Consider the following 108746-nt stretch of genomic DNA (forward strand, 5'->3'; position numbering starts at 1 on the left):
GAGGGTGGTGGGAACGGGCGGAGGAAGCCTTACGTCAACCGATCCGGTCGAAGACGTTCCGCAAAACCTCGCCGTAAATGTCGGTCAGGCGGGTCAGGTCGTCCAGCGCGGTGTGCTCGTCCACCTTGTGCATCGTCTGCCCGACGAGGCCGAACTCGACCACCGGGCAGAAGTTCTTGATGAAGCGGGCGTCCGACGTGCCGCCGGTCGTCGAATATTCGGGACGGCGCCCGGTGACGCGCTCCGCGGCGTCCGCCACCAGCTCGGTCAGCGGGCCGGGCGGGGTCAGGAAGCTGTCGCCCGACACGAAATAATCCAGCTCGTAGGAACCGCCCACCCGGTCGAACCGCTCGCGCAGCCACGCCACCAGCGTGTCGGCGGTGTGCAGGTCGTTGAAGCGGATGTTCAGCGTCGCCTTGCCCTGCGCCGGGATGACGTTGTGCGCCGGGTTGCCGACGTCGATGGTCGTCAGCTCCAGGTTCGACGGCTGGAAATGCGGGGTTCCGGCGTCCAGCGGCTCCGCCGTGATGGCGGCCAGCATGCGGGCCAGCCGGGGCAGCGGGTTGTCGGCCAGATGCGGGTAGGCCACATGCCCCTGCGCGCCGTGGACGGTCAGGAAGGCGGTCATGCTGCCGCGCCGCCCGATCTTGATCATGTCGCCCAGCGCCTTGGGGTTGGTCGGCTCCCCGACCACGCAGGCGTCGAGTTTCTCACCCTTGGCCTGCATCCAGTCCAGCACCTTGCGGGTGCCGTTGATGGCGACCCCTTCCTCGTCCCCGGTGATCAGCAGGCTGATCGAGCCCTTGGGCGCGGTGCCCGCTTCTTTGACGGCCTTCACATGGCGGGCCGCGGCGGCGACGAAGGCGGCGATGGCCCCCTTCATGTCCACGGCACCCCGGCCGTAGAGGCGGCCGTTGTGGATCTCCGCGGCGAAGGGGTCGATGGACCAGCCCTTCAACTCGCCGGGGGGCACCACGTCGGTGTGCCCGGCGAAGCAGAAGTTCGGCCCCTCCGTGCCCAGGCGGGCGTAGAGGTTGTCCACCGGCGCCGTGCCCTCCTCCTCGAACCGCAGGCGGTGGCAGACGAAGCCCAGCGGCGCCAGCGCCGCCTCCAGGACGCCCAGCGCGCCGCCGTCCTCGGGCGTCACGCTGGGGCAGCGGATCAGGGCCTGTGCCACCGCGACGGGATCGCAGGGGTCGAAGGAGGGAGCGGCGGCGGCGGTGCTCATCGTGTCGTCTTCCCCGGCGTCAGTCGCGCAGCAGGTCGTTGATGGAGGTCTTGGCGCGGGTCTGCTCGTCCACACGCTTGACGATCACGGCGCAATAGAGGCCCGGACCCGGCGTGCCGTCGGGCAGCGGCTTGCCCGGCAGGGTGCCCGGCACCACGACGGAGTAGGCCGGGACGCGGCCGACGAAGACCTCGCCGGTGTTGCGGTCGATGATCTTGGTGGAGGCGCTGATGAAGACGCCCATGGACAGCACGGCGCCGCGCTCCACGATCACGCCCTCGACCACCTCGGAACGGGCGCCGACGAAGCAGTCGTCCTCGATGATGACCGGGTTGGCCTGGAGCGGCTCGAGCACGCCGCCGATGCCGACGCCGCCCGACAGGTGCACGTTCCGGCCGATCTGCGCGCAGGAGCCGACGGTGACCCAGGTGTCCACCATGGTGCCGCTGTCGACATAGGCGCCGACGTTGACGAAGCTGGGCATCAGGATGACGTTCGGCGCGACGTAGGCGGAGCGGCGGACGACCGCGCCGGGAACGGCGCGGAAGCCGGCGGCCTGGAACTGCGCCTCGGACCAGCCTTCGAACTTCGGCGGCACCTTGTCGTACCAGGAGGCGCCGCCCGGCGCGCCGGGGATCGTCTCGTTGGCGTTCAGGCGGAAGGACAGCAGGACCGCCTTCTTCAGCCACTGGTTCACGACCCAGCCGGCGTCCGTCTTCTGCGCGACGCGCAGGTCGCCGGAGTCGAGCCCGGACAGGGCCTCCTCGACGGCGTCGCGGACGGCGCCCTTGGTCGAAACATTCAGGGTGTCGCGGGTTTCCCACGCGGCGTTGACGGCGGATTCGAGGCTGGCGTGGCTCATGGCGGCATTCGCTGGGCTGTCTGTTCGAGGGTTCGGAACATGGGCCGGGCCGCGCCGCCTTGTCAACGTTGCCTTGTTCTCAATGGGTTCTTAAAGGGTTCCTACGGGGGGATGAGGGGGCCTTGCGGGCGCCGCTCAGCCCGCGATCTCCTCCAGCCAGGCCGGCAGGTCGTCCACCGTGTGGTCGATGTGGCTGCCGGTGCCGACTCCGCCCTCGTCGGGGCGCGACCAGTCGGCCTCGCTGCGCACCCACACCGTCGTCATGCCCAGGGCGTGGGCGGGGACGAGGTTGCGGGCGATGTCCTCCACCATGCAGGCGCGTGCGGGGTCGATGTCGTAGTGATCCACCAGGATGTCGTAGGGGCGCGGGTCGGGCTTGGGCACGTAGCCGGCCTCGACGATGCCGAAGGTCGCCTCGAAGCAGCCATCGATGCCCAGCTGCCGCGTCACGTTCTCGGCGTGGCGGACGGAGCCGTTGGTGTAGATGATCTTGCGCCCCGGCAGCCGGTTCAGCGCGTCCGCCATGCTGGGGCAGGGGGCCACCGGGCTGACGTCGATGTCGTGCACGTAATCCAGGAAGGGCACCGGATCGACGTCGTGCTCCACCATCAGGCCGCGCAGCGTCGTCCCGTGCTCCCGGAAGAAGCGCTTCTGCATGACGCGCGCCTCGTCGTAGGTGATGCCGAAATGCCCGGCGATGAAATCGCCGATGCGCCGGTCCACCTGGGCGAACAGGTTGCAGGAGGCGGGATAGAGGGTGTTGTCGAGGTCGAAGATCCAGACCCCGGTGTCGCGAAGGGAAGCCATCATGGCCTGAACAATGGGGCTTCGCCGGCCCGCCCGCAAGCCGCTTCGCCGCATGGCCCGTTTCCGTTCGGGGAGGGGCGTGTGCTCAATGATGGGTTGCGTATGGCAGCTACCCGGACCGCCTGAAGAAAGATTCAGGAAGGATGCGCATTTTTCCGGTATACTCCGACCCGCGCAGTCTCAGGTTCGCACCGTGTCCGCAGACCCAATATCCGACGTTCCGCCGGGCAATCCGCCCGGCACCCTTCCCGCCTCCACGCTCCTGGCCGCATTCCCCGGTCCGGCGATCTGGTTGGATTCCGCTCACGCGGTTGCCGCCGCGAACGCTCCCGCGGAGGAATTGCTGTGCGCCGGCGGGCGCTGGCTGGCGGACATCCAGGGATGGCTGGCGACCTGCAGCGTCGCGCCGGGCCTGCGCTCCCTTCCGGTGGAGCTGCCGCGCGGCGTGATGATCGTCGAATGGGCGGCCACGCCGCTGCCCGGCGGGGAGACGCTGCTGCTCGGGCGCGACGCCACGCTGGAGCGGCAACTCCGCCAGACGCTGATCGAGTCGCGCCGCCGCTACAAGGATCTGGTCGAGGTTTCCAGCGATTTTGCCTGGGAAACAGGCAGCGACGGGCGATTTGTCTTCGTCACGCCCAAGGGCGCGCTGGGTTACACCTCCGATGCGTTGATTGGTCGCAACCCCAAGGATCTGGCGGTGACCGAGTGGGGCGACCTGCCGTTGCCGTTCGACAGCCGCCGCCCCGTCGATCAGGCGGAGCTGTGGCTGAAGCGGGTGGACGACCTGCCCGCCTGCTTCGTGGTGTCGGCGGTGCCGCTGTTCGGGCCGCAGGGCGACTGGGTGGGCGCGCGCGGCGTCTGCCGCGAAACGACGGAGCAGGTGCTGCGCTCGGCCGAGCTGGCCCGGGTGCGCAACCGCGAGAAGATGCTCGCCCACATCGTCCACACGCTGCGCGACCAGCTCGACGCCCAGAAGGCGCTGCACGTCGCCGCGGTGGAAACCGCCCGCGCGCTGGGCGCCGACGGCTGCCGCATCTACCGCGCGACGGAAACGGGCGCCCTGCGTCCCGCTGCCGATTTCGCCGCGGAGGTTCCGGAGGAGCTGCTGTCCGACCTGTCGCGGCCGGTTCTGGAGGAGATCGCCGCCAGCGAGGACGCGCGGGAGCTGACCCTGGGGGCGAACCGGCTGCTGGCCGCCCGGACGGAGCACCGGCAGGCCATCAACGGCGCGGTGGTGATCTGGCGCGGCGACGATTCCGATCCCTGGGACGAGGAGGACCGGATCCTGCTGTCCGGCGTGGCCGACCACATCGGCATCGCCCACGCGCATCTGGCCTATCAGGAGCGGCTGCGCCGCCTGTCGGAACGCGACGGGCTGACCGGCCTGTTCAACCGCCGCACCTTCTTCGAGCGGCTGGAGGAGGTGCTTGGCCGTCCGGACACCGGGCCGTCCGCGCTTCTCTATGTGGACCTCGACAATTTCAAGGCGGTGAACGACCTGCACGGCCACCAGCAGGGCGACGCCGTGCTGAAGGCCATCGGCGGGCTGCTGACCAACGGCGTCCGGCCCGGCGACCTGCCGGGGCGGCTGGGAGGCGACGAGTTCGTCCTGTGGCTGGGCCGCACCGACGAGGCGCAGGCGGTGGCGGTGGCCGAGCGGCTGCTGGCCGGCATGGCCGCGCTGCGCCATCTGTCCGCCGCGCCGGACAAGCCGCTGGGCCTGTCCATCGGCGTCGCCGTCCACCGGGTGGGGCGCGAGACCCTGCAGGAGCTGACCGACCGCGCCGACTCGGCGATGTACGACGCCAAGAAGCGCGGGAAGGGCCATTACGCCGTCGCCCCGCTCCCCATGGACGCCGCCGCCGTGGCGGACCCCATGGCGGAGGCGCCCCAATGACCGCCTGCGGCGATCCCCAGCTTCTCGATCCCGCCGATTACGAGGCGGCCAAGCAGATGGCGCGCAGCACCGACCCGGCGGTGCGTCGCCGCGTCGCCGCGTCGCCCGAGACGCGGCCCGAACTGCTCTACTTCCTGGCCGCCGACACCGCGGCGGAGGTCCGTCAGGCCATCGCCACCAACGCCGGGACACCGCGGCAGGCCGACCTGATGCTGGCCACCGACCGGGAGGTCGCGGTGCGCGGCGCCCTGGCCCAGAAGGTCGCCCGGCTGCTGCCCGACCTGTCCGCCGACCAGGCGTCGCAGGTCGAGCGGCTGACGCTGGAGTGCCTGGAAGCGCTGGCCCGCGACCAGGCGACGGAGGTGCGCGGCATCCTGTCGGAGGCGCTGAAGGAGTTGCCCGGCGCCCCCCACGGCGTCATCAACACGCTGGCCCGCGACGTGGAGCTGTCGGTCTGCGCCCCGGTCCTGCAATTCTCGCCGATCCTGACCGACGAGGATTTGTCGGACATCATCATGCGCGGGCCGGTGGCCGGCGCCCTGTCGGCGATCGCCGGGCGCAAGCAGGTGTCGGCCTCCGTCGCCGACGCCATCGCGCGGTCGGACGACGAGGCGGCGATGACCGCTCTGCTCGCCAACCCCTCGGCCCAGATCCGCGAGGAGACTCTCGACCGCATCCTGGACCAGGCGCCGCAGCACGAGCCCTGGCACGCCCCGCTGGTGCGCCGCCCGCGGCTGCCCGCCCGCGCCGTGGCGCGGCTGGCGAGCTTCGTCGCCGACAATCTGCTGAAGGTCCTGCGGGAGCGCACCGACCTCGACCCCGCCGCCGCCCGTGCCCTGGCCGAGGGTGTGCGGGCGCGCGTCAACCGCGGGGCCGGGGGCAACGGCGGCGGCGGAGCCGGCGTGGCCCGCGGCCTCGTCGATTTCGGGGAGGAGGAGCTTGGCCATCTGCCGGGCGACAAGGACAAGGCGGCCGAACGTCCGTCCGACAAGGCGGCAAGGCTGAACAAGGAAGGCAAGCTGACGGAGAAGCTGCTGGAGGGCGCGCTGGCGGAGGGCGACCGGGCCTTCGTCCTGGCCGGGCTGGGCGAGCTGGCGCAGCTTCCGATGCCGATCATCGACCGCATCATCGGCACCCACGCCCCGCGCGCCGTCACCTCGCTGGTGTGGCGCTGCGGCCTGTCGATGCGCTTCGCCCGGCAGGTGCAATTGCGCATCGCCCAGATTCCGCCAAAAACCGCGCTTATGGCAAGGGACGGCGTCCTTTACCCGATGTCCGACGACGAGATGCGCTGGCAGCTCGCCTTCTTCGGAGTCGAGGAGAAAGTCTGACGCCGCGCCACCACACGGACCCGTCCATGCGCGCCCTGGCTTTCCTGCTGCTGTTTCTCGGTTTCTCCGTTCCGCTGCTGGCCGCTCCGGCCTTCGCCGCCCCGCCGCCCGCCTCGCCCGAGGAGCGGGAGGTCGCGGCGGTCTTCGAAAGCGCCCGCTCCGCCCTGGCGCAGAAGCGCGGCGCGGCGGTCGTCCCGCTGCTCTCCCGCGCGTCGGTGGACAAGCTGGAGCAGGTGCGCGGCGTCGCCCGCAGCGGCAACGACGCCGGCCTCGCCAAGCTGGAGCCGGCGGAGAAGTTCGCCGCCATGGGCTTGCGCCGCTACGTCAGCCCGGCGGATCTGCGCCGCATGTCGCTGGGCGAACTGGCCGACCATGGCATGAAGAACGGCTGGCTCGGCCCCAACGTCATCGGCAGCAGCGGGCTCGGCCCGGTGCGGGTGCGCGGCGACCGCGCCTCCGCCCTGCTGATGGTCGACAACCGCCCGGCCCTGGTCCCCGCCGACTTCGTGCGCGAGGGCGGGGCCTGGAAGATCGACCTGACCGGCGTCTTCAGCTTCGGCAGCCAGATGCTGAAGGGCTTCGCCGCCATGTCGGGCAAGAGCGACGAGGCCTACATCGAGGACATGCTGCAGAAGCTGCCGGCCAAACCGGCGATGATGCACCGCTGACCCGTTGGGGCGAACGCAAACGGGCTGCACGCTGCGCGTCGCTTCGCGTTACACCTCCTGCGACGGGGTGGGCCGTTGCGTGGAATCCGGAGATTGCGTTAGAGTCGCGCCACACGCACGACGCGTTGGTGCCCTCATGACCGCTCCGGATGGCTATCCCTTCGCCGCGCTGACCGAAGCGGACGCCGGGTTTTTCCCGTCGGCCAAGAGCGTCGGCGCTCCGCCCGCCATCCCCTACAGGGTACCCTGCACCCCGGCCTTCGCGGCGGCGGCGGTGCGTCTGGCCGCCGGGCGCGGCACCGACGTCTCGGCGCTCACCGCCGCGGCGCTGCTGCTGGTGTCCGACCGGTTGCCGGATCCGGGCGCCCCGGCCGATGGCGCGGAGCGGACGGTGCTGGAATTGCGGCTGCCGCCGGGCCACGCCGAATCGGCGATCCGCCGGGCGCTGGCGGCGGCTCTGGCTCTGGCCGAACCGGGTTGCCGGCTGATGCCCGCCGAGGAGGCGGGGCGGCTGGAGGGGGCGGTGGAAACCCTGACCTACCGCAACAAGGCGCTGGCCCACGCGCTGGAGCGGGTGTCCTTCCGCCCGCTGGACGGCAAGCTGACCCAGGTGCGCGATGCCGCGCAGATGTTCGGCTTCGTCAACGAATGGTGTTTCGACGAGGACCGGGTGGTGAAGCGCTTCCGCGAACTGGCCCCGGTCTATCACCCGGACACCGGAGTGGTCGCCTGCCGCGACCGCATGGCCCAGCTGATCGACGCGCGCAATCTGCTGATCCACCACGTCCGCACGGCCTACCGCTCCGGCCCTTGGACGCAGCGGCGCCCTTGATGAAGGCGGCGTCCTGAGGCCGGGATCAGGTCCCGGTCATCTCCTCGATGCCGATGGCGTCGGTCAGGCTGGTGCCGTCCAGCACCGTGCCGTCGAGGTCCGCGCCGGTCAGGTCGGTGCCGGTCAGGTCGGCCTCGCTCAGGTTGGCGCCGCGCAGGTCCGCCCCGGCGAGGTTGGCGCCGGACAGGTTCACCTTGCGCAGGTCGGCGTCCTTCAGGACGGCCATGCCCATGCGGGCGCGCTGCAGGTTGGCCCGCCAGACGTGGCTGCTCGACCCCTGGATGTGAACGGGGCCGAGCTGGGCCTCGGTCAGATTGGCGCCGGTCAGGGTCGCCCGCTCGAAATTGACGCCGCGCAGGTCGGCCTTGGTGAAGTTCACCTTGCGCAGGTCCGACAGCGACAGGTCGGCGATGGCGAGCGAGGTGCCCATCATCGAGGCGCCGCGCAGCGTGATGCATTGCAGGATGCCGGCGGACAGGTTGATGCCGTCGAGCTTGCGCCCCGACAGGTCGAGCGAGGAGAGGTCGGCGCGCTTGCCGTCCTTGCCGCCGCTGTCGATCCAGGAGAGGTGCAGGGTCAGGATGTTGCGCAGGTCGTCGTCCGGATTCTCCAGAACCTTCGCCATCATCGCGGCAGACAGGTTGGGCGAGCGGAGCTGGGCCGCGTCCAGGATGGCGCCGATCAGGTTGGCGTTGGTGAAGTTGGCGCGCCCGATGGCGCAGCCGGTCATCACCGCGCCGGACAGCCGGGCGCCGGACAGGTTCGCCTCCGACAGGTCGGCGTCGGTCAGGTCGCAACCCGTCAGGTTGGAGTTCGTCAGGTTCGCGCGCATGAACTTGGTGCCGCGCAGGATCGCGTCGGTCAGGTCGGTCTGCATCACGAAGGCGTTCGCCACCTTGGCCCGCGACAGGTCGGCGCCGCGGATGACCGCCGCCGTCAGCTCCGAGGTCAGGACCGAATCCTCGAAATTGTGCGGCATCATCTCGCCCGACGGCGTGTAATGCAGCAGCGTGCCGTCGCGCAGGTCGACCTCCACCAGCATGGCTTCCGACAGCACGGCGCCGCGCAGGCAGGCCCCGCGCAGGTCGGCGCGGCGCAGGTCGGCCTTCTCCAGGTTGGCCAGCCGCAGGTCGGCGGCGTAGAGGTTGGCGTTGGTCAGGTTGGTCCGGGTCAGCCGGGCGCTGAACAGCTTCGCCCCGGACAGGTCGGCGTCGGACAGGTCGATGCCGGACAGATCCAGATGCGAAAGGTCGCGCATCTTCAGGTTCGCGCGCACCCCGCCGGGCTGGCTTTTCCGGAAAGCCTGATGGCGGAGCAGGATCGTGTTCAGCTGACTCTGCGTCAGCTTCGTGCGCGGCGTGTTCGTTCCGAAGCCTTGCGCGGGGGGCATCAGGGAAATCCCGGGTTGGAGTCGCGGCACACTCTAAAGGGGAGCCGCGAAGAAAAAGTTAACAATCGGTAACGCTTTATTCAAGTACGCCTCGAATGCGTTCTATCGCGGGCGCTGTGCCGGGGCCCCAAAGCCCTTGATTGTGTATGGAAATAGTGGACCTTCCCGGGCCGTTGCGCAAGAGGCTCCGCGGAAGCGCGCCGTTGCTGCATGGTTGACTCCGCCCCCCGCGATGCGTATGGTCCGCCGACCTGCATCCGTCGAGCCATCGACCGGGTACCATCGGCCTGCGTGCCGGGGACCTCCGCCAGTCCGCGAGTTTCGCGCACTGGCTCGTTTGTGCTTGAGCCGATCGCGTTCGAGCGGATGGAGACCGAAACTGAGGACCGCTGACCCATGTTCGATGGCCTGACCGGACGCCTGGGCGACATCTTCGACAAGCTGCGCCGCCGCGGCGCGCTGAGCGAGGAGGACGTCAACGCCGCGCTGCGCGAGGTGCGCGTGGCGCTGCTGGAGGCCGACGTCGCCCTGCCGGTGGTCAAGCAGTTCGTCAATCAGGTCAAGGAACGCGCGATCGGCCAGGAGGTCCTGCGCTCGATCACCCCCGGCCAGCAGGTCATCAAGATCGTCCACGACAACCTCGTGGAGATGCTGGGGCAGGGCGAGGAGATCAACCTCAACGCCGCCGCCCCCGTGCCGATCCTGATGGTCGGCCTCCAGGGCTCGGGCAAGACCACCAGCACCGCCAAGATCGCGCTGCGCCTGAAGAACCGGGACCGCAAGAAGGTCCTGATGGCCTCGCTGGACGTGCGCCGCCCGGCGGCCCAGGAGCAGCTGAAGGTCCTGGGCGAGCAGACCGGCGTCGCCACCCTGCCGATCGTTCCCGGCCAGGACCCCGTCGCCATCGCTCGCCGCGCCATCGAGACCGGCCGGCGCGAAGGCTACGACGTGGTCATGCTCGACACCGCCGGCCGCCTGTCCATCGACGAGGAGCTGATGGCCGAGGTCGCGGCCGTGCGCGACGCGACCAAGCCGGCGGAGACGCTGCTGGTCGCCGACGCCATGACCGGCCAGGACGCGGTGACGGTCGCCACCAACTTCAACGACAAGGTGGGCATCACCGGCATCCTGCTGACCCGCGTGGACGGCGATGCCCGCGGCGGCGCCGCCCTGTCGATGCGCCAGATCACCGGCAAGCCGATCAAGCTGCTGGGCATGGGCGAGAAGATCGACGCCCTGGAGGCCTTCCACCCCGACCGCATCGCCGGCCGCATCCTCGGCATGGGCGACGTCGTGTCGCTGGTCGAGAAGGCCGCCGAGACCATCGACAAGGAAGAGGCCGAGAAGCTCGCCCGCAAGATGGAGAAGGGCCAGGGCTTCGACCTCGACGACATGGCCTCCCAGCTCAAGCAGCTGCGCAAGATGGGCGGCATGTCCGGCCTGATGGGCATGCTGCCGGGCATCGGCAAGATCAAGAACCAGCTCAAGGACGCGAACATCGACGACGGGATGATCAAGCGCCAGGAGGCGATCATCTCCTCGATGACGAAGAAGGAGCGCAAGCACCCCGAACTCATCAAGGCGTCGCGCCGCAAGCGCATCGCCGCCGGCTCCGGCACCAGCGTGCAGGAGGTGAACAAGCTGCTCAAGCAGTACGACACCATGCGCGGCATGATGAAGCAGGTGCAGAAGCTGGGGCAGAAGGGGCTGATGCGCCACGGGCTGCAGAGCCTCCTGCCGAAGAATTTCCGGGGGCCGAACTGACCCCCGGCGACCGCAACGCGCGATGAGCGCGATCACCTTCAACCGCACACCAAGCGACTACACCAAGGAAGCGACTGTCCCATGTCCCTGAAGATCCGTCTCGCCCGTGGCGGCGCCAAGAAGCGCCCGTTCTACTCGATCGTCGTCGCCGACGCCCGCAGCCCGCGCGACGGCCGCTTCATCGAGAAGATCGGCACCTACAACCCGATGCTGCCGCGCGAGCACGAGCAGCGCATCGTCCTGGACGCCGAGCGCGCCAAGCATTGGCTGTCGGTCGGCGGCCAGCCGACGGACCGCGTCGCCCTGTTCCTGGCGAACGCCGGCCTGATCGCTAAGCCGGAAATCCGCGAGACCCCGAAGAAGTCCGCCCCGAAGGCCAAGGCGCAGGAGCGTCTGAAGGCCGAGGCCGCCGCCAAGGCCGCTGCCGAGGGCTGATAAAGGGAAGGCTCGTTGCCCCCACCCTGACCCTCTCCCGCTGAGCGGGGGAGGGGATAAAAGCTCCTTCCCCCGCCCAGCGGGGGAAGGTCGGGATGGGGGCAGAACGCCCGCAACGCACACGCTCAAGCCATGTCCACAAAAGTCTGCGTCGGCCAATTCGCCGGGGCGCACGGCGTCCGCGGCCTCGTGAAGGTGAAAAGCTTCACCGAGGACGCGCAGGCGGTGGCGTCCTACGGCCCCCTCTCGGACGAGCGGGGCGCCCGGCGCTTCACGCTGACGCTCCAGGGCACCATGAAGGACCTGTTCCTGGTCCGCGTCGATGGCATCGCCACGCGCGAACAGGCGCAGGAACTGACCGGCGTCCGGCTCTATGTGGACCGTTCCGCCCTGCCCGAGACGGAGGACGAGGACGAGTTCTACCACGCCGACCTGATCGGCCTGCGTGCGGAACTCGCCGACGGCACCGTCTGGGGCACGGTGAAGGCGCTGTACGACTTCGGAGCCGGTGACGTGCTGGAGATCCGCACCGAATCGGGGCCGCTGGAGATGCTGCCCTTCACCCGCGCCTGCGTTCCGGTGGTCGATGTGAAGGGAGGCCGCGTCGTGGTCGATCTTCCCGCCGTCATCGAAGCGCGCGAGGGCGAGGCGGAAGAGGATGGAGTGGACGCGCCGAAAGGCGCGGATGTCGCTGAAGACGACGTTGAAAACAAGGGAACCCGCCCGTGAATCACGGCGCTTCCGGTTCTCTTGCCTGGACGGCCAAGGTTCTGACGCTGTTCCCGGAGATGTTTCCGGGTCCGCTGGGGCTCAGCCTCGCGGGAAAGGCGCTGGAAAATGGAGTCTGGGCGTTGGAATCAGTGGACATCCGCTCGTTCGCGCGCGATAAACACCGCTCCGTCGACGACACCCCCTTCGGCGGAGGGGCCGGCATGGTCATGCGGCCCGACGTGCTGGACGCGGCTCTGACCGCGACGGCGGGTCCTCCGGGCACTCCTGGACGCGGACGGGCGATCTACCTGTCGCCTCGCGGACGGGTGCTCGACCAGGAGCTGGTCAAGGAGTTGGCGGCCACCCCGGTGGTCACCCTGCTCTGCGGCCGGTACGAGGGGGTGGATGAGCGGGTGCTGGACGCGCACGGCCTTGAGGAGGTCAGCCTCGGGGATTTCGTGCTGTCCGGCGGCGAGACCGCCGCCCTGTGCCTGATCGACGCCGTGGTGCGCTTGCTCCCCGGTGTCATGGGCAATGTGGAGACGGCGGGCGAGGAAAGTTTCGAACGGGGGTTGCTCGAATACCCCCACTACACCCGGCCCGCGGTCTGGACCGACGGGCAGGGTGTGGAACGGTCGGTCCCGGACATCCTGTTGTCCGGCCACCACGAGAAGGTTCGCGCCTGGCGGCTCGCCGAGGCGGAGCGGATCACCCAGGCCCGGCGACCGGACCTGTGGAGCCGCTACGAGGCGGGCAAGAAGGCCGAGGGTCAGATTGGGAAACGGGGTCGCCGGCGCGGCCCGAAACCAGAGTGACGGTCCGCCGCGAGGCGCACCGATGGAAAGGGGTAGTGTCATGAACCTGTTGCAGCAGCTCGAGCAGGAGCAGATCGAGAAGGCCCTCGGCGGCAAGACCATTCCTGAGTTCTCGCCGGGCGACACCGTCCGCGTGAACGTGAAGGTGGTCGAGGGCACGCGCGAGCGTGTCCAGGCTTACGAGGGCGTCGTGATCGCCCGCCGGAACGCCGGCGTGAACTCGTCCTTCACCGTCCGCAAGATCAGCTACGGCGAGGGTGTGGAGCGCGTGTTCCCGCTCTACTCCCCGCGTCTGGAGTCGATCGAGCTGGTCCGCAAGGGCGCCGTCCGCCGCGCCAAGCTGTACTATCTGCGCGACCGTCGCGGCAAGTCGGCCCGTATCGCCGAGCGCACGACCGGCCGTGGCATGAACACGAAGGCCGCCGCGGAGTAATCCGGCGCCCTTCCGTTCGGTACGCCTGAACCAGCACCCGCCCGGAGCGATCCGGGCGGGTGTTTGGCGTTGGGGAGCGGGGACGTGGTTGCGTTGCTGCCCCCACCCAACCCTCCCCCGCTGACGCAGGGAAGGGCTTTTCTCCTCCCCCTGCGAAAGCGGGGGGAGGTCGGGAGGGGGGCATCGACGCAACCACGTCCCAAATCGCTCCCCCTACCGCGCCCGCATCGTCGTCAGGATTCCCGCGCCGATCAGCGCCACCGCGATCAGCACGCCGACCGTCAGCGGCTCGCCCATGAAGACCGCGCTCAGCAGCAGGGCGGTGACGGGGACGAGGCAGATGATCTGCCCGGCCTGGGCCGCCGGCATGGCGGTCAGCGACTTCGCCCACCACCAGAAGCACAGCCCCGTCGCGATCACCCAGTTGAAGGCCAGGACGGTGCCCAGCGCGGGTGTCCAGTGGATCGGCCGGGCGTGCTCCGCAACCAGGGCCAGCGGCGCGGTCGCCACGGCGCTGACCGCGATCTGCCAGAAGGTCTGCGTCCAGAAGGGCGTGCGCCAGCCGCCGCGCCGACGGCGGTAGAGGGTGGCGCCGAGCGCCCAGCTCAGCGCGCAGGCCAGCAGCAGCCCGTTGCCGAGCAGCACCGCCGGATCGCTCCAGTCCATCAGCGCCGGGTTGAAGAAGACGAGGACGCCGGCGAAGGTCAGCAGCGCGCCGATCACCCGCCCGCGCGTGAAGCGCTCCCCGGCCAGCAGCACGCCCAGCGGCAGCGCCCACATCTGCATGGTGTAGGCGAGCACCGCGGCCCGTCCCGGCGGCACCACCCGCAGGGCGATGGAGCTGAGGTCCAGCATGCCGGCGATCTGCAGCAGCCCGACCAGGGCGAGCGGCCAGCGCTCCCCCGGCGGCGGCAGAAGGGGGAAGCGCAGGACCCGCGACAGCAGGGCCAGCACCGCCGCCGCCCCGGCGAAGCGCAGAAGACAGAAGGTCAGCGGCCCGATGTCCGACAGGGCCAGCTTCATCAGGGGCCAGTTGGCGCCCCAGAACAGCACGATTCCCGCAAGCTGCGCGTAGACCACGGTGCCCGGACCGCCCACGGGTCCCTGGCCGGCCGCGGCGCGTGGCATGGCCTGATCCGCCATTGCTCCTCCCACCCCGAATTTTGCCGCATCCTACGGCGCGGGTGGGGGCGGGAGGTCTGCGTTCCCGGTGCGGCAGCCCCGCGAGGGGCTGGCGTTACGGCGTGCCGCCGGTGGAGAAGCCGGTGAAGACCTGGATGCCGAACCAGCCGCCGATGGCGAACAGCACCAGAAGGACCATGGTGGTGGCGATGGCGATGTTGGTCTGGCGGATGCGCCGGCAGTTCGGGCAGCCGGGCAGGTCGGCGGGGTAAGGCCGTTCGCAGCGTTCACAGCGGACAGTGGGGTCCGTCACGGGATGACCCTTCATCGAATGGGGCAAAGGAGATCGGTGGCCGGACGCTACCATAAGGAGCGCCTTCCCCGCCAGCCGATGGGCGGGACGGGGAAGCGGCGATTTTTCGGTGCGGGATGCGGGGTGTTTTCCACAGGCTCGGCCTTGTCCTGGTTGAAAGAGACGGCTATTGTGCGGCCCTCTTACCGCACGCTTCGTTCGTCCGGTCTGTGGTTTGCGAGAGAGAATTGCCGCGAGAGAGAGTTGCTATGTCCAAGCCGCGCACCCTGTTCGACAAGATTTGGGACAGCCACGTCGTCCACCGTCAGGACGACGGCACCTGCATCCTCTACATCGACCGCCATCTGGTCCATGAGGTGACCAGCCCGCAGGCGTTCGAGGGGCTGCGGCTTGCCGGCCGTCCGGTGCGCCGCCCGGAAGCCACCCTCGCCGTGCCCGACCACAACGTGCCGACCACCGACCGCTCCAAGGGCATCGTCGAGGAGGAGAGCCGCATCCAGGTCGAGACGCTGGACAAGAACGCGCGCGACTTCGGCGTCCGCTACTTCCCGATGGATGACGTCCGCCAGGGCATCGTGCACATCGTCGGTCCGGAGCAGGGCTTCACGCTGCCCGGCGCCACCATCGTCTGCGGCGACAGCCACACGGCGACTCATGGTGCCTTTGGCGCCTTGGCCTTCGGCATCGGCACGTCGGAGGTGGAGCATGTGCTGGCCACCCAGACCCTGCTGCAGAAGCCGGCCAAGAACATGCTGGTCCGCGTCGACGGCGATCTGCCGGCGGGCGTGACCGCCAAGGACATCGTCCTGGCGATCATCGGCAAGATCGGCACCGCCGGCGGCACCGGCCACGTCATCGAATTCGCCGGCGACGCCATCCGCGGCCTGTCGATGGAAGGCCGCATGACCGTGTGCAACATGGCCATCGAGGGCGGCGCCCGCGCCGGCCTGATCGCCCCGGACGAGAAGACCTTCGAGTATGTGAAGGGCCGCGCCCTGGCCCCCAAGGCCGGCGCCTGGGAGCAGGCGGTGGAGTACTGGAAGACCCTGCCGTCCGATGAGGGCGCGGTCTACGACACCACCGTCGTGCTGAACGCCGCCGACATCGTCCCGCAGGTCACCTGGGGCACCAGCCCGGAGGACGTGCTGCCGATCACCGCGACCGTGCCGAACCCGGCCGACGTGGCCGACGCCGGCAAGCGCGCCGCCGTCGAGCGCTCGCTGGCCTACATGGGCCTGGAGCCCGGCCAGAAGCTGACCGACGTGAAGGTGGACACCGTCTTCATCGGCTCCTGCACCAACGGCCGCATCGAGGATCTGCGCGCCGCCGCGGTGATCGCCCAGGGCCGCAAGGTCGCCGAGGGCGTGCGCGCCCTGGTCGTCCCCGGCTCGGGCCTCGTCAAGGAGCAGGCGGAGGAAGAGGGTCTGGACAAGATCTTCACCGAGGCCGGCTTCGAGTGGCGTGAGCCGGGCTGTTCCATGTGCCTCGCCATGAACGCCGACCGCCTGTCGCCGGGCGAGCGCAGCGCCTCGACCTCGAACCGCAACTTCGAAGGCCGCCAGGGCCGCGGCGGGCGCACCCACTTGCTCAGCCCGGCCATGGCCGCCGCGGCGGCGGTGACCGGGCACCTGACCGACGTGCGCAGCCTGTAAGCTCTCACGGTCCGCTGTGACACCCGGAGCGGGGATGGCCTTCCAGCCGTCCCCGCTTCGTCCTTTTCGGGGCATCCTCCGCTGTCGCGCGCCGAACGCCTCATCGACCTGATCCAGTGCCTCCGGCGCCACCGCCGGCCGGTCAGCGGGCATGTCCTTGCCGACGAACTCGGCGTCAGCCTGCGCACGATCTACCGCGACATCGCCACCCTCCAGGCCCAGGGCGCCCGCATCGACGGCGAGCCGGGGGTCGGCTATCTCCTCCAGCCCGGTTTCCTGCTGCCGCCGCTGATGTTCGCGGAGGAGGAGATCGAGGCGCTCGCCCTCGGCATCCGCTGGGTGGCCGACCGCGCCGACGGCGCGCTGGGCGCGGCGGCGCAGAACGCGCTCGCCAAGATCGCCGCGGTGCTGCCGCCGGACCTTCGCGACCGGATGGACGCCTCCGCGCTGCTCGTCGGACCGGGGGAGCCGATCGTCGGGGACGGCGTCGACCTCGCCGTCCTCCGGCGGGCCATCCGCGGCGAGCGTAAGCTGTCCATCGCCTACCGCGACCGCGACGGGGCGCCCACCGAGCGCATCGTCTGGCCCTTCGCGCTCGGCTTCTTCGACCGGCTGCGCGTCATGGTCGCCTGGTGCGAGCTGCGCGGGGCGATCCGCCATTTCCGCGCCGACCGCATCGTCTCCGTGACCGCGCTGGACACCCGCTACCCGCGGCGGCGGCAGGCGCTGCTCAAGGAGTGGCGCGAGGCCGAGGGCATCCCGGCGCGGTGAGCGCCTCCGCGCACGACTGCTGACAGAAACTGTCAGTGTGGTGCCCTAGCTTGGTCTTCGCCGGACGGGATCGCCCGTGCCGGAGACCAGCGAGGAAAGCAGCCCATGTTCAGCGCCAACATCATCCTCCTCTATGTGGACAGCCCGGCCGCCAGCGCCGCCTTCTACGCCGACCTGACCGGCAAGCCGCCGGTCGAGGCTTCGCCCACCTTCGCCATGTTCGCCCTGGACTCCGGCGTCATGCTGGGTCTGTGGTCGCGCCACACGGTGGAGCCGGCGGCCTCCACGGGACCGCTCGGCGGCAGCGGCGAGATCGGTTTCCGGGTGGCGGATGCCGAGGCGGTGCAGGCCCTTCACGACGACTGGACGCGGCGCGGCCTGACCATCGCCCAGCCGCCGACCGCCATGGATTTCGGCCACACCTTCGTCGCGCTGGACCCGGACGGTCACCGCCTGCGCGTCTTCGCCCCGATGGAAGCGTGAGGTCCGCCATGGAGCCGACCACCGCCAGCCGCAGCTGGATCGCCGTCGCCTCCGCCGAGCATGTCCGGCGGGGGCGGGCGGAGGGCTTCATGCAGGTCTGCCACGGCAAGGCGGCGCCGTTGCGCCGCATCCGTCCGGGAGACCGCGTCGCCTACTACTCGCCGACCGAGCGGTTCCAGGGGAAGGACCGCCTGCAGTCCTTCACCGCGGTGGGGATCGTGAGGGACGGCACCCCTTACCCGTTCGACATGGGCGGGGGTTTCGTTCCCTTCCGCCGCGACGTGCGGTGGCTGGACGGGCGGGAGACGCCGATCCAGCCTCTGCTGGACCGGCTGGATTTCTCCGCCGGGGTGAGGAACTGGGGCTATCCGTTCCGCTTCGGGCTGTTCACGGTGACCGACCGCGACCTCGACACCATCGCCGCGGCCATGGGGGCGGACCTCCCCTGACCGGCCTCCGGTGCGGGGGGCTCAATCCCCCCGCCCGCGGCGGCGGCCCATCAGCCCGTCCGGGCGGTAGATCAGGAAGAGGGTGAGCAGCCCGAAGGCCACGATGTCCTTGTAGGCGATGGCGAAATAGGCCGACCAGAAGGTCTCGACCAGCCCCAGCAGGGCGCCGCCCAGCATGGCGCCGGGGACCGATCCGATGCCGCCGACCACCGCGGCGGCCAGCGCCTTGAAGCCGATCAGATAGCCCGTGTAGAAATTGACCCCGCCGTAATAGAGCGCGATCACCGCCCCCGCCGCCGCGGCCAGGGCGCCGCCCACCGCGAAGGTGGTCGCCACGGTGCGGTCCACATCCACCCCGACCAGTTCCGCCGCGCCGACATCGTCGGCGCAGGCGCGGTGGGCGCGGCCGTAGGCGGTGCGCTGCATGATCGCCCAGAGCAGGGCGTACAGCCCCCCGGTCATCAGCAGGATCACCGCCTGCGAGGTCAGGGCGGTGACGGTGAAGGCGCCGTCGCTGACCAGCTCGTGCCGGTCGGCCAGGAAGGGGGCCGGCCACCAGTCGCGGGCGCCGTGCAGCAGCCGCATCCCCTCCTGATAGGCGATGGACAGGCCCACGGCGGCGATCAGCGGCGTGTGATTGTGGGTGCGGCGCAGGCGGCGGAACACCAGCCGGTCCATCGTCCAGCCCTGCACGGCGGTGAAGGCCATCACCGTGGCGAAGACGCCCAGCACCGCCACCGGCAGGCTGCCCAGCCCGGCCATGCCCAGCGCCGCCGCCCCCATGGCGGTCAGCATGGCGCCGATCATGGTCAGCTCGCCCATGGCGAGATTGATCTGCCCGAGGATGCCGTAGACCAGCGTGTAGCCCAGCGCCAGCAGCCCGTAGACGCAGGCCACCGTGGCGGCGTTGATGACCTGTTGCAGGAAGAAGAGCAGCGGCGCCCAGTCCGTCGGCGCTGCCCGTTCCGGGCCGCTCGATTCCGGCGGCAGGCCGAGGCGGGCGGCGGGCAGTCCGGCCCAGATGCGCAGCATGGTGAATTGCATGGGCCTCAGCCGCCCCATGCGGTCGGTCGCCACCGCCACCAGCTCGTGCCGGCGCGAGTCGAAGAAGCGTCCGCCGAAGCGGCAGGCGATCCAGCGGGTCCCCGTCTCCGCCCGGTACGTCAGGCGCAGCGCCGGCTCGTCGCCGGTCAGCGCCTCCGTGTCCAGGATGGTGACGGGGCCGGAGTCGAAGGCGGGGATCAGCTTGCGGCACAGCGCGGCCTGATCGCCGTCCACGCCGCAGCCGGTCAGCAGCAGGGCGACGACCAGCAGGAGGAAGGGCGGGAACAGGCGCGGCGGACGGCGATGCACGGCGGCGGACACCCGGCCGGTTGTTCGGTCGCCGAAGAATCTATCGGTTCTTGATGTGAAACGCCAGCCGCCGCCTTGCGGCTGTCAGTAGCGGGCGCCGACGAAATACAAGCCATCCGGCGGGGCGGTCGGCCCGGCGGCGGAGCGGTTGCGGGCCTCCAGCGCGCGGCGCAGGTCGTCGGCGCTCCACTTGCCGGCCCCGACCAGTTCCAGCGTGCCCACCATGTTGCGCACCTGATGGTGCAGGAAGGAGCGGGCGGCGGCGTGCACCCGAACCTCGTCGCCGACCCGCTCGACGGCCAGCCGCTCTAGCGTCTTGACCGGGGAGTTGGCCTGGCAGAGCGAGGCGCGGAAGCTCGTGAAGTCGTGCTGGCCGACCAGGACCTGCGCGGCCTCGTGCATCGCCTCGGCGTCCAGCGGGCGCATGACGTGCCAGGCGCGGCCGGTCTCCAGGGCCAGCGGGGCGCGGCGGTTGACGATGCGGTAGACGTAGCTGCGCCCCAGGCAGGTCATGCGGGCGTGGAACTCCTCCGGCACCGCCTCGGCCAGCAGGACGGCGACGGGGGCGGGCCTCAGGTGGAAGTTCAGGGCGTCGCGAAGCTTCAGCCCGGTGAAGGGCTTTTCCAAATCGAAATGGCAGACCTGCCCCAGCGCGTGCACGCCGGCGTCCGTCCGTCCGGAGGTGTGGACGCGCACGGTCTCGCCGGACAGGCGCTCGATCGCCTCCTCCAGCGTCTGCTGGACGGAGGGGCCGTTGTCCTGCCGCTGCCAGCCGACGAAGGGCCGGCCGTCATATTCGAGGGTCAGTTTCCAGCGCTGCATGCGGCGTCGCCGAGACGGGTGCCGACGGGCAGTGCGAAGCCGCGCAGCAGGGCGGCGCCGTCCACCGCGGCCTTGCCGGGCCGCTGCACCAGGGTGAGGCGCACGGCGCCGTCGGCGCAGGCGATGGTCAGGCGGTCGTCCAGCAGGGTGCCGGGCGCCGCCTTGCGGGCCTCTGGGGCCGGTTCGGCCTTCAGGACCTTGATGCGCTCCACCCCGCCGGTCGGCGTCGGGGCGTCGAACCAGCAGCCGGGCCAGGGGGTGAGGGCACGGACCTGCCGCTCCACATAGGCGGCGTCGCGTGTCCAGTCGAGCCGGCCATCCTCGCGCGTCAGCTTGGCGGCGTAGGTCACGCCCTCCTCGGGCTGCGGCTCGGCGGTCAGGCGGCCGGCGGCGAGGCCGTCGAGCGCCTCGACGATCAGGCGCGCGCCCATGTCGGCCAGCGCGTCGTGCAGGCTGCTGGCGGTGGTCTCGGCGGTGATCGGCACCGCGTCCTTCAGCAGCATGGCCCCGGTGTCCAGCCCGATGTCCATCTGCATGATGGTGATGCCGGTCTCGGCGTCGCCGGCCAGGATCGAGCGCTGGATCGGGGCGGCGCCGCGCCAGCGCGGCAGCAGGGAGCCGTGCACGTTCAGGCAGCCCAGCCGCGGCGCGTCGAGGATCGGCTGCGGCAGGATCAGCCCGTAGGCGGCGACCACCGCGGCGTCGGCCGTCAGGTCGGCGAACTCCGCCTGGGCCTCGGGGTTGCGCAGCGACTTGGGCGTGCGCACGGGGATGCCCCGCTCCTCGGCGAAGCGGTGGACCGGGGATTTCTGGACCTGCTGCCCGCGCCCGGCGGGGCGGGGCGGCTGGCTGTAGACGCAGACCACCTCGTGCCCGGCATCGGCCAGGGCGCGCAGGCTGGGCACGGCGAAGTCCGGCGTGCCCATGAAAACGAGGCGGAGCGGCGTCATGACGGGGCGTCCAAGGTCGGGGAGGTCAGGCGCGCTGCATCTTCTGGACTTTGCGCAGGATCATGTTGCGCTTCAGCATCGACAGGTAGTCGACGAACAGCACGCCGTTCAGATGGTCGATCTCGTGCTGGATGCAGGTCGCCAGCATGCCGTCGGCCTCGATCTCGCGCGTCTCGTTGGTCTCGTCCAGGTAACGGACGCGGACCGACGCCGGGCGGGTGACCTCCGCATACTGGTCGGGCACCGACAGGCAACCCTCCTCGCACACCGAGGTGTCGTCCGACTTCCAGACGATTTCCGGGTTGGCGAGGCGGATGGGGTTCGGCTTCTCGTCCTTGTCGTGCACGTCCACGACGATCACGCGCTCCAGGATGCCGATCTGCGGCGCGGCGAGGCCGATGCCCTTCGCGGCGTACATGGTCTCGACCATGTCGTCCATCAGCTTGGCGATGCGCGCGTCGACCTTCTCGACGGGCTTCGCCTTCTGCTTCAGGACGGGGTGCGGGGCGACGAGGATATCCAGAACGGCCATGGGAACTCAGCAACGGTGCGTGGAGGTGCGACAATCCGTCAAAATATGAGGGGCGGGCCACGAGGTCAAGGAAGGCGCACAGCGCACCCCGCCGCGACCCGCCGGTGCGGCGGCGCCTCAGAGGGGCGAGCGGGTGATCGACTTGATGGGGCCGCGCGGGTTGCCGGACATCTCGGCGATCTTGCGGTCCTGCTCCTCGATGAAGCCGCGGGCCGGCTCGTCGCCGTCCAGGCCGCCCACCAGCGTGCCGGGGACCTTGCGGTTGGAGGTGCGGGCGCCGTCTTGGTACAGAACGTCGAACAGCACGAAGGCGCTGTCCACCGGCTGTTTCTTCTTGGTCTTGGCCATGGGGGGAACTCCGAACGTCAGAGGGGTGCTTGTAGAAGAAAAGCGCGCAACGGAAAAGGGCACCGGTTTCCCGGTGCCCCCTCCGATGCCGAGTCATGAGACGTGGCTCAGACGGCCTTCAGGTTCTCCGCCGAGGTCTTGCCGCGCTTCGGATCGCGCTGTTCCTCGTAGGACACCTTCTGGCCTTCGTTCAGGCTGCGCAGGCCCGCGCGCTCGACCGCGGAGATGTGGACGAAAACGTCCGCGCCGCCGTTGTCCGGTTGAATGAAGCCGTAGCCCTTGGTGCTGTTGAACCACTTGACGGTACCGACAGGCATGATTGCCCTCCGATTAGTATGAAAGGCGCCGCATCGGCCGGTGCGACGCATCAGACTGTGTCCAGGCATAGCGACGATCTGGGCACCCGAAGGCGTAGCAGGCCGGCAGTCCGAAGCAGAATGACAGGAGGGAAATTGGGACCGCTCCCGTCCTTTGCAAGGCGAAACAAGACGGGCAAATCTGGGTTGCGGGGGGCAACCCTACGCTCTGGCTGCCGCCCGCAGGTCCGCGGCCCGGTGCTCGGCGGCGCGAAGTTCCGGCGCCTGGAGCGGGCGCGGGGCGTGGTCCAGCGGTTCCAGCAGGGGAATCTCCTCGGCGCTGTCCGGGGTGGCGTGGAGGTCGCGGAAGCGGCGGGCGGTGACCAGAACGCGGGATTCCAGGCTGCCGACCGCCCCGTTGTAGCAGCCCACGGCCTTGTCGAGCTGCACGCCCAACCGCTCCATGTGGCCGCCCAGATCGTGCAGGCGCTTGTAGAGTTCGGCGCCCAACGCACTGATTTCGCGGGCGCTGTCGGTCAGCCGCTCCTGCCGCCAGCCATAGGCGACGGCGCGCAGCAGCGCGATCAGCGTCGTCGGGGTGGCGAGGATCACCCGGTGGTCGATGCCCGCCTCGATCAGCGCCGGGTCATGCTCCAGCGCCGCGGAGAAGAAGTTCTCGCCGGGCAGGAACAGCACGACGAATTCCGGGGAATCCGCGAACTGGTCCCAGTAGGCCTTGGTGCCGAGCTGCTTCATATGCTCCCGCACATGGCGGGCGTGGCGCGACAACCCGTCGCGGCGGGCGCCGTCGTCGGCCGCCTGCACCCCGTCGAGATAACCTTCCAGCGGCGTCTTGGCGTCCACCACGATGGTCTTGCCGCCGGGCAGCTTGACCACGAGGTCGGGGCGCAGGCGTCCGCCGGCGGCCTCCACGCTCATCTGCTCCACGAAATCGCAGTGGTCGAGCATCCCGGCCATCTCGCAGACCCGGCGGAGCTGGATCTCGCCCCAGCGCCCGCGCGCCACCGGGCTGCGCAGGGCGCGGACGAGGTTGCCGGTCTCGGCGCGGAGCTGGGCCTGGGTTTCCACCAGCGACAGCACCTGCTGCTTCAGCCCCTCGTAGGCGCCGGCGCGGCTGCGCTCCATCTCCTGGATCTGGCCGTCCATGCGCTCCAGCGACTGGCGGACCGGGGCGACGATGTCGGCGATGGCGGTCTGCCGCTTCTCCAGGTCGCCGCGCGCCTGCTCCTGGAAGGTCGTCAGCGTTTCCTTGGCGAGGTCGAGGAAGCTCTGGTTGTTGGAGCGCAGGGCTTCCGCCGACAGGGCCTTGAAGCTGTCGGACAGGGTGGCCTGCGCGCGCTCCAGGAGGGCCAGCTTCTCCGCCGCCGACGCGCGCTCGCGGGCCAGCGTGGTGGACAGCTCCGCCTGCCGCTCGCGGGCGGCGGACAGCTCGCCGTTCAGCCGGGCGATCTGATGGTCGCGGGCCTCCACCTCCTCCCGCAGGTCGCCCTCGATTCGCTCGGCGACGTCGAGCCGGGTGACCAGTTCGGCGTGGATGGCGGCGGCCTCGGCCTCGGCGCGTGCGGCGTAGAGGCGCACGATCATGCCCGCCAGGATCGCCCCGAGAAGGGCGCCGGCCAGGCCGCCGAGAAGCACCGACTGGGCGTCGAACGCGAACTGCATGAAATTCCCCGAAGATCGCTTCAAACGCCGAGAGTACAGGAACGAATCAGGAAAGAGAACGGGCAATGAACAAAGATGAACCCCTTCCCTGGCTCCGTTCCGCTTGCGATCGGGGTGGGTGATGCGGGCTTGCCCGCCGTCCCCGTCTGCGCCATATCCGACGGATGCCTGACGATCCGTCCGCCCCCTCCGGCTCCCCCCAAGGTCCCCTCAAAGGTCCCCTCAAAGGTCCGCGCGTCCGCACCATCCCGCCCGGCGAGGACCGCGAGCGGCTGACCTGTCCGGACTGCGGCTACATCGCCTACCAGAACCCGCTGATCGTCGTCGGGTCGGTGGCGACGTGGGAGGACCGCATCCTGCTGTGCCGCCGCGCCATCGAACCGCGCAAGGGCTACTGGACTCTGCCCGCCGGCTTCATGGAGGAGCGGGAGAGCACCATGGAGGGTGCCGCCCGCGAGGCGTGGGAGGAGGCGCGGGCCAAAATCGCCATCGACTCGCTGCTGGCCGTCTACGACATCCCGCGCATCAGCCAGGTTCAGCTCATCTTCCGCGCCCGCCTGTTGTCGCCGGACGTGTCCGCCGGGCCGGAAAGCCAGGAGGTCGGGCTGTTCCGCTGGGAGGAGATCCCCTGGGACGATCTGGCCTTCCCGACCGTTCAGTGGGCCTTGCGCGAGCACCGGTCGCGGCTGGGCCGACAGGACTTCGCCCCGGCGGTGAACCCCACGCCGGACGTGCTGGCGCAATGGGACCGGATGCTCTAGCTCCGGATCACTCCAGCCCGTTATTCCACCACGGGCGAGGCGGGGAACTTCGCCACCAGCTCCGCCGTGCCCTTCTCGCGCTTCACGGTCAGCGGCAGCCATGTGCCGGGGGCCTGACGCTGCACCACCGCCGTCAGGTCGGAGGCCTCGCGCACCGGGGAGCCCGCCGCGGCGACCACGAGGTCGCCCGCCGTCAGGCCGGCGGCGGCGGCGACGCTGCCCTCGGTGACGGAGCGCACGCGCACCCCCTCCGGCCCCGGCTCCAGCATCACGCCCAGCCGGGGGCGGGGCGTCTCGGCCGGCGCCTCGCTCTCGCCCAGCCCGTAGACCGCGTCGGCGATCCGCCCGTCCAGCTCGGCGCAGGGGCGGTCCTCGTCCCAGGGCAGCAGGACGACGCTGTTCCGGATGCCCAGATCGGCCAGCTGGTGGGGGACGCCGTCGCGCCCCTCGATGTGGCCCTGGCCCAGGATGGCGACGACGGTGCGGTTGGCTTGGCGGTGGGTGTCGGCGATCCGCTCCGCCATGGCGCGGTCCCAGACCGATTGCGCCTCGACGAAGCGCTCGAAACTGCCGGAGCGGCGCTCGCCCGGCCCGTGGGCGGCCATCACCTGACGCAGCCGCTCGGTGTAGGAGGCCGGGGGCGGGGCCGGATCGCCCACGCCTTCGCGCTCGTTGGCGGGAACGGCGGCCCAGCCCTCGCGCGCGGTGCGGCTGACCAGCCCGCGGTCGACGTTCAGCGCGACCACCGGCAGCCGGTTCATGCGGGCGAAATGCAGGATCGGCAGGTAGAAGCGGGCGTCATAGCCCCAGACCTTCGGCCAGTTGGTCTCGCGCAGCAGCTCCGCCTCGGTCAGCTGCCCGGCGCTCCAGCGGTCGAGGACCGGCTGAACGCTGCGCGGGAACATCTCCATGCCGACCGCCAGATCGGGATTCAGCGCGTGCAGCGCCGCCAGGCTGTGAAGCTGCCAACGGTGGTGGTCGGCGTCGTCGTGCCGTTCCCCCAGCAGAACGGCGGGCGACGCGGCGGCGCGCCGCAGCAGGTCGGCGGCGTTCAGCGGGCGGGCGGCGGCGTCGGCCCAGCCGCCGGGCGGCACGCAGGCGTTGGCCGGTGGGGCTTTGGCCGGGGGGGCGTTGGCCGGTGCGGCGTTGGCCGGGGCGGCGGTCTGCGCCGCGGCGCTGTCGCCCAGGCCAGCCAGCAGGCCGCCGGAGAGGAGAAGGACAGCCATCAAACGGGGGAGCACGTCGGCGGTCCTCCTGGACACGGTGAAACGGTTGGACCCAGGCTGAAGGTTGGGCGGTGCAGGGCGCCCGTCAACGGCGCCCGTCAACGGTGTCTGGTCCGACCGGCAACGGCCGCGCTGGCGCGGTGCGGCGAAGCGCGGTATCCTCGGACATCATGCCGCACCGTAAAACCGTCATTCTGACCGGCGCGAGCCGGGGCATCGGCCACGCCACCGTGCAGCGCTTCAGCGCCGAGGGCTGGCGGGTCATTTCCTGTTCCCGCGAGGAGGTGCCGGACCATTGCCGGCGCGATCCGAACTGGACCCACCACATCCCGACGGACCTGTCCGATCCGGACAGCCGCGCCCGCTTCCTGGAGGAGGCCAACCGGGCGTTGGACGGCGGGCCGCTGCACGCGTTGATCAACAACGCCGGCATCTCGCCCAAGACGCCGATCAAGGAGCGTCTCGGCTGCCTGAACGGGGCCATCGAAGGCTGGCACCGGGTGTTCGAGCTGAACTTCTTCGCCCCGCTGGTTCTGGCCCGCGGCTTCGCGGCGCCGCTGTCGCGGGCGAAGGGGGCGATCGTCAACGTGACCTCCATCGCCGGCCATTCGGTGCACCCCTTCGCGGGGTCGGCCTATTCGACGTCCAAGGCGGCGCTGTCCGGCCTGACCCGCGAGATGGCCGTGGAGTTCGCCGAGATCGGCGTGCGCGTCAACGCCGTGGCGCCGGGCGAGATCGAGACCGCGATGACCGGGCCGGAATACGACGTGCTGATCCCGCGCATCCCGCTGAAGCGCATGGGCACGCCGGAGGACGTGGCGGCGGTGATCTTCTACCTGTGCGGTCCCGACTCGGGCTACGTCACCGGGACGGAGATGTTCATCACCGGCGGGCAGCACCTGTATTGATGCGGGGGGTGGTTGCCCGTTGGGAACAACGCGATCTTCACGGATTGCACGGATTCCTCCACGGATGACACGGATTTTTCTTTGATGCTTGCTCAGTACTGGCGTTTCGAGAAGCCCCTGCTGAGCAAGCCATTCAAAAAAATCCGAGCAATCCGTGCTTTAAATCCGCGAAATCCGTGAAGCCACGGTTGCCCGCAAGGGCGTTGAGCCACCTCAGCCGAGGTTGTGCTTCGCCACCACCGCCGCGAAGTCGTCGCCGAAATGCTCGCCGACGCGGATGACCGAGACGCCGTGCGGGATCTCCTTGAGCGCCGGGTTGTCCAGGCTCATCGAGGTCAGCAGCGCCATCGGCACGTTGTGCGTGACGCTCATCGCGCGCAGGCCACGGATCAGGTCCAGGCCGGACAGGCCGTCCATCACCATCGACGCGATCAGCATGTCCGGCGGGACGCGCACGGCGAGGCTGATCGACTCGATGGGGTCGCTGACCGTCACGGTGCGGAAGCCGCAGGCCGCCAGTTCGCTGCCCAGCTTCTTGGCGACGACCTTGGACGGGGTGACCAGCATGATCTCGACGTTGCTGATCTGGATGTCGGTGATCTCGAACTGGTAGCGCACCGGCAGGGCGCGGATGATCCGGTTCGTTTCCGCAACCTGCGGCTGCTCGGCGCGGTCCACCAGCTCGGCGATGCGGTCCACGAAGACCTGCGCGTCGTTCAGCTCGCGCGCCTCCAGCCGCTTCAGCCCGGACAGGTACTCCTCCAGGCGGTGCGCGACGAGGCTGACGGTGGGGTAGCCGAAGCTGGTGCCCATGCCCTTGAAATTGTGGGCTTCCAGCCGAAGAACGCCGATGACCGCGGTTTCCTCCCGCGTGCCCTTGGCCACGCCTTCCAGGGCGGCGTTCATCACCTCCAACCGGTCGCGGGCGTCGTCCATGAATTCGACGCGCAGGCGGTCTTCAAGATCGTCGGGCGACAGGTTGGAAGCCATGGCGGGGGTCCTGACTATGCTTTCGGGTTAGGCATTATGGCCCCGAAAACTACACCAGAACCCTAACGCGAAACAAATACCCGCATGGAAGGCGGCTAAAACGCCGCGCCAATCACAACCGCGACAGGAGATTGTTGAACCAGGTCAGCCGTTCTTCGGCCTGGGCGATGTCGTGCTCCAGCCATTCGGCGAAATGGCCGTCGGTTCCCGCACTCGCCCGCTTCAGGTCGCCCAGGCGGGCCAGCTCCGTCTCGCACAGGGAGGCGAGGTGGTCGATCTGGTCGCGCTGCGACTCGACATCCAGAAGGTGCAGGAAACGCAGCTTCAGCGCGATCACCAGCTTGTTCAGCCCGTCCGCCGAGGGCGCGCGCACGTTGGCGCGCATCAGCGTGTCGAACTCCGTCCGTCCGGCCTCGGTGGCGCCGAGCAGGGCGTTGTCCTCCATGCCGGTGCCGTCCAGCGCCTCGATCAACCCCTCGTAGCGCAGCATCTCCAGCGACGTGCCCATGAGGTCGAGCGACGGGCCGACGATGCGGTCGAGGAAATGGCGGAGCGCGCCGGCCAGTTCGGCGTAACGCTGCGGCCCGTTCTGGATCAGCGTGCCCAGGACGGCGAGGCGCACGGCCTCCTTCGGCATCAGCGAGTTGTCACGGTACATGGCGAACCCCTGGGCGGTGGCGTTGACGGATGCGGACCGAACGTTGCGAAACGTTCTCAGCAACGTCTAAAGGTAAGGCGCTCCGGCCCACAAGTCCAGAGCGCCGATGCCGTTATCGCCGGGAGATCACCGAATCCCCTCCTCCAAGGAGGAAGCCGCGGAGGAGGGGGGAAGCGGGGGTTACGCCGCCAGACGCAGGTCCAGGCGGCTCCACACGTCGAGCAGGGCGTCGACGAGGCGCGCCATCTCGGCGTCGCTGTGCAGCGGCGTGGGGGTGAAGCGCAGGCGCTCGGCGCCGCGCGGCACGGTCGGGTAGTTGATCGGCTGGACGTAGATGTCGTGCCGCTCCATCAGCTCGTCCGAGGCGCGCTTGCAGCGGTGGGCGTCGCCGACCATCACCGGGACGATGTGGCTGGCCGACGGCATCACCGGCAGGCCGGCGTCGGCCATCAGGCGCTTCAGGGTCGCCGCGCGCTCCTGGTGCTGGTCGCGCTCCGTCTGGCTGGTCTTCAGGTAGCGGATGCTGGCCAGCGCCCCGGCGGCCAGGACCGGCGACAGGGAGGTGGAGAAGATGAAGCCGGCGGCGAAGCTGCGGATGCAGTCGACCAGCGCGGTGGAGCCGGTGATGTAGCCGCCCTGGACGCCGAAGGCCTTGCCCAGCGTGCCCTCGATGATGGTCAGCCGGTCCATGGCGCCGTCGCGCTCCGCCACGCCGCCGCCGCGCGGGCCGTACATGCCGACCGCGTGCACCTCGTCCAGATAGGTCATGGCGCCGTGCTTGTCGGCGACGTCGCACAGGTCATGGATCGGGGCGACGTCGCCGTCCATGGAATAGACGCTCTCGAAGGCCACGACCTTCGGGCGGTCCGGGGCGATCTGCGACAGCAGCTCGTCCAGGTGCTTCGGGTCGTTGTGGCGGAAGATGTGCTTCTCGGCGCCGCTGTTGCGGATGCCGGTGATCATCGAATTGTGGTTCAGCGCGTCCGACAGGATCACGCAGTTCGGCAGCAGCTTGCCCAGCGTCCCCAGCGTCGCGTCGTTGGACACGTAGCCGGAGGTGAAGAGCAGCGCCGCCTCCTTCCGGTGGAGGTCGGCCAGCTCGCGCTCCAGCAGCACATGGTAGATGTTGGTGCCGGAGATGTTGCGCGTGCCGCCGGCGCCGGCGCCCACGCCGTCGATGGCGTCGTGCATCGCCTTCAGGACGACCGGGTTCTGGCCCATGCCCAGATAGTCGTTGGAGCACCAGACGGTGACCTCCCGCTCCTTCCCGGCGGCGTCGCGGAAGGTGGCTTTCGGAAAGTTCCCCGCGTGCCGTTCGAGGTTGGCGAAGACCCGGTAGCGGCCATCCTGCTTCAGGCTGGCGATCTGGGTGCGGAAAAAGCTCTCGTAATCCATCGCGCGTTCCGTTCGCGTTCATCCGAAGGGGCGGGTGCAGTCCGGGCGGTCCAGCCACCGGGCCTAGCACGTTAGGAAGATGGCATGATCGTCGCCGTGTTGCCACCCGGCATTGACCAAGGTCAAAAGGTCCGCCCCGTGAGGAGCCAATTCTCGCCGATCCGGCACCGCGGGACCATTCGACCTATGGATGATCGGCGGGCAGGAGCGATTCATGCCCGTCGCCTGCCGTGCCATTGCCGAGGTTGGGAAACACCCTTTCGCTTCCCCGTTCCATTAATAATCACAAGTGATTTTGAATGTTCGTGAGATATGACGGATAGCAAAGTCTGGTGCTTTTCCTGCCCTTATGCGCCGAATACGTTTGGCCTGTTCTTTTACGAACAAGGTGGTATGGACGATAATAAGGGAAAATGAGACCATCCACTCACGCCGTTGACGAGGAGTGTTGTGCCATGAATGCCGTTCTGACCTTCGACAGTGCGCGGGGGCGGCGAGTGCCCGGTCCGGAGCTGAGCCGTGGCGCCATCGGCCCCGACGGGAGCAAGGTCATCCCCTTCCGTCCGGCCTCCTCCATGGCGGTGTCCCCCGTGGTGTCCCCGGCGCCGTCCCTGCCGCGGCGCCCCGCCGTGCCGCCTTCCGCCCGCGCCGAAGAGGGGCCGCCGCCGGAGTCCGCGCCGTCGACGGCGCGTCTGGCGCGTCTGATCTTCATGGCCAGCGTGGGCGGCTACATGGCCGTGCACGAGGACACGCTGGTGCAGCTGGATGGGCGCATGGTCTGGCCGACCGCCGATGCGCTGATCCGCGACGCGGCGGCGGCGGGCGTCCAGGTCTCGTCGCACGTCATCAACACCGCGCGTTCCTGACGTCCGCCCCGGCCTGAACGCCGCCTTCGCATGAAAAGGGCCGCCCGCGCCGGATGGCGGGGCGGCCCTTCGTCGTCGCGGAGCCGGCCGTTACCCGCGCAGGACGGGGATCGCGGCGTCCAGCGCGATGGTCAGGCGGTCGAACATCAGGTTGATGTCCTCCTCGCCGATGACCAGCGGCGGGCAGACCGCCACGCTGTCGCCCATGGCGCGGATGATCAGGCCGTTCTCCTGGCTCAGCCCGTTCACCACGGCGCCGGCCCGGCCCACCGGATCGAACGGGGCCTTGGTCTCCTTGTCGGCGACCAGTTCGAGGGCGCCGATCAGCCCGACGCCGCGCGCCTCGCCGACCAGCGGGTGGTCGGCCAGGGCCTTCAGCCGGCGCTGGAACAGCGGGGCGACGGCGCGGACATGGCCGACCAGATCCCGCTCCTCGTAGATCTTCAGCGTCTCGATCGCCACCGCCGCCGCCACCGGGTGGGCGGAGTAGGTGTAGCCGTGGCCGAAGGTGCCGATCTTCTTGCTCTCGTCGACGCAGGCCCGGTAGACCGCGTCCGACACCATCACGGCGGAGATCGGCAGATAGCCGGAGGACAGCTGCTTGGCGCAGGTTATGATGTCCGGCTGCATGCCCATGGTCTGGCTGCCCCAGAAATTCCCGGTGCGCCCGAAGCCGCAGATCACCTCGTCGGCGACCAGGAGGATGTCGTACTTCTTCAGGATCGGCTGGATCTTCGCGAAGTAGGTCGCGGGCGGGACGATGACGCCGCCGGCGCCCATCACCGGCTCCGCGAACATGGCGGCGATGGTCTCCGGCCCCTCGGCCAGGATCAGCGCCTCCAGGCTTTCCGCCAGACGGGTCGCGAAATCCTCCTCGCTCTCGCCCGGCTCGGCGAAGCGGTAGTGGTGCGGGCAGTCGGTGTGCTGGATGCGCGCGATCGGCAGGTCGAAGTCGCGGTGGTTGTTCACCAGGCCGGTCAGGCTGGCCGTCGCCACGGTGACGCCGTGATAGGCCTTCACGCGCGACAGGATCTTCTTCTTCTCCGGGCGGCCCAGCGCGTTGTTGTAGTACCAGACCAGCTTGACGGCGGTGTCGTTCGCCTCCGACCCGGAGTTGGCGAAGAACACCTTGGACATCGGCACCGGGGCCAGCTTGATCAGCCGCTCGGCCAGATCGATGCCCGGCTCATGGCTCTTGTGGCCGAACACATGGTAGGTCGGCAGCTTGCGCATCTGGCGGGTGGCGGCCTCGACAAGGCGCTCCTCGCCCCAGCCCAGCGACACGCACCACAGGCTGGCCAGACCCTCGATGTATTCCTTGCCGCTGTCGTCGAAGACGCGCACGCCCTCGCCGCGCTCGATGATCAGCGGGCCCTGGGTCTCGTGCGCGTGCAGGTTCGTGTAGGGGTGGAGGAAATACGCCTTGTCGCGGCTGGCGGCGGAATTCCCGGCGCCAAGATTGTCAGCCCCGGAATTTTCAGTCGCCGCGGCGCCCTGTTCGGTCATGGTCTCTATCCCTGTGTTCGCTGCCGGAGTCGGTCGTTGCCGATGCTGGTTCGCCGCTGTTGAAAATGTTAAACGGCGCCCCCGATCATAGGCATGGTTGGCCCTCCTGACAAAGCCGGAGAATCGCGGGGTGGAGCGGGCATTCCCGTCCTGCATGGCACCCCGCGCGATTCCGTGTCCCTGTGGTAAAAGCCTTGCGCCCAGGCTCGTCGCAGACGCTCCGGGATAGCGGAAGGGAAGGGGAACGATGATCACCTTGTATGGAATGCCGAGCAGCGCGTCGATGGCGCCGCACATCCTGCTGCGCGAGATCGGGCTGCCCTTCGATCTGGTCCTGCTGGACCGCGCCACCGCCGAGCACAAGGCGCCGGACTATCTGCGGCTGAACCCCAACGGGCGGGTGCCGACGCTGGTGGACGGCGATCTGGTGCTGTTCGAGGCGGCGGCGATCTGCCTGCATCTGACCGATTCGCACCCGGCCGCCGGGCTGGCCCCCGCGCCCGGCACGATGGAGCGCGCGCATTTCTACCAGTGGCTGGTCTTCCTGACCAACACCGTCCAGGCCGACATGCTGGTCTATTTCTACCCGGAGCGCCATGCCGAGGGGGCGGAGGCGCAGGCGTCGGTCAAGGCCATGGCCGAGGCGCGGCTGCTGGAGCGCTTCCGGCTTCTGGACCGCGAACTGGGGGGCAAGGCGTGGTTCCTGGGCGACCGCTGCAGCGCCGTCGATCCCTACCTGTTCATGCTGGCCCGCTGGACCCGCTTCATGGGCACGCCGGCGCGCAGCCTTCCCAACCTCGGCCCCTACCTCGCCCGCGTGCTGGACCGCCCCGCGGTCAAGGCGACGTTCGAGGCGGAAGGGCTCGGCGCCCCCTACTATTGAGGGGGCAAGGGGGTGCCGTCTAGGTCCTGTTCTCAAACCCTGAGCCATAGTCGGATAGCCCCGATGTGGACCATGGCGAGGTAGTTGGCGGCGAGTTTCTCGTATCGGGTGGCGATGCGACGGAACTGTTTGAGGCGGTTGATCAGGCGCTCGATGGCGTTGCGGGAGCGATAGGCGGCCCAATCCACCAGAGCACAGGGCTTCTGGCTGGAGGGCTGTGGGATCACCGCCCCGATCCCGCGCCGACGCAGGTAGCGGCGGATGGCTTGGCTGGAGTAGGCGCGGTCAGCGACCACGCGCTCGGGTCTTTCCCGCGGTCGTCCACCTGCCACTCGGCGCACTGCGACCGCCTCCATCAGCACCGTCAACGCGCTCTGGTCGGCGGCTTGACCGGGGCTCAGCACGAAAGCGAGCGGTTGGCCGTGGCGGTCGGCGCGCAGGTGGATCTTGGTTGAGAAGCCGCCGCGCGAGCGGCCAAGCGCTTGGTTCAACTGCCCCCTTTTGCGCCGGCGGCGTGCTGGTGGGCGCGGACCACTGTGCTGTCGACTTGGTGCAGGCTCCAGTCCAACTTGCCGGCCTCATCCGCCTCGGCCTGAACCAGTTCCAACACGCGCTCCCATACCCCGGCCTTGCGCCAGCGGTAGAAGCGGTTGGCCGCCGTCTGCCAGGGACCGTACTCGGCCGGAAGATCGCGCCAGGGCGAGCCGGTGCGGTTCACCCACAGGATCGCCCGCACGGTGCGCTCCAGGTCCCGCGCCGGCCGGCCCGTCCACGGGCGTTCCGGCGGAAGCAACTCCAGCAAATGCTGAAGCTGCTCATCGCTCAGTTCAGATCGTGCCATCCCCCTTCAACAGGGCACAGCCAAACCCTCACAGCCTTTGAGAACAGAACCTAGCGCGGCACCTGCCAGGGAAGATGCTCCGCGCCGACCAGCCGGTCGGCGTCGGCGGCGGGCATCGGGCGGGCGAAATGGTAGCCCTGGCCGTAATCGCAGGCGAGGGCGCGCAGCAGGTTGGCGTCGGCGCTCGTCTCGATGCCCTCGGCGATGACGTCGAAGCCGAGAAGCCGCGCCAGATCCATGATGATGCGGACGATGGCGCGGTTCTCCTCCGACTGGTGCATGGCCATGACGAAGGAGCGGTCGACCTTCAGGCTGTCGATGGGCAGCTTGTGCAGGTAGGACAGCGACGAATAGCCGGTGCCGAAATCGTCGATGGACATCTTGATGCCCAGCCCGCGCAGGGTCTGCAGCAGGCGGATCGACTGCTCGGCCTTCTCCATGACCGCGCTTTCGGTGATCTCCAGCTTGATCCAGGACGGCTCGGCCCCGGTCTCGCGCAGCACCTCGCGCACCAGCGAGACCATGTCGGGGTCGTTCAGCTGGCGGGTGGACAGGTTGATGCTCATGAACAGGTTGGCGGAGCCGGGCAGGCGCTGGTCCTGCCACGCGGCGATCTGCCGGCACGCCTCGCGCAGCACCCAGGCGCCCAGCGTGACGATCAGGCCGGTGCTCTCGGCGATCGGGATGAAGACGCCGGGTGGGATGTTGCCGCGCTCCGGATGGTTCCAGCGCACCAGCGCCTCGAACCCGGCCAGGCCGCCGGTGACCATCTCGACGATCGGCTGGTAGGCGACCCACAGCTCCTCGCCGCGCTCCAGCGCGCGGCGCAGGTCGTGCTCCAGCCGCACCTGCTCGACGACGCGGGCGTGCATGGCCGGGTCGAACCAGGCGTGGCGCCCGCCGCCCTGCTCGCGGGCGCGGCCGGTGGCGATCTCCGCGTCGCGCAGAACGTCCTCGGGCCGGGTGTGGGTGTCGCAGGAGGCGGCGACGCCGATGCTGGCCGACAGGAAGACCGAGGCCCCCGACGCCGTCTTGGCGGAGCGCACCAGCGACGCGATGGTGGACAGCCGCTCCTCCACCGCCAGCGGGTCCTGCGTGCCGCCGATCAGCAGCGCGAAGGCGTGGTCGCTGATGCGGGCGATCAGGTCCACCGATCCGGCCCGCACGCTCAGCCGGGTGGCGACGTCGGTCAGGATCTCGTTGGCGAAGCCCTGGCCCAGGCTGGTGCGCACGTCGACGAAGCGGTCGAAATCGACGATCACCACCGTGAAGGGTTCCCCCATCGTGTGGAAATCGGCCATGTGCTTGACCAGCAGGAGCCGGTTCGCCAGCCCGGTCACCGGGTCGTAATAGGCCAGCCGGAAGAGGTCGTCCTGGGTGCGCCGCCGCTCCGTCATGTTCTGCATGATGACGAAATAGCCGGCGATGGAGCCGTCGGGGTCGCGGTAGGGCGCGTGCACCCGCATCACATAGTCGTTGCCGCCGCCGGCCCGCGGAAGCCAGCCTTCCACCTGCACCGTCTCGCCGTCCAGCGCGCGTTCAACCGCGGCGCTGTTGTTGCGCAGGGTTTCCGGCCCGAGGATATCGCCGACCGTGGTCCCGATGAGGGAGTCCAGGGTGCGCCCCATATAGTCCAGATAGGCCTGGTTGGCGTAGAGATGCCGCCGCTGCGTGTCGAGCAGCCCGACCATCGCCGGCATGACATCGAGCAGTTGCCGCAGGGTGTCGAGAGCCGGAGCCCCGGAAGCGGTGCCGGACAGGGCTGCGGCAAGGGAGGCGAGGTGAGGGTCCGGCTTCATGGGCGGGAATGGTCGAGACACCGTTGGGAAAACCACGATCAACACTTACGCGAAAGAATGCCCACCCGTCAAAACCAAAGCCGCCGAAGAAGGTGGAAAGCATCGCCCCACTATAATTGCCGGACGACCAGGCCAACCATCATACTCGGGTATTCGTGCAAATCACGGTTGATGTTTTGATGGAAGTTGATTGGATTTGTGGCATCGGCGTCGGTCCGGGCCGGCGGGTCGTGTGCCGATCCGCGGCGGACCACGGCAGGTTGCCGGTTCTGCCGCGGGCCATGGGGGGTCGAATCGTAGGCCGGCGACCGGGCCGGACGGGCGCGCGGATGCGGCATGCCAGCGTTCTCCATTCTGATTGTCGTCAGAACCGCCCGTGGCGGGCTATAATTTCGACCAATGCGCGAGAAGAGGTGGTGCATCACGATTGCCCACCCGCGCGAGCGAGGGAGAATCGCCATGGCACTCAAGGATTTGCTGGTGGTCGTCGACGATACCGACGCCGCAGCGGCGCGAATCGATGCCGCCGCCCAACTGGCCGCGCGCACCGACGGCCACATCACCGGCCTCTACCCCGTCGTTCCGCTGACCCTGCCCGGTTATGTCGAGGCCGAGCTGCCGGACGAGGTGCGCGCCATGCAGCGCGGCTACACCGAGAGCCAGACCGCCAAGGCGGAAGCCCTCTTCGCCGACGCGGTGCGCCGCAACGGCCTGACCGACCGCTCGGAATGGCGGGTGCTCTACGGGCATCCGACGGACAGCGCGGCGCTGCACGGCCGCTACGCCGACGTGGTGGTGGTCGGGCAGGCAGATCCGCACCGCGACCGTGACCGCCCGATTGCGCTGCCGCAGGATCTGGTGTTCGAATGCGGGCGTCCGCTGCTGGTCGTGCCCTACGCCGGCACCTTCCCCCACATCGGGGAGCGCGTGCTGGTCGCCTGGAACGGCAGCCGCGAGGCGGCCCGCGCGGTGGCCGACGCCATGCCGATCCTGACCGCCGCCAAGCGCGTGGTGGTGATGGCCGTCAACCCCAAGGCCGGTCCCGCCGGCATCGGCGACGAGCCGGGCGCCGACATCGCCAAGCATCTGTCGCGCCACGGCTGCCGGGTGGAGGCCACCCACATCGTGACCGACCAGATCGATCCGGGCGACACGCTGCTGAACACGGTGGCCGACGAATCCTGCGACCTGCTGGTCATGGGCGCCTATGGCCGGTCGCGGCTGCGCGAACAGGTGCTGGGCGGCATGACCCGCTACATGCTGGAGCACATGACGGTTCCGGTCCTGATGAGCCATTGAGGCCCGCCCTGGAATAGTCCGGCGGTGCCGCCTGTTCATCCCAGTGTGGCGGCGCCGGACTTCGGTCGACGGACTTCGGTCGACGGGCGCCGCCGGACCTTGCGAAGGAAGGCCGGCATGAGCGCGCTGATTCCCACGTTTCTCCACCGCATTCGCTCCCGGGGCGTGGCCGTGTCGGTCCGTCCGGCGGCCCGCATGGCGGTTCTGGGCATCGCCGGAGCGCTGGCTCTGGCCGTTCTTCCCACGGTGGCGGAGGCGCATGGCCCGCGCGACCGCGGGACTTGGTATGGCGGTCCTCCCTATGGCGGGCCTTCGGTGATCGTGCCGCCGCCGGGAAGCCGGGTGATCGTCGTGCCGGGCTACCGGCCGCCGCCGCCCATCGTGGTCGCTCCGCCGCCCTACTGGGGGCCGCCGCCCCGTCATCACCATCACCGCGCCTGGCGGAACGATTGGGGACCGCGCCCCTATCCGGGGCCGAGCGTCAGGTTCTATGGCGGCTGGTGACCGGCCGGGCCGTTTGACCCGGTCCGCTTGACCTTGAAAGGAGCGGGCTTCCCGTCATCGGCACCACAGCGGCGCATTCTCGCATGGACATCAACCTGTTGCCCGGCCATGCTCGCCGTGGTGGCGCTTGGTTCCAAGCGCCGCGCAGTGCGTGCATGAGGGTGCGATGCTCTTTCCCAATCAAGAAACGAACGTTCGGCGGACCATGAAGCGCGGCTTGGCCGCGGCGATGCTGGGCGTTGCGGCCCTGTCGCTTGGCGCCTGCGCCAGCCAGAGCCAGAACCGCTACAGCTACCGCGACGTCGGCCACGCGACCTCGGTCGAGTTCGGCACCGTGATGGCGACCCGCCCGGTGGACATCCAGGGCCAGAACACGGGGGCCGGCGGGGTGGTCGGCGCCGCCGCGGGCGGGTTGGCGATGTCCAACGTCGGCAAGGGCTCCGGCAACGTGGCGGCGATCCTGGGCGGTGCGCTGGTGGGCGCCGTGGCCGGCGCCGTGGCCGAGCAGGCGATCTCGGACCGCACGGGCGTCGAGTATGTGGTGACGCTGGCCACCGGCCGCACGATCACCATCGTGCAGGAGCAGGCGGCCAACGAGCCGGTCTTCGGCCCCGGCCAGCGCGTGATGGTTCAGACCAACGGCACCTACCAGCGCGTCCTGTCCGCCGACCATCTGCCGACCGAGACGAGCCGTCCGAAGGGCATCAAAGTGGTGGATTGAGGCCGACCGGCTGTGGGCTGACGCCCCGGCACAGGACATCCTCCCGCCTGTTGACCCGAAGAAACGAGGGAACGGCGTGCGGGAGGATGATCCAATGACGGCTGGAACGTTCAAAGAAGCGACGTGTCTGCGGACCACCCTGCGGGGCGGCGCCATGGCGTCGGCGGTCTTCGTGGCGGCCTGCGCCGGGCTGAGCCCGCCGCCGCAGGCCGCTCCCGAGCCGGGCGCGGTGAGTGCCCTGGATCGCTTGAGCCCGAACCGCTGCAACGGGGCCGTCGCCTCGTCCCTCGCCGGGGTGCGGATACCGGTGTCCGACGTCCGCTACCTTGCCTATGGCCTGTATCGCAACATACCGGGGGACATCGTCGGTTACGATGCCTGGGTGGGCTTGAACAGCCAGCCCGGTGCGGTCGTGGTGCAGCTCGATGAGTATTGTGTCCCGCGCCAGATCTACGCGCGCGAGGGCGCCCGTCTGCCCGGCGCCCAATAATGCGGCCGCCGCTTCCACCCGATCCGTTTGTGCCGTCCCGACAAAAAAACTGCCGCTAACCCAATGGGCTAGCGGCGAGTTGAACAGGGAGGCTTCACGTCTGGGAGACGCTGGGTCCGAGGACCCAACCCCGGAAGCGGGCTTCCGGGACGAAACGCCGGATGCTGCGGCGCAACATCCAACGCCCAAGATTTGACCATTCTGCCCAAAGGATTCCATCCCCAAATATCCAATTCGGCCATGCGAGAACCGCATAGCTTGTAAGTCTTTGAAAAGACGAGAGAAAACAGCGTGCGGGGGCGTATGGCGCCGAAGGGTAGGTGACCTCGCGCAGAAAACGGCAACCGGATTGCAAAGATGCGGGGCGGCTTTCGGTACAATCCGTACAAAAAGAAAAGCGCCCGGCATGGTTTGCCGGGCGCCTGTGCATTAAAAACAGGCAAACATCTTGCCTGCACAAAGGCTGGGCTGGATCAGAAGGCCGACTCCGCGACCTTCTTCACCAGGAAGTCGCGGAACACCGCGATGCGCTTGGAATGGCGCAATTCCTCGGCGTAGACGAAGTAGGCGTCGACCTTCGGGCCGTCCACGTCGGGCAGGACGCGCGTCAGCTCCTTGCTGCCGTCCACCAGGAAATCGGGCAGGGCGGCGATGCCCAGGCCGCTCTCCACGGCGCGGTACATGGCGTAGATGCTGTTGACCTGCAGGATCGGCTTGCGCGCGCTCGGGGCCGGGTCGCCCACCTCGTTGATCCAGTTGACGTTGGCGATCGGGGCGCGGACGTCCGGCGGATAGGCGACGATGTCGTGCCCGTCCAGGTCGGCGGGGATCTTCGGGGCGCCGCGCTTCTTCAGATAGTCCTGATGGGCGTAGAGGTGGAAATGCACCGACATCAGGTGGCGCTGGATCAGGTCGGGCTGGCGCGGCGTGTTCATGCGGATGGCGATGTCCGCCTCGCGCATCGCCAGATCCAGCTCGTTGTCGTCGATCAGCAGGGTGAGCTGGATGTCCGGATAGATCGACAGGAACTCGTTGACGCGCGGGGTCAGCCAGGTCGAGCCGAAGGCCACCGTGGTGGTCACGCGCAGCGGCCCCTTCGGATGCTCCCGGCTTTCGGTCAGCATCGCTTCGGTCATCGACAGCTTGGCGAAGACGTCGCGGGCGGTGCGGTGCAGAAGCTCGCCCTGCTCGGTCAGGATCAGGCCGCGCGCGTGCCGGTGAAACAGCGGCACGCCCAGGCTCTCCTCCAGCGCGCTGATCTGGCGGCTGACCGCCGACTGGCTGAGGTTCAGCGTCTCGCCGGCGTGCGTGAAACTTCCAGCCTCGGCCACGGCGTGGAAGACCCGAAGCTTGTCCCAGTCCATCATGCCTGTCTTGCTGCCCGCGCCCTGGCGGGGAGCCTCCCGTTCATTCTTGAAGACGGCGCATAGCCGCCATGCTCATTTATACCGGGAACGCGCGGCGAACGCACCCCCAACCAAAGGCTCACCGCACGAAAAAGAGCCAAGCTTGGTAAGAATTTTCCTTTGTGCTGCGAAGAGCGCACATTTCTTTATCCCGCATTGTGGGATTTTTGCCGTTCCCGCAACCGAAGGACGACTTCGCGGCGCTGGATTTGCTCGGACGATAATCGAGGCCCGGCGCGGGACCGGGAGACTCGGGCCAGCGAAGCCTGGGAAGGCGCATCCCCCTTGTTGCGCCGGGGCTTCCCCCCTTGCGCCGTTGCGCCGGACGGCGGACGGGTCGCAAATCGGGGGTGAGGCGGATTTGGGAAGGAGGGGGTCCGAATGCCCGATCAGCATCAGCCGGCGCTCACCCGCGATCAGGTCATCGACATCTGCGGGCGCCTGGACGACATGCGCATCGCCAGCATCATCGGCACGGGCGCAACGCCCGCCGAACTGATGGAGGCCACCAGCTGGACCGGCGCCGACGATTACATGGGGGAGGCGACGCGGCATCCCCCCTCGGGACGGGTCGCCCGGCTCCTGGAGCTTCTCAAGGCCGACGAGCCGGACTGGGAGGACCGCTGATCCGGCCCCCGCTGTTCCGGCCCCCCGCTGTTCCGGCTGCGGTTCAGTCGGCGGCTTCGAGCGCGCGCGGCGGTTCCTTGGCCCGCGCGCGGGCGCGGTGGCCGCTGATCTCCGCGCCGGCGTCGGGCGGCAGCCGCAGGAAGAACAGGGCCGACACGCAGGCCATCGCCCCGACTGTGACGAAGGCCGGCACGAAGTCGGTGGGCGTCAGCGGGGCGCCGGGGCCGCTGGTGACGCTCTGCGTCAGGTGCAGAACCGTCGCCCCGACCGCCACGCCCAGGCTGAGCGAGACCTGCTGCATCACGCTGGCCAGCGTGTTGGCGCGGCTCAGGCACGCCTTGGGCACCTCGGCGTAGGCCAGGCTGTTCAGGCCGGTGAATTGCAGCGAGCGGAAGAAGCCGCCCATCAGCAGCGCCCCCAGGATGACCCAGTGCGCCGTCTCGGGCCGGAAGGCGGCGTAGCTCGCCAGGATCAGGCCGCTGAGCAGCGCGTTGGCGGTCAGCACCCGGCGGAAGCCCAGCCGGCGCAGGATGGGGCCGGCCAGCGCCTTCATGGTCAACGCCCCGGCGGCCCCGGCGAAGGTCAGCGCCCCGGACTCGAAGGGCGTGCGCCCGAAGCCGACCTGCAGCATCAGCGGCATCAGGAAGGGCACGGCGCCGATGCCGATGCGGAACAGCGTGCCGCCCATGACCGAGGCGAAGTAGGTCGGCAGCCGCAGCAGCGAGGGGTCGAGCACCGGCCGCTCCATCCCGCGGGCGTGGCGCAGATAGAGCCACGCGGCGGCGAAGCCCAGCCCCAGCACCCCGGCGACCGCGGCGGGCGGCAGCACGCCGCGGCCGACATTCTCCAGCCCGAACATCAGCGCGGCCAGGGCCAGCGCGCTCAGCATGAAGCCGCGGCCGTCGAAGGGATCGCGCTCGGTTTCCCGCACGTTGGGGATCAGGGTCAGCACCAGCGCGATCCCGATCAGCCCGATCGGCACGTTGATGTAGAAGATCCAGCGCCAGGAGGCGTAGGTGGCGATGAAGCCGCCGACCAGCGGCCCCAGCGCCGGACCGATCAGCGCCGGCAGGGTCATCTGGGCCATGGCGGCGACCAGCTTCTCCTTGGGCACCGTCTTCAGCAGGATCAGCCGCCCGACCGGCACCATCATCGCCCCGCCCAGCCCCTGGACGATGCGCGCGCCCACCAGCTCGTACAGCCCGTCCGCCTGACCGCAGAGGATCGAGCCGACGGTGAACACTCCGATGGCCGCCGCGAAGACCGTCCGCGTGCCGTAGCGGTCGGCCATCCAGCCGCTGACCGGCAGGAACACCGCCAGCGCCAGCATGTAGGAGGTCATGGCGAGGCTGAGGCGCAGCGGGTCCTCGCCCATCGACCGCGCGATCTCGGGCAGGGCGGTGGCGATCACCGTCGCGTCCAGATTCTCCATGAACAGGGCGCAGGCGATGATGAAGGGAATGAAGCGGGTGGCGCGGGGCATGGCGGGGCGAAGCGATGGGGCGATGGGACGGGGATGACGTTCCCAATCTGGACTTCCCCCGTCCGGAAACCATCGCTATGGGGTGAACCCTGGCATGCGCGGGCGCTCACCGCCCCTTGAACACCGGCTTGCGTTTCTCCAGGAACGCCCGGTAGCCCTCGCGGAAATCCTCCGTGCCGAAGCAGTGGTAGCATTCGGCGATCTCCGCCTCCGACAGCGGGGCCGGGTCGGACAGGCGGCGGACGAACTGCTTGTGCAGCCGGGCGGCCAGCGGGGCGCCCCCGGCGATGCGTTCGCAGGTCGCGGCGATCTCGTCCTCGAAGGTTTCCTCGGCCACGAGGCGGTGGACCAGCCGCTTGTCCTTGGCCTCCTCCGCGCCGAAGACGCGGCCCTCCAGCAGGATCTCCAGCGCCGCCGGACCGCCCGCGATGTCGTGGAGCAGCTTCAGCTCGGGCAGCGCCATGGAGATGCCGAGCCGGCTGACCGGAACGCCGAAGCGGCTGCCGGCGGTGCAGACCCGCAGGTCGCAGGCCAGCGCCACGGCCAGACCGATGCCGCAGCAGGCGCCCTGGATGGCCGCCAGCGTCGGGTGCGGCAACTCGCGGAGCAGGGACAGCCCCTCGTCCATCAGCACGCCGTAGTCGGCGCCCTGCTCGGGGCTGTTGCGCTCCGTCTCGAATTCGGAGATGTCGGCGCCGGGGCTGAAGGCCCGCCCGCCGGCCCCGCGCAGCACGACCGCGCGCACCGTGTCGTCGGCGCCGAGCTGGCGCAGCAGCGGGATCAGCGCCTGCCACATCGGCTTGTCGAAGGCGTTCAGCTTGTCGGGATTGCTGAGCGTCAGCGTGGCGACGACGCCGTCGCGCGTCAGGGTCACGGTGCCGGCCATGGCGTGTCGGGCTCCCCATCCATTCGGTTGCGTATGGGGCAGACCACAAACACCCGCGGCCCCGTTCCGTCAAGGGCTTCCCTCGGGGCTTCCCTCGGGGCTTCCCTTGGGGCTCCCCTTGGGACTTCGCGAATGCCGCATCGGCGCTGGACCACGGGGCCGCGGGTCCCCATAGTTCGTAGCCGGGACTTCACCGGACGGAGACGACGCCGCGATGCAAACGGGATTGGCGCGAACGGGATTGGCCGCTTTCACCCTGGCCGCCGCTCTGGCCGCCCCCACCATTGCCACCCCGGCGCTGGCGGCGAAGGACGAATTGGTGATCGGCATGACCCAGTTCCCGTCCAACTGGCACCCCTCCATGGAAGCGATGATGGCGAAGAGCTACGTCCTGTCCATGGCGCGCCGGCCCTTCACCGCCTACGACCCCGACTGGCGGCTGACCTGCCTGCTCTGCACCGAGCTGCCGGCCTTGGACAAGGGCACGGCGGAGGTCGAGACGCGGGCCGACGGCAAGAAGGGCATCAAGGTCACCTACACCATCAACCCCAAGGCGACCTGGGGCGACGGCACGCCGGTGACGACCGAGGACGTGCTGTTCACCTGGACGGTCGGCAAGCACCCGCAGAGCGGCTACAGCAACTTTGACCTGTTCGCCCGCGACATCGTGGCGATCGAGGCAAAGGACGAGCGCACCTTCACCATCCACCGCGACAAGGCGGTGTGCAGCTACGCCGAGATCAACGACTTCGAGATCCTGCCCGCCCATCTCGAGCGCGCGGTGTTCGAGGCCGACCCGGCGACCTACCGCAACCGCTCCAAATACGAGACCGACACGACGAACCCCGGCCTGTGGTTCGGCCCCTACCGCATCGCCCAGGTCGAGCCGGGCAGCCATGTGGTGCTGGAGCCCAACCCGACCTGGTGGGGCGCCAAGCCGGCCTTCAAGCGGGTGATCGTGAAGTCCATCGAGAACACCGCCGCGCTGGAGGCCAACCTGCTGGCCGGGCAGGTCGACATGGTGCCGGGGGAGACCGGCCTGCCGCTCGACCAGGTGCTCGCCTTCGAGAAGCGGCACGGCAGCCGCTACAACGTCTTCTACAAGCCGGGCCTGTTCTTCGAGCATGTCGAGCTGAACCTCGACAACCCGGCGCTGGCCGACGTGCGGGTGCGCCGGGCGCTGCTCCACGCCATCGACCGCGAGGCGATCTCCAAGCAGCTCTACGACGGGCGCCAGCCGGTGGCCCACAACGAGATCAGCCCGCTCGACCGCGTGCACGCGCCGGGCTACCCGACCTACGCCTTCGACCCGGCGCTGGCCGGCCGGCTGCTGGACGAGGCGGGCTGGAGCGAGCGGCGCGCCGGGGTGCGCCACAACGCCAAGGGGGAGCGGCTGTCGCTGGAGATCATGACGACCGCCGGCAACCGCTCCCGCGAGGTGTTGCAGCAGGTGCTCCAGGCGCAGTGGCGGCAGGCCGGGGTCGAGGTGCGCATCGTCAACGAGCCGGCCCGCGTCCTGTTCGGCGACACGCTGGAGAAGCGCCGCTTCAAGTCGATGGCGCTGTTCGCCTGGATCAGCGCGCCGGAGAACATCCCGCGCACCATCCTGCATTCCAGCATGATTCCGACGGAGGCCAACAACTGGGCGGGCCAGAACTACACCGGCTACCGGAACCCGGAGATGGACAAGGTCCTGGAGGACCTGGAGCATGTCTGCGAGCCCGACGCCAACCGCGCGCTGTGGGCGAAGCTGCAGACGCTCTACGCCCAGGACCTGCCGAACCTGCCGCTGTTCTTCCGCGCCGACCCGTTCATTTTGCCGCCCTGGCTGGACGGGGTGGTGCCGACCGGGCATCTGGATTCCAGCACGCTGTGGATCGAGACGTGGAAGGCGAAGGAGTGAATTCCGCTTTGCAAATTCTCCCTCTCCCCCCCGGGGAGAGGGTTGGGGTGAGGGGGGTGAGCTTGTGCCGGACGCCTCGTCCCGCCGATCCCCCTCACCCTTCCCTCTCCCCGGGGGGAGAGGGTATCGGCACGATGGAAGCGCTCCGCCTCCATGACCCGCTTCCTCGCCTCCCGGCTGCTCCAGGCGCTGGTCGTCCTGCTGCTGATGAGCTTCGTCATCACCGTTCTGATGACGCTGATGCCGGGCGATCCGGTGGACATGATGCTGGCCGGCAACCCGCGCGCCACCCCCGCCGACGCGGCGCGGCTGAAGGCGCTCTACGGCCTCGACAAGCCCCTGCTGGAACGCTACGGACATTGGCTCCAGGCGGCGCTGATGGGGGATTTCGGCTTCTCCCGGCTCTACGCGCAGCCGGTGCTGACGATCCTGCTGCCGCGGCTGGGCAACACGCTGCTGCTGCTCGGGGCGGCGATGGCGCTGACCCTGGCGGTGGCGCTGCCGCTCGGCGTCTACGCGGCGCGGCGGCCCTACGGCTGGGCCGACAACGCCATCAACCTGTTCTGCTTCGCCGGCATCTCGGTCCCGGCCTTCTGGCTGGCGCTGCTGCTGATCCTGCTCTTCGCGGTGGAGCTGCAATGGCTGCCCGCCTCCGGCCTCGGTCCGGTCGGCGGGGAGGGCTGGTGGGAGCGTCTGCCCTACCTCGTGCTGCCGGTGGCCTCGCTGACGCTGGCGAGCATCGGCGGCTACACGCGCTACGTCCGCGCCGCGATGATGGGGGAGTTGCGGCAGGACTACATCCGCACCGCCCGCGCCAAGGGATTGGGGGAGGGGCGGGTGGTCTGGCGCCACGCGCTGCGCAACGCGACCATCCCCATCGTGACCATCGTGGCGCTGGAGTTCGGCGCCCTCTTCTCCGGCGCGCTGGTGACCGAGACGATGTTCGCCTGGCCGGGCATGGGCAAGCTGATCTACGACAGCATCATGGGCAACGACCTGAACGTTGCGTTGGTGGCGCTGCTGTTCGCCACGCTGACGACGCTGGCCGGCAACCTGCTGGCCGACGCCGCCTACGCCGGGCTGGACCCGCGCATCTCCTTCAAGGGGGACGGGGCGTGAGGGCCGGGCGCTTGAAGGCCGGGCGCTTGAAGGCCGGGCGCTTCCTGCGGCGCTTCGCCCGCCACCGGCTGGCCGTGGCCAGCGCCCTGCTGCTGCTCGTCCTGGCCGTCGCCGCGGCGGCCGCACCCTGGGTGGAGTCCTGGCTGGGGGTGGAGGCGACGGGCATCAGCCTGCTCGACCGCTTCGGCCCGCCCTCGGCCCTGCACCCGCTGGGCACGGACGAGCTGGGGCGCGACGTGCTGGTGCGGCTGCTCTATGGCGGGCGGGTGTCGCTGTTCGTCGGCGTGGCGGCGGCGCTGGCCTCCGCCGTCATCGGCACGGGGATTGGGCTGCTGGCCGGCTATTTCGGCGGGCGGCTCGACGACCTGCTGATGCGGGTTACGGACGGGCTGATCGCGCTGCCGCTGCTGCCGCTGCTGATCGTGCTGGGCGCCATCGACCTGACTCGGCTGGGCATCCCGCCGGAGGTCGCGGGGGCGGAGGACGCCAGCCTGCTGCGCATCGTGGTGCTGGTGGCGCTGTTCGGCTGGACGACGGTGGCGCGGCTGGTGCGCGGCGCCACCCTGTCGGCGCGGCGGCGCGACTATGTGCGGGCGGCGGTGGCGATGGGGGCGGGCAGCCGCCGCATCATGCTGGCCCACATCCTGCCGAATGTCGCCGCCCCCGCCGTGGTGGCGACGACGCTGACGGTCGGCAACGTGATCCTGCTGGAGTCGGTGCTGAGCTTCCTCGGCCTCGGCATCCAGCCGCCGCTGCCCTCCTGGGGCAACATGCTGACCAACGCGCAGGAGCTGGTGGGGACGGCCCCCCTGCTGGCGGTGTGGCCGGGGCTGTTGATCTTCCTGACGGTGATCGCCGTCAACCTGCTGGGCGACGGGTTGCAGGACGCGCTGGACCCAAGGGTGGTGGGGAAGAGGTAGGAAGGTCGATGTTTGGATACGTATTGCCCCCTCCCTAACCCTCCCCCGCTGTCGCAGGGGAGGGGATAAAGCTCCCTCCCCTGCGACAGCGGGGGAGGGAAGGGGCCCGCGGCGAAGCCGTGGGAAGGGTGGGGGCAAGTGCCCCTCTCACTTCTCCCGCTGAAACTTCGCCGCTCCCGCCGCCAGCGGAAGCAGCCGCACCGCATAAGGCGACGTCTGCATCTGCGCCACCGCCTGGGCCGGGCCCGGAACGCGCTCGCGGTAGCCGACGACCACATCGCCGCCGGCCGCCCGCGCGCTGACGATGGACACGCCGTAGCCGCCGGTGTCGCGCGGGCCGAGGAAGACCGCCGCGGCCATGCGGTCGCCGGGCAGGGGACCCGGCGCCGCCTCGCCGACGCGGGCCCACAGATCGTTCCATTCCTGCGGGTTGCGGGCGACCACATAGGCGCGCTCGTAGGCCTGGCTGCGGTCGCCCTGCCAATAGGTGCCGGGATCGGCGTCGGCGGGAAGCAGGGACTGCGGCTCCGTGCCGTCCGGAGCGGTCTGGCAGGCGCCCAGCAGGGGGAGCGTGGCGAGGGCGAGAAGGATGGCGGCGGTGGGGCGGTTCATGGCAAGGCGCATGCGGCGGCTCACTCCGGCACCGCCATGCCGCGCTTGACCGCCGGGCGCTCGGCGACCGCGGCGTGCCAGCGCTTCAGGTTGGGGTAGCGGTCCAGCACGTTGCCCTCCGCCTTGGCGGCCACGGCCACGAAGGGGAAGCAGGCGATGTCGGCGATGGAATAGGCGCCGCCGGCCAGATACTCCGACCCGCCCAAACGCTCCTCCATCGCGGCGTGGATGCGCTGCAGCTCGCCTTTGAAATAGTCGATGGCGTAGGGGATTTTCTCCGGCGCCATGACGGCGAAGCGGAACTTGCTCAGGCCCGAGGGGCCGAGGTCGCTGACGCCCAGCATCAGCCAACTCATCGCCTCCGCCCGCTCGTCCTCGTCCTCGGGCAGCAGGCGGCCGGTGCGCTCCGCGTAGTGCAGCAGGATGGCCCCCGACCCGAACAGGCGGCGCTTCCGCCCGCCGGGCAGGTCCTCGACGACCGCCGGGATCTTGCCGATCGGGCTGACCGCCAGATAGTCGGGCTGACGGCCTTCGCCGGCCACGAGGTCGACCTTGTGGACCTTGTAGGTGAGACCCAGCTCTTCCAGCAGGATCGAAGCCTTTTGCCCATTCGGCGAGGCGAAGGTGTAGAGCGTGATCATCGGTGCCCGTCCCTGGAGCCTGTTCCTTTGCCATGTCCGCAAAGGCGTTCAACAGGCGCCAGTTTCGCCGATTTGCGCGCGGAAGGCCAGAGGCAGGCAAAAAGCGCCTTTTTGCCTGCCGATCACGCGGTTTCCACGCTTACACCGCGCGGCTGTGCTTTCCGGCGCCGGTGGACAGGTAGGTGTCGAAGCGCGCGGCGACGATGCGCATCAGCGGGCGGGCGGGCTCCGGTACATGGACGCGGCGGCCCTCCACCACGGCGACCCCGTCGGCCACCAGATCGGCCATGGCCTCCAGGTCGGCGTCGAAGGTCCCGGCGGCCAGCCCGTGGGCCTCGGCCACCGCGCCGACGTCCACCGACAGGTCGCACATCAGCCGCACGATCAGATCGCGGCGCAGCCGGTCGTCGGCGGTCAGCGTCAGCCCCTTGCCGGTCGGGAAGGTCCCGGCCTCGACGGCCTGGGCGTACTGGTCGAAGGGAACGGCGTTCTGCACATAGCCCTGCGGCAGCGCCCCGATGGAGGAGGCGCCGAAGCCCAGAAGCACCTCCGCGTCGTCGGTCGTGTAGCCCTGGAAGTTGCGGCTGAGCCGCCCCTCGGCCTGCTGCACGGCCAACTCGTCGTCGGGCCGGGCGAAATGGTCGAGGCCGATGGGCTGGAAGCCGGCGTCGGTCAGCACCCCGGCGATGGCCGCGAACTGCTCCCACCGGCCGAGCGTGCCGGCGAGCGCCGACTCGTCGATCTTCTTCTGGTGCGTCTTCATCCACGGCACATGGGCGTAGCCGAAGACCGACAGCCGGTCCGGCGCCATGGTCAGGGCGATCTCCGCGGAGCGCGCGACGCTCTCCACCGACTGGCCGGGCAGGCCGTACATCAGGTCGAGGTTGATGTGGCGGATGCCGTTGGCGCGCAGCCACTCCAGCGCCTGCTCGGTCTGCTCCCGCGGCTGGATGCGGTTGATGGCCGCCTGCACCCCGGCGTCGAAGTCCTGCACGCCGAGCGAGGCGCGGTTGACCCCGGCGCGGCCGAGCGCCTCGGCCATCGCGCGGGTCAGGGTGCGCGGGTCGATCTCCACCGCGATCTCCGCGTCCGCCGTCACGTCGTAGCGCTCGCGCAGCAGGGCGATCAGCGATTCGAAATCGTCCGGCGCCATCATGGTCGGGGTGCCGCCGCCGAAATGGATGTGCCGCACCCGCAGCCGTCCGGAGATGCGGTCGGCGACCATGCCGATCTCGCGCCGCAGATGGCCGAGATACTCGGCGATGGGGGCGTAGCGGGCGACGATCTTGGTGTGGCAGCCGCAGTACCAGCACATCTTCGCGCAGAAGGGGACGTGCAGGTAGAGAGACCCCGTGTGGGCGGCCGTGTCCAGCTCCGCCAGCCAGCCCGCGTAGCGCTCCGCCCCCACGGCGGCGGTGAAGTGCGGCGCCGTCGGGTAGCTGGTGTAGCGGGGCACCCGCAGCCCGTCGTACTTGGCGAGCAGGGCGGCGTTCAGCGGGGCGGTCGGGGCGGCGGTGGCGCAGGCCATGGGGGAGATCGCGTTCATGGCGGGGAGGATCGTGCAGACCGCCTCTCGCCGCTTTGACACAAGTCAAGCGTTGGCGCGCCTGCCCGTCACACCCACCCTTCAGGCCCGCCCGTCAGGTGGCTGCGGCCAGCCTGTTCTCCAGATGCTCCAGCAGCAGGTTCAGGTTGCGGCGGTTCGCCTTGAAGCCGATGTCGAACAGGGCGCCGACCACCGGGACCGAGCCGCCGGCCCAATCCACGGCCATGTTGGTGACCATCCGGGCGATCAGGCTCTTCGGCAGGTCGAAGCGGGCGGCCTCCATGATGATGTAGGCGGCCACCACGCTGGTCGCCGTGCTGCCGGCCACCGGGACCAGGGCGGCGATGCCGTCCAGCCCGAAGGGGATGCGCGTGCCGGGAATGCGCCAGCGCGTGTCCATCAGCCGGGTCAGCCGGCGCAGCCGTTCCAGCCGTTCCAGATCGATGGAGATGACCGGCGGCGCCGTGGCGACGCCCGAGAGGGTGGAGGCGGGCGCGGGACGCGTGCGGATGTCGCTCATGGGGCTTCACCGGAGCAGGAGAGCCGCCGTGGGGAGCCGCCGGCGGAGGGGGCCGTGGGCGGAGCCGGTCGGGCGTGTCGGGTTGAGCAACCCGCGGCTGTGCCCGGCGGTTCCCGGCCTATCTCCATCGGGTGTCCGGCACCACGGACGCGCTCACGGCCCAGGCGGGGCCGTCGTCATACGGATGATCGGGCGGACGCAGGGTCATCGTCCGAACGGACAAGGGGGGTTGACAATTGGATGCGGCGAATGGACGCGCGATCTGGCTTTGTCGGACGCTAAGTGGTTGTTGCGTCGGAAATTTTTCCTGAATCGGCGGGCGTTCGGACGGCCATATGCCGAAGGCATCTCTGGTCTGGGGGGTTCCTAAGCACAAGAATGGTGCGCGCAGGTCGATACTTAAGACCGAAAAGAACCGAACGGGCACCCGCTCCACAGGGTGATGGGCGGGGCACCAGTCATCGGAAAAAGCAGGGAGGATCGTCATGACCACACTCTATTGCGCCTGCTGCGGACAGCCGTTCCGCCGCAACTCGCCGCGCGGCCCGGCGCCGCTCTACTGCTCGCGCGATTGCCGCCGCCAGATCGAGGTGCGCCGCCGCGTCTGGGCGTCGCTGCAAGCGGCGGAACGGCCGGCCGCCGCGCCGCTGGCGCCGCTGGCGCCGATGGTCCCGGCGGGTGCGGGCGCCTTCCATAGGGTGGAAACGGTGTGGGGGCGCGCCTCCGCCTGAGTGGCGACGCTGCGGGCTCCACGCGCGGTCTGCGCATTTTTTGGCCGGTTTGGTTGCGGCCCCCTCTAAAACAGCAGGGCTGCCATACCATATAGGAGGACGCTACATGATGAGCGTCCCCCTGAACCGAGGGCTTTTCCGAACACGGCCATGACCCAGAACACGCGATCCCCCCGCACCGTTACCCGCACTCCGGCCCGCGCCTTCGGCGCCGTCGCTCTGGCGCTGGCCGTGGCGCTGACCGCCGGCACCGCCGACGCCCGCGCGGGCAAGAGCAGCTCCGTGGGCAGCCGCGGCTCGCGCACCTACGAGGCGCCGGCCCAGACCAACACCGCGCCGCGCGCCGCCCCGATGGAGCGCTCGGCCGCCCCCGCCCAGACTCCGGGCGCCCAGCAGCCGGGCATGCAGCAGCCGGGCATGGCGTCCCCGGCGGCGGCGCAGCGCGGCGGCTTCTTCTCGCGCGGCGGCTTCATGCCGGCCCTGATGGGCGGCCTGATCGGCGCCGGCATCGCCGGCATGCTGTTCGGCGGCGGCTTCCTCGACGGGCTGGGCAGCTTCGCGGGCATCCTGGGCTTCATCCTCCAGATCCTGCTGGTCGTCTTCCTGGTCCGTCTGGCCATGCGCTTCTTCCGCAACCGTTCGGCGGGCGCGGCGCAGCCGGCGGGCATGGGCGCGCCCAAGACCGCCTATGCCGGTCCGAATCCGAACCCCAACGCCATGAACCGCGACGCGGCGGACGTGCGCTACAACCCGCTGAGTGGCGGCGCCCGCGGTGGCGCCGCGGCGGGGCCGGCCTCGGGTCCAGCGTCTTCCGGCCGTCCCGGCGTGCGCCGTGACGACCTGGGCATCGGCCCGGCCGACTACCAGGCGTTCGAGCAGACGCTGGTCGCGGTCCAGACCGCCTACGGCAGCGAGGACCTGACGGCCCTGCGCGCCGCCGTGACGCCGGAGATGGCCTCCTACTTCACCGAGGAGCTGGCGGCCAACCACAACCGCGGCGTGGTCAACCGCCTGTCCGACGTCCGTCTCCTCCAGGGCGATCTGGCCGAGGCGTGGCGCGAGGGCAACGCGGAATACGCCACCGTGGCGATGCGCTTCTCGCTGACCGACGTGACGGTGGACCGCGCCAGCAACCGCGTGGTCGAGGGCGACGCGAACCGTCCGGTCGAAGCCACGGAAATCTGGACCTTCACCCGTCCGCGCGGCGGGCGCTGGGTCCTGTCGGCGATCCAACAGGCCGGCTGACCACTCTCCACTCCTCAACCGGTCTTGCGGGGGGGCGTCCGAAAGGGCGCCCCCCTTCGCATTTCCGGACTCCCCTGGACAGGCGGGGCATGATAGAACATATAAGGAACAAATACCTGTCCAGCGGAAGCAAGTCATGCCCGATCTTCCCTTGCCCGACTCCCGACGTGACGCGCCCCCGCCGGACCGGGCGGCCGTGCTGGCCGACCTGCGCGCCCGCATCCGGGGCCTGGAAGGGCTGGGCGGGGAGGGGGCGCGGGTGCTGCCCCTCGGCCTGCCGGACCTCGACGGGGCCTTTCCGGCGGGCGGGCTGCCGCTCGGTTGCCTGCACGAGGTGGCGGGGGAGGAGCCGGGGGCCGGCACGGCCTTCGCCGCGCATCTGCTGGCCCGCCTCGCCAGCGCGGCAGCACCCGCGCTGTGGGTCGTGCGGGGGCGCGACCTGCACGCCGCCGGGCTGGCCGCCTATGGGCTGACGCCGGAGCGGTTGATCGCCGTGCGCGCGACCCGCGACGCCGACGCCCTGTGGGCGATGGAGGAGGCTTTGCGCTGCAAGCGGCTGTCCGCCGTGCTGGGGGAGGTCGGGAGACTGGACCTGACGGCGAGTCGCCGGTTGCAACTGGCCGCCGAATCGTCGGGCGTAACGGGAATCCTGTTGCAGGATGCATCGCAGAATGCGAGCCGCCGCTCCGCGGCGAGCGCGGCGGTCACCCGCTGGCGGGTTGCGCCGGCCCCCAGCCGGACCGAGGAGCCGGGCGTCGGCGAGCCGCGCTGGCGTGCCGAGTTGGAACGCTGCCGGGGCGGGCGTCCGGGGGTGTGGCTTCTGGAATGGCGTAACGGCGCCCTGGTCCCCGCGAAGGGGCCGGAGCGGGCCGTTCCGGCGCCCGCGTCCACGTCCACCCCGGTTCGGCGTCCGGCTCCGGCGGGCGGACACGGACCGTCCTGGGCCGAGGTGGCGTGATGCGGACGGAAGGACGGGCGGTTATGTCGCTTGCACGACGGTCACTTGAGTGTCGCTTCCGCGACAGCCGCCTGTCGGCTTCCGGTCAGTAGTTGGTGGCCCAGTCGGGCAGGGGATGCGCGGTCTCGCCATCCGGATCGGCGTCGGGCGGAAAGGGCGCGTCGTCCGCGTAGAGCGGCAGTTGCCGGGCGAATTCCGCCGATTCCTGGGCCCGGCGTTGCTCCAGCAAGCGGGCGGCCAAATGAGCGGGCAGCATGGCAAGCCTCCTTCTGAGCGTCGGGAGAGCCTGGGGAGCGGTCCTGTCGGCCGCCCTCGGCCCAACCCGTCCTGTGTGTCTGGACGCTATCATGCAAGGTCCAGGCCTCTAAGTGATGCAGATCACGCGTTATGCAAACTTTAATGCGCCCGGTTTCTTTTTCAGGCCCCGTTTCTTTTTTGAGGCCCGTTCCTTTTTTCGGATGGGAAGCCCATAGTCCCCGCCTCCCGCTTTTCCCGCGAATGTTCCTTCTGTCGAGACCGACCATGCACGCCGAATCCTGCCCCACCTGCCTAAAACCTGTGCACTTGTGCGTCTGCGAGGCGGTGGAGCCGATCGACAACGCCGTCTTCCTGCTCATCCTCCAGCACCCGCAGGAAAAGCGCGAGACGCTGGGCACCGCGCAGATCGCCCATCTCCAGTTCCGGAACTCCGCGCTGAAGGTGGGGCTGAGCTGGTCGAACCTGAAGCGCATCCTGGGGCGCGAGGTCGATTACAAGCGCTGGGGCGTGCTCTATCTCGGCCCGGTCAAGCAGGGCGCCGCCCCCTTGCCGGAGGTGTCCGTGGTGGACAAGGGCGGCGTCCCGCAGAAGGACAGCGAGCTGGTCCTGGGCGACCTGGAAGGCGTCATCGTCCTGGACGGCACCTGGAGCCAAGCCAAGACGCTGTGGTGGCGCAACCCGTGGCTCCTGAAGTGCCGCCGCATCGTGCTGAACCCGCAGTTCCGCTCCCTCTACGGGCAGGCCCGCAAAGAGCCGCGGCGCGACAGCGTGTCGACCCTGGAGGCCGCCGCCTTCCTGCTGTCGCGGCTGGAGGCCGAGCCGGCGGTCCTCGACCGCGCGCTGAAGCCCTTCGCGCTGCTGCTGAAGAAGCTGCGCGCCCCGCGCCCGCGTCCCGTTCTGCCGCCCCGCGCGGAGGCTGAGGAACCGGCTGGGGAGCCGGCTGTGGAGCCCGCTCCGGAGACGGCCCCGGATCAGGACGGGAGCAAATAATCCGCGTCTCTTCCGGGATCGCCCTTTCCGGGTAAGCCCCCCTCGACCGGGGCGGCCGTGGCAACCAACGCGCTGTTTCGCTGTTGGGGATTGCATCGGCCGCTCGGGCCTCAACCAAGGGAGCGATCCATGAAGGGCGTTTTGCTGTGGCTTGTCGGGATTCCCATTCCGATCATTCTTCTGCTGTATCTGTTCAACGTCCTCTGATCGGGCCTCCGATCGGCTTGACGGCACGGACCGGCGGCGCCACATGCGAACCGCGCCGCCCTCCGCGCGCACGGTAAGAGACGAGGACCATGGCCCGCGATTTCGTTCCCTTCGGACTGACCGTCTGCGGCATCGAGGAGCTGAACGGCTTCTGCGAGGCCGGCGTGACCCACGTCCTGTCGATCCTCGACCCCGGGCATCCGGAGCCGACCGCCTTCGGTTCCTACGGCGAGCACAAGCGGCTGGAGCTGCGCTTCCACGACATCATCGACCCCTACATGGGCCAGTCCCTGCCGCAGCGCGCGGACGTGGAGCGCATCCTGGCCTTCGGGCGCGACCTGATGACCGAGCCGACCGGGGTGGGTGGGCTGCTGGTCCATTGCCACGCCGGCATCTCGCGCTCGACCGCCGCCCTGACCATGATCCTGGCCCAGGCCAGCCCCGACCGCCCCGCCGCCGAGGCGATGGCCGCCGTGGTCGGCATCCGCCACAAGGCGTGGCCCAACCTGCGCATGATCGAGTTCGCCGACGAGATCCTGGAGCGCCGCGGCGAGCTGGTCGCCGCCGTCCGCGACCGTCACCGGAGCTATGGCCGGGAGCGTCCCGATCTGGTCCAGTTCATGATCGACAACGGCCGGGTGCGCGAGGTCGCGGACCTGATCGACTGATCTTTTCGCCTCCAACCGCATTTCAACGGAAGTTCCGGCCCTCCGGGAAGACCGCGGCGGCGGAGCGGTTGGGGAGCGCGTCGGGGTCGGTCAGGTCGCGCAGCCGGTGCGTCAGGTCGGCCAGCCGCTCGACGCGCAGGTGGATGACCTCGCCGCCTTCCTCGTTGGGCTTGCCGCTGCGCTCCACCCGTCCGGTGGCGGCGATCAGACGGGCGCCGAGGATCGTCTTGCGGAATTGCTCGAACACGTCCGGCATGATGACGAGGTTGGCGATGCCGGTCTCGTCCTCCAGCGTGATGAAGACCACGCCCTCGGCGCTGCCCGGCCGCTGCCGGACCAGCGCCAGCCCCGCCACGGTCAGCCGTGTCCCGGCCCGCAACTTTCCCAATCGTTCGGCCGGAGCCACCCCGGCGAAGCCGTCGCGCAGCAGCGCCATGGGGTGCGCCTTCAGCGACAGGCACAGGCTGCCGTAGTCCATCACCACATGCTCGCCCAGCGCCATGGTGGGGAGGAGAGCCTGCGGCTCGTCCTGGGCGGAGTCGGCGAGGCCGGCGAACAGCGGCAGCGGCTGCGCTCCCAGCGCCTTCACCGCCCACAGCGCGGCCCGCCGGTCCATACCGACGGAGCGGAAGGCGTCGGCCTTGGCCAGCCGCTCCAGCCCGGCGACCGGCATCCGCGCGCGGCGCCACAGGTCGTAGGGATCGCGGTAGCCCGCCCCGCGGCACAGCACGAGCCGGTGCGCGTCGTCCTCGTCCATCCCGCGGACCAGCCGCAGGCCGAGGCGCAGGGCGTAGCGGATGTTTCCAGTGCTCCCTCTCCCCGGGGGGGAGAGGGTATGCGGTCCCGTTTTGGAAAGCGGTTCCAGCGTGCAGTCCCAATCGGAGGTGTTCACGTCCGGGGGCAGCACGGTCACCCCGTGCTCGCGGGCGTCGCGGACGATCTGGGCGGGGGCGTAGAAGCCCATGGGCTGGCTGTTCAGCAGGGCCGCGGCGAAGACGTCGGGATGGTGGCACTTCATCCAGGCCGACACATAGGCCAGCAGGGCGAAGCTCGCCGCGTGGCTTTCGGGGAAACCGTACTCGCCGAACCCCTCGATCTGCTGGAAGCAGCGCTCGGCGAAGGCGCGGTCGTAGCCTTTGCCGACCATGCCCTCGATGAACCGGTCACGGAAGAGCTGGACCTCTCCGGTCTTGCGGAAAGTCGCCATGGCGCGGCGCAGCCGGTCGGCGTCCTCCGCGCTGAAGCCGGCGCCGACGATGGCGATCTGCATCGCCTGCTCCTGGAACAGCGGCACGCCCAGCGTCCTTTTCAGCACCGTTTCCAGATCCTTTGAGGGGTAGGTCACGACCTCCTCGCCGCTGCGGCGGCGCAGGTAGGGATGGACCATGTCGCCCTGGATCGGGCCGGGGCGGACGATGGCGACCTCAATCACCAGATCGTAGAAGGTCTTGGGGCGCAGACGGGGCAGCATGGACATCTGCGCCCGGCTCTCCACCTGGAAGACGCCCAGGCTGTCGGCCCGGCACAACATGTCGTAGGTGGCCGGGTCCCCCTGCGGCACGGTCGCCAGCGTCAGGGGAAGCGTGTAGTGCCGCTTCAGCAGGTCGAAGCCGCGGTGCAGGCAGGTCAGCATCCCCAGCGCCAGCACGTCCACCTTCAGGATGCCCAGCGCGTCGATGTCGTCCTTGTCCCACTCGATGGTCGTGCGGTCCTTCATGGCGGCGTTGGCGATGGGGCACAGGTCGCTCAGGGGGCCGCGGGTGATGACGAAGCCGCCGACATGCTGCGACAGGTGGCGGGGAAAGCCGATCAGCTCCTGCGCCAGATCCAGCGTCTGGCGGAGCCGCGGGTCGTCGGGGTCGAAGCCGTATTGCCGGGCGCGCTCCTCGTCCACGCCGTGGCGGCTCCACCCCCAGACGGAGCCGGACAGCCGCGCCACCAGATCGGCGGACAGGCCCATGGCCTTGCCGACCTCGCGGATGGCCCCGCGGGCGCGGTAGCGGATGACGGTGGCGGTCAGCCCGGCCCGCTCGCGCCCGTATTTCCGATAGATGTACTGGATGACCTCCTCGCGCCGCTCATGCTCGAAATCCACGTCGATGTCCGGCGGCTCGTTGCGGGCCGAGGAGATGAAGCGTTCGAACAGCAACGTGGTGGTGGCGGGATCGACCGACGTGATGCCCAGGCAATAGCAGACCGCCGAATTGGCTGCCGAGCCGCGCCCCTGGCAGAGGATCTCCTGCGAGCGGGCGTGGCGCACGATGTCGTGCACCGTCAGGAAATAGGGCGCGTAACCGAGTTGCCCGATCAGCGCCAGTTCGCGGTGCAGGGTCTGGGCCACCGTCTCCGGCACGCCGTCCGGGTAGCGCCGGACCGCCCCGGCCCAGGTCAGATTGGTCAGCGTCTCCTGCGGGCTGCGCCCGTCCTCGGCCACCTCGTCCGGGTATTCGTAGCGCAGCTCCTCCAGCGAGAAGCGGCAGGCGGCGGCGATCTCCACCGTGCGGGCGACCGCGTCGGGGTGACGATGGAACAGGCGGGCCATCTCCACCCCGGCCTTCAAATGCCGCTCGGCGTTGGCGGACAGGCGCCAGCCCGCCTCGTCGATGGTCGTGCCGCTGCGGATGCAGGTCATCACATCGGCCAGCGGGCGGCGGGCGGGGGTGTGGTAGAGCACGTCGTTGGTCGCCACCAGCGGCACCCGCTCCGCCTCGGCCAGCCCGGCCAGCCAGGACAGCCGCCGCTGGTCGTCGCCGCGGTAGCGGTGGCTGGCGGCGAGGTGCAGGCGGTTCCCCAGATCGTTGCGCCAGCCGCGCAGCGCGTGGATGAAGGCGGGATCGCGGTCGTCCGGCGGCACCAGCAGGAACAGCATCCCCTCCGCATGGTCGAGCACGTCGGCGCGGGCGATGAAGCAGGCCCCCTTGGGCGCCCGCCGCTTGCCCAGCGTCAGCAGCCGCGACAGCCGCGCGTAGGCCGCCCGGTCGGTGGGGTAGGCGAGCAGGCTGTCCGCGTCGGTCAGGTCGAGCCGGCAGCCGACGATCAGGCGCAGCCCGTGCTTGCGGGCGGCAGCGTGCGCCTGCACCACCCCGGCCAGCGAGTTGCGGTCGGTCACCGCCACGGCGGCGTGGCCGAGGCCGGCGGCGGTCAGCGCCAGCTCGTCCGGGTGGGACGCGCCCTCCAGGAAGGTGAAGCTGGTCGAGACCTGGAGTTCGGCGTAGGGGGTCATGGCGGTCCGGTCACCCGAAGAAGCCGTGCAGGAACCACGGCACCGTCACGCCGGGCCGGTACAGCCCCTGGCGGAAGACCCAGAAGCGGCGGCCGGCCTCGTCCTCGACGCGGTAATAGTCGCGGGGCTCGCCGTCGCGCCGCCACCATTCGGCCTCGATCCGCTCCGGCCCGTCGGCGCGGCGGACGCGGTGCTGGACGCCGCGCCAGCGGAACATCACCGGCGGGTCGTCGGGGACCGGGGCCATGGCCTCGATGGGCTCCGGCGGGGCGAGCAGCCGCACCGGGCGCGGGCGGTCGGCGGGCCACAGGGACGCACCGGGTGTGCCGGCCAAGACCGGAGCGAAGGCCGAGGCGGGGGCCACGCTGCGCTCCGGCAGCCAGCTTTGCCGGGGGACCAGCCGCAGCACCGCCCGCTCGCCCAGCCGGTTGCCCAGCCGGTCCATCAGCTCGCCCAGCTCCGGCTGCCCGTCCGCGCCCCCATCCGCTGCGCCGTCCAGCGCGGCCTGCGTGGCGGCCAGCGGGCCGGCCTCGGTGGCCGACAGCACCATCAGCTCCAGGCCGGGGCCGGGCTCGACGCGGTCCAGCTTCTGGGCGAACAGCCGCATCAGCGCGTCCGGGCGGCGCACCGGGTGGCCGGTGCCGATGGCCAGCGTCTGGGGTGCGTCCTCCAGCCGGCGGTCCACCCGGTGCAGCTCCAGCCGCAGGCGGCGGGCGCCCTCGCCGGTTTTTTCCAGCCCGGCGCAGAGGGTGGCCAGCAGCCGGCGCAGCGCCTCGGCGATGGCGTCGGCGGTGGTGAGCGGCTCGGGCAGGGCGAGGCGCGCGCTGTGGGGCGGCACCGGCAGGCGGGGGGACAGCGGCTCGTCCAGCCGCCCGTACGCCTGGTCGAGCCGTCGCAGCAACTCCGGCCCGAAGCGGGCGGCCAGCGTGGCGCGGGGGACGGCGTGCAGGTCGCCGATCCGCCGCAGCCCCACCGCGGCCAGCCCCTCCACCGTGGCGGCGGGCAGGCGCAGCGCGGCGACGGAGAGGGGGGAGAGGAGGGGGGAGGCGAAACCCTTGCCCCCACCCCGACCCTCCCCCGCTCCGCAGGGGAGGGGGCTATCTGTCCCTCCCCTGCGGAGCGGGGGAGGTAGGGACCCGCGAAGCGGGAGGGTGGGGGCACCCCTCCCGAATCGCGTCAGCGCCCACGCCGCCGCCGGCGTGTCGGCCACCGCCAGCCGCGACTCGAAGCCTGCGGCAGCCAGACGGGCGGACAGGTCGGCGGCCATCGCCTCCTCCCCGCCGAACAGATGGGCGCAGCCGGTGATGTCCAGCGCCACCCCGTCCGGGCCGTCGGGGGCGGTCCAGGGGGTGTAGCGGGTGCACCAGCCGGCGATCCGCTCCAGCAGGCGGGCGTCCGACCCGGGGGCGGCGTCGAAGACGGCCAGGGCGGGTTCGATGGCGCGGGCATCGGCCAGACTCATGCCGGGCCACACCCCGGCCTCCTCCGCCGCGCGGTTGACGGCGGCCACGCCCAGCCGCCCGCGTTCCGCCAGGATGGCGGCCAGGGGATGGTCGCGCCGCTCCGGATGGCGGCGGCCGTGGGCGTCGGTGGGCAGCCGCGGCAGCCACAGGGACAGGACGCGCCGCGCCGTCCGCTCCGCCTCCCGTCCTGCCATGCCCATCCCCCTTCGCCGATGTGATGCCAACAGTTTTGACTCGAACAAAACAAGAACATTCTAGCGGCAAAAGCCGGCGGGCGGGAGTCTCCTTACGGCCTCACCAAGAAGGGGGAGATGGGCAGGGGGGCCTTGTTCCGGCTCCATGGGGCACGACATGGTTGATATGACCCCGATCCGCCTCACCGCCGCGTTCCTGCCCGTCGCCGTCGCGCTCGCCACCCTCGCGCTGGGGGCCTGCGCGACGGAGGTGCACGACGAGATGCCGGGGCGTGCCCAGGCGGCACCGCCGGTGTCCGCGCAGAGCGGCGGGCTGAAGACGCTGCGCCAGATCCAGGCGGAGGAGAACGCCCGTCCGACTCCCGCACCGCGGCCACAGCCTGCGCCCGCCCCGCCGCAAAAGCTCTCCGACGCCTCGCAGACGCCCAACAAGCCGCCGGTGCGTCGCCGCGGCAGTTCCTCCCCGCCGCCGCCGGCCATCGACCAGCCGGCCACGCCCGCCCTGCCGTCGCCGGGCTCCACCCAGGAGCTGACCGACCGCGCCAAGCGCGACCTGATGAGCCCGGAGGTCGACCGGCTGCGCACCGACGACGCCATGGGCCGGCTCGACCCGCTGCAGCAGCGCGACCTGCTCCGCAAGCAGCAGGACCTCCGCCAGTACGGTCCCGGCCCTCTGGGCTATTGATCTCAAGCTTCTGAAAGCCTTCCGCCCTGGTCACTTGACCCCACCCCGCGCAGCGGCCATACCGGCCCGATGCTGCGCGAAGACTTGGGGAAAAGGGGTAGGGGATGGTGGCGATCCGGTCGGTTCTTCTGGCGCTCGTTCTGGCCGCGGTCGGTGTCGGCGCCGGGGCCGCGCCCGCGCTGGCGCGGATGACGGTGACCGGGCCGTTCGGCACCGGCCTGACCGAACCCGTGTGGGTGCTGCAGCATCTGTTGGGCTTCCTCGCCATCGGGCTGTGGAGCGGGCAGAACGGCGGCCCTTCCGTCTGGCAGCTTCCGGTGGCGGCGCTGACCGCGGTGCTGGCCGCCGGGCTGGCCGCGCAGATCGGCATCCGCCTGCCCTACGCCGCGGAAGGGCTGTCGGCGTCGCTGATCCTGATGGGCGGGCTGGTCGCCTTCGGGCTGAAGGCTCCCCTCGCCCTGGGTGTGCTGACGGTCGCCGCGGCGGGGGCCTTCCACGGCTATGTGCACATGGGCGGGCCGCTGTTCTGGGCCGGGCTGTCGTCCGGCGTGCTGCTGGTCATCTGCGCCGGGCTGGGCCTGTCGGCGGTGCTGGGACAGGCGGCGTCGGGCCGGGTCGTGCAAATGTGTGGCGGCGCGGTAGCACTCGCCGGAGTTCTTGATCTGGCGGGCGTCTTTTAAGCCCCCGACGCCTTGAAAAAGCCCGGCTGCGGGTATTCTTGTAAGAGCGTGTCCAACACACGCCGCCGGGACGGCTGGCCAGCAGGAAAGGTGGACCCGCCGGTGCCGCGCGCAGGAGCCAACCCCCGCCTTTCCCTTGAAGGTCCCGCCGGGCCTTCGCCCAGCCGCCGCCATGTGCTCGCCGGTGTCGCGGGGGCCGCCCTGCTCGGCCTGCTGCCGCGGGGTGCCGCGGCGCAGGACATCCGCTATTTCCGGATCGGCACGGGCACCACATCGGGCACCTATTTCCCGATCGGCGGGCTGATCGCCAACGCCATCTCCAACCCGCCCGGCTCCCGCCCCTGCGACCGCGGGGGAAGCTGCGGCGTGCCGGGGCTGATCGCGGTGGCGCAGGCCACGCTCGGCTCGGTGGAGAACATCGAGCTGCTGCGCTCCGGCGCGGTGGAGGCCGGGATGTCCCAGGCCGACATCGCCTATTGGGCCTACACCGGTTCCGGCATCTTCCACGGCAAGGCGCCCTTCGAGGGGCTGCGCTCCATCGGCATGCTCTACGCGGAGGCGATCCAGCTCGTCGTGCGCGCCGACAGCGACCTGCACGGCGTGGCCGACCTCAAGGGCAAGGCCGTCTCGCTGGGCGAGGAGGGCTCCGGCGTGCTGGTGGAGGCGCGGGCGATCCTCGACGCCTTCGGCGTGAAGGAAGGAGAGCTGCGGCCCCCGGCCTACCTGAAGCCCGGCACCGCGGCCGACCGGCTGGCCAAGAAGGAGCTGGACGCCTTCTTCATGGTCGGCGGTTTTCCGGTGGCGGCGGTCACCGACGTGGCGAACCGCGAGCCGATCCGCCTGATCCCGCTCGACGGCGAGATGGCCGACCGGCTGCGCATCCGCCAGCGCTTCTACATGGACCAGACCATCCCCGCCGACACCTACCCCGGCGTGCCGGAGACGCACACGCTGGGGGTGGGGGCGGAACTGCTGGTCCGCGCCGACCGCGACCCCGCCCTGATCCACGGCGTCACCAAGGCGCTGTGGCACGAGAACACCCGCCGCCTGCTGATCGAGGGCCACCCCAAGGGGCGCAGCTTCGACGCCACCAAGGCGGTCGCCAACGTCTCCGTCCCGCTGCATCCGGGCGCCGAGCGCTACTACCGCGAGGTCGGGCTGATCGGCAACGCCGCCAACGAGCCGACGGGCGGGGCGACGCCCTGACCTCCTATTGCGGGTCCCGCTCGTCGGCGTAGAGGTCCCAGGGCTCCGCCTTGGCGGCCGCCGCCCACTCCACCATGGCCGGCAGTTCCATCACCGCCCGCGCGTAGTCGCCGCACAGCCCGTCCATCTCCACCCCGTAGGTGAGGAGGCGCGTCACCACCGGCGCGTACATGGCGTCGGCGATCGAGAAATTGCCGAACAGGAAGGGACCGCCGGCCCCGAAGCGGGACCGCGCGTCGCGCCACAGCGCGAAGACGCGGGCGATGTCGGCCTCGCTCTCGGCGTTGCGGCCCACGCCGGGGCGGAAGGCCTTCAGGTCCATGGACATGAAGGTGCGCAGGGCGGCGAAGCCCGAATGCATCTCCGCCGAGACCGACCGCGCCACGGCGCGGGCGTGGGCATCCGCCGGCCACAGGGCGGCCTCGGGGACGGTCTCCGCCAGATACTCGCAGATCGCCAGCGAATCCCAGATCACCCGGTCGCCGTGCCGCAGGCAGGGCACCCGGCCCGAGGGCGAATGCTCCGCGATGCGGGCCGCGGTGTCGGGCTGGCGCAGCGGGATCACGATCTCCCGGAACGGCCGGCCGGTCCGCTTCAGGGCCAGCCAGGGCCGCAGGGACCAGGAGGAGAAGGCCTTGTTGCCGATGACCAGCGTCAGGTCGTCCATGGATGCACCTCGGTCGCGAAGGGAGGGGGGCGGAGCATGCCTGCCCCGCGACCTTGCGGCAACCCAATCCCTCTCCCCTCCCGGGAGAGGGCGTGCAAAACGCAATCCCCCTTTTCAGGGACGCCCCGGCGCGCCATGCTTTCCTTCACTGTTTCCGTTTCCTGACGAAGGACGCCCGCCTTGCTCGCCACCCTGCTCGCCACGGCCGGCCCCGGCACCGTGACCATCACCCCGCTGAACAAGGCCGGCCTCGCCACATGGCTGGAAGGCCAGCCGCCCGCCACCGCGGCCTGGGTGAAGGCCGTGAACTTCACGGGGGAGGCCGGTTCGACGGCGTTCCTCCCGGGGGAGGGCGGGGCGATCGCCCGCGTGCTGGCCGGCGTGTCGGCGCTGGACGACCTGTGGGGCCTCGCCGGTCTTCCGAGCGGCCTGCCGCCGGGGAACTACCAGCTCGACGAGGTGGTGGACGCCGCGCTCGACCGCCGCGCCGCGACCCGTCTGGCGCTGGGCTGGGCGCTCGGCAGCTACCGCTTCGGGCGCTACAAGGCGTCGGAGAAGTCCTTCGCCAACCTCGTCTGGCCCAAGCACGCCGACCAGGGCGAGGTGCAGCGCACCGCCACCGCGACCACCCTGCTGCGCGACCTCGTGAACACGCCGGCCAACGACCTCGGCCCGGCGGAGCTGGCCGCCGCCGCCGCCGCGCTGGCCTCGGAGTTCGAGGCGGGGCTGGACGTCATCGTCGGCGACGGGCTGCTCGACCGCGATTATCCGGCCATCCACGCGGTGGGCCGGGCCAGCCCGCGGCTGCCGCGGCTGATCGACCTGCGCTGGGGCAACCCGACGCACCCGAAGGTGACCATCGTCGGCAAGGGCGTCTGCTTCGACAGCGGCGGGCTGGACATCAAGCCGTCGTCGGGCATGCTGCTGATGAAGAAGGACATGGGCGGGGCGGCGCACGCGCTGGCGCTGGGCCGCATGGTGATGATGGCGGGGCTGCCGGTGCGGCTGCGCGTTCTGGTCCCGGCGGTGGAGAACGTCATCTCAGGCAACGCCTTCAAGCCGATGGACGTGCTGAAGACGCGCAAGGGCCTGACCGTGGAGGTCGGCAACACCGACGCCGAGGGCCGGCTGATCCTGTGCGACGCGCTGGCCGAGGCGGATTCGGAGAAGCCCGCCCTGCTGATCGACTTCGCCACCCTGACCGGGGCCGCCCGCGTCGCGCTGGGGCCGGACCTGCCGGCGCTGTTCGCCAACGACGACGACCTCGCCAACGACCTGCTGGCCGCCGGGGAGGAGCAGAGCGACCCGCTGTGGCGCCTGCCGCTGTGGGCGCCCTACCGCAAGGGGCTGGACAGCAAGGTCGCCGACCTCAACAACGTGACCAGCAACGGCATGGCCGGGGCGATCACCGCCGGGCTGTTCCTCCAGGAATTCGTGTCGAAGGAGACGCCCTGGGCGCATCTCGACACCTTCGCCTGGAACAGCGGCCCCCGTCCCGGCCGCCCGGAGGGCGGCGAGGCGCTGGGCCTGCGCGCGGCCTATGCGGTCATCGCCAAGCGGTTCGGGTGATAGGACGGCGCACCATCCGGCATATGGTTAAAATTGTCACCCCCGCGGGCGTCGCGGGGGTGGCGTGCCGATTCGGAAAGGATTAAAACCTTCGGGTAGGACCGGTGGACTCGGGTGCCGGCCGGTTTTTTGGAGGCGGATACATGGCGCTGAAGGTTCGTGAGGATTATCGCACCCTCACCGGTCCGGAAAAGGCGGCCATTCTGATGCTGGCGCTGGGCGACGAGCATTCGTCCAAGCTGTTCGCGATGATGGACGACGAGGAGATCAAGGAGCTGTCGCAGGTGATGGCGAACCTCGGCACGGTCTCCGCCAACCTCATCGAGCGCCTGTTCGTCGAGTTCGCGGAACAGATGTCGGCCACCGGCTCTCTGGTCGGCTCCTTCGACTCCACCGAACGCCTGCTGCTGAAGACGCTGCCCAAGGACAAGGTCGACTCCATCATGGAGGAGATCCGCGGTCCAGCCGGCCGCACCATGTGGGACAAGCTGGCCAACGTCAACGAGTCGGTCCTGTCCAACTACCTGAAGAACGAATACCCGCAGACCGTGGCGGTGGTGCTGTCCAAGATCCGCCCGGAACACGCCGGCCGCGTGCTGACCCAGCTTCCGGAAAGCTTCGCGATGGAGGTCATCATGCGCATGCTGCGCATGGAGGCCGTGCAGAAGGAGGTTCTGGACGACGTGGAGCGCACGCTGCGCACCGAGTTCATGACCAACCTCGCCCGCACCAGCCGCCGCGACAGCCACGAGATGCTGGCGGAAATCTTCAACGGCCTGGACCGCACGACCGAGCACCGCTTCATGGCTGCTTTGGAGGAGCGCAACCGCGACAGCGCCGAGCGCATCAAGTCGCTGATGTTCACCTTCGAGGACCTGTCCAAGCTCGACCCCTCCGGCGTCCAGGCCCTGCTGCGCAGCGTCGACAAGCAGAAGCTCGCCACCGCCCTGAAGGGCGCGTCGGAGACGCTGAAGGACCTGTTCTTCTCCAACATGTCGGAGCGCGCGGCGAAGATCCTGCGCGAGGACATGGCCGCCATGGGTCCGGTCCGCGTCCGCGAGGTGGACGAATCCCAGATGTACATGGTCCAGCTCGCCAAGGACCTGGCGGCCCGCGGCGAAATCGTCATCTCTGAAGGCAGCGGTGAGAACGAGTTGATCTACTAACCTGCTTCCTGTATAATTTAAAAAATCTCCTGAAGCAGAGAAAAGGGTAGCCTTTCACTTGTTTGGAACGATCGTTCCGGAATTTTATAGAGACTTTTTATTTTTTATGTGTATAATCGGTTGTCGCCCTATCCTTTGAGGACGACGCCATGCCGACCATCCATCGCCAGGACGGTTTCCGGTTCTACTTTTACAGCCATGAGCCCAACGAGCCGGCGCATGTTCATGTGGACCGAGGCGGTGCCTCGGTGAAAGTCTGGCTGACCCCGGTGTCCGTTGCGATTAATATGGGCCACTCGGCAAAGGATCTGGCCGACGTGCTGCGGATCGTGCGGGAGCATCGGGCGCGGTTCCTGGAGGAATGGCATGGCTTTTTCGGCACCCAAGGTTGACCTGCGCATCAAGGCCGTGTTGCTCGACGACGAGCGGCTGACGGTCGACCTTATGGATGGGCGATCCATCGCCGTGCCGCTCGCCTGGTATCCGCGCTTGTTCGACGCCACCCCGGAGCAGCGCCGGAATTGGGAAATCGCCGGAGGCGGCTACGGCATCCACTGGCCCGATGTGGATGAGGATCTCAGCACCGAAGGGCTTCTGCGCGGGGCGCCCGCCCCCCGACACGTTCCTCCCCCCGCGACACCCTGACCGATCGATCCGGTTGCGAAACGCTTGCCTGTTCGGGCCGGGTTGGGGGACACTCCTTCCGCCGCGCGTCCCGAATGCGGGGGCCTTCGGGGCAAGGGGCGCGGCACGGGGGGAAAACATGGCACGGAACCTGAAAGCGCTCGGCCTGTGGCGGACGGCTCTGATCGCCAGCGTCCGGCAGGACGGGCCGGATCTGTCGGCGCGGCAGATGGCGATCATGCTCCAGGTCTATCTGACCGACCCGCCGCACACCGTGCGCGGTCTGGCGGCGGCGCTGAACATCTCCAAGCCCGCGGTGACCCGCGCGCTCGACCGCCTGTCGCTGCTCGGCTTCATCAAGCGCAAGCGCGACGTCGAGGACAAGCGCAGCGTGCTCGTCCAGCGCACCGTGAAGGGCAGCGTCTTCCTGTCCGACTTCGCCGAACTGGTCGTCGCGGCCGGCGCCGTGGCGCCGGAGGACATGGCCGTCATCCGCGCCGAGGAGGAGGTGGCCGCCTCCGCCAAGGCGCGGCTGGAGGCGCAGTTGGGCGCCTCCGGCACGCTGGCGGTGCCCGCCTGACCGCCGCCGCCTTCAATAGCCCTGGCTGCGGTCCACGAGGTTCGGCAGCGGACGGCCTTCCCGGAAGGCGGTGATCGCCTCGGCCACCACCGCGGCGGAGCGCGACGGGTGGGTGACGGCGGCGACGTGCGGCGTCACATGCACCTTCGGGTGGGTCCAGAAGGGATGGCCGGCGGGCAGAGGCTCCTCCGCGAACACGTCCAGGCTGGCCCCGGCGATGTGCCCGCTCTCCAGCGCCTCCAGAAGATCATCCTCCACCAGATGCCCGCCGCGCGCGGCGTTGACGACCACCGCCCCCTTGGGCAGGGCGGCGAACAGCTTGCGGTTCAACAGGCCGCGCGTCTCCGCCGTCAGCGGCAGCAGGCAGACCAGCAGGTCGCATTGCCCGAGCATCGCCGCCAGCCCGTCGGGACCGGAGAAGCTCTCCACCCCCGGCAGCGTCTTCGGCGTGCGGCTCCAGCCCAGCACGCGGTAGTCCATGCTCAGCAGCGTCTTCGCCGAGGCCATGCCCAGCTCGCCCATGCCAAGGATGCCGACACTCACCTCCGACGCCGGGCAGGGGTCCAGCGGCTCCCACCGCCCGGCCTGCTGGAGCGCCTTGTACTCGTCAAGAAGCCGATGCCAGCGCAGCACCTGGAGCGCCACATAGCCGGCCATGTCCACCGTCAGCCCCTCCGACACCATGCGGACCAGCGGCACGTCGGGCAGCGTGGGGTCGAGCAGCAGCGATTCCACCCCGGCGCCCAGCGACACGATCAGCTTCAGGTTCGGCAGCGTGGCGAGCAGCCCGTGCGGCGGCTTCCACACCAGCGCCATCTCGATGTCCGCCGGATCCCCCATCTCGGGCCACACCCGCACCTCCAGCCCGGGCAGGCGGGCGTCCAGCTCGCTCAGCCAGCGGTCGGACCGGTCGGTGGTGGAGCAGAAAAGCAGCGTCACGGCGCAAACCCCTGTAATGTTGTCGTTGTTCGTCTCAAACCCGTTCGAGCCAACCGTGCCCCGTCTGATCCTGTTGAACAAGCCCTATGGCGTGCTGCCCCAGTTTACCGATGAGCAAGGGCGCCCGACCCTGGCCGACCATGTGCCGGTGAAGGGGGTCTACGCCGCGGGGCGGCTGGACCGCGACAGCGAGGGGTTGCTGGCGCTGAGCGACGACGGCGCGCTGATCGCCCGCATCGCCTCGCCGAAGCACAAGCTGCCCAAGACCTACTGGGTGCAGGTGGAGGGTGTCCCGACCGAGGAGGCGTTGCAGCGCCTGCGCGACGGGGTGACGCTCAAGGATGGCCCGACCCTGCCCGCCGAGGTCCGCCGGATGGCGGAGCCGGACGGCCTGTGGCCGCGCGACCCGCCCGTGCGCTTCCGCGCCGCCATCCCGACGGGCTGGATCGCGCTGACGCTGCGGGAGGGACGGAACCGGCAGGTGCGCCGCATGACCGCCGCGGTCGGTTTCCCGACCCTGCGGCTGATCCGCTGGTCGATCGGCGACTGGACCCTGGACGGTCTGGCGCCCGGCCAATGGCGCGAGGTGACGGTGCCGGGGCGGGAGTCCCCGAAGGCGTCGCCGGTCAAAGGAAACGCGAAGCGCCCGCGTGGCCGAGGCAATCGTGCCCAAGGCGATCGTGCTTGACCGTTATAACCCTCTCCCCGGAGGGGAGAGGGGATATCAAAATGCGCCCGCGCGACGTCACATCCGCACGGCGTCGGACTTGACGGCCTCCAGGTTCAGGGCGGCGGCGAGCAGGGCGCGGGTGTACTCCTCCCGCGGCTCCTCGAAGATGCGGCGGGTGGGGCCCTGCTCGACCACCTTGCCGTCCTTCATGACGATGACGTGGCTGCTCAGCGCCCGCACCACCCGCAGGTCGTGGCTGATGAACAGGTAGGCGAGGTTGTTGCGCGCCTGGATGTCGCGCAGCAGATCGACGATCTGCGCCTGCACCGACATGTCGAGCGCGCTGGTCGGCTCGTCCAGGACGACGAATTTCGGTTTCAGCACCAGGGCGCGGGCGATGGCGATGCGCTGGCGCTGGCCGCCGGAGAACTCGTGCGGGTAGCGGTGGCGGCTGGACGGGTCGAGCCCCACCTCTTCCAGCGCCTTCGCCACCATGGCGTCGCGTTCGGCGCCGGAGCCGATGCCGTGGATCGTCAGCCCCTCGCCGATGATCTGGCCGACCGACAGGCGGGGCGACAGGCTGCCGTAGGGGTCCTGGAAGACCACCTGCATCTCCCGCCGCAGACCGCGCAGCCTCTTGGCCTGCCAGCCCTGGATGTCCTTGCCGTCGAAGCGGATCGCCCCCTCGCTCGCGTGCAGGCGCAGCAGGGCGAGGCCAAGCGTCGTCTTGCCGGACCCGGACTCGCCGACCACCCCGACCGTGTGCCCCTGGCGCACATTGACCGACACGCCGTCCACGGCGCGGACGTGATCGACGGTGCGGCGCAGCAGGCCCTTCTTGATGGGGAACCAGACCTTGAGGTTGTCGGCCGCCATGATCTCCGGCGCGTCGGCGGGCGGGGTCAGCGGGTCGCCCTTCGGCTCGGCGGCCAGGAGCTTGCGGGTGTAGGGGTGCTGCGGGCGGGCGAAGATGTCGGCCACCTCGGCCTGCTCGACGATCTCCCCCTGGTTCATCACGCAGACCCGGTCGGCCATCTTGCGCACCACGCCCAGATCGTGGGTGATGAGCAGCAGCGCCATGCCGAAGCGGCGCTGGAGGTCCTTCAGCAGCTCCAGGATCTGCGCCTGGATGGTGACGTCCAGCGCGGTGGTCGGCTCGTCGGCGATCAGCAGGTCCGGCTCGTTGGCGAGCGCCATGGCGATCATCACGCGCTGGCGCTGGCCGCCCGACAGCTCGTGTGGGTAGGCGTTCAGCCGCTTTTCCGGGTTGGGCAGCCCGACCAGCCGCAGCAGCTCCAGCGTGCGCTTGCGCGCGGCGGCGCGGGACAGGCCCTTGTGCAGGAACAGCGTCTCGTTGATCTGCCGCTCGATGCTGTGCAGCGGGTTCAGCGAGGTCATCGGCTCCTGGAAGATCATGGCGATGCGGTCGCCGCGCACGTTGCGCAGAACCTTCTCCTCCGCCCCCACCAGCTCGGTTCCGCGGAAACGGATGGAGCCCTGCGGGTGGCGGGCCATGGGGTAGGGCAGAAGTTGCAGGATCGACAGGGCGGTGACCGACTTGCCCGACCCGGACTCGCCGACCAGCGCCAGGGTCTCCCCCTTGGCGATGTCGAAGGACACGCCCTTCACCGCGTGCATCGCCCCGCCGCCCGAGCGGAACTCGACATGCAGGTTGCGGACCTGGAGGAGATCGTCGGCCCCATTGGTCGTCATGTCGGTCATGGGCGGTTCCGCCTTCTTGGGCTGGTGGTCGTTGGGGGCATCATTCCGCGGCCTTCCGCGCCACCGCGGCCGCCTCGTCGACGGGTCCGGTGGCGGTGGAGAGCTGGCCGATGGTCTTGCGCGGGTCGAAGGCGTCGCGCACCGCCTCGCCGATGAAGATCAGCAGGCTCAGCATGATCGCCAGCACGAAGAAGGCGGTCAGGCCCAGCCAGGGCGCCTGGAGGTTCGCCTTGCCCTGGGCCAGCAGCTCGCCCAGCGAGGGGGAGCCGGGGGGCAGGCCGAAGCCCAGGAAGTCCAGCGCCGTCAGGGTGGTGATCGAGCCGTTGAGGATGAAGGGCAGGAAGGTCAGCGTCGCCACCATCGCGTTGGGCAGCACGTGGCGCACCATGATCGTCGCGTCGGTGGCGCCCAGCGCGCGGGCGGCGCGCACATAGTCGAAGTTGCGCGCCCGCAGGAACTCCGCCCGCACCACATGGACCAGCGAGGTCCAGGAGAACAGCAGCAGCAGCCCGAGCAGCCACCAGAAGTTCGGCGTCACCACGCTGGACAGGATGATGAGCAGGAACAGCGTGGGCAGGCCCTGCCAGATTTCGATGAAGCGCTGGAACAGCAGGTCGGTGATGCCGCCGAAATAGCCCTGCACCGCCCCCGCCATGATGCCGACGACCGAGGAGAAGGCGGTCAGCACCAGCCCGAACAGCACCGAGATGCGAAAGCCGTAGATCAGCCGCGCCGTCACGTCGCGCCCCTGGTCGTCGGTGCCCAGCCAGTTGTCGGCGGACGGCGGGGCCGGGGCGGGAACCGGCAGGTTGTAGTTGATGGTGCGGTAGCCGTAGGGGATCGGCGGCCAGACGATCCAGCCCTTCTCCTCGATCAGCTGGCGCACATAGGGGTCGCGGTAGTCGGTCTCCGTCTCGAACTCGCCGCCGAAGGTGGTCTCCGGGTAGGCGGTGAAGACGGGCCAGTAGAGCGCGTTGTCGTACTTGATGAGCAGCGGGCGGTCGTTCGCGATGAACTCCGCGCCCAGCGACAGGGTGAACAGCACCAGGAAGATCCAGAAGGACCAGAAGCCCCGCCGGTTCGCCCGGAAATTCGCCAGCCGCCGCCGGGTGAGCGGCGTCACGCGCATGCCGAGGAAGCGGTCGCCGGTCATGCATGGCCCTCCCGACGGGCATTTGCCCTCTCCCCTCCGGGGAGAGGGGAGGGTGAGGGGGTTGAGCGTGGCGGTGCGTGCGGCAACAGGGCAACCCCCTCACCCCAACCCTCTCCCCGGGGGGGAGAGGGAGCATGCGTCAAGATCGCAAAGCTCGCCATCACACCCTCCGCGCTTCGAAGTCGATGCGGGGATCGACGGCCACATAGGTCACGTCGCCGACGAGGTTCATGATGAGCCCCAGCAGCGTGAAGAAATAGAGCGTGCCGAACATCACCGGATAGTCGCGGTTGATCGCCGCCTCGAAGCCCAGCAGCCCCAGCCCGTCCAGCGAGAAGATCACCTCGATCAGCAGGGCGCCGGTGAACAGGATGCCGATGAAGGCGCCGGGGAAGCCGGCGATGACGATCAGCATGGCGTTGCGGAAGATGTGGCCGTAGAGCACCCGCCGCTCCGCCAGCCCCTTGGCGCGGGCGGTGACGACATACTGCTTGTTGATCTCCTCCAGGAAGGAGTTCTTGGTCAGCATGGTCAGGCCGGCGAAGCCGCCGATCACCATGGACAGCACCGGCAGCACCATGTGCCACATGTAGTCCAGAATCTGCCGCCACCAGGGCAGGCTCGCCCAGTTGTCCGACACCAGCCCCCTCAGCGGGAACAGGTCGAAATAGCGCCCGCCGGCGAAGACGACGATCAGCAGCACGGCGAACAGGAAGCTGGGGATGGCGTAGCCGACGATGACCACGCCGGAGGTCCAGACGTCGAAGGGCTGGCCGTCGCGCACCGCCTTGGCGATGCCCAGCGGGATCGACACCAGATAGACGATCAGCGTCGTCCAGATGCCCAGCGAGATCGACACCGGCATCTTCTCGATCACCAGATCGACGACGCTGCGGTCGCGGAAGTAGCTCTTGCCGAAGTCGAACATCAGGTAGTTCGACATCATGTGGATGAAGCGCTCGTGCAGCGGCTTGTCGAAGCCGAATTCCTTCTCAAGCTGCTTGATGAATTCCGGGTCGAGCCCCTGGGCGCCGCGGTAGCGGCTGCCGGTGTCGCCGCCCTGGGCCTGCTGCGCCGCAGGACCGCCGGTCTCGCCGCCGCCGGTGCCGCCGATGCGGGCGGTCGCCTCCACCGCGGTGCCCTGGACGCGGGCGATCATCTGCTCGATGGGACCGCCGGGGGCGATCTGCACGATCAGGAAATTGATGACCATGATCCCGAACAGGGTCGGGATGATCAGCAGCAGACGGCGGATGATGTAGGCCAGCATCGCGCGGGTTCGCCTTTCTGTTTGCCGTCTCACCCCAGCGGCACGTTCGTGCCGCCGGGGTGCCCCTCTCGATCAATGCTAACGCATTGATCTGCCGGGTTCTACGGTTGGAAAATGATGGAAGCGGTCATTTCCCAACCGTCTCAGGGCGCCGCGCGGCGGGCCGTGTTGGCGAGCTTCGCGTTCTTGTCGGGATCGACCCACCAGGTGTCGGTGAAGGCCAAGCCATACTTGGGCGCAACCGCCGGATGGGAGAAACGGTTCCAATAGGCGACGCGCCGCACGTCGTCGTGCCATTGCGGGATGACGTACCAGCCCCACAGCAGCACGCGGTCCAGCGCGCGGGTCGCCGTGATCAGGCTCTCGCGGTCGGGGGCCTGGATGACCTTGTCGATCAGCGCGTCCACCACCGGGTCCTTGATGCCGGCCAGATTGCGGCTGCCCGGCTGGTCGGCGCGGGCGGACTGCCAGTAGTCGCGCTGCTCGTTGCCGGGCGAGGTCGATTGCAGGATGCGCTGGATGACCATGTCGAAGTCGTAGCGGTCGATCCGGTTCTGGTACTGGGCGGTGTCCACCACGCGGATGGCCGCCTCGATCCCGGCGCGCTCCAGGTTGCGGACGAAGGGCTGGACGATGCGGTCCATGTCCGGCTGCACCAGCAGGATCTCGAAGCGCATCGGCTCGCCGGTCTTCGCGTTCAGCAGCTTGTTGCCCTTCAGCTCCCACCCGGCCTCCTTGAGCAGGGCCAGCGCCGTGCGCAGGTTCGGGCGGATGTTGCCGGACCCGTCGGTCTGCGGCGGCGCGAAGGGCTTGGTGAAGACCTCCTCCGGCACCTTGCCGCGGAAGGGCTCCAGCAGCGCCAGCTCCTCCGGCGAGGGCAGGCCGGCGGAGGCCAGCTCGGAGTTGGAGAAGAAGCTCTTGGTGCGCTGGAACAGCCCGTAGGACAGGTTCGCCCGCGTCCATTCGTAGTCGAACAGGTGATTCAGCGCCTCGCGCACCTTGCGGTCGGCGAAGACCGGGCGGCGGCTGTTGAAGACGAAGGCCTGCATGCCCTGCGGGTCCTGGTGCTTGATCTCCTCGCGGACGATGTGGCCGTCGCGGACGGCGGGCACGTCGTAGCCGGTGACCCAGTTCTTCGACGAATGCTCCACCCGGAAATCGATGGCCCCGGCCTTGAAGGCTTCGAACACCACGTCGAGGTCGCGGTAATAATCGAAGCGGATGCGGTCGAAGTTGTAGCGCCCGCGGTTGACCGGCAGGTCCTTGGCCCACCAGTCCGTCACCCGCTCGAAGACGAGGGAGCGGCCGGGCTGCACCTCGACGATCCGGTAGGGGCCGCTGCCGACGATGGGGTCGAGCGTCGTGCTGGCGAAGTCGCGCACCCCGTTGCCATCGCCTTCGAAGACGTGCTTGGGCAGCACCGGCAACTGGCCCATGATGACCGGCAGCTCGGGGTTGCCGCCGTCGCGGAAGGTGAAGGTGACCGTGCGTTCGCCGGTCTTCTCCGCCTTCGTCACGTCGGCGTAGTAGGTGCGGTAAAGCGGGTGGCCCTTGTCGCGCAGCGTCTCGAAGCTCCACACCACGTCGTCGGCGGTCACCGGGGCGCCGTCGTGGAAGCGCGCCTGCGGGCGCAGCGTGAAACGGACCCAGCTCCGGTCCTCGGCGACGGTGATGGTCTCGGCGAGCAGCCCGTAGCGGGTCAGCACCTCGTCCCCGCTCTCCACCGTCAGCGTGTCGAAGGGCAGGGTGGCCCCGGCGGCGGTCGACCCGCGCAGGATGAAGGGGTTCAGGCTGTCGAAACTGCCGTAGGTTGCCAGCTTGATCTCGCCGCCCTTGGGGGCGTCGGGGTTGACGTAGTCGAAATGCTGGAAGTCCGGCCCGTATTTGGGCGTGCCATGGGCCGTGACGGCGTGCCCCCCGGTTTCCGGGTTGGTCTGCGCGCGGGCCGTGGCGAAGGGTTCCGCCAGATACAGGCACATGACCGCGGCCAGGATCGCTTTACCGGTCTTCCTCATGCCCCTCTCGGTCCTTTTGTTTCCGGTAAGGTAGGGGTGCGTCTATGGCACATTCAAGGCAGAGACGGGTATGGCGGCGTCCAAGCTTGCGGCGGGCCGGGGGGACGGCGCGGCGATTGGCGCCTGGAGCGCCGCGGAAAGCCCGTCCACGACCCGTGTCAGCGTGTCCAACTCCTCCAGGAAGTGGGCGAACAGGGCGGGGGTCAGCCGCTCGTCGAGGGCCGCGATCCCTTCGAACAGATCGCGCCCGGTGTCGATCGCCAGAATGAAGCGCAGCCCGTCGGTGGTCAGCCGGGCCTCGCGGGCGCCCGCCAGGGCGGCGAGCCGGGCGGCCAGGGACCGCACCTCCGGCGGGAACCGCTGCTCGGCCTCCGCCGCCGCGCCGTTCAGCGGGGTCAGCACCGGCTCGGTGCCCCGGGCGCCGAGGGTGAGCGTGCAGGACAGCGGCGCACCCCCCGGCTGCGGCAGGTCGATGCAGAGAAGCCAGCCGCGGAAAATCCGCTCGGGTCCCTTCAGAAGCCCGGCGGATTTGTGAAGCTCGACCTCGTTGAACCAGAAGGACAGGCCCCGGCGCACGCCGGTGATGCCGTCCTCGGCCCTGGCGCTCCCCGGCTTCAGGTCGCTGAAGAGCTGGCGCAGCCGGCGCCGTCCGAGGCAGCCGCCGGGCGCGTAGGCGAGGTCGGCGTGGCGGCAGGCCGCCAGCACGAGCGCGACGAAGAAGCGCTTGCGGCGGCGGCGGAAGAGAACGAAGGGGACGGAGAAGACGGCGAAGGTGAGGGAGCCATAGAGCTTCCCGCTGTGCTTCACGGTCTTCAGGAGGAAGGGCAGCTTCACCAGGGCGAGCACCGTCCCGCCGATCACGGCGAAGACCAGCAGCACGATGGCGGCGCGGGTTCCGGTCCGCTGGCGCTCCAGCCGGTCCAGCAGCGGCCGGATCTCCCGGTCGAACAGGTCCCGCGGATCGGGCGCCGGTAAGGGGGCGGGTGTCTCCGGGATCATGGGACGGCGGCCCTCAGCCTTCCTTGCCCGGCTTCACCCACCACGCCTCCGGGAAGCCGCTGTTGCGGAAGCCCAGGTCGTATTTCGGCGTCGTCTCCGGGAAGCCGAGCGTCGTCCGGTGGGCGATCCAGTTGTCCGGGTTGTACCAGTGCGGCACCATGTAGAAGCCCCACAGCAGCACGCGGTCGAGCGCGCGGGTCGCCGCCTGGACCGACGACAGATCCTTCGCCGCCAGCGCCTTCTCGATCATCGCGTCGGCCGCCGGCTCCTTGATGCCGGCGTAGTTGGCCGACCCCCGGACGTCCGCGGCGGCGGAGCCGAAATAGCTGCGCAGCTCGGTTCCCGGCGGGGTGAAGAAGTTGAAGTTCGCCACCACCACGTCGAAATCGAACTCGTCGGTGCGCGCCTGGAACTGGGCGGTGTCGACCACCCGCAGCACCGCGTCGATTCCCGCCTTGCGCAGCGCCTCGACATAGGGCTGGATCACGCGGGTCAGCGCGCCGGTGCCGTCGAGGAACTCGATGCTCAGCACCTCGCCGGTCTTCGCGCTGGTCATCCGGCCGTTCTTCAGCTCCCACCCGGCCTCGCGGAACAGGCGCATGGCCTCGCGCAGGTTGTTGCGGTTGTTGCCGCTGCCGTCGGTCTTCGGCGGCTCGAAGGGGGTGGTGAAGACGCGCTCCGGCAGCTGGGCGCGGAAGGGCTCCAGCAGGGCCAGCTCCTCCGCCGTCGGCGGCCCCTTGGCGCCGAAGTCGGAGTTGGGGAAGTTGGAGGTCGTGCGGAGATACTGGCCGTACAGGATGTTCCTCTGGATCCATTCGAAGTCGAACAGATAGCCCAGCGCCTCGCGCACCCGCGGGTCGGCGAACTTGGCGCGGCGGGTGTTCAGGCGGAAGCCCTGGGCGCCCAGCGGCAGGTCGCTCTTCACCTCCACGCGGTTCACCCGCCCGTCCTTGGCGGCGGGGAAGTCGTAGCCGGTGGTCCAGCGCTGCGCCCGGTTCTCGGTGCGGAAGTCGTAGGCGCCGGCCTTGAAGGCCTCGAACATCACGTCGTCGTCGCGGTAGTAATCGACCTTCACGCTGTCGAAGTTGTAGAAGCCGCGCGCCGTGGGCAGGTCGCGGCCCCACCAGTCGGCCACCCGCTCGTAGGTGATGGAGCGGCCGGGATCGACGGTCTTGATGCGGTAGGGGCCGCTGCCCAGCACCGGCTCCAGCGTCGTCTTGGAAATGTCGCGGCCGTTGGCGGTCCACCAATGCTCGGGCTGGGGGGCGATGCTGGTGGCGAAGTCGATGATCGGCTTCATCTCCCCGGTGGTCTTCAGGGTGATCTTCAGCCGGTGCTCGTCCAGCGCCTCCACCGCGCCGACGCGGTCGAGGAAGGATTTCAGGAAGGGGTTGCCGTGCGCCTGGATGGAGTCCCAGGCGAAGACCACGTCGCCGGCGGTCACCGGCACGCCATCGTGCCAGCGCGCCTCCCGGCGCAGGTGGAAGACGGCCCAGCTCTTGTCGTCGGGCAACTCCACCGACTCCGCCAGCGACCCGTAGGCGGCGTCCATCTCCCAGCCGGAGCCGACCATCAGCGAATCGGCGATCAGCCCCAGCGTGCGCGGGGTGACGCCGCGCAGGATGATCGGGTTCAGGCTGTCGAAGCTGCCCTGCGCGGCCAGGGTGATCTGCCCGCCCTTGGGGGCTTCGGGGTTGGCGTGCGGAAAATGGGTGAAGCCGGGCTTGAACTCCGGCTCGCCGAACTGCTTCAGGGCCGGGACGGTGACCGTCTGCGCCTGGACCGGTGCCATCAGCGCGGGGAGGGCCAGGAAGGCGGCCAAAACGGCGGCCAGAACGGCGGTTGTCCGGGCGGCAGCGAGAACTCGGCGCATCGTCGGTCCTGACATGGTTGGCCTGAGGTGATTGGGCGGGTCAGCCCTAGCATGTACGCACCTTGCGGCGCGTCAAGTCCGCGTACGCAACGGTATCTTACGCCCGTCCGCTGGCGCCGGCCCGTCCGGGGGCGCAAAAAAGGCGGAAATGTGGCAAGCCCCGACGAGGTGGTGACATGTCGATGTTCCGGCGCACGAGCGCGGAGTTTCTCGGCACCTTCTGGCTGGTCTTCGGCGGCTGCGGCAGTGCCGTGCTGTCCGCCGCCTTCCCGGAGGTCGGGATCGGGCTGACCGGCGTCTCCCTGGCCTTCGGCCTGACGGTTCTGACCATGGCCTATTCGGTCGGCCACATCTCCGGCTGCCACCTGAACCCGGCGGTCACGGTGGGGCTTTGGGCCGGCGGACGCTTTCCGGCCAAGGACATCCTCCCCTACGTCATCGCGCAGGTGGTCGGCGCCTTCCTGGCGGCGGTGGTGCTGTACGTCATCGCCAGCGGCAAGGCCGACTGGTCGCTGGCCGCCAAGGGGCTGGCCGCCAACGGGTACGGGGAGCATTCGCCGGGCGCGTACAACCTCACCTCCGGCCTGCTGGCCGAGGTGGTGCTGACCTTCATGTTCCTGATCGTCATCCTGGGCTCCACCGACCGGCGGGCGCCCGCGGGCTTCGCGCCGCTGGCCATCGGGCTGGCGCTGACGCTGATCCACCTCATCAGCATCCCGGTCACCAACACCTCGGTGAACCCGGCGCGCAGCACCGGGCCGGCTCTGGTCGTCGGCGGCTGGGCGCTGCAGCAGCTCTGGGCCTTCTGGGTGGCGCCGCTGGTCGGCGGGCTGCTCGGCGGGCTGGCCTACCGCGCGCTGGCCGAGGAGATGCCGCGCAAGCCCGCCATCACCGGCGAGGCTCGCCCCTCCGCCTGATCCGTTCTGCCTGATCCGTTCCGCCTGACCCTTTCCCTTCGGGTCCCTCCCCGACTCTCGCGGACCGTGCCCCCCGGCGCGGTCCGCTTTTTGTTGGGGGATGTTCACCTCCACCCGGCGGAAGTCACGGCCTTGTCGCGGGAGTTCCTGATCCGTCAACGGTTATTCTGGGCATCCGTTGACGCACAGGGAGTAGATCATGCGGCAGTTCGACCCCGACTCAAACCCGATGACCGACGAGGATTACGGGATCGTCCTCGGTCTGTTCATCGGCATCTACCTGGGGCTGCTGGCCGTCTCGCTGCTGCCCTGACCGGCGCGGCCCTTCCGCCAATGGTCCGCCATGCGCTCCATGAGCTGGCGGTAGCGGCGGTCGGACCGCATCATCCGGCGCACCGCCTTGCCGTTGCGCGGGTCCGCGAGCATCCATTCCTCCGCGGCCATCTGGTGCTCCGGATGGATGGACAGCATGTAGATCGCCGCCTGCTCCGGCCCCGTCACGGCCTCCTCCTTCAGCCCTTCCAGGATCGCCCCGACATAGAGCGGCAGGACGTTGCGGAAGTCCTCCGGCCCGGTGCCGTCCTGGGCGGGGGCGTCGGCGTCGTCCCCGGTGCCCATCAGGGCGCGGCGCTCCTCCGCCGGCAGGGCGAAGAAGGCGTCCAGCCCCAGCAGCAGGTCGCAGACCGTCTTCTTGCGGACCAGCCAGTTCGCCCCGCCCGACACCCGGCCGGCCAGCGAATGCAGGAAGGGGCGCAGCTTCTCCGGCGAGGTCTCGAAGACGGAGCGGGCGGGCGTGGCGATGGTGGCCATGGGCGTGGTCCTCCTGTCTCAGCCGGCCAGGGCGGCCAGCGTCTCGCGGTGGGTGCGGGCGTCGCCCGCGGCGACCACCCGCCCGCTGGACTTGGCGTCGAGCGGCTGGCCGTCCCAATCGGTCATCAGCCCGCCGGCCCCGGTCACCACCGGCACCAGCGCCGCGAAGTCGTAGAGCTTCAGCCCCGATTCGACGACGAGGTCGTAATAGCCCGCCGCCAGCAGGCCGTAGCTGTAGCAGTCGCCGCCATAGACGGACACCTTGGCCGCTCCCGCCACCCGGCGGAAGGCGTCCTGGTCCGCACCGGGGAACAGGTCGGGCGAGGTGGTGCCCAGCGTCGCCGCGGCCAGCCCCCCGGCGCAGGCGCGCACGCGGGCCGGCTGGCCGTTGAACAGGGTGGGGCGGCCCTCGACGCCCAGCCAGCGGTCCCGGACGATGGGCTGGTCGATGACGCCCAGCACCGGGCGCCCGCGGTGCAGCAGGGCGATCAGCGTGCCGAAGATCGGGCGGCCGGTGATGAAGGACTTGGTGCCGTCGATGGGGTCGATCACCCACACCCACTCGGCGTCCAGGTTCTTGGTCCCGAATTCCTCGCCATAGATGCCGTCGTCGGGGCGCTCGGCCTCGATGATGGCGCGGATGGTCCGCTCCGCCTCGCGGTCGGCGATGGTGACGGGGGAGGCGTCGGCCTTGTCGTCCACCGCCACCGGCGTGCGGAAATACTGGCGGATGACCGGGCCGGAGGCGTCGGCCAGACGCTCCGCCAGGGTCACCAGGGGGGTGGGGCAGGGTTCGGTCATGGTCGCTCCGCCGGATCGCGCGTGGTTGGGACGAGGGCGGCATCCTAGTCGGGCGTTCCGTCGGCGCAAACCATCAATGAGGGAGCCATCATCAAGAGGGGAGGGTTGCGCGGGACGCCGCTTCCCCGTTCCGCGGGCTTGTGGCAGCCTCTTCGCCATGCACGACCGCTCCTCCCCACCCGACCGCCCGAACGCCTATGCCGGCATCCCGCTCGACCGCGCCGGTGTGCGCCGCAAGGACAGGGACTGGCTGAAAGACGCCTGGGCCTCGCCGGACGCGCGCCTGCTGCCCGTGGCGAAATCACGCAACTTCGTGACCGGCGACGCCGACTCGGCCCACGCGGTCGCGGTGGCTTGCGGCGGCGACTGGGGGGTGGAGCCGGTCTTCCTCGGCCTGCTCGACGGGGTGCCGCACTTCACCGTGGACCTGACCGGTCTGGAGGCGCCGGAGGAGCATCCGGCCCTGGCCGGGCTCGGCCGCTTCGAGGACCTGCGCGCCGTCGGTCCGCTGATGGAGGCGACGGAGGCCGGGCTGTGCGCCTACGCCCGCGGCATCACCTGGTGGAACGCCCGGCACCGCTTCTGCGGCGTCTGCGGCTCCGCCGCGGTGGGCGCGGAGGGCGGGCATGTGCGCGTCTGCACCAACCTGGACTGCGCCACCCACCATTTCCCGCGCACCGACCCGGCGGTGATCATGCTGGTCCATGATGGGGCCGGGCGCATGGTGCTGGGCCGCAACTCCCGTTTCCCGCCGGGCATGCATTCGGTGCTGGCCGGCTTCGTCGAGCCGGGCGAGAGCCTGGAGGACAGCGTCAAGCGCGAGGTGCTGGAGGAGGTGGGGCTGGAGGTCACCGACATCCGCTACCACTCGTCCCAGCCCTGGCCGTTTCCGTCCTCGCTGATGCTGGGCTTCAGCGCGCGGGCGGTGACTTTGGACATCCAGACGGACCTGGAGGAACTGGAGACGGCCCATTGGTTCGACCGCGACTTCCTGCGGACCTTCACCCCCAGCGAGGAGTTCCGCCTCGCCCGCCCCGACAGCATCGCCCGCCGCCTGATCGACGAGTGGATCGCGGAGGGGGAGTGAGGGCGTCGCATCGCGTGCCCCCACCCTAACCCTCCCCCGCTGTCGCAGGGGAGGGAAGGGGCCCGCGGCGGAGCCGTGGGACGGGTGGGGGCCGAGCGGGTGGCGGTTCAGGCCCCGGTCAGCATGTCCAAAGCCGCCACGATGGCGGTGTCTTCCGACAGCAGGCTGCCGACGCAGGGACCAAGATCCGCGATGCGGACGGCGCCGGCGAACTGGGTCACCATGACATGCGGCTGCCCTTCGATGGAAAAGACCGGATTCAGCCGCTTCGCGGCGAGCGGCGCTTCTCCGCGCGGCAGCAGCGGGACGACGAAGCGCGTGTTAAGATCGCGCAGGATGTTGGCTTGCAGATCCAGCAGATAGCCGGGACCGTCGAGGCGGCGATGAACATCGAAACGGGCCATCAATAAGGCCGGTTCTTCGCCAAAGGCAGGCCGTGCGCCTCGACATAGGCATTGGACGACTCGATGGCCGGACGGTTCTCCTCCCGCCACGCCCGGTCCCGGACCTCGGCGATCTGGTCCGCCAGACCGCGCTCGCAGGCCTGCGCGACGTCGATGCCCAGCGCCTGCGCCTGCGCAAGCAGATCGCTGTTCAGGCTGACGCTGGTGGCATGCTTCGGGGCCGAATCATCGAAGGGAAGGCGCGTATCGGGCATCTGCTGCTCCACGACCATGCGCCATCAACATGCCCAGGGCCGCCGCCAAGTTCAAGAGCCCCCTCAATCCTCGCCGAGGCGCTGGCTTTCCTGGTAGCGGAAGGGGTTGGCGGGGTAGACGCCCAGGATCTTCACCTCGCCCGCGCGGGCGAAGAAAGCCAGCTCCTCAAGCGCCAGGCGCAGGGAGCGCTCCTCCGGATGGCCCTCCACGTCGGCGTAGAACTGGGTCTGGGTGAAGTGCCCGCCGACCATGTAGCTTTCCAGCTTCGTCATGTTGATGCCGTTGGTGGCGAAGCCGCCCAGCGCCTTGTAGAGGGCGGCCGGCACGCTGCGCACGCGGAAGACGAAGGTGGTGATGATCTTGCCGCCGGTCCCCTCGGCGGGCAGCGGCGGGGTCTTCGGCTCGCGGGACAGGATCAGGAAGCGGGTGGTGTTGTGCTCCGCGTCCTCGATGCCGCCCTTCAGGATGTCCAGCCCGTAGATGTCCGCGGCCAGCGAGGAGGCGATGGCGGCGTGCTGCGGGTCGCCCAGCTTGGCGATCTCGGCGGCGGCGCCCGCGGTGTCGGCGTGGGAGATCGCCGTCAGCCCCAGCTCCCGCGTCATGTTGCGGCACTGGGACAGCGCCTGGATGTGGCTGCGCACCGTCTTCAGCCCGGCCAGCGTCGCGCCCTTGGGGGCGAGGAGCTGGTGGTTCACCCGCTGGAAATGCTCGCCGATGATGTGCAGGCCGCCCTCGGGCAGCAGATGATGGTTGTCGGCCACGCGCCCGGCGATGGAGTTCTCCACCGGGATCATGGCGAGCGCCGCGCGCCCCTCGCGCACCGCGGCGAAGGCGTCCTCGAACGTGGCGCAGGGCAGCGTCGTCATCTCCGGAAAGACCGTCCGGCAGGACAGGTCCGAATAGGCGCCGGGCAGGCCCTGGAAGGCGATCACGTTCGAGGTCGTCATCGGTCGGTCTTCTTTTGAAGGGGGCGTCGTCTTTTAAGGCGTCGTCTTTTAAAGGGAGGCGCGCTTGGCGAGGATCGCGCGGGCACGCTCCAGGTCGGCCGGAGTATCGACGCCGAGCGGAACCGCGTCAACGACGGCGGCGTCGATGCGCATCCCGAAGGCCAGCGCGCGGAGCTGCTCCAGCCGCTCCCGCTGCTCCAGCGCCGAGGGCGGCAGGCGGACGTAGCGCTCCAGCGCGGCGCGGCGGTAGGCGTAGAGCCCGATGTGGTGGAACAGCGGCCCGTCGCCCCACGGCGCGGTGGCGCGGCTGAAATACAGGGCGCGGCCCCGCCGGGCGCCGGGCGGCAGCTCCAGGACGGCCTTGACCACGTTGGGGTCGGTGCGCTCCTCGTCCCGCGTGATCTCCACCACCAGCGTGGCGATGTCCACCTGCGGGTCGGACAGCGGGGCGAAGGCGGCGCGGACCACGGCGGGCTCGATGGTCGGCAGGTCGCCCTGCACGTTCACCACCGCGTCGTATTTCCCCTCCGGGTCGAGCAGGCCGACCGCCTCGAAGATGCGGTCGGAGCCCGAGGGATGGTCGGGCCGGGTCAGCACGGCGGTGCCGCCCGCCGCCTCCACCGCCGCGGCGATCTCCGGCTCGGCGCAGGCGACCACCACCGGGCCGATCTCCGCCTCCATGGCGCGGCGCCACACCTGCACGATCATCGGCGCCCCGCCGATGTCGGCCAGCGGCTTCCCCGGCAGGCGGGTGGAGGCCATGCGGGCGGGGATCACCACGATCGGGTTGGAGGGTGGCGGGGTCGGCGTCGTCTTGCTGTCTGCGTCTGCGTTCATGTCGGCGTTCGTCATGGAACGGCCCCCTGTCGCGTCGGAAAGGTGGCGCGGGTGAACCATGGATCGCCCTTTGCGTCAAGCGGCGTCACTCCAATATTCAGACGGCCAACAGTCGGTGAGCCGACATTCCTGTGGCAAGGGAGGGGGCCGAAGCGGTGACAAGCCGCCGCGGTCACGCTATCGTGCGGCGGAGAACCAGCCATTCCTGGCGACAGACCCGCAGCACGACAAAAAGGGGAAAAAGACGTTATGAGCATGGAGTGGAACAAGATTTTCGGCGCCGTGCTGCTGGCGGGTCTGATCGCCATGCTGGCGGGCTTCGCCGCGGAAGTTCTGGTGCATTCGAAGTCGCTTGAGAAGCCCGCCTATGTGGTGGCCATGCCGGACGGCGCCGCTCCGGCTCCCAGCGGTGGCGCGGCCCCGTCCGGCCCCGCCGAGATCGCCCCGCTGCTCGCCAAGGCCGACGCCGCCGCCGGCCAGTCCGCGGCCAAGGCCTGCGCCGCCTGCCACAGCTTCGACAAGGGCGGCCCGAACAAGGTCGGCCCGAACCTGTACGGCATCGTCGGCGCCCCGCACGGCCATCTGGACGGCTTCGCCTATTCCGACGCCATCAAGGGCAAGGCCGGCCCCTGGAACTACGATGAGCTGAACCACTTCCTCTACGACCCGAAGGCCTACGCGCCGGGCACCAAGATGACCTTCGCCGGCGTCAAGAAGGACCAGGACCGGGCGAACATCATCGCCTATCTGCGCTCCCTGTCCGACAGCCCGGCGCCGCTGCCGCAGTAACGCGCAGCGGTCCCATCCGGGAATGATGCGAAAGCCCCGCGGTCCATCGGACGCGGGGCTTTTTCGTTCCGCGTCAAACGGAAGGCCGGCAGATTGGCCTTGCATATGACGGCCCTATCGCCGATATAAGGCGCGGGAGGCTGGCGGCGGACGAGTCCCTCGCCAACCCGGTCAGGTCCGGAAGGAAGCAGCCGTAACGAGTTTCGGCTCGGGTCGTTCGTCCAGTCTCCCACCCTTCCCATCCAATTCGTTGTAGCGAATTGAAACGGCGACAGCCCCGTGCCGTGACGCTATTCTGCGCTCCGTCGTGAAGCCGATTACCGGGCCAGCCGCGTGACCGATACCACCGTTGCCGATATGTCCTCTTCCGTTTCCGGGACGTCCGGGGGCCTCGCCTACCGGGTGCTGGCGCGGAAATACCGTCCGAAAAGCTTTGCCGAGCTGATCGGGCAGGACGCGCTCGTCCGCACCCTGACCAACGCCATCACTTCGGGCCGCATCGCGCAGGCCTTCATGCTGACCGGCGTGCGCGGCGTGGGCAAGACGACGACCGCCCGCATCATCGCCCGCGCCCTGAACTGCACCGGGCCGGACGGCACCGGCGGGCCGACGGTGACGCCCTGCGGCGTCTGCGACAATTGCCGCGCCATCGCCGAGGACCGCCACGTCGACGTGATGGAGATGGACGCCGCCAGCCACACCGGCGTGGACGACATCCGCGAGATCATCGACGGCGTGCGCTACGCCCCGGTCTCGGCGCGCTACAAGCTCTACATCATCGACGAGGTCCACATGCTCTCCAAGAGCGCGTTCAACGCGCTTTTGAAGACGCTGGAGGAACCGCCGTCCCATGTGAAGTTCGTCTTCGCCACCACCGAGATCCGCAAGGTGCCGGTGACGGTGCTCTCGCGCTGCCAGCGCTTCGACCTGCGGCGCGTCGACGCCCAGGTGCTGAAGGAGCATTTCACCCGCGTCACCGGGCTGGAGGGGGCGGGGATCGAGCCGGACGCCGCGGCCCTGATCGCCCGCGCCGCCGACGGGTCGGTGCGCGACGGATTGTCGCTGCTCGACCAGGCCATCGCTCTGGCCGCCGGCACGGTGACCGCGCAGCAGGTGCGCGACATGCTGGGTCTGGCCGACCGCAGCAAGGTGATCGACCTGTTTGAGGCCGCCGTCTCGGCCAAGCCGGCGGAGGCGATGGACCTGCTGTCCGACCTGCACCGCGTCGGCGCCGATCCGGTGGTGATCCTCCAGGACCTTCTCGACCTCGTGCACAACCTGACGCGGCTGAAGGTCGTGCCGGACAGCGCCAACGACCCCGGCCTGCCGGAGGCGGAGCGCACCCGCGGCGCCGCCCTGTCGGCGAAGCTCGGCATGCCGGCGCTGACCCGCGCGTGGCAGTTGCTGCTGAAGGGGCTGGGCGAGGTTCAGGCGGCCCCGGTGCCGCAGCAGGCGCTGGAGATGGTCATCGTGCGGCTGTCCTACGCCGCCGATATGCCGACCCCGGGCGACCTGATCCGCCAGTTCCAGAATCTGCAAAATGGTGGTGGACAGGGTGGCGCCTCGGCCCCGCGCGGCCCCGGCGGTGGGCCGGTGGCGGTCGGCGGCTCCGCCGTGCGCGCCGTCGCCCAGGCACAGCCGAACCAGCAGCCGAGCCCGCAGCCGGCCGCCCAGCCCGTGCAGACCGTCGCCGTCGCCGTGGCGGACGAGGAGCGCGTGGCGATGCCGCGCGACTTCCGCACGCTGGTCCAGGTCTTCGCGGAGAAGCGCGAGGGCGCGCTCTACGGCCATCTGACCGGCAGCGTCCATCTGGTGCGCCTGGAGCCGGGGCGGCTGGAGCTGCGCCTGACGACCCTGGCCCCGTCGACCCTGCCGAATCGCGTCGGTCAGCTGTTGACGGAATGGACCGGCCAGCGCTGGGTCGTCATCGTCTCGGACGCGCCGGGCGAGCCGACGCTGATCCAGCAGGAGCAGGCCGCCCAGAAGCGCGCGCTGGAGGAGGCGGAGGCGCATCCGGTGGTGCGCGCCGTTCTGGACGCCTTTCCCGGCGCGAAGATCACCGATGTCCGCGATCTCAAGGCGGCGGTCGAGGCCGAGCCCCAGGTTGCGGATGACGGGGAGAATCCCGACCTTATGGTCATGCAGCAGGACGACGGGGTTTATTACCCGCTCGACGATGAAGGAGATTTCTGACCCATGAAGAACCTCGGCCAGATGATGAAGCAGGCCCAGCAGATGCAGGCCAAGATGCAGGAGATGCAGGCCCGCCTGGGCGAGGTCGAGATGACCGGCCAGTCGGGCGCCGGCATGGTCAACGTGACGGTGAACGGCAAGGGCGAGATGAAGAAGATCAAGCTCGACAAGTCGATCGTCGATCCGGAGGACATCGAGGTCCTGGAGGACCTGATCATCGCCGCCTTCAACGACGCCAAGGCCAAGGTCGAGCAGCACGTCGCCAACGAGACCCAGAACCTGATGGGCGGGATGAAGCTGCCGCCGGGCATGAAGCTGCCGTTCTAAGTTTCTATGGCCGGGCCGAACCCACGGTCCGGCCACCCTTTGAAAACAACGATGCCGTGCCAGCGAAGCCGTGAATGATCGGACCTGAAATCGAGCGCCTGATCCAGCTCCTGTCCAAGCTGCCGGGGCTGGGGCCGCGGTCGGCGCGGCGGGCGGCGCTGCACCTGATGAAGCGCCGCGACAGCCTGCTGGTGCCGCTGTCCGAATCCATGGCGCTCGCCGCGGAGGCCATCCGCAACTGCTCGGTCTGCGGCAACCTCGACAGCCGCGACCCCTGCTCCGTCTGTTCCGACCACAGCCGCGACCGCTCGACCATCTGCGTGGTGGAGGATGCCGGCGACCTCTGGGCGCTAGAGCGCACGCGCGCCTTCCACGGCACCTACCATGTGCTGGGCGGCACGCTGTCGGCCTTGCAGGGGGTGGGGCCGGACGATCTGAACATCCCGTCCCTGGTGGAGCGCGCGAAGGACCCGGCGGTGACCGAGGTCATCCTGGCGCTGAACGCCACGGTGGACGGCCAGACCACCGCCCATGTGGTGACCGACCGCCTGTCCGGCAGCGGCGTTTCCGTGTCCCGTCTGGCCCACGGCGTGCCGGTGGGCGGGGAACTGGACTATCTTGACGACGGGACGCTGACCGCGGCGCTGAAGGCGCGGCGGCCTTTGTAGGAAGGTGTTTGTGGGGGGAGGTCTTGCCCCCTCCCTGACCCTCCCCCGCTGACGCAGGGGAGGGGATCGGACTTGCTTACTTCTTCTTCAGCGCGGCGACGCCCGGCAGGTCCTTGCCTTCCAGCCACTCCAGGAAGGCGCCGCCGGCGGCGGAGATGTAGGTGAACTTCTCCTCGACGCCGGCATGGGCCAGCGCCGACACGGTGTCGCCGCCGCCGGCCACCGACAGCAGGCTGCCTTCCGACGTGCGCTCGGCGACGAGGCCGGCGACGGCGTTGGTGCCGGCGTCGAAGGGCTGGATCTCGAAGGCGCCCAGCGGGCCGTTCCACACCACCGTCTTGGCGCCCTGGAGCTTCAGGCCCAGGAACTCGACCGTCTCGGGGCCGACGTCCAGCGCCATCTCGTCGGCGCCGATGCCGTCCGCCGGAACGGCGCGGTGGGCCGCACCGGCCTTGAACTCCTTGGCGACGATGAAGTCCTTGGGCAGCAGCAACTCGCAGTTGGCGGCCTTGGCGGTCTCCATGATGGCGCGGGCCTGATCGGCCATGTCCTTCTCGCAGAGCGAGGCCCCGACATCGACGCCCTGGGCGTAGAGGAAGGTGTTCGCCATGCCGCCGCCCAGCGCCAGCATGTCGACCTTCTTCACGAGGTTGCCGAGCAGGTCCAGCTTGGTGGAGATCTTGGCGCCGCCGACGACGGCGGCCACCGGACGCTCCGGCTTCTCCAGCGCCTTGGTCAGCGCCTCGAGCTCGGCCTGCATCAGGCGGCCCGCGGCGGCGGGCAGATACTGGGCGACGCCCTCGGTCGAGGCGTGGGCGCGGTGCGCGGCGGAGAAGGCGTCGTTGACGTAGAGGTCGCCGAGAGCGGCGATCTGCTTGGCGAAAGCCGGGTCGTTCTTTTCCTCTTCCGCGTGGAAGCGGGTGTTCTCCAGCAGCACGATGGCGCCCGGCTGCACGCCGTCGATGGCGGCCTTGGCCTTGTCGCCGACGCAATCCTCGCCGAAGGCGACGGTCTGGCCGACGGCGGCGCTCAGCGCCTCCAGCACGTTGCGCAGCGAGTTCTTGGCGTCCGGACCGTTCTTCGGGCGGCCGAAGTGCGACAGAACCACGACCTTCGCACCCTTCTTCGCCAGCTCGGTCAGAGTCGGCGCCAGACGGTCGATGCGGGTCGTGTCGGAGACCTTGCCGTCCTGCATCGGGACGTTGAGGTCGGCACGCACCAGCACCGTCTTGCCGTTCACGTCGAGGTCGTCGATGGTGTTGAACTCGGTCATGGCTGCTGTCCCTACGGGTTGAACTTTTGCCGGGCAATCCAGCACAGGGGCGCCCGCTTTGCAACGGCCCGCGTGGGCGACCGGTTGCCCCATGCGGCGAAAAGACGGGGCTCTGGGCGGGCGGGGCCGCCGATCCCATGTCTATGTCCATGAACAGGATCGCCCCCCATTCCTCCGCCCGGCTGGCCCCCCGGCTGGCTTACGCGGCCAGCCAGTCCGCCCGCGTCGCCTGGTTCCTCGGCCAGTACATGATGGCCGCGCGGATCGGCCGGCGGATCACCGGACCGCCGCGGACCACCCCGCCCGGCGGGCGTCCGGTGCCCGGCACCCGCGCGATTCTGGAGGAGCTGCGCGCCCTGCTGGCCCGCGACCTCGCCAACATCGAGGCGGGCTACTACCGCCTGCCGCACGATCTGATGCCCGACCCGCGCCGGTTGCTGACCGACGCCGCGGCCTTCTTCCGCGACGTGCCGGAGGTGTCGCGCCGCCGCCGCGACCATGCGGCGGTGGAGGTGCGCGCCAACCCGCCGCCCGGCAGCGGGGGGCTGCCCGCCTACTACCGCCAGAACTTCCATTACCAGACCGGCGGCTACCTGACGGAGGAGAGCGCCCGCCTCTACGACCATCAGGTCGAGGTGCTGTTCGGCGGCGGGGCCGACGCCATGCGCCGTCAGGTCCTGGTGCCGATCTTCGAACACCTGAAGACGCGCCGCAGCGCCGACTGCCGCCTGCTCGACGTGGCCGCCGGGACGGGGCGGTTCCTGACCTTCGTGAAGGACAACCACCCGCGCCTGCCGGTGACCGCGCTCGACCTCTCCCCGGCCTATCTGCGGGAGGCGCGGCGCAACCTCGCCCCCTGGGCGCGCAGCAGCGCGCTGGTCCAGGCTGCGGCCGAGGCGATCCCGCTCGCAGACCGCTCGCAGGACATCGTGACCTGCATCTACCTGTTCCACGAACTGCCGCCGAAGATCCGCGCCCAGGCCGCCGCCGAGATGGCCCGCGTGCTGAAGCCCGGCGGCATCCTGGTCTTCATGGACAGCGTGCAGTACGGCGACAACCCGATGATGGACGGGCTGATTGACCGCTTCCCGCAGTCCTTCCACGAGCCCTTCTACGCCCATTACGCCCGCGACGACCTGCCCGCCCTGTTCGCCGCCGCCGGGCTGCGCCTGCGCGAGACGTCGCTCGCCTACATGTCCAAGCTTGTGGTTTTGGAGAGGGCGGACCCCTGATCACACAGGGTTGCAACAAAAGCGTCATGGTTCTGTAACTTGACCGTGGCTGGGGCCTGTGCAACACGGGGACCCACCGGAAACGACGGGGCACGAATGGTGGTCGAAGCGGAGTCCAACCGGGAAACCGAGCTGAAGCTGGCCGTCAGGGCCGAAGACATGGCGAAGCTCCGGTCCTGCCCGGCGGTCGCATCCCGTGCCAAGGGGAAAGCCGGCACCAAGACCCTGGAAAGCACCTATTACGACACCACCGACCGGCGTCTGGCCGGGCGTCTGGTGACGTTGCGCGTGCGCAAGGTCGGCAACCAGCATCTCCAGACCGTCAAGGGCGCGGCGGAGCACGGCGAGCTTGGCCGGGCGGAGTGGGAGCACCCGGTCGCCGGCCCGGCCCCCGACCTGTCCGCGATCGAATCGCCGGAGGCGCTGGACCTGCTGGGCTCGATCAGCGCGGCGGAGCTGCAGCCGCTCTTCACCACGGTCATCCAGCGCACCGTCCGCGTGGTGACGGTGGGCGAGGGCGAGGCCGTCAGCCGCATCGAGGTCGCCTTCGACAGCGGCGAGATCCGCAGCCCCGACGGCGCCTCCATCCCCGTGTCGGAGGTGGAGCTGGAGCTTCTCGAAGGCTCCGCCGCCGCCCTCTACGATCTGGCGCTGGAGCTGGCCCAGGCCGCCCCGCTGCGGCTTGACCCGCGCACCAAGGCGGAGCGCGGCTACGCGCTGGCCGACGGCACGGTGGACAAGGTGGTCAAGGCGGGCAAGCTGGAGCTTCACCGCGATACCACGGTCGAGGGCGCGCTCGCCCGCATCCTGCGCTCCTGCATCGGCCACATGCTGGCGAACGAGGCCGTCACGCTGATCGGCGAGGACGCGGAGGGCGTCCACCAGATGCGCGTGGCGCTGCGCCGCCTGCGCTCGGCGCTCGCCCTGTTCAAGGATTTCATCCCCGCCGAGTCCTACGCGTGGCTGGTGGGGGAGGTGAAATGGCTGGGCGGCAGCCTCGGCCCGGCGCGCGACTGGGACGTCTTCCTGGCCGAGCTGCTGGAGCCGGTGAAGGACTCCTTCCACCGCGCCGACGGCCACGGCAAACCGCTCCAGGAGGACATCGACGCGCTCGCCGCGGCGGCGCGCGCGCGGCGCGACCGCGCCTACGAAGGGGTGCGCGAGGCCATCCGGTCGGACCGCTACACCGCCTTCCTGCTGCGGTTCGGCGCCTGGGTCGAGTCGCGGGGCTGGCGCGACCAGCCGGTCAGCGAGCATTCCGCCCGCCTGTTCGACCCGGTGGAGGATCTGGCCGACCATCTGCTGTCGCGCCGCGCCAAGAAGGCCCGCCGCGCCGGCCACGGCTTCGCCGGGCTGTCGGTGACCGAGCGGCACGAGCTGCGCATCGCCCTGAAGAAGCTGCGCTACGCGGCGGAATTCTTCCGCAGCCTCTACGACGACAAACCGGCCCGCCGCTACATCCAGGACCTGTCGGCCTTCCAGGACGCGCTGGGCCACCTGAACGACGTGGCGACGGCGACCCGCCTGCTGCACGAGCTGCACGACGACGGCAGCCGCCCCGAGCCGGGCGAGCCGCGCGCCGCCGGCATCGTCATCGGCTGGCACGCCCGTGGCGTGGCGGAGTCCGAGACGGCGCTGCGCGGCCTGTGGGAGGAGTTCGCCGACGCGAAAGCCTTCTGGTCAAAGCCCGACCGGGAGGGGTAATCTTCCCGCCCATGCGGACCATCCTCGTCGCCAACATCAAGGGCGGTTGCGGCAAGACCACGATCGCCACCCACCTCGCCGCCGCCTGCGCCGTCGCGGGCCACAGCACGGCGCTGGCCGACGTGGACCGCCAGCGCTCCTCGCTCGGCTGGCTGGCCCGCCGCCCCGCCACGGCCGCCGCCCTGGTGGGTCTGGACTGGGCGAAGGACCTGTCCGACGCGCCGAAGGGCATCCAGCGCCTCGTCATCGACGCGCCCGCCGCGCTGAAGACCAAGCAGATCGAGGATCTGGTGCGGATGGCCGACGTCGTCGTGCTGCCGGTGCTGCCCAGCGCCTTCGACGAGCAGGCGACGCAGCGCTTCCTCGGCAAGCTGGAGGAGCTGAAGTCGATCGCCAGGAACCGCAAGTCGGTGGCGGTGGTCGGCAACCGCCTGCGCGCCCGCACCAAGGCGGCGGACCGGCTGGACCAGTTCCTCGGCGGGGTCGGGCACAGCGTGGTGACGCGCCTGCGCGACAGCCAGATCTACGCCGACGCCGCGGCCTCCGGCCTCAGCCTGTTCGACCTGACCGGCAAGCGCGCCGCCGAGCACCGCGCCGACTGGGAACCGTTGCTCGCCTACATCGAGAAGGCGTGAGCCGGGAAGGCGCCGTTACACTCTGTTACGTTCCGCGGCGGCGCGGGACATCAAGCGGTTACAATCCGGCCCCATTTTGGCCGCATTCCGTTCAACCGCGAGCCGTCCCCCATGCCGTCCCTCACCTCCACCATCACCCGGCAGATCGTCACGCCGGTGACCATCGTCCTGTTCGTCGTCTCCACCGTCACCGGGATCATGCTGCTGCTGCACTGGAACGGCAATCTGGTGCGCTTCTCCCACGAATGGCTCAGCGTCGGCTTTTCCGCCATCGGCCTGTGGCATCTGGCGCGCAACTGGACGGCCTTCCTCCAGTATTTCAAGCGCAACGTGGCCCTGTCGGCCTTCGTGGTCAGCGTCGCCGGCTCGCTGGTCTTCACGGCGATGACCGGGACCCCGGCCTCCACCGGCGGGCCCGGCGCGATGATGCGGGCGGTGACGAACGCCCCGCTGGCGACGGTGGCGCCGGTTTTCGGCTTGGACGCCGACAAGGCCATCCAGGCGCTCAAGGCCGCCAACATCGAGGCGCAGCCCGGCGAGTCGCTGGCGGCCATCGGAACCCGTGCCGGGATGAACGCGGTGGGCGTCGCGAACATCCTCACCGCCGCGAAACCGCCCAAGCCGGCTTCAAACGGGCCGGCCTCGTAAGGTTTCGCTTCAGACCCGCGCCACGAGGAACAGCCGCTTGAAGGGAAACAGCGTGCTGCCGTCGGGGCGCCGGGGATAGGCGGCGTCCAGCCGGGCGCGGTAGGCCGCCAGGAAGGCGTCCAGCTTCGCGCCCTTCAGCGTGTCCAGGACGGGCAGCAGCGTCGTGCCGCGCGTCCAGTGCAGCACAGGGTCGTCACCCTCCAGAACCTGGAGATACTCCGTCTCCCAGAGGTCCAGGCGACGGGCGAGCGGGGCGAGCCAGCCGTAATAGACCTCGGGCGCGTGCACCGGGGCGGTGCGCAGGACCGGCCTCAGCCGGTCGGCCCAGGGGCCGTCCGCCGCCGTCTCGTAGAGCAGGCGGTGCGAGGGGGCTTCGAAGTTGCGGGGCATCTGCACGGCCAGCACCCCGCCGGGGGCCAGCGCCCGCAGCAGGTCCGGAAACAGCCGCTCATGCCCGTCCAGCCATTGCAGGGCGGCGTTGGAGATCAGCAGATCGACCGGCCGGTCAGGGCGCCAGACGCGCAGGTCGGCCTGGAGCCAGCGCACGCGGGACGGCGTCGCCCGCGCCCGTTCCAGCATGGCGGGGGAATTGTCGACCCCAAGCACCTCGGCCTCCGGCCAGCGCCCGGCCAGCAGACGGGCGAGCTGCCCGGCCCCGCAGCCGAGGTCGACCACCGTCCGCGGGGTCAGGGAGGGGAGCACCGCCACGAGGTCGTGGGCCGGGCGGCGGCGCCAGGACTCGAACCGCGCGTACTGCTCGGGGTCCCACGGCATGCCCGGCCTCCACCGGTTGAAGGAAGGTCGCGGTTATTCCTGCTCGCGCTGGCGGGCGATCTGCTCGTCCATGCGGTTGTAGTGCTTCGTCACCATCATGAAGATGGTCCCGATGCAGCCGATGGCCAGCAGCCAGCCGCCGTAATAGAACGCCGAATCCGCCGCGCGCGACGCCGCCAGCAGGCCGATGAACGCCATGAAGCCCAGGACACCCCCGGTGATCCACTTGCCCGTGCCTTCCAAAGTCCCGTTCCCTTCCTTCGCTGCCGGTCCCGCGCGGAGTGTCCGCCCGGCGGGATGCCGACGGGTTGACCGTGCCGCGAATTCTGGTGGAGCGGGCGCCGGAAATCAATCCGGGATGGGCGAATCCGATGTGGGCAATTCGCCCAACCGGGCCATGCCCGCCCCGGCCATGGCCTCCGGGGGAAGCTCCAGCGCGAAGACGGTGCCCGCCGCGGTGCTCTCCGCCAGCCGCAGGTCGCCGCCATGGGCGCGCAGCACCTCCCGCGCGATGGCGAGGCCCAGCCCGATGCCGCCCGCCCGCGCGGAGCCGGCGAAGGGCTGGAACAGGTTCTCCCGCGCCCGCGGCGGCAGGCCCGGCCCGTCGTCGGCCACCAGCAGGACCAGCCCACCGTCCGCCCGCTCCCGCGCCGTCACCGTCACCGCTCCGGCCCCCGCCTGCGCCGCGTTGCGTCCCAGATTGACCAGCGCGCGGGAAAGCTGGGCGGCGTCGGCGCGGACGGTCAGCCCCTCCGGCACGCGGTTGTCCCAGCGCAGCTCCGCCCGCTCCCCGTCCGGGCGAAGGGCGTCCGGGCGCAGGACGGCCAGCGCCGCGGCCCCGGCCTCCTCGACCAGCGGGCGCAGCGGCACCTCGGCCCGCGCCAGGGGCAGCAGGCCGTCGCGGGTGTAGGTCATGGTCTGGCCGCACAGCTCAACCGCCCGGTCGATCGAGGCCATCAGCCGCGGCGTGACCCGCCGCACCTCCGGATCGGCGCTCTCGGCCAGCCGCTCCGACAGCAGGGCGGCGGTGGACAGGATGGCGCGCAGGTCGTGGTTGATCTTGGCGACCGCGGTGCCCAGCGCGGCCAGCCGCTCGCGCTGGCGCAGGGCGCTGCGGATGGTGGCCTGCATGTCGGCCAGCTCGCGCTCGGCCACGCCGATCTCGTCGGTGCGGGCGCTGGGCTGGAAGGGCGGCGTGCCGTCGGGGTCGCGGCGGATGGCGACCAGCCCCTCGGTCAGGCGGCGCATCGGCCGCACCAGCAGCCGGGTCAGCGAGACGAAGACCAGCACCGCCGCGATCAGCGAGATCGCCACAGACAGCGCCAGGATTCGGCCCGAGAAATCGACCATCGCCCGGATCATCGGCCGCTCGTCGATCACCATCTCGACCTGGAAGGCGGGGTCCTTGGGCGACGGCCCGATCACCCGGATCACCCGGTCGCGGCTCTGGGCCAGCGCCATGAAGGCGTCGGCGGCCAGCCGGGGCGCCATGGTGGCGCGCAGGTCGAAGACGGCGTCCACCGTCGGCGGCATGGAGCGGGACAGCATGTAGACCCGGCTGTCCGGCCGGATCAGCTCCACCGCGTGGGCGCCGACATGGGCCAGCAATTCGTTCTGAAGCTCCATCGCCACCATCATGTCCGGCGTCGCCTCCACCGACAGGGCGGCGAGATGGGCGGCGGCCAGCCGCTCCTCCAGATAGGTCAGGCGGTAGCGCGCGATGGACGGCGTGTAGATCAGCACCTCCGCCAGCAGGACGAACAGCACGGTCAGCACCAGCAGCTTGGCCGACAGGCTTCTCGTGACGGGCGGCAGGGGCATGGGCGATGTCCGGTCCGGATTCCGGGGGCAAGGGATGCCGGAAGATAGGTCAGGCGGGGGCGGCTGCCTAGCCAACGCGGGACGGCTGCGGGGTTTTGTCCGGTTGAGGGCGTGGAACCGCCGGTCCATACTGGACCCTCCGAGCAGCCCGAAAAGGAGGGCAGGCCATGTCCATCCTGAGATTCGAAGCGGTCCTGCAGACCGACCGGACCGCCGCGCTGATGGCGGCGGCGGACGGAATCACCGGCAACGGCGGCTGGATCGTCGACCACACGCTGTTTTCCGACGTGATGGCGGTCATCGCCTTCTGCGTCCCCGCCAACCGCACGACGGCGCTCGGCGACGCGCTGTCCGCCGCCGGCATCCTGGTCAGCCCGCCGCTGCCGCCTTCCGTGCCGGAGACGGGCGAGGCGGCGGAGCGGGAGTTGCAGGGGCAGTTGACCCTGACCTTCGCCAAGGGCACCGGCGACCTGCGCCACGAGGTCCCAGCCTTCGAATGACGCCTTCGAATGACGCCTTCGAATGACCGCCGCGCTCCGTCCGGGGCCGCGCTCTCCTCTGGCGCGCCACTCCCAAGATTGGTAGTAGAACCGGCATGAGCGACCTTGCCCGTCACATCGACTCCCTGTCCCGCGCCAGCGTGCTGTGCGTCGGCGACGTCATGCTCGACCGATTCATCTACGGGTCGGTCGACCGCGTATCCCCCGAAGCGCCGATCCCCGTGCTGCGGATCGAGCGCGAGACGGCAATGCTCGGCGGCGCCGGCAACGTGGCCGCCAACGTCATGGCGCTGGGCGCCGGCTGCCGCTTCGTGTCGGTGGTGGGCGAGGACGCGGCGGGGCTGGAGCTGGTCCGCCTCGTGGCCAGGGAGACGGGCGACGGCGGCGGTCTGGTTGCCGAGCCGGGGCGCCAGACCACGGTCAAGACGCGCTTCATCGGCGGGCGCCAGCAGCTTCTGCGCGCCGACGCCGAGACCATCGCCGCCATCGGGTCGGAGGAGGAGGTGATGGTCGCCGCCCGCACCGGCATGCTGACGGTGGGCGCGGTGATCCTGTCCGACTACGGCAAAGGCGTGCTGACCGACGGGCTGGTCGCGCAGCTCATCCAGGCGGCGCGGGAGGCCGGGTTGCCGGTGGTGGTCGATCCCAAGGGCGATGATTTCGGGCGCTACCGCGGGGCCAGCGTGATCACGCCCAACCGCAAGGAGCTGATCCAGGCCACCGGCATGCCCGCCGACAGCGACGCCGAGGTCGAGGCCGCCTGCCGCTTCCTGCTGGAGACCTGCGGCATCGACGCGGTGGTCGCCACGCGCAGCGAGCGCGGCATGTCCGTGGTGACGCGCGACGGCGCCACCCATCTGCCGGCCAACGCGCGCGAGGTCTTCGACGTGTCGGGCGCCGGCGACACGGTGGTGGCGACGCTGACCTCGGCCCTGTCGGTGGGGGTGGAGCTGACCGACGCGGCACGGCTGGCCAATCTGGCCGCCGGGATCGTGGTGGGCAAGGTCGGCACCGCGGTCGTCCGCGCGCCGGAACTGCTGTCCGCCCTGCACGAGCAGGAGTGGCGCAGCGGCGAGGAGAAGGTCGACACGCTGGAGCAGGCCGTGGAGCGGGCGGCGCGCTGGCGCGCCCGCGGCAAGCGGGTGGGCTTCACCAACGGCTGCTTCGACCTGCTGCACCCCGGCCACATTTCGCTGCTGAACCAGGCCAAGGCGGCCTGCGACGTGCTGGTGGTGGGGCTGAACAGCGACGCCTCGGTGAAACGGCTGAAGGGCGAGACGCGCCCGGTGCAGACCGAGACGGCGCGGGCGACGGTGCTTGCCTCGCTGGCCTGCGTCGATCTGGTGGTGATCTTCGGCGAGGACACGCCGGAGGAGCTGATCCGCGCCCTGCGGCCCGACGTGCTGGTGAAGGGGGCGGATTACACCGTCGCCACGGTGGTCGGCGCCGGGTTCGTGCAGAGCTACGGCGGCAAGGTCGTGCTGGCCGACCTCGTGGACGGCCAGAGCACGACCAACACCATCAAGCGCATGCAGCGCTGAGCCCTGGCATACGGAAATCGGGGCGTTGAAACCCCGGAGCCGAAGCTCCGGGGCGTCCGCGCCGCGCGATCACATCTTCTTCTGGACGCTGTCCGACGAGCGCTCCACTGCGCGGCCGCCCGCCTGCACGTCCTGGCCCATGCCTTCGACGGTGTTGCAGGCGGCGAGGCTGGTGGTCAGGGCGGCACCCAGGGCGGCGAAAAGGACGAGCTTCTTCAGGCTACGCATGGCATTTTCCTCTTGAGGTCGAAAACAATCGGCTGAAAAACGCGAGAAACCCCCTCAAGGTTTCCGAAGACCCGCGATGCGGAAGGACAGTTCTCCACACTCAAACGGATAGGGGAGGGCGCGCATGTTCGAAGGGTTCACCCGCCACCGCATCGCCACCGACGGCGCCGAGATCCACACGCTGGTCGGGGGCGAGGGGCCGCCGCTCCTTCTGCTTCATGGCTTTCCGCAGTGCCACGCCCTGTGGAACCGGGTCGCGCCGCGGCTGGCCGAGCGCTTCACCGTGGTGCTGACCGACCTGCGGGGGTACGGTCAATCGTCGAAGCCGCCGGGCGATTCCGCGCACGAGACCTACTGCAAACGCACCAACGCGCGCGATCAGGTGGCGGTGATGGCGGCGCTGGGCTTCGACCGCTTCCGGCTGGCCGGGCACGACCGCGGCGCGCGGGTGGCCCACCGGCTGGTCCTCGACCATCCCGGCCGGGTGGAGCGGGTGGCCTTCCTCGACGTGGTGCCGACGCTGGAGGTCTTCGCCCGCATCGACCAGCGCATGGCGACCGCCTACTACCACTGGTTCTTCCTGATCCAGCCCAACAATCTGGCGGAACGGCTGATCGGGTCGGACCCCGACTTCTATCTGGGGCAGGTGCTCGGCTCCATCGGCAGCAGCGCCGACATCTTCGAGCCGGAGGCGATGGAGGCCTACCGCGCCGCCTTCCGCGACCCCGCCACCGTCCACGCCATGTGCGAGGACTACCGCGCCGCGGCCAGCATCGACCTGGAGCACGACCGCGAGGACCGGGCGGCGGGCCGCAAGGTCGACGGACCCGCCCTGTTCCTGTGGGGCCGCAACAGCGCGGTCGGTCGCCTCTACGACGACCCGCTGGGCATCTGGCGCGGCTACGCCCCGGCCATCGAGGGCCATGTGATGCCCGCCGGCCACTTCATCCCCGAGGAGGCGCCGGAGGAGACGGCGCGGGCGCTGCTGGAGTTCTTCTCCGGCTGATCCTCACGCCGCGCATCGCGGAACCGTCCCTTTGCCGGGGCCCGGACCTTCGTCCGGCCCGGCATCGAGGAAGGAGACACCGCTATGCGCTGCCAGCAGTTTTTGACCACCATCCAGGGCTGCGTCGCCAACGGCACCATCAATGGCCCGCGGGCCACGGTGCTGGCCCAGAACGCCAACATCCGCGGCGGCTGGGAGGGCTGGCTCCAGGCCGAGATCGCACACGGTTTCTTGAACGTTGCGGGCAACTGGACCTGCGACCGGGAATGGGCCTATCCATCCACCAACGTCGCGAATCCCTACCTGACCTACACGACGGTCGGCGGCCCGGCCTGGGGAGTCTCCAACAACGCCAACGCCGCCGCCCGCGCCGACTTCTATCTGCGCCGCAACACCGGGGTGGCCGACGACGTCTACATCGAACTGAAGTGCATCCTGCCCGCCCACGCCACGCCCATCCAGGACGCCTGGAACCGCTTCAACGCCGACGTCGTGAAGCAGCAGACCCTGCGCGGCGGCAACGCCGGCCTGAACTACGTCTCGCTCCTGGCGACCTTCGGCACCTTCCAGGCCGCGGACGTGGCGGGACCCAACCCGAATCTCGGCTGGTACTGGGCGGGCGGGCGCACCGCCTATGTGTACGATGTGGCGAACAATCAGGTCACCACCCTGGCGAACGTCGCCCAGGGCGGCGCGCCGCGCCTGTTCCTCGTCGCCGTTTCGGTGTGATGCGGCCGGGGCGGAAGCCCCGGTTCCCACCGTTTCGGCATGGGTTCCGGCTGTTCCCATGCCCGTCTTTCAACCCGGCATCCCTCCCCCCGGACGAACTGTCCCGTTGCCAGTTGGCGTGAGCGGCGGCATAAATCGGCGCGCGGCCCTCCCCGCTGGACGGGACGGCTTTTGGCAAACACAAAAATGGCGGAAGGAAAGCCCCAATGGCTGAAAGCACTTTCGACGTCGTCGTGGTCGGCGGCGGTCCCGGCGGGTATGTCTGCGCGATCCGTGCGGCGCAGCTCGGTTTCAAGGTCGCCTGCGTCGAGAAGCGCAGCGCGCTGGGCGGCACCTGCCTGAACGTGGGCTGCATCCCCTCCAAGGCGCTGCTCGCCGCGTCGGAGAAGTACGAGGAGGCCAAGCACGGCCTCGCCAAGTTCGGCATCAAGGTCGGCGGCGTCGAGCTGGACCTGCCGGGCATGCTGTCCCACAAGGACAAGGTCGTCAAAGAGAACACCGGCGGCATCGAGTTCCTGTTCAAGAAGAACAAGATCGCCTGGCTGAAGGGTGCCGGCCGCATCACCGCCCCGAACACCGTCGAGGTCGAGGGCGTCGGCACCATCACGGCGTCGAAGGCCATCGTCATCGCCACCGGCTCGGAAGTCACGCCGCTGCCGGGCATCGAGATCGACGAGCAGAAGATCGTCTCCTCCACCGGCGCCCTGGAGCTGCCGGAGGTGCCGAAGCGCCTCGTCGTCATCGGTGGCGGCGTGATCGGCCTTGAGCTGGGCTCGGTCTGGGGCCGCCTCGGCGCGCAGGTCACCGTGGTCGAGTTCCTGGACCGCATCCTGCCGACCATGGACGGCGAGGTGTCCAAGCAGATGCAGCGCATCCTCGGCAAGCAGGGCATGACCTTCAAGCTCGGCTCCAAGGTCACCGGCGCCAAGGTCACCAACACCGGCGTCACCCTGTCGGTCGAGCCCGCCGCCGGCGGCACCGCCGAGGAGGTCGAGGCCGACGTGGTGCTGGTCGCCATCGGCCGCCGCGCCTTCACCAACGGGCTGGGCCTCGACGCCGTCGGCGTCGAGACGGACAACCGCGGCCGCGTGAAGATCGGCAAGCATTTCGAGACCAACGTGCCGGGCATCTACGCCATCGGCGACGTGGTCGAAGGCCCGATGCTGGCCCACAAGGCCGAGGAGGAGGGCGTCGCGCTGGCCGAACTGCTGGCCGGCCAGGCGGGCCACGTCAACCACGACCTCGTCCCCGGCGTCGTCTACACCTGGCCGGAAGTGGCCGCGGTCGGCAAGACCGAGGAGGAGTTGAAGGCCGCCGGCGTCGCCTACAAGGCGGGCAAGTTCCCCTTCACCGCCAACGGCCGCGCCCGCGCCAGCGGCACGACCGACGGCTTCGTGAAGATCCTGGCCGACGCGCGCACCGACAAGGTGCTGGGCGTCCACATGGTCGGCCCGAACGTGTCGGAGATGGTCGGCGAACTGGCCGTGGCGATGGAGTTCAGCGCGTCCGCCGAGGACATCGCCCGCACCTGCCACGCCCACCCGACCCTGTCGGAAGTGACCAAGGAAGCCGCCCTCGCCGTGGACGGCCGCGCCCTGCACATCTAAGGCGCGTTTCTCTCCTCTCCCTCCCCTGCGAAGCGGGGGAGTCACTTTTTTTCTCCCTCCCCCGCGAAGCGGGGGAGGGTCGGGGAGGGGGCAATACGCCTCCCACCCTCCGACGCTACGGCGTCTTCTTCGCCCGCGGGTGGGCCGAGCGGTACACCTGCATCAGTTGCTCGCTCTCCACGTCGGTGTAGCGCTGCGTCGTCGACAGCGAGGCGTGGCCCAGCAGATCCTGGATCGCCCGCAGATCGCCGCCGTCCGCCAGCAGATGCGTGGCGAAGCTGTGCCGCAGCGCGTGCGGCGTCGCGGTCTCCGGAAGCCCCATCAAGCGGCGCAGGTCGCGCATCCGCCGCTGCGCGATGGCCGGGGCGAGCTGCCCGCCGCGCACCCCGACGAACAGCGGCGCGTCCGGCCCCTGACGGTAGGGGCAGGCGTCCATGTAGGCCCGCACCGCCTCCGTCACCGCCGGCAGCACCGGGACGATCCGTTCCTTGTTGCCCTTGCCGGTGACCCGCAGCGTCTCACCCAGCGGCGCCTCGCGGCGCGTCAGGTTCAGCGCCTCCGAGATGCGCAGGCCGCAGCCGTAGAGCAGGGTGAACAGCGCCCGGTCGCGCTTGCCGACCCATGGCTCGTCCGGCTCCTTCTCCGACTCTTCCAGCAGGCGGTCGGCGTCCAGCACGGTCAGCGGCTTCGGCGCCGGGCGCTTGATGCGCGGGCCGGAGAAGGTGTTGATCGCCGGGTTGTGCAGGCGGCCGTCGCGGTCCATCCAGCGGAACAGGTTGCGCACCGATGACAGGGCGCGCGACCGGCTGTTGGAGCCGATTCCCTTCATGGCGAGATGGGACAGCCAGGAGCGGAAATCCGTGACGGTCAGCGCGGCGAGGTCGTTCATCGACGGCGGCTTCGCCTGATAGCCGGTGATGAACTCCAGGAAGGTCGCGACGTCGCCGATGTAGGCGGTCAGCGTGTGGGGCGAGACGTTGCGCTCGCTCTCCATCCAGCGGCGCCAGTGCACCAGCGTGTCCTGCACGTCCGGCTGTGCGGCGAAGCCGAGGACGGGGTTCTGTTTTCCGGTCATGCGCTCATGTGGCTCAGGCCGGCAGTTCGAGCCAGCCGCGGATCACCCGCTCGACCACGCGGGCGAGGAAGCCGACCAGCTCGGTGCCCTGGCCGTTGTGGAAGCTGTCCGGCTCGCGGCTGCCGAAGGCCAGCATGCCCTCCGGCGTCTCGCTGGACACCTGGAGGCGGATCAGCAACTCCGACCGCACCAGCCCGGCGCCGGGGCCGTACAGCTCCGGGTCGCCCTGGATGTCGGCGTTCAGCGCCACGTCGGCCTTGCCCAGCCAGCGGTCGACGGTCCCCGGCTCGACCACCCGCACGCCGGAGGTCTGGACATGCGGGGTGTCGTGGCCGTTCGATTCGACGATCAGGCAGGCGACGTCCAGGTCGAGCAGCACCGCCAGATCGGTGGTGATGGTCTGGATGAGCTGCTCGAAGCTCTGGGCGTCGAGGAGAAACAGCACGGCCGCGTGGATGCGGTTCTGGCTGTTCATGTTGGCGCGCGAGGTGCCGATCAGCTCGCGCTGCTGGTCCTTCAGCAGGCGGACCTCGCCGCGCAGCCGCTCGACCATGTAGGCCTGCAGGTCCACCACCCCGCGCCCGCGGTCCTGCGACGGCGGGGTCAGGTGGTGGACCAGATCGCCGTGATGGACCAGGAAGTCGGGATGGTCCCGCAGGTAGGCGTGCACCTCCTCGGCGGTCGGCGCGTCCTTCCGGTGGGGGGTGTGTCCCGGCTCCCGGCCCATGCTTGCTGTCCTCAGAGGATGGACTGGCCGGTCTTCTGCCAGTCGGCCACGAACTGGGCCAGCCCCTTGTCGGTCAGCGGGTGGTTGAAGAGCTGCTTCAGCACCGACGGCGGGGCGGTGACGACATGCGCGCCCAGACGGGCGGAGTCGACGATGTGGATCGGGTTGCGGATCGACGCGACCAGCACCTCGGTCTTGAAGTAATCGTAGTTGCTGTAAATCTCCACGATGTCGGCGATCAGGCCCATGCCGTCCTGCCCGATGTCGTCCAGACGGCCGACGAAGGGCGACACGAAGCTGGCGCCGGCCTTGGCGGCCAGGATCGCCTGGGCCGGGGAGAAGCACAGCGTGACGTTGACCATCGTCCCTTCGGAGGACAGCGCCTTGCAGACCTTCAGGCCGGCCTGGGTCAGCGGAACCTTGACCGCGACGTTGTCGGCGATCTTGGCAAGCTTCTTTCCTTCCGCCAGCATGGTCTCGAAGTCGGTGGACGCCACCTCGGCGCTGACCGGGCCGCTCACCACATCACAAATTTCGGCCACGAGGTCGAGGAAGCTGCGACCGGACTTGGCGACGAGGGAGGGGTTGGTGGTAACACCGTCCAGCAGGCCGGTGTCGGCCAGATCGCGGATCTCGGCGATGTCGGCGGTGTCAACGAAGAACTTCATGACCTGGAATCCATACTTGCTGAGGAAGACCGTGCCCTGTTTCCCGGGATTCGCTGCCCGGCGTCGCGGCCAGGGGGCACTTTAGCCGATGCGTGAAAATTCCGCCAGATCCGGGGCCAGATCCGGAGATTCAGCGCAGGCTCTTCTGCCGGGCACGGTGCCGGTGGACGCGGACCCGCGCGTCCGCGTGCTGCTGCCGCTGCCGCTGCGCGAGGCCTACGATTACCGCGTGCCCGCCGGGATGACCCTCAACCCCGGCGACTATGTGGAGGTTCCGCTCGGGCCGCGCCGCGTGCTCGGCGTCGTGTGGGGCGACGGCGCCGGGGTGGTGGAGGCCGCCCGGCTGAAGCCGGTGGTCCGCCGCTTCGACGTGCCGCCGATGCCGGAGGTCGAACGCAAGTTCGTCGAGTGGGTCGCCGCCTACACCATGACGCCGCCGGGCCATGTGCTGCGCATGGCGATCAGCGTGCCCTCGGCGCTGGAGCCGGCGAAGGCGATGCTCGCCTATCTGCGCAAGCCGGACGCCGAGCCGCCGCCCGGCTTCAAGATGACCGACCCGCGGCGCCGCGTTCTCGCCCTGCTGGACGACGGCCCGCCGCGCACCCCGGCCGAGCTGGCGGAGGAGGCCGGCTGCGGCGTCACCGTGGTGCGCGGGCTGGCCGAGGCCGGGCTGCTGGAGCCGGTGCTGCTCCAGCCGACCAAGCTCGGGCGGCCCGACTGCCACCGCCCCGGCCCGACCCTCTCCGCCGACCAGGAGGCGGCGGCGGCGGACCTGCGCGCCCGCGTGGAGTCCGGCGTCTATTCCACCGTGCTGCTCGACGGTGTGACCGGCTCCGGCAAGACGGAGGTCTATTACGAGGCCATCGCCGCCGCCCTGAAGGCGGGCAAGCAGGCGCTGGTGCTGCTTCCGGAAATCGCCCTGTCGGCGCAGTGGCTGGAGCGCTTCGCCCGCCGCTTCGGCGCGCCGCCGGCGGAGTGGCATTCCGAACTGACCGGGGCGCAGCGCCGCGACACCTGGAGGGCCGTGGCCAACGGCGAGGTGCCGGTGGTGGTCGGCGCCCGCTCGGCCCTGTTCCTGCCCTACAAGAACCTCGGCGTCATCATCATCGACGAGGAGCACGACTCCGCCTACAAGCAGGAGGAGGGGTCGATCTACCACGCCCGCGACATGGCCGTGGCGCGGGCGCATCTCGGCGGCATCCCCACCGTGCTGGTCTCCGCCACGCCGTCGCTGGAGACCAAGGTCAACGCCGACAGCAACCGCTACGCCCGCATCGAGCTGCCGGGCCGTCACGGCGGCGCCGTGCTGCCCGACGTCGAGCTGGTCGACCTGCGCAAGGACCGGCCGCCGGCGCGCCACTGGCTGGCCCCGTCGCTGAAGAAGGCCATCGAGCAGACGCTGGCGGAGAAGGAGCAGGTGATGCTGTTCCTCAACCGCCGCGGCTACGCCCCGCTGACCCTGTGCCGGGCCTGCGGGCACCGGCTGCAATGCCCCAACTGCACGGCGTGGCTGGTCGAACACCGGCTGGCCCGCAAGCTCCAGTGCCACCATTGCGGCCTCTCCCAGCCTCTCTCCCCGACCTGCCCGGAATGCGGCGAGGAAGGGACGCTGGCCGCCTGCGGTCCCGGTGTGGAGCGCATCGCCGAGGAGGTGGCGGAGCTGTTCCCCGACGCCCGCGCCGCCATCATGGCGTCCGACACGCTGTTCGGCCCCCGCGCCATCCAGGAGATGGTCCGCCGGATCGCCGACCATGAGCTGGACATCCTGATCGGCACCCAGGTCATGGCGAAGGGCCACCATTTCCCCATGCTGACCCTGGTCGGGGTGGTGGACGCCGATCTGGGGCTGGCCGGCGGTGACCTGCGGGCGGGGGAGCGGACCTACCAGCTCCTCCATCAGGTGGCCGGGCGCGCCGGGCGCGGCGAGCGGCCGGGGCGGGTGATGCTGCAGACCTACATGCCCGAGCATCCGGTGATGCAGGCGCTGGCCGCCGGGGACCGCGACGGCTTCTATCAGCTGGAGGCGGAGATGCGGCTGGAGGCCGGGATGCCGCCCTTCGGACGGCTGGCCGCCCTGATCGTGTCGGGGGAGGATGCGGCGGCGGTGGAAAAGCTGTCCATCGCGCTGGGCCGCGCCGCGCCGCGCAGCGACACCGTCGCCGTGCTGGGTCCGGCCCCGGCGCCGCTCGCCCTGCTGCGCGGGCGCCATCGGCGGCGTCTGCTGCTGAAGGCGCCGCGCACCGTCCAGGTGCAACCCCTGATCGCGCAATGGCTGGAGCAGGTGGAAATTCCACCCAACGTGCGCGTGCAGGTGGACGTGGATCCCTACAGCTTCCTGTAGAGATGCGGTGCCCGCTAAGAAACGTCGGACTCCTGTAAAGGGGGGCTGCGACCGATTGTCCCTGCGCGCTCCGCAGGGCACCTGTGACGTTTGGTCCGTTGCGGCCGGCGGGTCATGGTATTACCAGAGTATGGAAGTCATCTTTCGCCGAGCGATCTCATGTCCAGGCTGCGCGGTCGTTTCCACCTCCCTACCTTGCTGACGGTTCTTCCGGTTCTCGCCCTGCTGGCGATCATCGCGCTGGCGGCGGGCGTGCCCGCCCAGACCCGGGGGACGGAGTCGGACGCCAAGGTGCTGCTCGACAAGACCAGCGGCTATCTGCGCCAGCACGGCGCGGACGCCGCGGCGGACGCCTTCGCCCAGCGGGACGGCGCGCTGATCGACCGCGACCTCTATCCGATGCTGATCGACCGCGACGGCGTGATGGTGGCCCATGGCTGGACGCCGTCGCTGAACGGCGCGAATCTCAGAGACCTGAAGGACGTCGACGGCAAGCCCTTCATCCAGGAGGCGCTGGACATCGTGGCGGAGCGGGATTCGGGCGCCGTCAGCTACAAATGGACGGATCCGCTGTCCGGCCAGATCGCGCCGAAGACGATGATCGTGCGCCGCATCGTTCTGGGCGGCGAGCCCTACCTGCTGTCGGTCGGCGTGTATCGCTGAAGGACGGCTTGAACGACGGCTTGATCGGCCGGGAATCGGCCGACTCGGACTTTTCCGAAGGGTGAAAAAGGCGCTCAGAGCACCGAGACGGAGCGGTCGGTCCGTGGGCGGGGGCGCCAGATCGACAGGCATTCGGAGGCGCTGCTTCCCGACCCGATGCCGTACCAGCCGGAGCGGTCGTTGAAGGACAGGCTGTAACGCCCGCGCCCGTCGCGCTCGAAGCGGAAGACCGGACGGTCCACGCCGGGGAGCAGAACGAGGAGCCGGTCATGCTCCCGGCCCGTTTCGCGGATGACCCCGGCCCAATGGCCAAGGCGCAGCTTCGGCTCGGCCACCGCCTCGAATTCGTTGAGGTCGGCGGGCGTGAAGCGGGCGCAGGAAAAGGCGACGACGGTCATGATTGGCCTGGGTTTGTCCTGTCAGACGGGCTGTGGGACGACCGTGCGCGTGAATGGTTAAACGGGTGTTAAGTAGGGCGTTAGGTCACAGTCTGGTCCCTGGACCGCCGCGGAACGGGACCCGGAAACACGGCCCCTGAAGAGAGTGGGGCCGGCCGACGCCGAGGTGATCCGCTGCGGTTGTGAAGTGGTATGCCCATTTCCAGCCCCCGCCGCCAAGAACCGACCCCACGCCGCAGGGGCGCAAAACGCCGCACGCAAGCCGCGCGCAAATTGTCCAGACCCCGTTGCGCAGGGCCTAATCCTGTGATATTGGACCGCTCGCTTTCGCGGGCTGGGCCGCCGCGATGTGGGTTTTGCCCTATTTAAGGCCCTGAAAATTCACCGTCTACCGAACTCAATTCGAGGGATCAGGTGGCAATCGAAGGTACAGGCGTTTCCGAACTCGCTACGCGCTACTCCATCGCGCTGTTCGAGCTTGCGGACGAGAACAAAGCGTTGGATCAGGTCGCGAGCGATCTGGTTGCGCTGAAGCAAATCCTGGCTGAGAGCGCCGACCTTCGCCGCCTCGTCCGCAGTCCCGTGATCAGCCGCGCCGACCAAGGCCGGGCGATGGCCGCGGTTCTGGACCGCGCCGAAGTGTCCGATCTGACCAAGCGTTTCATCGGGCTGGTGGCCAAGAACCGCCGCCTGTTCGCGCTGGAAGGCATGATCGAAGGCTATCTCGCCGAGCTGGCCCGCCGTCGCGGCGAAGTGACCGCCCAGGTCACCTCCGCCCAGCCGCTGAGCGACGCTCAGCTGGCCGCGGTCACCGACGCGCTGAAGGCGTCGATCGGCTCCAAGGTGTTGGTCAACACCGCGGTCGATCCCGCGCTGATCGGGGGCATGATCGTTAAGTTCGGCTCGCGCATGGTCGACACCTCGGT

General features: G+C 69.8%; 109 protein-coding genes, 1 other RNA gene and 2 pseudogenes (1 of these 112 cut by a window edge). 59 read left to right on the top strand and 53 right to left on the bottom strand.

Features of this window, described 5'->3' with window-relative positions; genetic code table 11:
- Positions 1-34: 34 nt before the first annotated feature.
- The 3 genes from dapE to TSH58p_RS13235 all read right to left on the bottom strand — a co-directional run bounded on the left by dapE (position 35) and on the right by TSH58p_RS13235 (position 2897).
- A complete protein-coding gene (gene dapE / locus TSH58p_RS13225) occupies positions 35-1228 on the bottom strand; it encodes a succinyl-diaminopimelate desuccinylase (protein WP_109070748.1) in 1194 nt (397 codons plus the stop codon).
- Between the two features lie 19 nt (positions 1229-1247).
- Entirely contained in the window at positions 1248-2090 is an 843-nt protein-coding gene (gene dapD / locus TSH58p_RS13230; protein ID WP_109070749.1) for a 2,3,4,5-tetrahydropyridine-2,6-dicarboxylate N-succinyltransferase, read from the bottom strand.
- A gap of 135 nt (positions 2091-2225) precedes the next feature.
- On the bottom strand, positions 2226-2897 hold the full coding sequence (locus tag TSH58p_RS13235) for a pyrimidine 5'-nucleotidase (RefSeq protein WP_371732442.1): 672 nt from the start codon (positions 2895-2897) through the stop codon (positions 2226-2228).
- A 292-nt stretch (positions 2898-3189) separates the two neighbouring features.
- Between TSH58p_RS13235 and TSH58p_RS13240 the strand changes: the two genes are divergently transcribed.
- The 4 genes from TSH58p_RS13240 (at position 3190) to TSH58p_RS13255 (ending at position 7628) form a co-directional block, all read left to right on the top strand.
- The gene (locus tag TSH58p_RS13240) at positions 3190-4797 is read left to right on the top strand and encodes a diguanylate cyclase (RefSeq protein WP_247874101.1); all 1608 of its coding nucleotides are present in this window, start codon (positions 3190-3192) and stop codon (positions 4795-4797) included.
- Positions 4794-6128, top strand: coding sequence for a DUF2336 domain-containing protein (locus tag TSH58p_RS13245; protein ID WP_109070751.1), 1335 nt, complete (start codon positions 4794-4796; stop codon positions 6126-6128). The genes TSH58p_RS13240 and TSH58p_RS13245 overlap by 4 nt, the downstream gene beginning before the upstream one ends.
- 26 nt (positions 6129-6154) lie before the next feature.
- Positions 6155-6796, top strand: coding sequence for a hypothetical protein (locus tag TSH58p_RS13250; RefSeq protein WP_109070752.1), 642 nt, complete (start codon positions 6155-6157; stop codon positions 6794-6796).
- Between the two features lie 136 nt (positions 6797-6932).
- The gene (locus TSH58p_RS13255) at positions 6933-7628 is read left to right on the top strand and encodes a hypothetical protein (RefSeq protein WP_109070753.1); all 696 of its coding nucleotides are present in this window, start codon (positions 6933-6935) and stop codon (positions 7626-7628) included.
- Positions 7629-7653: 25 nt separating this feature from the next.
- Here the strand turns inward: TSH58p_RS13255 and TSH58p_RS13260 are convergent, their stop codons facing one another.
- Positions 7654-9018, bottom strand: coding sequence for a pentapeptide repeat-containing protein (locus TSH58p_RS13260; RefSeq protein ID WP_109070754.1), 1365 nt, complete (start codon positions 9016-9018; stop codon positions 7654-7656).
- A 396-nt stretch (positions 9019-9414) separates the two neighbouring features.
- On the opposite strand from TSH58p_RS13260, the gene ffh reads away from it, so the two are divergent.
- From ffh to rplS, 5 genes are all read left to right on the top strand, one after another.
- On the top strand, positions 9415-10782 hold the full coding sequence (gene ffh, locus TSH58p_RS13265) for a signal recognition particle protein (protein ID WP_094301767.1): 1368 nt from the start codon (positions 9415-9417) through the stop codon (positions 10780-10782).
- Positions 10783-10863: 81 nt separating this feature from the next.
- Positions 10864-11217 (top strand): 30S ribosomal protein S16, encoded by a 354-nt coding sequence (gene rpsP / locus TSH58p_RS13270; protein WP_014239325.1) that lies wholly within the window; start codon positions 10864-10866, stop codon positions 11215-11217.
- Positions 11218-11349: 132 nt separating this feature from the next.
- Positions 11350-11946 carry a ribosome maturation factor RimM gene (rimM, locus tag TSH58p_RS13275; RefSeq protein ID WP_109070755.1) on the top strand — a complete coding sequence of 199 codons (597 nt, stop codon included), beginning with the start codon at positions 11350-11352 and terminating at the stop codon, positions 11944-11946.
- On the top strand, positions 11943-12743 hold the full coding sequence (gene trmD / locus TSH58p_RS13280; RefSeq protein ID WP_109070756.1) for a tRNA (guanosine(37)-N1)-methyltransferase TrmD: 801 nt from the start codon (positions 11943-11945) through the stop codon (positions 12741-12743). Before rimM ends, trmD begins: the two co-directional genes overlap by 4 nt.
- Positions 12744-12783: 40 nt before the next feature.
- Complete coding sequence (gene rplS, locus TSH58p_RS13285; RefSeq protein ID WP_109070757.1) at positions 12784-13176, top strand: 50S ribosomal protein L19; 393 nt, start codon at positions 12784-12786, stop codon at positions 13174-13176.
- A gap of 213 nt (positions 13177-13389) precedes the next feature.
- Here rplS and TSH58p_RS13290 read toward each other — a convergent pair whose 3' ends face one another.
- Together TSH58p_RS13290 and TSH58p_RS13295 are read right to left on the bottom strand one after the other, a co-directional pair.
- Positions 13390-14304, bottom strand: a complete 915-nt coding sequence (locus tag TSH58p_RS13290) for a DMT family transporter (protein WP_158282621.1) — start codon at positions 14302-14304, stop codon at positions 13390-13392.
- Positions 14305-14413: 109 nt separating this feature from the next.
- Positions 14414-14611, bottom strand: coding sequence for a hypothetical protein (locus TSH58p_RS13295; protein WP_109070759.1), 198 nt, complete (start codon positions 14609-14611; stop codon positions 14414-14416).
- Positions 14612-14859: 248 nt separating this feature from the next.
- Here TSH58p_RS13295 and leuC point away from each other — a divergent pair, with 248 nt between their 5' ends.
- The 5 genes and pseudogenes from leuC to TSH58p_RS13315 all read left to right on the top strand — a co-directional run bounded on the left by leuC (position 14860) and on the right by TSH58p_RS13315 (position 17966).
- The gene (gene leuC / locus TSH58p_RS13300; protein ID WP_109070760.1) at positions 14860-16263 is read left to right on the top strand and encodes a 3-isopropylmalate dehydratase large subunit; all 1404 of its coding nucleotides are present in this window, start codon (positions 14860-14862) and stop codon (positions 16261-16263) included.
- A gap of 108 nt (positions 16264-16371) precedes the next feature.
- Positions 16372-16509: pseudogene (locus tag TSH58p_RS34430) on the top strand (helix-turn-helix domain-containing protein); the annotation flags it as partial.
- A 45-nt stretch (positions 16510-16554) separates the two neighbouring features.
- Positions 16555-17034 carry a YafY family protein gene (locus TSH58p_RS13305; RefSeq protein WP_247874102.1) on the top strand — a complete coding sequence of 160 codons (480 nt, stop codon included), beginning with the start codon at positions 16555-16557 and terminating at the stop codon, positions 17032-17034.
- A gap of 105 nt (positions 17035-17139) precedes the next feature.
- Positions 17140-17517, top strand: a complete 378-nt coding sequence (locus tag TSH58p_RS13310) for a VOC family protein (protein ID WP_109070762.1) — start codon at positions 17140-17142, stop codon at positions 17515-17517.
- A gap of 8 nt (positions 17518-17525) precedes the next feature.
- The gene (locus TSH58p_RS13315; RefSeq protein ID WP_109070763.1) at positions 17526-17966 is read left to right on the top strand and encodes an EVE domain-containing protein; all 441 of its coding nucleotides are present in this window, start codon (positions 17526-17528) and stop codon (positions 17964-17966) included.
- Positions 17967-17987: 21 nt separating this feature from the next.
- Here TSH58p_RS13315 and TSH58p_RS13320 read toward each other — a convergent pair whose 3' ends face one another.
- The 7 genes from TSH58p_RS13320 to rmuC form a co-directional block, all read right to left on the bottom strand.
- The gene (locus TSH58p_RS13320) at positions 17988-19331 is read right to left on the bottom strand and encodes a branched-chain amino acid ABC transporter permease (protein WP_247895499.1); all 1344 of its coding nucleotides are present in this window, start codon (positions 19329-19331) and stop codon (positions 17988-17990) included.
- 72 nt (positions 19332-19403) lie between these two features.
- Positions 19404-20141 (bottom strand): tRNA pseudouridine(38-40) synthase TruA, encoded by a 738-nt coding sequence (gene truA, locus TSH58p_RS13325; RefSeq protein ID WP_109070764.1) that lies wholly within the window; start codon positions 20139-20141, stop codon positions 19404-19406.
- On the bottom strand, positions 20123-21091 hold the full coding sequence (fmt, locus tag TSH58p_RS13330; RefSeq protein WP_109070765.1) for a methionyl-tRNA formyltransferase: 969 nt from the start codon (positions 21089-21091) through the stop codon (positions 20123-20125). Before fmt ends, truA begins: the two co-directional genes overlap by 19 nt.
- Before the next feature lie 25 nt (positions 21092-21116).
- Complete coding sequence (def, locus tag TSH58p_RS13335) at positions 21117-21623, bottom strand: peptide deformylase (protein ID WP_109070766.1); 507 nt, start codon at positions 21621-21623, stop codon at positions 21117-21119.
- Positions 21624-21740: 117 nt separating this feature from the next.
- On the bottom strand, positions 21741-21971 hold the full coding sequence (locus TSH58p_RS13340) for a hypothetical protein (protein WP_109070767.1): 231 nt from the start codon (positions 21969-21971) through the stop codon (positions 21741-21743).
- A 107-nt stretch (positions 21972-22078) separates the two neighbouring features.
- On the bottom strand, positions 22079-22288 hold the full coding sequence (locus tag TSH58p_RS13345) for a cold-shock protein (protein ID WP_014239340.1): 210 nt from the start codon (positions 22286-22288) through the stop codon (positions 22079-22081).
- A gap of 201 nt (positions 22289-22489) precedes the next feature.
- Positions 22490-23950 carry a DNA recombination protein RmuC gene (gene rmuC / locus TSH58p_RS13350; RefSeq protein WP_109070768.1) on the bottom strand — a complete coding sequence of 487 codons (1461 nt, stop codon included), beginning with the start codon at positions 23948-23950 and terminating at the stop codon, positions 22490-22492.
- A 164-nt stretch (positions 23951-24114) separates the two neighbouring features.
- Between rmuC and TSH58p_RS13355 the strand changes: the two genes are divergently transcribed.
- Positions 24115-24711, top strand: a complete 597-nt coding sequence (locus tag TSH58p_RS13355; RefSeq protein WP_109070769.1) for an NUDIX hydrolase — start codon at positions 24115-24117, stop codon at positions 24709-24711.
- A 20-nt stretch (positions 24712-24731) separates the two neighbouring features.
- Here TSH58p_RS13355 and TSH58p_RS13360 read toward each other — a convergent pair whose 3' ends face one another.
- Positions 24732-25952 carry a ChaN family lipoprotein gene (locus TSH58p_RS13360; protein WP_109070770.1) on the bottom strand — a complete coding sequence of 407 codons (1221 nt, stop codon included), beginning with the start codon at positions 25950-25952 and terminating at the stop codon, positions 24732-24734.
- A 155-nt stretch (positions 25953-26107) separates the two neighbouring features.
- Here TSH58p_RS13360 and TSH58p_RS13365 point away from each other — a divergent pair, with 155 nt between their 5' ends.
- The gene (locus TSH58p_RS13365; protein ID WP_109070771.1) at positions 26108-26845 is read left to right on the top strand and encodes an SDR family NAD(P)-dependent oxidoreductase; all 738 of its coding nucleotides are present in this window, start codon (positions 26108-26110) and stop codon (positions 26843-26845) included.
- 213 nt (positions 26846-27058) lie between these two features.
- Here TSH58p_RS13365 and TSH58p_RS13370 read toward each other — a convergent pair whose 3' ends face one another.
- The 3 genes from TSH58p_RS13370 to hemA all read right to left on the bottom strand — a co-directional run bounded on the left by TSH58p_RS13370 (position 27059) and on the right by hemA (position 29888).
- Complete coding sequence (locus TSH58p_RS13370; protein ID WP_109070772.1) at positions 27059-27835, bottom strand: response regulator; 777 nt, start codon at positions 27833-27835, stop codon at positions 27059-27061.
- A gap of 112 nt (positions 27836-27947) precedes the next feature.
- Positions 27948-28493, bottom strand: coding sequence for a hypothetical protein (locus TSH58p_RS13375; RefSeq protein ID WP_109070773.1), 546 nt, complete (start codon positions 28491-28493; stop codon positions 27948-27950).
- Between the two features lie 180 nt (positions 28494-28673).
- Positions 28674-29888, bottom strand: a complete 1215-nt coding sequence (gene hemA, locus TSH58p_RS13380) for a 5-aminolevulinate synthase (RefSeq protein WP_109070774.1) — start codon at positions 29886-29888, stop codon at positions 28674-28676.
- 455 nt (positions 29889-30343) lie between these two features.
- Between hemA and TSH58p_RS13385 the strand changes: the two genes are divergently transcribed.
- Positions 30344-30754 (top strand): hypothetical protein, encoded by a 411-nt coding sequence (locus TSH58p_RS13385; protein ID WP_109070775.1) that lies wholly within the window; start codon positions 30344-30346, stop codon positions 30752-30754.
- A gap of 90 nt (positions 30755-30844) precedes the next feature.
- On the opposite strand, the gene TSH58p_RS13390 is transcribed toward TSH58p_RS13385, so the two are convergent.
- Positions 30845-32260, bottom strand: coding sequence for an aspartate aminotransferase family protein (locus TSH58p_RS13390; RefSeq protein WP_109070776.1), 1416 nt, complete (start codon positions 32258-32260; stop codon positions 30845-30847).
- A gap of 247 nt (positions 32261-32507) precedes the next feature.
- Between TSH58p_RS13390 and TSH58p_RS13395 the strand changes: the two genes are divergently transcribed.
- Positions 32508-33143, top strand: coding sequence for a glutathione S-transferase family protein (locus TSH58p_RS13395; protein ID WP_109070777.1), 636 nt, complete (start codon positions 32508-32510; stop codon positions 33141-33143).
- 32 nt (positions 33144-33175) lie between these two features.
- On the opposite strand, the pseudogene TSH58p_RS13400 reads toward TSH58p_RS13395, so the two are convergent.
- Both TSH58p_RS13400 and TSH58p_RS13405 read right to left on the bottom strand, forming a co-directional pair.
- Positions 33176-33984: pseudogene (locus TSH58p_RS13400) on the bottom strand (IS5 family transposase).
- Positions 33985-34034: 50 nt separating this feature from the next.
- Entirely contained in the window at positions 34035-35783 is a 1749-nt protein-coding gene (locus tag TSH58p_RS13405; protein WP_109071011.1) for a bifunctional diguanylate cyclase/phosphodiesterase, read from the bottom strand.
- Between the two features lie 459 nt (positions 35784-36242).
- Between TSH58p_RS13405 and TSH58p_RS13410 the strand changes: the two genes are divergently transcribed.
- The 4 genes from TSH58p_RS13410 (at position 36243) to TSH58p_RS13425 (ending at position 38797) form a co-directional block, all read left to right on the top strand.
- Positions 36243-37082 carry a universal stress protein gene (locus TSH58p_RS13410; protein ID WP_109071010.1) on the top strand — a complete coding sequence of 280 codons (840 nt, stop codon included), beginning with the start codon at positions 36243-36245 and terminating at the stop codon, positions 37080-37082.
- Between the two features lie 117 nt (positions 37083-37199).
- Positions 37200-37586 (top strand): hypothetical protein, encoded by a 387-nt coding sequence (locus TSH58p_RS13415; protein WP_109071009.1) that lies wholly within the window; start codon positions 37200-37202, stop codon positions 37584-37586.
- 205 nt (positions 37587-37791) lie between these two features.
- Positions 37792-38307, top strand: a complete 516-nt coding sequence (locus tag TSH58p_RS13420) for a hypothetical protein (protein ID WP_247874128.1) — start codon at positions 37792-37794, stop codon at positions 38305-38307.
- A 94-nt stretch (positions 38308-38401) separates the two neighbouring features.
- Entirely contained in the window at positions 38402-38797 is a 396-nt protein-coding gene (locus tag TSH58p_RS13425; protein WP_247874127.1) for a hypothetical protein, read from the top strand.
- A 473-nt stretch (positions 38798-39270) separates the two neighbouring features.
- On the opposite strand, the gene TSH58p_RS13430 is transcribed toward TSH58p_RS13425, so the two are convergent.
- Positions 39271-40161, bottom strand: coding sequence for a LysR family transcriptional regulator (locus TSH58p_RS13430; RefSeq protein WP_109071012.1), 891 nt, complete (start codon positions 40159-40161; stop codon positions 39271-39273).
- Between the two features lie 423 nt (positions 40162-40584).
- On the opposite strand from TSH58p_RS13430, the gene TSH58p_RS13435 reads away from it, so the two are divergent.
- Complete coding sequence (locus TSH58p_RS13435; RefSeq protein ID WP_014239362.1) at positions 40585-40830, top strand: hypothetical protein; 246 nt, start codon at positions 40585-40587, stop codon at positions 40828-40830.
- Positions 40831-40873: 43 nt separating this feature from the next.
- On the opposite strand, the gene TSH58p_RS13440 is transcribed toward TSH58p_RS13435, so the two are convergent.
- Positions 40874-42313, bottom strand: coding sequence for a DHA2 family efflux MFS transporter permease subunit (locus TSH58p_RS13440; protein WP_109071008.1), 1440 nt, complete (start codon positions 42311-42313; stop codon positions 40874-40876).
- A gap of 106 nt (positions 42314-42419) precedes the next feature.
- Positions 42420-43199, bottom strand: coding sequence for an enoyl-CoA hydratase-related protein (locus TSH58p_RS13445; protein WP_109071007.1), 780 nt, complete (start codon positions 43197-43199; stop codon positions 42420-42422).
- A gap of 241 nt (positions 43200-43440) precedes the next feature.
- On the opposite strand from TSH58p_RS13445, the gene TSH58p_RS13450 reads away from it, so the two are divergent.
- The 3 genes from TSH58p_RS13450 to TSH58p_RS13460 all read left to right on the top strand — a co-directional run bounded on the left by TSH58p_RS13450 (position 43441) and on the right by TSH58p_RS13460 (position 47141).
- Positions 43441-45102: a peptide ABC transporter substrate-binding protein gene (locus TSH58p_RS13450; RefSeq protein WP_348981734.1), complete on the top strand. Its 1662-nt coding sequence runs from the start codon at positions 43441-43443 to the stop codon at positions 45100-45102.
- Between the two features lie 153 nt (positions 45103-45255).
- Positions 45256-46221, top strand: a complete 966-nt coding sequence (locus TSH58p_RS13455; protein ID WP_109070529.1) for an ABC transporter permease — start codon at positions 45256-45258, stop codon at positions 46219-46221.
- On the top strand, positions 46218-47141 hold the full coding sequence (locus tag TSH58p_RS13460) for an ABC transporter permease (RefSeq protein ID WP_247874083.1): 924 nt from the start codon (positions 46218-46220) through the stop codon (positions 47139-47141). Before TSH58p_RS13455 ends, TSH58p_RS13460 begins: the two co-directional genes overlap by 4 nt.
- Before the next feature lie 147 nt (positions 47142-47288).
- Here TSH58p_RS13460 and TSH58p_RS13465 read toward each other — a convergent pair whose 3' ends face one another.
- The 4 genes from TSH58p_RS13465 to TSH58p_RS13480 all read right to left on the bottom strand — a co-directional run bounded on the left by TSH58p_RS13465 (position 47289) and on the right by TSH58p_RS13480 (position 50460).
- Positions 47289-47765 carry a protease complex subunit PrcB family protein gene (locus TSH58p_RS13465; protein ID WP_247874082.1) on the bottom strand — a complete coding sequence of 159 codons (477 nt, stop codon included), beginning with the start codon at positions 47763-47765 and terminating at the stop codon, positions 47289-47291.
- 8 nt (positions 47766-47773) lie between these two features.
- Positions 47774-48394: a glutathione S-transferase family protein gene (locus tag TSH58p_RS13470; RefSeq protein WP_109070527.1), complete on the bottom strand. Its 621-nt coding sequence runs from the start codon at positions 48392-48394 to the stop codon at positions 47774-47776.
- Between the two features lie 139 nt (positions 48395-48533).
- On the bottom strand, positions 48534-49940 hold the full coding sequence (hemN, locus tag TSH58p_RS13475) for an oxygen-independent coproporphyrinogen III oxidase (protein ID WP_199230145.1): 1407 nt from the start codon (positions 49938-49940) through the stop codon (positions 48534-48536).
- Between the two features lie 94 nt (positions 49941-50034).
- Positions 50035-50460, bottom strand: coding sequence for a DUF4112 domain-containing protein (locus TSH58p_RS13480; RefSeq protein ID WP_109070526.1), 426 nt, complete (start codon positions 50458-50460; stop codon positions 50035-50037).
- Positions 50461-50945: 485 nt separating this feature from the next.
- On the opposite strand from TSH58p_RS13480, the gene TSH58p_RS13485 reads away from it, so the two are divergent.
- The 3 genes from TSH58p_RS13485 (at position 50946) to TSH58p_RS13495 (ending at position 53394) form a co-directional block, all read left to right on the top strand.
- Positions 50946-51191: a hypothetical protein gene (locus TSH58p_RS13485; RefSeq protein WP_109070525.1), complete on the top strand. Its 246-nt coding sequence runs from the start codon at positions 50946-50948 to the stop codon at positions 51189-51191.
- A gap of 150 nt (positions 51192-51341) precedes the next feature.
- Complete coding sequence (locus tag TSH58p_RS13490) at positions 51342-52436, top strand: TIM44-like domain-containing protein (protein WP_199230144.1); 1095 nt, start codon at positions 51342-51344, stop codon at positions 52434-52436.
- A 136-nt stretch (positions 52437-52572) separates the two neighbouring features.
- Complete coding sequence (locus TSH58p_RS13495) at positions 52573-53394, top strand: ImuA family protein (protein WP_109070524.1); 822 nt, start codon at positions 52573-52575, stop codon at positions 53392-53394.
- An 85-nt stretch (positions 53395-53479) separates the two neighbouring features.
- On the opposite strand, the gene TSH58p_RS33625 is transcribed toward TSH58p_RS13495, so the two are convergent.
- Positions 53480-53650 carry a hypothetical protein gene (locus tag TSH58p_RS33625; protein ID WP_175426399.1) on the bottom strand — a complete coding sequence of 57 codons (171 nt, stop codon included), beginning with the start codon at positions 53648-53650 and terminating at the stop codon, positions 53480-53482.
- A 266-nt stretch (positions 53651-53916) separates the two neighbouring features.
- Here TSH58p_RS33625 and TSH58p_RS13500 point away from each other — a divergent pair, with 266 nt between their 5' ends.
- A complete protein-coding gene (locus TSH58p_RS13500; protein ID WP_109070536.1) occupies positions 53917-54642 on the top strand; it encodes a tRNA-uridine aminocarboxypropyltransferase in 726 nt (241 codons plus the stop codon).
- Positions 54643-54938: 296 nt separating this feature from the next.
- Complete coding sequence (locus tag TSH58p_RS13505; protein WP_109070523.1) at positions 54939-55517, top strand: tyrosine phosphatase family protein; 579 nt, start codon at positions 54939-54941, stop codon at positions 55515-55517.
- A 22-nt stretch (positions 55518-55539) separates the two neighbouring features.
- On the opposite strand, the gene TSH58p_RS13510 is transcribed toward TSH58p_RS13505, so the two are convergent.
- Complete coding sequence (locus TSH58p_RS13510; RefSeq protein ID WP_109070522.1) at positions 55540-58740, bottom strand: error-prone DNA polymerase; 3201 nt, start codon at positions 58738-58740, stop codon at positions 55540-55542.
- 10 nt (positions 58741-58750) lie between these two features.
- Entirely contained in the window at positions 58751-60397 is a 1647-nt protein-coding gene (locus TSH58p_RS34550) for a DNA polymerase Y family protein (RefSeq protein WP_109070535.1), read from the bottom strand.
- A 157-nt stretch (positions 60398-60554) separates the two neighbouring features.
- On the opposite strand from TSH58p_RS34550, the gene TSH58p_RS13520 reads away from it, so the two are divergent.
- The 3 genes from TSH58p_RS13520 to TSH58p_RS13530 all read left to right on the top strand — a co-directional run bounded on the left by TSH58p_RS13520 (position 60555) and on the right by TSH58p_RS13530 (position 62968).
- Positions 60555-61082: a hypothetical protein gene (locus TSH58p_RS13520; RefSeq protein WP_146205888.1), complete on the top strand. Its 528-nt coding sequence runs from the start codon at positions 60555-60557 to the stop codon at positions 61080-61082.
- 104 nt (positions 61083-61186) lie between these two features.
- Positions 61187-61762: a HupE/UreJ family protein gene (locus tag TSH58p_RS13525; RefSeq protein WP_109070520.1), complete on the top strand. Its 576-nt coding sequence runs from the start codon at positions 61187-61189 to the stop codon at positions 61760-61762.
- Positions 61763-61936: 174 nt separating this feature from the next.
- Complete coding sequence (locus TSH58p_RS13530; RefSeq protein WP_247874080.1) at positions 61937-62968, top strand: TAXI family TRAP transporter solute-binding subunit; 1032 nt, start codon at positions 61937-61939, stop codon at positions 62966-62968.
- Between the two features lie 4 nt (positions 62969-62972).
- Here TSH58p_RS13530 and TSH58p_RS13535 read toward each other — a convergent pair whose 3' ends face one another.
- Positions 62973-63635, bottom strand: a complete 663-nt coding sequence (locus TSH58p_RS13535) for a glutathione S-transferase family protein (protein ID WP_109070519.1) — start codon at positions 63633-63635, stop codon at positions 62973-62975.
- A 180-nt stretch (positions 63636-63815) separates the two neighbouring features.
- Here TSH58p_RS13535 and TSH58p_RS13540 point away from each other — a divergent pair, with 180 nt between their 5' ends.
- The 5 genes from TSH58p_RS13540 to TSH58p_RS13560 all read left to right on the top strand — a co-directional run bounded on the left by TSH58p_RS13540 (position 63816) and on the right by TSH58p_RS13560 (position 67574).
- Positions 63816-65204 carry a M17 family metallopeptidase gene (locus TSH58p_RS13540; RefSeq protein WP_109070518.1) on the top strand — a complete coding sequence of 463 codons (1389 nt, stop codon included), beginning with the start codon at positions 63816-63818 and terminating at the stop codon, positions 65202-65204.
- 143 nt (positions 65205-65347) lie between these two features.
- Positions 65348-66370, top strand: a complete 1023-nt coding sequence (gene fliG / locus TSH58p_RS13545; RefSeq protein WP_035670918.1) for a flagellar motor switch protein FliG — start codon at positions 65348-65350, stop codon at positions 66368-66370.
- Positions 66371-66519: 149 nt separating this feature from the next.
- Entirely contained in the window at positions 66520-66762 is a 243-nt protein-coding gene (locus TSH58p_RS13550; RefSeq protein WP_035670915.1) for a DUF4160 domain-containing protein, read from the top strand.
- Positions 66737-67015, top strand: coding sequence for a DUF2442 domain-containing protein (locus TSH58p_RS13555; RefSeq protein ID WP_109070517.1), 279 nt, complete (start codon positions 66737-66739; stop codon positions 67013-67015). The genes TSH58p_RS13550 and TSH58p_RS13555 overlap by 26 nt, the downstream gene beginning before the upstream one ends.
- Before the next feature lie 118 nt (positions 67016-67133).
- The gene (locus TSH58p_RS13560; protein ID WP_109070516.1) at positions 67134-67574 is read left to right on the top strand and encodes a MarR family transcriptional regulator; all 441 of its coding nucleotides are present in this window, start codon (positions 67134-67136) and stop codon (positions 67572-67574) included.
- A 12-nt stretch (positions 67575-67586) separates the two neighbouring features.
- On the opposite strand, the gene TSH58p_RS13565 is transcribed toward TSH58p_RS13560, so the two are convergent.
- Positions 67587-68513: a glyoxylate/hydroxypyruvate reductase A gene (locus TSH58p_RS13565; RefSeq protein WP_109070515.1), complete on the bottom strand. Its 927-nt coding sequence runs from the start codon at positions 68511-68513 to the stop codon at positions 67587-67589.
- Positions 68514-68568: 55 nt separating this feature from the next.
- On the opposite strand from TSH58p_RS13565, the gene TSH58p_RS13570 reads away from it, so the two are divergent.
- Positions 68569-69201, top strand: coding sequence for a pseudouridine synthase (locus TSH58p_RS13570; RefSeq protein ID WP_247874079.1), 633 nt, complete (start codon positions 68569-68571; stop codon positions 69199-69201).
- Between the two features lie 57 nt (positions 69202-69258).
- On the opposite strand, the gene TSH58p_RS13575 is transcribed toward TSH58p_RS13570, so the two are convergent.
- The 6 genes from TSH58p_RS13575 to TSH58p_RS13600 all read right to left on the bottom strand — a co-directional run bounded on the left by TSH58p_RS13575 (position 69259) and on the right by TSH58p_RS13600 (position 78215).
- Positions 69259-70905: an ABC transporter ATP-binding protein gene (locus TSH58p_RS13575; RefSeq protein WP_371732419.1), complete on the bottom strand. Its 1647-nt coding sequence runs from the start codon at positions 70903-70905 to the stop codon at positions 69259-69261.
- Between the two features lie 40 nt (positions 70906-70945).
- Complete coding sequence (locus TSH58p_RS13580; RefSeq protein WP_109070532.1) at positions 70946-72034, bottom strand: ABC transporter permease; 1089 nt, start codon at positions 72032-72034, stop codon at positions 70946-70948.
- Between the two features lie 184 nt (positions 72035-72218).
- Positions 72219-73328 (bottom strand): microcin C ABC transporter permease YejB, encoded by a 1110-nt coding sequence (locus tag TSH58p_RS13585; RefSeq protein WP_109070514.1) that lies wholly within the window; start codon positions 73326-73328, stop codon positions 72219-72221.
- A 143-nt stretch (positions 73329-73471) separates the two neighbouring features.
- Positions 73472-75343 (bottom strand): extracellular solute-binding protein, encoded by a 1872-nt coding sequence (locus TSH58p_RS13590; protein WP_109070513.1) that lies wholly within the window; start codon positions 75341-75343, stop codon positions 73472-73474.
- Between the two features lie 42 nt (positions 75344-75385).
- The gene (locus tag TSH58p_RS13595; protein ID WP_109070512.1) at positions 75386-76342 is read right to left on the bottom strand and encodes a hypothetical protein; all 957 of its coding nucleotides are present in this window, start codon (positions 76340-76342) and stop codon (positions 75386-75388) included.
- A gap of 13 nt (positions 76343-76355) precedes the next feature.
- Positions 76356-78215 (bottom strand): extracellular solute-binding protein, encoded by a 1860-nt coding sequence (locus tag TSH58p_RS13600; RefSeq protein WP_109070511.1) that lies wholly within the window; start codon positions 78213-78215, stop codon positions 76356-76358.
- Between the two features lie 176 nt (positions 78216-78391).
- Here TSH58p_RS13600 and aqpZ point away from each other — a divergent pair, with 176 nt between their 5' ends.
- Entirely contained in the window at positions 78392-79132 is a 741-nt protein-coding gene (gene aqpZ / locus TSH58p_RS13605; protein ID WP_109070510.1) for an aquaporin Z, read from the top strand.
- A gap of 276 nt (positions 79133-79408) precedes the next feature.
- On the opposite strand, the gene TSH58p_RS13610 is transcribed toward aqpZ, so the two are convergent.
- Positions 79409-79942 carry a hypothetical protein gene (locus TSH58p_RS13610; RefSeq protein WP_109070509.1) on the bottom strand — a complete coding sequence of 178 codons (534 nt, stop codon included), beginning with the start codon at positions 79940-79942 and terminating at the stop codon, positions 79409-79411.
- Between the two features lie 18 nt (positions 79943-79960).
- Positions 79961-80743, bottom strand: a complete 783-nt coding sequence (gene hisN, locus TSH58p_RS13615; protein WP_109070508.1) for a histidinol-phosphatase — start codon at positions 80741-80743, stop codon at positions 79961-79963.
- A 157-nt stretch (positions 80744-80900) separates the two neighbouring features.
- Here hisN and nudC point away from each other — a divergent pair, with 157 nt between their 5' ends.
- A complete protein-coding gene (gene nudC, locus TSH58p_RS13620) occupies positions 80901-81830 on the top strand; it encodes an NAD(+) diphosphatase (protein WP_109070507.1) in 930 nt (309 codons plus the stop codon).
- 107 nt (positions 81831-81937) lie between these two features.
- Here the strand turns inward: nudC and TSH58p_RS13625 are convergent, their stop codons facing one another.
- The 4 genes from TSH58p_RS13625 to TSH58p_RS13640 form a co-directional block, all read right to left on the bottom strand.
- A complete protein-coding gene (locus TSH58p_RS13625) occupies positions 81938-82234 on the bottom strand; it encodes a CcdB family protein (protein WP_109070506.1) in 297 nt (98 codons plus the stop codon).
- On the bottom strand, positions 82234-82488 hold the full coding sequence (locus tag TSH58p_RS13630; protein ID WP_247874077.1) for a type II toxin-antitoxin system CcdA family antitoxin: 255 nt from the start codon (positions 82486-82488) through the stop codon (positions 82234-82236). Before TSH58p_RS13630 ends, TSH58p_RS13625 begins: the two co-directional genes overlap by 1 nt.
- Positions 82489-82551: 63 nt before the next feature.
- Positions 82552-83436 (bottom strand): prephenate dehydratase, encoded by an 885-nt coding sequence (locus tag TSH58p_RS13635; RefSeq protein ID WP_109070504.1) that lies wholly within the window; start codon positions 83434-83436, stop codon positions 82552-82554.
- Between the two features lie 48 nt (positions 83437-83484).
- Entirely contained in the window at positions 83485-84273 is a 789-nt protein-coding gene (locus tag TSH58p_RS13640) for a 3-deoxy-manno-octulosonate cytidylyltransferase (RefSeq protein ID WP_109070531.1), read from the bottom strand.
- A gap of 249 nt (positions 84274-84522) precedes the next feature.
- Here TSH58p_RS13640 and TSH58p_RS13645 point away from each other — a divergent pair, with 249 nt between their 5' ends.
- The 5 genes from TSH58p_RS13645 to recR all read left to right on the top strand — a co-directional run bounded on the left by TSH58p_RS13645 (position 84523) and on the right by recR (position 88250).
- Positions 84523-85062, top strand: coding sequence for a cytochrome c family protein (locus TSH58p_RS13645; RefSeq protein ID WP_109070503.1), 540 nt, complete (start codon positions 84523-84525; stop codon positions 85060-85062).
- A 135-nt stretch (positions 85063-85197) separates the two neighbouring features.
- Positions 85198-85295: signal recognition particle sRNA small type (gene ffs / locus TSH58p_RS13650), an RNA gene on the top strand.
- A 124-nt stretch (positions 85296-85419) separates the two neighbouring features.
- Positions 85420-87255 (top strand): DNA polymerase III subunit gamma/tau, encoded by a 1836-nt coding sequence (locus tag TSH58p_RS13655; protein ID WP_247874076.1) that lies wholly within the window; start codon positions 85420-85422, stop codon positions 87253-87255.
- Positions 87256-87258: 3 nt separating this feature from the next.
- The gene (locus TSH58p_RS13660) at positions 87259-87582 is read left to right on the top strand and encodes a YbaB/EbfC family nucleoid-associated protein (RefSeq protein WP_014239409.1); all 324 of its coding nucleotides are present in this window, start codon (positions 87259-87261) and stop codon (positions 87580-87582) included.
- 74 nt (positions 87583-87656) lie between these two features.
- A complete protein-coding gene (recR, locus tag TSH58p_RS13665; protein ID WP_014239410.1) occupies positions 87657-88250 on the top strand; it encodes a recombination mediator RecR in 594 nt (197 codons plus the stop codon).
- A gap of 76 nt (positions 88251-88326) precedes the next feature.
- Here the strand turns inward: recR and pgk are convergent, their stop codons facing one another.
- Positions 88327-89523 (bottom strand): phosphoglycerate kinase, encoded by a 1197-nt coding sequence (pgk, locus tag TSH58p_RS13670; protein WP_109070501.1) that lies wholly within the window; start codon positions 89521-89523, stop codon positions 88327-88329.
- 143 nt (positions 89524-89666) lie between these two features.
- On the opposite strand from pgk, the gene TSH58p_RS13675 reads away from it, so the two are divergent.
- The 4 genes from TSH58p_RS13675 (at position 89667) to TSH58p_RS13690 (ending at position 93742) form a co-directional block, all read left to right on the top strand.
- Positions 89667-90755 (top strand): class I SAM-dependent methyltransferase, encoded by a 1089-nt coding sequence (locus TSH58p_RS13675; protein ID WP_247895501.1) that lies wholly within the window; start codon positions 89667-89669, stop codon positions 90753-90755.
- Positions 90756-90851: 96 nt separating this feature from the next.
- The gene (locus tag TSH58p_RS13680) at positions 90852-92459 is read left to right on the top strand and encodes a CYTH and CHAD domain-containing protein (protein WP_109070499.1); all 1608 of its coding nucleotides are present in this window, start codon (positions 90852-90854) and stop codon (positions 92457-92459) included.
- 11 nt (positions 92460-92470) lie between these two features.
- Positions 92471-93094, top strand: a complete 624-nt coding sequence (locus TSH58p_RS13685; protein ID WP_109070498.1) for a ParA family protein — start codon at positions 92471-92473, stop codon at positions 93092-93094.
- 111 nt (positions 93095-93205) lie between these two features.
- Complete coding sequence (locus tag TSH58p_RS13690; protein WP_109070497.1) at positions 93206-93742, top strand: DUF4405 domain-containing protein; 537 nt, start codon at positions 93206-93208, stop codon at positions 93740-93742.
- Positions 93743-93751: 9 nt separating this feature from the next.
- Here the strand turns inward: TSH58p_RS13690 and TSH58p_RS13695 are convergent, their stop codons facing one another.
- From TSH58p_RS13695 to TSH58p_RS13705, 3 genes are all read right to left on the bottom strand, one after another.
- Positions 93752-94516 (bottom strand): methyltransferase domain-containing protein, encoded by a 765-nt coding sequence (locus tag TSH58p_RS13695; protein WP_109070496.1) that lies wholly within the window; start codon positions 94514-94516, stop codon positions 93752-93754.
- A gap of 33 nt (positions 94517-94549) precedes the next feature.
- Positions 94550-94714 (bottom strand): hypothetical protein, encoded by a 165-nt coding sequence (locus TSH58p_RS13700; protein WP_158282616.1) that lies wholly within the window; start codon positions 94712-94714, stop codon positions 94550-94552.
- Between the two features lie 150 nt (positions 94715-94864).
- Positions 94865-96337 carry a HAMP domain-containing sensor histidine kinase gene (locus tag TSH58p_RS13705; RefSeq protein ID WP_109070494.1) on the bottom strand — a complete coding sequence of 491 codons (1473 nt, stop codon included), beginning with the start codon at positions 96335-96337 and terminating at the stop codon, positions 94865-94867.
- Between the two features lie 167 nt (positions 96338-96504).
- On the opposite strand from TSH58p_RS13705, the gene TSH58p_RS13710 reads away from it, so the two are divergent.
- Positions 96505-96837: a hypothetical protein gene (locus TSH58p_RS13710; RefSeq protein ID WP_109070493.1), complete on the top strand. Its 333-nt coding sequence runs from the start codon at positions 96505-96507 to the stop codon at positions 96835-96837.
- Positions 96838-96932: 95 nt separating this feature from the next.
- The gene (gene rfaE1 / locus TSH58p_RS13715; RefSeq protein WP_109070492.1) at positions 96933-98378 is read left to right on the top strand and encodes a D-glycero-beta-D-manno-heptose-7-phosphate kinase; all 1446 of its coding nucleotides are present in this window, start codon (positions 96933-96935) and stop codon (positions 98376-98378) included.
- A gap of 69 nt (positions 98379-98447) precedes the next feature.
- Here rfaE1 and TSH58p_RS13720 read toward each other — a convergent pair whose 3' ends face one another.
- A complete protein-coding gene (locus tag TSH58p_RS13720; RefSeq protein WP_038526216.1) occupies positions 98448-98606 on the bottom strand; it encodes an entericidin A/B family lipoprotein in 159 nt (52 codons plus the stop codon).
- A gap of 124 nt (positions 98607-98730) precedes the next feature.
- Between TSH58p_RS13720 and TSH58p_RS13725 the strand changes: the two genes are divergently transcribed.
- The 3 genes from TSH58p_RS13725 (at position 98731) to lpdA (ending at position 101948) form a co-directional block, all read left to right on the top strand.
- Positions 98731-99612: an alpha/beta fold hydrolase gene (locus TSH58p_RS13725; RefSeq protein WP_109070491.1), complete on the top strand. Its 882-nt coding sequence runs from the start codon at positions 98731-98733 to the stop codon at positions 99610-99612.
- An 84-nt stretch (positions 99613-99696) separates the two neighbouring features.
- Entirely contained in the window at positions 99697-100341 is a 645-nt protein-coding gene (locus tag TSH58p_RS13730; RefSeq protein WP_109070490.1) for a hypothetical protein, read from the top strand.
- A gap of 206 nt (positions 100342-100547) precedes the next feature.
- Positions 100548-101948 carry a dihydrolipoyl dehydrogenase gene (gene lpdA, locus TSH58p_RS13735; protein ID WP_109070489.1) on the top strand — a complete coding sequence of 467 codons (1401 nt, stop codon included), beginning with the start codon at positions 100548-100550 and terminating at the stop codon, positions 101946-101948.
- Between the two features lie 115 nt (positions 101949-102063).
- On the opposite strand, the gene TSH58p_RS13740 is transcribed toward lpdA, so the two are convergent.
- The 3 genes from TSH58p_RS13740 to fsa are packed head-to-tail and all read right to left on the bottom strand — an operon-like array spanning position 102064 to position 104418.
- Positions 102064-103023 (bottom strand): tyrosine recombinase XerC, encoded by a 960-nt coding sequence (locus tag TSH58p_RS13740; RefSeq protein ID WP_109070488.1) that lies wholly within the window; start codon positions 103021-103023, stop codon positions 102064-102066.
- A gap of 13 nt (positions 103024-103036) precedes the next feature.
- Positions 103037-103750, bottom strand: a complete 714-nt coding sequence (locus TSH58p_RS13745) for a DUF484 family protein (RefSeq protein ID WP_109070487.1) — start codon at positions 103748-103750, stop codon at positions 103037-103039.
- A gap of 11 nt (positions 103751-103761) precedes the next feature.
- Positions 103762-104418 carry a fructose-6-phosphate aldolase gene (gene fsa / locus TSH58p_RS13750; RefSeq protein ID WP_109070486.1) on the bottom strand — a complete coding sequence of 219 codons (657 nt, stop codon included), beginning with the start codon at positions 104416-104418 and terminating at the stop codon, positions 103762-103764.
- 88 nt (positions 104419-104506) lie between these two features.
- Between fsa and TSH58p_RS13755 the strand changes: the two genes are divergently transcribed.
- Both TSH58p_RS13755 and TSH58p_RS13760 read left to right on the top strand, forming a co-directional pair.
- Positions 104507-106759 carry a primosomal protein N' gene (locus TSH58p_RS13755; protein WP_109070485.1) on the top strand — a complete coding sequence of 751 codons (2253 nt, stop codon included), beginning with the start codon at positions 104507-104509 and terminating at the stop codon, positions 106757-106759.
- Between the two features lie 195 nt (positions 106760-106954).
- Positions 106955-107422: a cache domain-containing protein gene (locus tag TSH58p_RS13760; protein ID WP_247895502.1), complete on the top strand. Its 468-nt coding sequence runs from the start codon at positions 106955-106957 to the stop codon at positions 107420-107422.
- Between the two features lie 74 nt (positions 107423-107496).
- Here the strand turns inward: TSH58p_RS13760 and TSH58p_RS13765 are convergent, their stop codons facing one another.
- Entirely contained in the window at positions 107497-107820 is a 324-nt protein-coding gene (locus TSH58p_RS13765; protein WP_109070484.1) for a hypothetical protein, read from the bottom strand.
- Between the two features lie 414 nt (positions 107821-108234).
- On the opposite strand from TSH58p_RS13765, the gene TSH58p_RS13770 reads away from it, so the two are divergent.
- A protein-coding gene (locus tag TSH58p_RS13770) for a F0F1 ATP synthase subunit delta (RefSeq protein WP_109070483.1) crosses the window boundary here: on the top strand, positions 108235-108746 show its 5' portion. It continues 58 nt past the right edge of the window; 512 of the gene's 570 nt are visible here — the first part of the coding sequence; it begins with the start codon at positions 108235-108237; the stop codon falls past the right edge of the window.

The organism is Azospirillum sp. TSH58, assembly GCF_003119115.1.
GTDB lineage: Bacteria > Pseudomonadota > Alphaproteobacteria > Azospirillales > Azospirillaceae > Azospirillum.

Bases quoted from the DNA above. Each gene is read 5' to 3' on its own strand.
- dapE (WP_109070748.1), bottom strand. From the start codon at position 1,228: ATGAGCACCGCCGCCGCCGCTCCCTCCTTCGACCCCTGCGATCCCGTC.
- dapD (WP_109070749.1), bottom strand. From the start codon at position 2,090: ATGAGCCACGCCAGCCTCGAATCCGCCGTCAACGCCGCGTGGGAAACC.
- TSH58p_RS13235 (WP_371732442.1), bottom strand. From the start codon at position 2,897: ATGGCTTCCCTTCGCGACACCGGGGTCTGGATCTTCGACCTCGACAAC.
- TSH58p_RS13245 (WP_109070751.1), top strand. From the start codon at position 4,794: ATGACCGCCTGCGGCGATCCCCAGCTTCTCGATCCCGCCGATTACGAG.
- TSH58p_RS13250 (WP_109070752.1), top strand. From the start codon at position 6,155: ATGCGCGCCCTGGCTTTCCTGCTGCTGTTTCTCGGTTTCTCCGTTCCG.
- TSH58p_RS13255 (WP_109070753.1), top strand. From the start codon at position 6,933: ATGACCGCTCCGGATGGCTATCCCTTCGCCGCGCTGACCGAAGCGGAC.
- TSH58p_RS13260 (WP_109070754.1), bottom strand. From the start codon at position 9,018: ATGCCCCCCGCGCAAGGCTTCGGAACGAACACGCCGCGCACGAAGCTG.
- ffh (WP_094301767.1), top strand. From the start codon at position 9,415: ATGTTCGATGGCCTGACCGGACGCCTGGGCGACATCTTCGACAAGCTG.
- rpsP (WP_014239325.1), top strand. From the start codon at position 10,864: ATGTCCCTGAAGATCCGTCTCGCCCGTGGCGGCGCCAAGAAGCGCCCG.
- rimM (WP_109070755.1), top strand. From the start codon at position 11,350: ATGTCCACAAAAGTCTGCGTCGGCCAATTCGCCGGGGCGCACGGCGTC.
- rplS (WP_109070757.1), top strand. From the start codon at position 12,784: ATGAACCTGTTGCAGCAGCTCGAGCAGGAGCAGATCGAGAAGGCCCTC.
- TSH58p_RS13290 (WP_158282621.1), bottom strand. From the start codon at position 14,304: ATGCCACGCGCCGCGGCCGGCCAGGGACCCGTGGGCGGTCCGGGCACC.
- leuC (WP_109070760.1), top strand. From the start codon at position 14,860: ATGTCCAAGCCGCGCACCCTGTTCGACAAGATTTGGGACAGCCACGTC.
- TSH58p_RS13305 (WP_247874102.1), top strand. From the start codon at position 16,555: ATGTTCGCGGAGGAGGAGATCGAGGCGCTCGCCCTCGGCATCCGCTGG.
- TSH58p_RS13310 (WP_109070762.1), top strand. From the start codon at position 17,140: ATGTTCAGCGCCAACATCATCCTCCTCTATGTGGACAGCCCGGCCGCC.
- TSH58p_RS13315 (WP_109070763.1), top strand. From the start codon at position 17,526: ATGGAGCCGACCACCGCCAGCCGCAGCTGGATCGCCGTCGCCTCCGCC.
- truA (WP_109070764.1), bottom strand. From the start codon at position 20,141: ATGCAGCGCTGGAAACTGACCCTCGAATATGACGGCCGGCCCTTCGTC.
- fmt (WP_109070765.1), bottom strand. From the start codon at position 21,091: ATGACGCCGCTCCGCCTCGTTTTCATGGGCACGCCGGACTTCGCCGTG.
- def (WP_109070766.1), bottom strand. From the start codon at position 21,623: ATGGCCGTTCTGGATATCCTCGTCGCCCCGCACCCCGTCCTGAAGCAG.
- TSH58p_RS13340 (WP_109070767.1), bottom strand. From the start codon at position 21,971: ATGGCCAAGACCAAGAAGAAACAGCCGGTGGACAGCGCCTTCGTGCTG.
- TSH58p_RS13345 (WP_014239340.1), bottom strand. From the start codon at position 22,288: ATGCCTGTCGGTACCGTCAAGTGGTTCAACAGCACCAAGGGCTACGGC.
- rmuC (WP_109070768.1), bottom strand. From the start codon at position 23,950: ATGCAGTTCGCGTTCGACGCCCAGTCGGTGCTTCTCGGCGGCCTGGCC.
- TSH58p_RS13355 (WP_109070769.1), top strand. From the start codon at position 24,115: ATGCCTGACGATCCGTCCGCCCCCTCCGGCTCCCCCCAAGGTCCCCTC.
- TSH58p_RS13365 (WP_109070771.1), top strand. From the start codon at position 26,108: ATGCCGCACCGTAAAACCGTCATTCTGACCGGCGCGAGCCGGGGCATC.
- TSH58p_RS13370 (WP_109070772.1), bottom strand. From the start codon at position 27,835: ATGGCTTCCAACCTGTCGCCCGACGATCTTGAAGACCGCCTGCGCGTC.
- TSH58p_RS13375 (WP_109070773.1), bottom strand. From the start codon at position 28,493: ATGTACCGTGACAACTCGCTGATGCCGAAGGAGGCCGTGCGCCTCGCC.
- hemA (WP_109070774.1), bottom strand. From the start codon at position 29,888: ATGGATTACGAGAGCTTTTTCCGCACCCAGATCGCCAGCCTGAAGCAG.
- TSH58p_RS13385 (WP_109070775.1), top strand. From the start codon at position 30,344: ATGAATGCCGTTCTGACCTTCGACAGTGCGCGGGGGCGGCGAGTGCCC.
- TSH58p_RS13390 (WP_109070776.1), bottom strand. From the start codon at position 32,260: ATGACCGAACAGGGCGCCGCGGCGACTGAAAATTCCGGGGCTGACAAT.
- TSH58p_RS13395 (WP_109070777.1), top strand. From the start codon at position 32,508: ATGATCACCTTGTATGGAATGCCGAGCAGCGCGTCGATGGCGCCGCAC.
- TSH58p_RS13405 (WP_109071011.1), bottom strand. From the start codon at position 35,783: ATGAAGCCGGACCCTCACCTCGCCTCCCTTGCCGCAGCCCTGTCCGGC.
- TSH58p_RS13410 (WP_109071010.1), top strand. From the start codon at position 36,243: ATGGCACTCAAGGATTTGCTGGTGGTCGTCGACGATACCGACGCCGCA.
- TSH58p_RS13415 (WP_109071009.1), top strand. From the start codon at position 37,200: ATGAGCGCGCTGATTCCCACGTTTCTCCACCGCATTCGCTCCCGGGGC.
- TSH58p_RS13420 (WP_247874128.1), top strand. From the start codon at position 37,792: ATGAAGCGCGGCTTGGCCGCGGCGATGCTGGGCGTTGCGGCCCTGTCG.
- TSH58p_RS13425 (WP_247874127.1), top strand. From the start codon at position 38,402: ATGACGGCTGGAACGTTCAAAGAAGCGACGTGTCTGCGGACCACCCTG.
- TSH58p_RS13430 (WP_109071012.1), bottom strand. From the start codon at position 40,161: ATGGACTGGGACAAGCTTCGGGTCTTCCACGCCGTGGCCGAGGCTGGA.
- TSH58p_RS13435 (WP_014239362.1), top strand. From the start codon at position 40,585: ATGCCCGATCAGCATCAGCCGGCGCTCACCCGCGATCAGGTCATCGAC.
- TSH58p_RS13440 (WP_109071008.1), bottom strand. From the start codon at position 42,313: ATGCCCCGCGCCACCCGCTTCATTCCCTTCATCATCGCCTGCGCCCTG.
- TSH58p_RS13445 (WP_109071007.1), bottom strand. From the start codon at position 43,199: ATGGCCGGCACCGTGACCCTGACGCGCGACGGCGTCGTCGCCACGCTG.
- TSH58p_RS13455 (WP_109070529.1), top strand. From the start codon at position 45,256: ATGACCCGCTTCCTCGCCTCCCGGCTGCTCCAGGCGCTGGTCGTCCTG.
- TSH58p_RS13465 (WP_247874082.1), bottom strand. From the start codon at position 47,765: ATGCGCCTTGCCATGAACCGCCCCACCGCCGCCATCCTTCTCGCCCTC.
- TSH58p_RS13470 (WP_109070527.1), bottom strand. From the start codon at position 48,394: ATGATCACGCTCTACACCTTCGCCTCGCCGAATGGGCAAAAGGCTTCG.
- hemN (WP_199230145.1), bottom strand. From the start codon at position 49,940: ATGAACGCGATCTCCCCCATGGCCTGCGCCACCGCCGCCCCGACCGCC.
- TSH58p_RS13480 (WP_109070526.1), bottom strand. From the start codon at position 50,460: ATGAGCGACATCCGCACGCGTCCCGCGCCCGCCTCCACCCTCTCGGGC.
- TSH58p_RS13485 (WP_109070525.1), top strand. From the start codon at position 50,946: ATGACCACACTCTATTGCGCCTGCTGCGGACAGCCGTTCCGCCGCAAC.
- TSH58p_RS13490 (WP_199230144.1), top strand. From the start codon at position 51,342: ATGACCCAGAACACGCGATCCCCCCGCACCGTTACCCGCACTCCGGCC.
- TSH58p_RS13495 (WP_109070524.1), top strand. From the start codon at position 52,573: ATGCCCGATCTTCCCTTGCCCGACTCCCGACGTGACGCGCCCCCGCCG.
- TSH58p_RS33625 (WP_175426399.1), bottom strand. From the start codon at position 53,650: ATGCTGCCCGCTCATTTGGCCGCCCGCTTGCTGGAGCAACGCCGGGCC.
- TSH58p_RS13500 (WP_109070536.1), top strand. From the start codon at position 53,917: ATGCACGCCGAATCCTGCCCCACCTGCCTAAAACCTGTGCACTTGTGC.
- TSH58p_RS13505 (WP_109070523.1), top strand. From the start codon at position 54,939: ATGGCCCGCGATTTCGTTCCCTTCGGACTGACCGTCTGCGGCATCGAG.
- TSH58p_RS13510 (WP_109070522.1), bottom strand. From the start codon at position 58,740: ATGACCCCCTACGCCGAACTCCAGGTCTCGACCAGCTTCACCTTCCTG.
- TSH58p_RS34550 (WP_109070535.1), bottom strand. From the start codon at position 60,397: ATGGCAGGACGGGAGGCGGAGCGGACGGCGCGGCGCGTCCTGTCCCTG.
- TSH58p_RS13520 (WP_146205888.1), top strand. From the start codon at position 60,555: ATGGTTGATATGACCCCGATCCGCCTCACCGCCGCGTTCCTGCCCGTC.
- TSH58p_RS13525 (WP_109070520.1), top strand. From the start codon at position 61,187: ATGGTGGCGATCCGGTCGGTTCTTCTGGCGCTCGTTCTGGCCGCGGTC.
- TSH58p_RS13535 (WP_109070519.1), bottom strand. From the start codon at position 63,635: ATGGACGACCTGACGCTGGTCATCGGCAACAAGGCCTTCTCCTCCTGG.
- fliG (WP_035670918.1), top strand. From the start codon at position 65,348: ATGGCGCTGAAGGTTCGTGAGGATTATCGCACCCTCACCGGTCCGGAA.
- TSH58p_RS13550 (WP_035670915.1), top strand. From the start codon at position 66,520: ATGCCGACCATCCATCGCCAGGACGGTTTCCGGTTCTACTTTTACAGC.
- TSH58p_RS13555 (WP_109070517.1), top strand. From the start codon at position 66,737: ATGGCTTTTTCGGCACCCAAGGTTGACCTGCGCATCAAGGCCGTGTTG.
- TSH58p_RS13560 (WP_109070516.1), top strand. From the start codon at position 67,134: ATGGCACGGAACCTGAAAGCGCTCGGCCTGTGGCGGACGGCTCTGATC.
- TSH58p_RS13575 (WP_371732419.1), bottom strand. From the start codon at position 70,905: ATGACCGACATGACGACCAATGGGGCCGACGATCTCCTCCAGGTCCGC.
- TSH58p_RS13580 (WP_109070532.1), bottom strand. From the start codon at position 72,034: ATGCGCGTGACGCCGCTCACCCGGCGGCGGCTGGCGAATTTCCGGGCG.
- TSH58p_RS13585 (WP_109070514.1), bottom strand. From the start codon at position 73,328: ATGCTGGCCTACATCATCCGCCGTCTGCTGCTGATCATCCCGACCCTG.
- TSH58p_RS13590 (WP_109070513.1), bottom strand. From the start codon at position 75,343: ATGAGGAAGACCGGTAAAGCGATCCTGGCCGCGGTCATGTGCCTGTAT.
- TSH58p_RS13595 (WP_109070512.1), bottom strand. From the start codon at position 76,342: ATGATCCCGGAGACACCCGCCCCCTTACCGGCGCCCGATCCGCGGGAC.
- TSH58p_RS13600 (WP_109070511.1), bottom strand. From the start codon at position 78,215: ATGCGCCGAGTTCTCGCTGCCGCCCGGACAACCGCCGTTCTGGCCGCC.
- aqpZ (WP_109070510.1), top strand. From the start codon at position 78,392: ATGTCGATGTTCCGGCGCACGAGCGCGGAGTTTCTCGGCACCTTCTGG.
- TSH58p_RS13610 (WP_109070509.1), bottom strand. From the start codon at position 79,942: ATGGCCACCATCGCCACGCCCGCCCGCTCCGTCTTCGAGACCTCGCCG.
- hisN (WP_109070508.1), bottom strand. From the start codon at position 80,743: ATGACCGAACCCTGCCCCACCCCCCTGGTGACCCTGGCGGAGCGTCTG.
- nudC (WP_109070507.1), top strand. From the start codon at position 80,901: ATGCACGACCGCTCCTCCCCACCCGACCGCCCGAACGCCTATGCCGGC.
- TSH58p_RS13625 (WP_109070506.1), bottom strand. From the start codon at position 82,234: ATGGCCCGTTTCGATGTTCATCGCCGCCTCGACGGTCCCGGCTATCTG.
- TSH58p_RS13630 (WP_247874077.1), bottom strand. From the start codon at position 82,488: ATGCCCGATACGCGCCTTCCCTTCGATGATTCGGCCCCGAAGCATGCC.
- TSH58p_RS13635 (WP_109070504.1), bottom strand. From the start codon at position 83,436: ATGACGACCTCGAACGTGATCGCCTTCCAGGGCCTGCCCGGCGCCTAT.
- TSH58p_RS13640 (WP_109070531.1), bottom strand. From the start codon at position 84,273: ATGAACGCAGACGCAGACAGCAAGACGACGCCGACCCCGCCACCCTCC.
- TSH58p_RS13645 (WP_109070503.1), top strand. From the start codon at position 84,523: ATGAGCATGGAGTGGAACAAGATTTTCGGCGCCGTGCTGCTGGCGGGT.
- TSH58p_RS13655 (WP_247874076.1), top strand. From the start codon at position 85,420: ATGTCCTCTTCCGTTTCCGGGACGTCCGGGGGCCTCGCCTACCGGGTG.
- TSH58p_RS13660 (WP_014239409.1), top strand. From the start codon at position 87,259: ATGAAGAACCTCGGCCAGATGATGAAGCAGGCCCAGCAGATGCAGGCC.
- recR (WP_014239410.1), top strand. From the start codon at position 87,657: ATGATCGGACCTGAAATCGAGCGCCTGATCCAGCTCCTGTCCAAGCTG.
- pgk (WP_109070501.1), bottom strand. From the start codon at position 89,523: ATGACCGAGTTCAACACCATCGACGACCTCGACGTGAACGGCAAGACG.
- TSH58p_RS13675 (WP_247895501.1), top strand. From the start codon at position 89,667: ATGTCCATGAACAGGATCGCCCCCCATTCCTCCGCCCGGCTGGCCCCC.
- TSH58p_RS13680 (WP_109070499.1), top strand. From the start codon at position 90,852: ATGGTGGTCGAAGCGGAGTCCAACCGGGAAACCGAGCTGAAGCTGGCC.
- TSH58p_RS13685 (WP_109070498.1), top strand. From the start codon at position 92,471: ATGCGGACCATCCTCGTCGCCAACATCAAGGGCGGTTGCGGCAAGACC.
- TSH58p_RS13690 (WP_109070497.1), top strand. From the start codon at position 93,206: ATGCCGTCCCTCACCTCCACCATCACCCGGCAGATCGTCACGCCGGTG.
- TSH58p_RS13695 (WP_109070496.1), bottom strand. From the start codon at position 94,516: ATGCCGTGGGACCCCGAGCAGTACGCGCGGTTCGAGTCCTGGCGCCGC.
- TSH58p_RS13700 (WP_158282616.1), bottom strand. From the start codon at position 94,714: ATGGCGTTCATCGGCCTGCTGGCGGCGTCGCGCGCGGCGGATTCGGCG.
- TSH58p_RS13705 (WP_109070494.1), bottom strand. From the start codon at position 96,337: ATGCCCCTGCCGCCCGTCACGAGAAGCCTGTCGGCCAAGCTGCTGGTG.
- TSH58p_RS13710 (WP_109070493.1), top strand. From the start codon at position 96,505: ATGTCCATCCTGAGATTCGAAGCGGTCCTGCAGACCGACCGGACCGCC.
- rfaE1 (WP_109070492.1), top strand. From the start codon at position 96,933: ATGAGCGACCTTGCCCGTCACATCGACTCCCTGTCCCGCGCCAGCGTG.
- TSH58p_RS13720 (WP_038526216.1), bottom strand. From the start codon at position 98,606: ATGCGTAGCCTGAAGAAGCTCGTCCTTTTCGCCGCCCTGGGTGCCGCC.
- TSH58p_RS13725 (WP_109070491.1), top strand. From the start codon at position 98,731: ATGTTCGAAGGGTTCACCCGCCACCGCATCGCCACCGACGGCGCCGAG.
- TSH58p_RS13730 (WP_109070490.1), top strand. From the start codon at position 99,697: ATGCGCTGCCAGCAGTTTTTGACCACCATCCAGGGCTGCGTCGCCAAC.
- lpdA (WP_109070489.1), top strand. From the start codon at position 100,548: ATGGCTGAAAGCACTTTCGACGTCGTCGTGGTCGGCGGCGGTCCCGGC.
- TSH58p_RS13740 (WP_109070488.1), bottom strand. From the start codon at position 103,023: ATGACCGGAAAACAGAACCCCGTCCTCGGCTTCGCCGCACAGCCGGAC.
- TSH58p_RS13745 (WP_109070487.1), bottom strand. From the start codon at position 103,750: ATGGGCCGGGAGCCGGGACACACCCCCCACCGGAAGGACGCGCCGACC.
- fsa (WP_109070486.1), bottom strand. From the start codon at position 104,418: ATGAAGTTCTTCGTTGACACCGCCGACATCGCCGAGATCCGCGATCTG.
- TSH58p_RS13755 (WP_109070485.1), top strand. From the start codon at position 104,507: ATGCGTGAAAATTCCGCCAGATCCGGGGCCAGATCCGGAGATTCAGCG.
- TSH58p_RS13765 (WP_109070484.1), bottom strand. From the start codon at position 107,820: ATGACCGTCGTCGCCTTTTCCTGCGCCCGCTTCACGCCCGCCGACCTC.